At 67.6% G+C, this 114083-nt stretch carries 109 protein-coding genes and 1 riboswitch (2 of these 110 only partly in view); of the genes, 68 read left to right on the forward strand and 41 right to left on the reverse strand.

The features are described from left to right. The 3 genes in view from CJ177_RS39585 to CJ177_RS39595 are tightly spaced (at most 7 nt apart) and all read right to left on the reverse strand, a layout consistent with a single transcriptional unit that may run on beyond the window. Positions 1-518: the beginning of a sodium:proton antiporter gene (locus CJ177_RS39585; RefSeq protein WP_005252822.1), read on the reverse strand. The gene continues 760 nt to the left of window position 1, outside the view; the window shows 518 of its 1278 coding nt (coding positions 1-518); the start codon lies at positions 516-518; the stop codon falls past the left edge of the window. Further along, the gene (locus CJ177_RS39590; protein ID WP_005252820.1) at positions 515-1024 is read right to left on the reverse strand and encodes an O-acetyl-ADP-ribose deacetylase; all 510 of its coding nucleotides are present in this window, start codon (positions 1022-1024) and stop codon (positions 515-517) included. Before CJ177_RS39590 ends, CJ177_RS39585 begins: the two co-directional genes overlap by 4 nt. 7 nt (positions 1025-1031) lie before the next feature. Then, positions 1032-2222 (reverse strand): benzoate/H(+) symporter BenE family transporter, encoded by a 1191-nt coding sequence (locus CJ177_RS39595; RefSeq protein ID WP_095870273.1) that lies wholly within the window; start codon positions 2220-2222, stop codon positions 1032-1034. A 58-nt stretch (positions 2223-2280) separates the two neighbouring features. On the opposite strand from CJ177_RS39595, the gene CJ177_RS39600 reads away from it, so the two are divergent. After that, positions 2281-2742, forward strand: coding sequence for a thioesterase family protein (locus tag CJ177_RS39600; protein ID WP_005252816.1), 462 nt, complete (start codon positions 2281-2283; stop codon positions 2740-2742). Between the two features lie 22 nt (positions 2743-2764). Here the strand turns inward: CJ177_RS39600 and CJ177_RS39605 are convergent, their stop codons facing one another. Continuing rightward, on the reverse strand, positions 2765-3793 hold the full coding sequence (locus CJ177_RS39605; protein WP_095870274.1) for a phosphotransferase family protein: 1029 nt from the start codon (positions 3791-3793) through the stop codon (positions 2765-2767). A 115-nt stretch (positions 3794-3908) separates the two neighbouring features. Between CJ177_RS39605 and CJ177_RS39610 the strand changes: the two genes are divergently transcribed. From CJ177_RS39610 to CJ177_RS39635, 6 genes are all read left to right on the forward strand, one after another. Further along, positions 3909-4277, forward strand: coding sequence for a DoxX family protein (locus tag CJ177_RS39610; protein WP_005252813.1), 369 nt, complete (start codon positions 3909-3911; stop codon positions 4275-4277). Positions 4278-4520: 243 nt separating this feature from the next. Beyond that, positions 4521-5618, forward strand: a complete 1098-nt coding sequence (pdhA, locus tag CJ177_RS39615; protein ID WP_005252811.1) for a pyruvate dehydrogenase (acetyl-transferring) E1 component subunit alpha — start codon at positions 4521-4523, stop codon at positions 5616-5618. Beyond that, a complete protein-coding gene (locus CJ177_RS39620) occupies positions 5615-6598 on the forward strand; it encodes an alpha-ketoacid dehydrogenase subunit beta (protein WP_005252809.1) in 984 nt (327 codons plus the stop codon). The genes pdhA and CJ177_RS39620 overlap by 4 nt, the downstream gene beginning before the upstream one ends. A 30-nt stretch (positions 6599-6628) precedes the next feature. Then, the gene (locus CJ177_RS39625) at positions 6629-7882 is read left to right on the forward strand and encodes a dihydrolipoamide acetyltransferase family protein (RefSeq protein ID WP_095870275.1); all 1254 of its coding nucleotides are present in this window, start codon (positions 6629-6631) and stop codon (positions 7880-7882) included. A 61-nt stretch (positions 7883-7943) separates the two neighbouring features. Next, positions 7944-9092 (forward strand): MFS transporter, encoded by a 1149-nt coding sequence (locus tag CJ177_RS39630; protein ID WP_095870276.1) that lies wholly within the window; start codon positions 7944-7946, stop codon positions 9090-9092. Between the two features lie 86 nt (positions 9093-9178). Continuing rightward, on the forward strand, positions 9179-9811 hold the full coding sequence (locus CJ177_RS39635) for a hypothetical protein (RefSeq protein ID WP_025433000.1): 633 nt from the start codon (positions 9179-9181) through the stop codon (positions 9809-9811). Between the two features lie 67 nt (positions 9812-9878). On the opposite strand, the gene CJ177_RS39640 is transcribed toward CJ177_RS39635, so the two are convergent. Genes CJ177_RS39640 through CJ177_RS39650 form a run of 3 tightly spaced genes read right to left on the reverse strand, consistent with a single transcriptional unit; the run spans position 9879 to position 12745 of the window. Then, entirely contained in the window at positions 9879-11303 is a 1425-nt protein-coding gene (locus CJ177_RS39640) for an NAD(P)(+) transhydrogenase (Re/Si-specific) subunit beta (protein WP_095870277.1), read from the reverse strand. Continuing rightward, positions 11303-11632, reverse strand: a complete 330-nt coding sequence (locus CJ177_RS39645) for an NAD(P) transhydrogenase subunit alpha (protein WP_095870278.1) — start codon at positions 11630-11632, stop codon at positions 11303-11305. The genes CJ177_RS39640 and CJ177_RS39645 overlap by 1 nt, the downstream gene beginning before the upstream one ends. Further along, positions 11633-12745 carry a Re/Si-specific NAD(P)(+) transhydrogenase subunit alpha gene (locus CJ177_RS39650; protein ID WP_007300560.1) on the reverse strand — a complete coding sequence of 371 codons (1113 nt, stop codon included), beginning with the start codon at positions 12743-12745 and terminating at the stop codon, positions 11633-11635. It lies immediately after the preceding gene. Positions 12746-13014: 269 nt separating this feature from the next. On the opposite strand from CJ177_RS39650, the gene CJ177_RS39655 reads away from it, so the two are divergent. Continuing rightward, the gene (locus CJ177_RS39655; RefSeq protein ID WP_005252800.1) at positions 13015-13416 is read left to right on the forward strand and encodes a DUF488 domain-containing protein; all 402 of its coding nucleotides are present in this window, start codon (positions 13015-13017) and stop codon (positions 13414-13416) included. After that, complete coding sequence (locus CJ177_RS47730; protein WP_179443397.1) at positions 13413-13577, forward strand: hypothetical protein; 165 nt, start codon at positions 13413-13415, stop codon at positions 13575-13577. The genes CJ177_RS39655 and CJ177_RS47730 overlap by 4 nt, the downstream gene beginning before the upstream one ends. A gap of 10 nt (positions 13578-13587) precedes the next feature. On the opposite strand, the gene CJ177_RS39660 is transcribed toward CJ177_RS47730, so the two are convergent. Further along, the gene (locus tag CJ177_RS39660) at positions 13588-15129 is read right to left on the reverse strand and encodes an AMP-binding protein (RefSeq protein ID WP_095870279.1); all 1542 of its coding nucleotides are present in this window, start codon (positions 15127-15129) and stop codon (positions 13588-13590) included. Positions 15130-15296: 167 nt separating this feature from the next. Between CJ177_RS39660 and CJ177_RS39665 the strand changes: the two genes are divergently transcribed. Both CJ177_RS39665 and CJ177_RS39670 read left to right on the forward strand, forming a co-directional pair. Beyond that, positions 15297-16115, forward strand: a complete 819-nt coding sequence (locus CJ177_RS39665; protein ID WP_005252795.1) for a maleylpyruvate isomerase family mycothiol-dependent enzyme — start codon at positions 15297-15299, stop codon at positions 16113-16115. Between the two features lie 5 nt (positions 16116-16120). Next, positions 16121-16804: a Type 1 glutamine amidotransferase-like domain-containing protein gene (locus tag CJ177_RS39670; protein WP_095870280.1), complete on the forward strand. Its 684-nt coding sequence runs from the start codon at positions 16121-16123 to the stop codon at positions 16802-16804. A gap of 29 nt (positions 16805-16833) precedes the next feature. Here the strand turns inward: CJ177_RS39670 and CJ177_RS39675 are convergent, their stop codons facing one another. Continuing rightward, complete coding sequence (locus CJ177_RS39675) at positions 16834-17163, reverse strand: hypothetical protein (RefSeq protein ID WP_005252793.1); 330 nt, start codon at positions 17161-17163, stop codon at positions 16834-16836. A 513-nt stretch (positions 17164-17676) separates the two neighbouring features. On the opposite strand from CJ177_RS39675, the gene CJ177_RS39680 reads away from it, so the two are divergent. The 6 genes from CJ177_RS39680 (at position 17677) to CJ177_RS39705 (ending at position 23065) form a co-directional block, all read left to right on the forward strand. Next, complete coding sequence (locus CJ177_RS39680; protein ID WP_095870281.1) at positions 17677-19050, forward strand: FAD-binding oxidoreductase; 1374 nt, start codon at positions 17677-17679, stop codon at positions 19048-19050. Between the two features lie 183 nt (positions 19051-19233). Then, positions 19234-20349, forward strand: coding sequence for a DUF4185 domain-containing protein (locus tag CJ177_RS39685; RefSeq protein WP_043943812.1), 1116 nt, complete (start codon positions 19234-19236; stop codon positions 20347-20349). A 65-nt stretch (positions 20350-20414) separates the two neighbouring features. Continuing rightward, positions 20415-20690 carry a GNAT family N-acetyltransferase gene (locus CJ177_RS39690; protein ID WP_005252788.1) on the forward strand — a complete coding sequence of 92 codons (276 nt, stop codon included), beginning with the start codon at positions 20415-20417 and terminating at the stop codon, positions 20688-20690. Then, positions 20674-21216 carry a DUF3558 domain-containing protein gene (locus CJ177_RS39695; protein WP_095870282.1) on the forward strand — a complete coding sequence of 181 codons (543 nt, stop codon included), beginning with the start codon at positions 20674-20676 and terminating at the stop codon, positions 21214-21216. Before CJ177_RS39690 ends, CJ177_RS39695 begins: the two co-directional genes overlap by 17 nt. Further along, positions 21213-21740 carry a DUF3558 domain-containing protein gene (locus tag CJ177_RS39700; protein ID WP_061044484.1) on the forward strand — a complete coding sequence of 176 codons (528 nt, stop codon included), beginning with the start codon at positions 21213-21215 and terminating at the stop codon, positions 21738-21740. The genes CJ177_RS39695 and CJ177_RS39700 overlap by 4 nt, the downstream gene beginning before the upstream one ends. A gap of 83 nt (positions 21741-21823) precedes the next feature. Next, on the forward strand, positions 21824-23065 hold the full coding sequence (locus CJ177_RS39705; protein ID WP_005252784.1) for an MFS transporter: 1242 nt from the start codon (positions 21824-21826) through the stop codon (positions 23063-23065). On the opposite strand, the gene CJ177_RS39710 is transcribed toward CJ177_RS39705, so the two are convergent. After that, a complete protein-coding gene (locus CJ177_RS39710; RefSeq protein WP_095870283.1) occupies positions 23058-24611 on the reverse strand; it encodes a carboxylesterase/lipase family protein in 1554 nt (517 codons plus the stop codon). The genes CJ177_RS39705 and CJ177_RS39710 overlap by 8 nt on opposite strands. A 112-nt stretch (positions 24612-24723) precedes the next feature. Here CJ177_RS39710 and CJ177_RS39715 point away from each other — a divergent pair, with 112 nt between their 5' ends. From CJ177_RS39715 to CJ177_RS39735, 5 genes are all read left to right on the forward strand, one after another. Beyond that, the gene (locus CJ177_RS39715) at positions 24724-25401 is read left to right on the forward strand and encodes an NUDIX domain-containing protein (RefSeq protein ID WP_095870284.1); all 678 of its coding nucleotides are present in this window, start codon (positions 24724-24726) and stop codon (positions 25399-25401) included. A 57-nt stretch (positions 25402-25458) separates the two neighbouring features. Further along, positions 25459-25554: riboswitch (TPP riboswitch) on the forward strand. Beyond that, positions 25548-26270, forward strand: a complete 723-nt coding sequence (locus CJ177_RS39720; RefSeq protein ID WP_005252780.1) for a TenA family protein — start codon at positions 25548-25550, stop codon at positions 26268-26270. It overlaps the preceding riboswitch by 7 nt. Further along, positions 26255-27295 carry an ABC transporter substrate-binding protein gene (locus tag CJ177_RS39725; protein ID WP_005254141.1) on the forward strand — a complete coding sequence of 347 codons (1041 nt, stop codon included), beginning with the start codon at positions 26255-26257 and terminating at the stop codon, positions 27293-27295. Before CJ177_RS39720 ends, CJ177_RS39725 begins: the two co-directional genes overlap by 16 nt. Next, on the forward strand, positions 27273-28094 hold the full coding sequence (locus tag CJ177_RS39730) for an ABC transporter permease (RefSeq protein ID WP_005252777.1): 822 nt from the start codon (positions 27273-27275) through the stop codon (positions 28092-28094). Before CJ177_RS39725 ends, CJ177_RS39730 begins: the two co-directional genes overlap by 23 nt. After that, positions 28087-28899 (forward strand): ABC transporter ATP-binding protein, encoded by an 813-nt coding sequence (locus tag CJ177_RS39735; RefSeq protein ID WP_005252775.1) that lies wholly within the window; start codon positions 28087-28089, stop codon positions 28897-28899. Before CJ177_RS39730 ends, CJ177_RS39735 begins: the two co-directional genes overlap by 8 nt. Positions 28900-28912: 13 nt before the next feature. Here the strand turns inward: CJ177_RS39735 and CJ177_RS39740 are convergent, their stop codons facing one another. Next, positions 28913-30274, reverse strand: coding sequence for a wax ester/triacylglycerol synthase family O-acyltransferase (locus tag CJ177_RS39740; RefSeq protein WP_095870408.1), 1362 nt, complete (start codon positions 30272-30274; stop codon positions 28913-28915). Between the two features lie 178 nt (positions 30275-30452). Between CJ177_RS39740 and CJ177_RS39745 the strand changes: the two genes are divergently transcribed. Further along, positions 30453-31442: an alpha/beta hydrolase gene (locus CJ177_RS39745; protein WP_095870285.1), complete on the forward strand. Its 990-nt coding sequence runs from the start codon at positions 30453-30455 to the stop codon at positions 31440-31442. Between the two features lie 21 nt (positions 31443-31463). Here CJ177_RS39745 and CJ177_RS39750 read toward each other — a convergent pair whose 3' ends face one another. Continuing rightward, positions 31464-31796, reverse strand: coding sequence for a ferredoxin family protein (locus tag CJ177_RS39750; RefSeq protein ID WP_005252771.1), 333 nt, complete (start codon positions 31794-31796; stop codon positions 31464-31466). Then, positions 31793-33370 carry an FAD-binding protein gene (locus tag CJ177_RS39755; protein WP_095870287.1) on the reverse strand — a complete coding sequence of 526 codons (1578 nt, stop codon included), beginning with the start codon at positions 33368-33370 and terminating at the stop codon, positions 31793-31795. The genes CJ177_RS39750 and CJ177_RS39755 overlap by 4 nt, the downstream gene beginning before the upstream one ends. Positions 33371-33659: 289 nt before the next feature. Between CJ177_RS39755 and CJ177_RS39760 the strand changes: the two genes are divergently transcribed. Continuing rightward, positions 33660-34217, forward strand: a complete 558-nt coding sequence (locus CJ177_RS39760; RefSeq protein ID WP_061699165.1) for a hypothetical protein — start codon at positions 33660-33662, stop codon at positions 34215-34217. Positions 34218-34223: 6 nt separating this feature from the next. On the opposite strand, the gene CJ177_RS39765 is transcribed toward CJ177_RS39760, so the two are convergent. Continuing rightward, positions 34224-35435 carry an MFS transporter gene (locus tag CJ177_RS39765; protein ID WP_095870288.1) on the reverse strand — a complete coding sequence of 404 codons (1212 nt, stop codon included), beginning with the start codon at positions 35433-35435 and terminating at the stop codon, positions 34224-34226. A 122-nt stretch (positions 35436-35557) separates the two neighbouring features. Between CJ177_RS39765 and CJ177_RS39770 the strand changes: the two genes are divergently transcribed. From CJ177_RS39770 to CJ177_RS48795, 4 genes are all read left to right on the forward strand, one after another. After that, entirely contained in the window at positions 35558-36475 is a 918-nt protein-coding gene (locus CJ177_RS39770) for a hypothetical protein (protein WP_095870289.1), read from the forward strand. Between the two features lie 14 nt (positions 36476-36489). Further along, on the forward strand, positions 36490-37155 hold the full coding sequence (locus CJ177_RS39775) for an ESX secretion-associated protein EspG (RefSeq protein WP_095870409.1): 666 nt from the start codon (positions 36490-36492) through the stop codon (positions 37153-37155). A 70-nt stretch (positions 37156-37225) separates the two neighbouring features. Further along, complete coding sequence (locus CJ177_RS39780; RefSeq protein ID WP_095870290.1) at positions 37226-38590, forward strand: hypothetical protein; 1365 nt, start codon at positions 37226-37228, stop codon at positions 38588-38590. 95 nt (positions 38591-38685) lie between these two features. Further along, positions 38686-38820 carry a hypothetical protein gene (locus CJ177_RS48795; protein WP_257014906.1) on the forward strand — a complete coding sequence of 45 codons (135 nt, stop codon included), beginning with the start codon at positions 38686-38688 and terminating at the stop codon, positions 38818-38820. Positions 38821-38871: 51 nt separating this feature from the next. Here CJ177_RS48795 and CJ177_RS39785 read toward each other — a convergent pair whose 3' ends face one another. From CJ177_RS39785 to prpD, 3 genes are read right to left on the reverse strand one after another with little or no spacing between them, the layout of a single operon-like run. After that, positions 38872-39993, reverse strand: a complete 1122-nt coding sequence (locus CJ177_RS39785) for a bifunctional 2-methylcitrate synthase/citrate synthase (RefSeq protein WP_095870291.1) — start codon at positions 39991-39993, stop codon at positions 38872-38874. Next, the gene (gene prpB, locus CJ177_RS39790) at positions 39990-40907 is read right to left on the reverse strand and encodes a methylisocitrate lyase (RefSeq protein WP_095870292.1); all 918 of its coding nucleotides are present in this window, start codon (positions 40905-40907) and stop codon (positions 39990-39992) included. The genes CJ177_RS39785 and prpB overlap by 4 nt, the downstream gene beginning before the upstream one ends. After that, entirely contained in the window at positions 40904-42409 is a 1506-nt protein-coding gene (gene prpD, locus CJ177_RS39795; protein WP_095870293.1) for a 2-methylcitrate dehydratase PrpD, read from the reverse strand. Before prpD ends, prpB begins: the two co-directional genes overlap by 4 nt. Before the next feature lie 169 nt (positions 42410-42578). Here prpD and CJ177_RS39800 point away from each other — a divergent pair, with 169 nt between their 5' ends. After that, positions 42579-44003 (forward strand): short-chain fatty acyl-CoA regulator family protein, encoded by a 1425-nt coding sequence (locus tag CJ177_RS39800; protein ID WP_095870294.1) that lies wholly within the window; start codon positions 42579-42581, stop codon positions 44001-44003. Between the two features lie 90 nt (positions 44004-44093). Next, positions 44094-45003, forward strand: a protein-coding gene (locus tag CJ177_RS39805) for an IS5 family transposase (RefSeq protein WP_255284983.1) whose coding sequence is annotated in 2 segments (ribosomal slippage) — positions 44094-44444 and positions 44446-45003 — 909 coding nt in all. Because the reading frame shifts where the segments join, the coding sequence is not laid out codon by codon here. A gap of 172 nt (positions 45004-45175) precedes the next feature. Here the strand turns inward: CJ177_RS39805 and CJ177_RS39810 are convergent. From CJ177_RS39810 to CJ177_RS39835, 6 genes are all read right to left on the reverse strand, one after another. Continuing rightward, positions 45176-46309: an IS701 family transposase gene (locus tag CJ177_RS39810; protein WP_095870295.1), complete on the reverse strand. Its 1134-nt coding sequence runs from the start codon at positions 46307-46309 to the stop codon at positions 45176-45178. A 43-nt stretch (positions 46310-46352) separates the two neighbouring features. Further along, the gene (locus CJ177_RS39815; RefSeq protein WP_061697197.1) at positions 46353-46907 is read right to left on the reverse strand and encodes a TIGR03086 family metal-binding protein; all 555 of its coding nucleotides are present in this window, start codon (positions 46905-46907) and stop codon (positions 46353-46355) included. Between the two features lie 680 nt (positions 46908-47587). Continuing rightward, positions 47588-48721: a class I SAM-dependent methyltransferase gene (locus CJ177_RS39820; protein ID WP_061697185.1), complete on the reverse strand. Its 1134-nt coding sequence runs from the start codon at positions 48719-48721 to the stop codon at positions 47588-47590. Between the two features lie 81 nt (positions 48722-48802). After that, the gene (locus tag CJ177_RS39825) at positions 48803-49777 is read right to left on the reverse strand and encodes an NADPH:quinone oxidoreductase family protein (protein ID WP_061697198.1); all 975 of its coding nucleotides are present in this window, start codon (positions 49775-49777) and stop codon (positions 48803-48805) included. A gap of 14 nt (positions 49778-49791) precedes the next feature. After that, positions 49792-51432, reverse strand: coding sequence for an AMP-binding protein (locus CJ177_RS39830; protein WP_095870296.1), 1641 nt, complete (start codon positions 51430-51432; stop codon positions 49792-49794). Then, positions 51432-52721, reverse strand: a complete 1290-nt coding sequence (locus CJ177_RS39835) for an MFS transporter (RefSeq protein WP_095870297.1) — start codon at positions 52719-52721, stop codon at positions 51432-51434. The genes CJ177_RS39830 and CJ177_RS39835 overlap by 1 nt, the downstream gene beginning before the upstream one ends. Positions 52722-53022: 301 nt before the next feature. Here CJ177_RS39835 and CJ177_RS39840 point away from each other — a divergent pair, with 301 nt between their 5' ends. From CJ177_RS39840 to CJ177_RS39870, 7 genes are all read left to right on the forward strand, one after another. After that, on the forward strand, positions 53023-53766 hold the full coding sequence (locus CJ177_RS39840; RefSeq protein WP_005252737.1) for an SDR family NAD(P)-dependent oxidoreductase: 744 nt from the start codon (positions 53023-53025) through the stop codon (positions 53764-53766). Between the two features lie 43 nt (positions 53767-53809). Next, entirely contained in the window at positions 53810-54997 is a 1188-nt protein-coding gene (locus CJ177_RS39845) for an acyl-CoA dehydrogenase family protein (protein ID WP_095870298.1), read from the forward strand. 72 nt (positions 54998-55069) lie between these two features. Next, complete coding sequence (locus CJ177_RS39850) at positions 55070-56263, forward strand: acetyl-CoA C-acetyltransferase (protein ID WP_095870299.1); 1194 nt, start codon at positions 55070-55072, stop codon at positions 56261-56263. A 4-nt stretch (positions 56264-56267) separates the two neighbouring features. After that, on the forward strand, positions 56268-56852 hold the full coding sequence (locus CJ177_RS39855) for a TetR/AcrR family transcriptional regulator (protein WP_095870300.1): 585 nt from the start codon (positions 56268-56270) through the stop codon (positions 56850-56852). Between the two features lie 54 nt (positions 56853-56906). Continuing rightward, on the forward strand, positions 56907-57482 hold the full coding sequence (locus tag CJ177_RS39860; protein WP_005252730.1) for a TetR/AcrR family transcriptional regulator: 576 nt from the start codon (positions 56907-56909) through the stop codon (positions 57480-57482). A gap of 110 nt (positions 57483-57592) precedes the next feature. Beyond that, a complete protein-coding gene (locus tag CJ177_RS39865; RefSeq protein WP_095870301.1) occupies positions 57593-58066 on the forward strand; it encodes a helix-turn-helix domain-containing protein in 474 nt (157 codons plus the stop codon). Between the two features lie 83 nt (positions 58067-58149). Further along, the gene (locus tag CJ177_RS39870) at positions 58150-58563 is read left to right on the forward strand and encodes an ester cyclase (RefSeq protein ID WP_061697190.1); all 414 of its coding nucleotides are present in this window, start codon (positions 58150-58152) and stop codon (positions 58561-58563) included. A gap of 68 nt (positions 58564-58631) precedes the next feature. On the opposite strand, the gene CJ177_RS39875 is transcribed toward CJ177_RS39870, so the two are convergent. Together CJ177_RS39875 and CJ177_RS39880 are read right to left on the reverse strand one after the other, a co-directional pair. Further along, on the reverse strand, positions 58632-59726 hold the full coding sequence (locus tag CJ177_RS39875; RefSeq protein WP_095870302.1) for a Glu/Leu/Phe/Val dehydrogenase: 1095 nt from the start codon (positions 59724-59726) through the stop codon (positions 58632-58634). 6 nt (positions 59727-59732) lie between these two features. Next, positions 59733-63245, reverse strand: coding sequence for an indolepyruvate ferredoxin oxidoreductase family protein (locus CJ177_RS39880; RefSeq protein ID WP_373560076.1), 3513 nt, complete (start codon positions 63243-63245; stop codon positions 59733-59735). Positions 63246-63383: 138 nt separating this feature from the next. Here CJ177_RS39880 and CJ177_RS39885 point away from each other — a divergent pair, with 138 nt between their 5' ends. After that, positions 63384-63896, forward strand: a complete 513-nt coding sequence (locus tag CJ177_RS39885) for an Lrp/AsnC family transcriptional regulator (RefSeq protein WP_005252722.1) — start codon at positions 63384-63386, stop codon at positions 63894-63896. Between the two features lie 23 nt (positions 63897-63919). Beyond that, positions 63920-64381 carry a 6,7-dimethyl-8-ribityllumazine synthase gene (locus tag CJ177_RS39890; protein ID WP_005252720.1) on the forward strand — a complete coding sequence of 154 codons (462 nt, stop codon included), beginning with the start codon at positions 63920-63922 and terminating at the stop codon, positions 64379-64381. Between the two features lie 67 nt (positions 64382-64448). On the opposite strand, the gene CJ177_RS39895 is transcribed toward CJ177_RS39890, so the two are convergent. Next, a complete protein-coding gene (locus tag CJ177_RS39895) occupies positions 64449-65090 on the reverse strand; it encodes a restriction endonuclease (RefSeq protein ID WP_005252719.1) in 642 nt (213 codons plus the stop codon). A 191-nt stretch (positions 65091-65281) separates the two neighbouring features. Here CJ177_RS39895 and CJ177_RS39900 point away from each other — a divergent pair, with 191 nt between their 5' ends. After that, positions 65282-66337: a 2,3-butanediol dehydrogenase gene (locus CJ177_RS39900; RefSeq protein WP_005252717.1), complete on the forward strand. Its 1056-nt coding sequence runs from the start codon at positions 65282-65284 to the stop codon at positions 66335-66337. Between the two features lie 3 nt (positions 66338-66340). On the opposite strand, the gene CJ177_RS39905 is transcribed toward CJ177_RS39900, so the two are convergent. Next, entirely contained in the window at positions 66341-67852 is a 1512-nt protein-coding gene (locus CJ177_RS39905) for a PucR family transcriptional regulator (protein WP_061697192.1), read from the reverse strand. Between the two features lie 121 nt (positions 67853-67973). Between CJ177_RS39905 and CJ177_RS39910 the strand changes: the two genes are divergently transcribed. From CJ177_RS39910 to CJ177_RS47735, 3 genes are all read left to right on the forward strand, one after another. Continuing rightward, positions 67974-69425 (forward strand): cytosine permease, encoded by a 1452-nt coding sequence (locus CJ177_RS39910; RefSeq protein ID WP_005252714.1) that lies wholly within the window; start codon positions 67974-67976, stop codon positions 69423-69425. Further along, a complete protein-coding gene (locus CJ177_RS39915; RefSeq protein WP_061697193.1) occupies positions 69418-69822 on the forward strand; it encodes a nuclear transport factor 2 family protein in 405 nt (134 codons plus the stop codon). Before CJ177_RS39910 ends, CJ177_RS39915 begins: the two co-directional genes overlap by 8 nt. A gap of 128 nt (positions 69823-69950) precedes the next feature. Continuing rightward, positions 69951-70103 carry a hypothetical protein gene (locus CJ177_RS47735; protein ID WP_007300518.1) on the forward strand — a complete coding sequence of 51 codons (153 nt, stop codon included), beginning with the start codon at positions 69951-69953 and terminating at the stop codon, positions 70101-70103. A gap of 9 nt (positions 70104-70112) precedes the next feature. On the opposite strand, the gene CJ177_RS39920 is transcribed toward CJ177_RS47735, so the two are convergent. The 5 genes from CJ177_RS39920 to CJ177_RS39940 all read right to left on the reverse strand — a co-directional run bounded on the left by CJ177_RS39920 (position 70113) and on the right by CJ177_RS39940 (position 76985). Next, positions 70113-71474: a bifunctional lysylphosphatidylglycerol flippase/synthetase MprF gene (locus CJ177_RS39920; RefSeq protein WP_037183206.1), complete on the reverse strand. Its 1362-nt coding sequence runs from the start codon at positions 71472-71474 to the stop codon at positions 70113-70115. A 98-nt stretch (positions 71475-71572) separates the two neighbouring features. Further along, positions 71573-71911 carry a ferredoxin family protein gene (locus tag CJ177_RS39925; RefSeq protein ID WP_061697200.1) on the reverse strand — a complete coding sequence of 113 codons (339 nt, stop codon included), beginning with the start codon at positions 71909-71911 and terminating at the stop codon, positions 71573-71575. After that, positions 71908-73503: an FAD-dependent oxidoreductase gene (locus CJ177_RS39930; protein WP_095870304.1), complete on the reverse strand. Its 1596-nt coding sequence runs from the start codon at positions 73501-73503 to the stop codon at positions 71908-71910. Before CJ177_RS39930 ends, CJ177_RS39925 begins: the two co-directional genes overlap by 4 nt. Before the next feature lie 142 nt (positions 73504-73645). Continuing rightward, positions 73646-74074 (reverse strand): pyridoxamine 5'-phosphate oxidase family protein, encoded by a 429-nt coding sequence (locus tag CJ177_RS39935; RefSeq protein WP_025433015.1) that lies wholly within the window; start codon positions 74072-74074, stop codon positions 73646-73648. 1 nt (position 74075) lies between these two features. Further along, positions 74076-76985, reverse strand: coding sequence for an FAD-binding and (Fe-S)-binding domain-containing protein (locus tag CJ177_RS39940; protein ID WP_095870305.1), 2910 nt, complete (start codon positions 76983-76985; stop codon positions 74076-74078). 57 nt (positions 76986-77042) lie between these two features. Here CJ177_RS39940 and CJ177_RS39945 point away from each other — a divergent pair, with 57 nt between their 5' ends. Both CJ177_RS39945 and CJ177_RS39950 read left to right on the forward strand, forming a co-directional pair. Continuing rightward, on the forward strand, positions 77043-77792 hold the full coding sequence (locus CJ177_RS39945) for a DUF998 domain-containing protein (protein ID WP_095870306.1): 750 nt from the start codon (positions 77043-77045) through the stop codon (positions 77790-77792). Between the two features lie 35 nt (positions 77793-77827). Then, a complete protein-coding gene (locus CJ177_RS39950) occupies positions 77828-78610 on the forward strand; it encodes a DUF427 domain-containing protein (RefSeq protein ID WP_061701550.1) in 783 nt (260 codons plus the stop codon). 2 nt (positions 78611-78612) lie between these two features. Here the strand turns inward: CJ177_RS39950 and CJ177_RS39955 are convergent, their stop codons facing one another. Continuing rightward, a complete protein-coding gene (locus CJ177_RS39955; RefSeq protein WP_095870307.1) occupies positions 78613-79911 on the reverse strand; it encodes an NtaA/DmoA family FMN-dependent monooxygenase in 1299 nt (432 codons plus the stop codon). Positions 79912-80003: 92 nt separating this feature from the next. Between CJ177_RS39955 and CJ177_RS39960 the strand changes: the two genes are divergently transcribed. Both CJ177_RS39960 and CJ177_RS39965 read left to right on the forward strand, forming a co-directional pair. Beyond that, entirely contained in the window at positions 80004-81515 is a 1512-nt protein-coding gene (locus tag CJ177_RS39960) for an ATP-dependent DNA ligase (protein ID WP_095870308.1), read from the forward strand. A gap of 88 nt (positions 81516-81603) precedes the next feature. Next, positions 81604-82080 carry a hypothetical protein gene (locus tag CJ177_RS39965; RefSeq protein WP_095870309.1) on the forward strand — a complete coding sequence of 159 codons (477 nt, stop codon included), beginning with the start codon at positions 81604-81606 and terminating at the stop codon, positions 82078-82080. Between the two features lie 6 nt (positions 82081-82086). Here the strand turns inward: CJ177_RS39965 and CJ177_RS39970 are convergent, their stop codons facing one another. Beyond that, a complete protein-coding gene (locus CJ177_RS39970; RefSeq protein ID WP_061701546.1) occupies positions 82087-82569 on the reverse strand; it encodes a VOC family protein in 483 nt (160 codons plus the stop codon). Positions 82570-82664: 95 nt separating this feature from the next. Between CJ177_RS39970 and CJ177_RS39975 the strand changes: the two genes are divergently transcribed. Beyond that, a complete protein-coding gene (locus CJ177_RS39975) occupies positions 82665-83393 on the forward strand; it encodes an SDR family NAD(P)-dependent oxidoreductase (protein WP_095870310.1) in 729 nt (242 codons plus the stop codon). On the opposite strand, the gene mddA is transcribed toward CJ177_RS39975, so the two are convergent. Next, entirely contained in the window at positions 83394-84176 is a 783-nt protein-coding gene (gene mddA, locus CJ177_RS39980) for a methanethiol S-methyltransferase (RefSeq protein WP_095870311.1), read from the reverse strand. Positions 84177-84310: 134 nt separating this feature from the next. Here mddA and CJ177_RS39985 point away from each other — a divergent pair, with 134 nt between their 5' ends. The 10 genes from CJ177_RS39985 to CJ177_RS40030 all read left to right on the forward strand — a co-directional run bounded on the left by CJ177_RS39985 (position 84311) and on the right by CJ177_RS40030 (position 99034). After that, positions 84311-87523 carry a DEAD/DEAH box helicase gene (locus CJ177_RS39985; RefSeq protein WP_095870410.1) on the forward strand — a complete coding sequence of 1071 codons (3213 nt, stop codon included), beginning with the start codon at positions 84311-84313 and terminating at the stop codon, positions 87521-87523. A gap of 98 nt (positions 87524-87621) precedes the next feature. Beyond that, positions 87622-88494 (forward strand): hypothetical protein, encoded by an 873-nt coding sequence (locus tag CJ177_RS39990; RefSeq protein WP_061044466.1) that lies wholly within the window; start codon positions 87622-87624, stop codon positions 88492-88494. 36 nt (positions 88495-88530) lie between these two features. After that, positions 88531-89850, forward strand: coding sequence for a DUF2786 domain-containing protein (locus CJ177_RS39995; RefSeq protein ID WP_095870312.1), 1320 nt, complete (start codon positions 88531-88533; stop codon positions 89848-89850). Positions 89851-89895: 45 nt separating this feature from the next. Continuing rightward, positions 89896-91392 (forward strand): DUF3375 domain-containing protein, encoded by a 1497-nt coding sequence (locus CJ177_RS40000; RefSeq protein ID WP_095870313.1) that lies wholly within the window; start codon positions 89896-89898, stop codon positions 91390-91392. Next, complete coding sequence (locus tag CJ177_RS40005) at positions 91389-91994, forward strand: DUF4194 domain-containing protein (protein WP_095870314.1); 606 nt, start codon at positions 91389-91391, stop codon at positions 91992-91994. The genes CJ177_RS40000 and CJ177_RS40005 overlap by 4 nt, the downstream gene beginning before the upstream one ends. Further along, positions 91991-95278 carry an ATP-binding protein gene (locus tag CJ177_RS40010; RefSeq protein ID WP_095870315.1) on the forward strand — a complete coding sequence of 1096 codons (3288 nt, stop codon included), beginning with the start codon at positions 91991-91993 and terminating at the stop codon, positions 95276-95278. Before CJ177_RS40005 ends, CJ177_RS40010 begins: the two co-directional genes overlap by 4 nt. Further along, complete coding sequence (locus CJ177_RS40015) at positions 95275-96468, forward strand: DUF3322 domain-containing protein (RefSeq protein ID WP_061044461.1); 1194 nt, start codon at positions 95275-95277, stop codon at positions 96466-96468. The genes CJ177_RS40010 and CJ177_RS40015 overlap by 4 nt, the downstream gene beginning before the upstream one ends. A gap of 10 nt (positions 96469-96478) precedes the next feature. After that, entirely contained in the window at positions 96479-96895 is a 417-nt protein-coding gene (locus tag CJ177_RS40020) for a thioesterase family protein (RefSeq protein WP_061044460.1), read from the forward strand. 44 nt (positions 96896-96939) lie between these two features. Next, the gene (locus CJ177_RS40025) at positions 96940-97371 is read left to right on the forward strand and encodes a hypothetical protein (protein ID WP_009474337.1); all 432 of its coding nucleotides are present in this window, start codon (positions 96940-96942) and stop codon (positions 97369-97371) included. Between the two features lie 166 nt (positions 97372-97537). Further along, positions 97538-99034 carry a stealth family protein gene (locus CJ177_RS40030; protein WP_179443402.1) on the forward strand — a complete coding sequence of 499 codons (1497 nt, stop codon included), beginning with the start codon at positions 97538-97540 and terminating at the stop codon, positions 99032-99034. On the opposite strand, the gene ppk2 is transcribed toward CJ177_RS40030, so the two are convergent. Then, a complete protein-coding gene (ppk2, locus tag CJ177_RS40035; protein WP_095870316.1) occupies positions 99035-99979 on the reverse strand; it encodes a polyphosphate kinase 2 in 945 nt (314 codons plus the stop codon). It lies immediately after the preceding gene. A gap of 56 nt (positions 99980-100035) precedes the next feature. On the opposite strand from ppk2, the gene CJ177_RS40040 reads away from it, so the two are divergent. Further along, the gene (locus CJ177_RS40040) at positions 100036-100389 is read left to right on the forward strand and encodes a helix-turn-helix domain-containing protein (protein ID WP_005252678.1); all 354 of its coding nucleotides are present in this window, start codon (positions 100036-100038) and stop codon (positions 100387-100389) included. Here CJ177_RS40040 and CJ177_RS40045 read toward each other — a convergent pair whose 3' ends face one another. The 3 genes from CJ177_RS40045 to CJ177_RS40055 form a co-directional block, all read right to left on the reverse strand. Next, positions 100390-101319 carry a phosphodiesterase gene (locus CJ177_RS40045; RefSeq protein ID WP_095870317.1) on the reverse strand — a complete coding sequence of 310 codons (930 nt, stop codon included), beginning with the start codon at positions 101317-101319 and terminating at the stop codon, positions 100390-100392. It abuts the gene before it with no gap. Positions 101320-101456: 137 nt separating this feature from the next. Beyond that, positions 101457-102329 carry a slipin family protein gene (locus CJ177_RS40050; protein WP_095870318.1) on the reverse strand — a complete coding sequence of 291 codons (873 nt, stop codon included), beginning with the start codon at positions 102327-102329 and terminating at the stop codon, positions 101457-101459. Beyond that, a complete protein-coding gene (locus CJ177_RS40055; protein WP_009474346.1) occupies positions 102326-102793 on the reverse strand; it encodes an NfeD family protein in 468 nt (155 codons plus the stop codon). The genes CJ177_RS40050 and CJ177_RS40055 overlap by 4 nt, the downstream gene beginning before the upstream one ends. A gap of 139 nt (positions 102794-102932) precedes the next feature. Between CJ177_RS40055 and CJ177_RS40060 the strand changes: the two genes are divergently transcribed. Beyond that, positions 102933-103742, forward strand: coding sequence for a HugZ family protein (locus tag CJ177_RS40060; RefSeq protein WP_095870319.1), 810 nt, complete (start codon positions 102933-102935; stop codon positions 103740-103742). An 890-nt stretch (positions 103743-104632) separates the two neighbouring features. Here CJ177_RS40060 and CJ177_RS40065 read toward each other — a convergent pair. Next, complete coding sequence (locus CJ177_RS40065; protein WP_061044455.1) at positions 104633-105019, reverse strand: TM2 domain-containing protein; 387 nt, start codon at positions 105017-105019, stop codon at positions 104633-104635. A gap of 245 nt (positions 105020-105264) precedes the next feature. On the opposite strand from CJ177_RS40065, the gene CJ177_RS40070 reads away from it, so the two are divergent. The 4 genes from CJ177_RS40070 to CJ177_RS40085 all read left to right on the forward strand — a co-directional run bounded on the left by CJ177_RS40070 (position 105265) and on the right by CJ177_RS40085 (position 110564). Beyond that, positions 105265-106305 carry an HNH endonuclease gene (locus tag CJ177_RS40070; RefSeq protein WP_061044478.1) on the forward strand — a complete coding sequence of 347 codons (1041 nt, stop codon included), beginning with the start codon at positions 105265-105267 and terminating at the stop codon, positions 106303-106305. 546 nt (positions 106306-106851) lie between these two features. Then, positions 106852-107211 carry a nucleotide pyrophosphohydrolase gene (locus CJ177_RS40075; protein WP_037226903.1) on the forward strand — a complete coding sequence of 120 codons (360 nt, stop codon included), beginning with the start codon at positions 106852-106854 and terminating at the stop codon, positions 107209-107211. Positions 107212-107718: 507 nt separating this feature from the next. Beyond that, the gene (locus CJ177_RS40080; protein ID WP_331712331.1) at positions 107719-109596 is read left to right on the forward strand and encodes a DUF2075 domain-containing protein; all 1878 of its coding nucleotides are present in this window, start codon (positions 107719-107721) and stop codon (positions 109594-109596) included. Positions 109597-109703: 107 nt separating this feature from the next. After that, entirely contained in the window at positions 109704-110564 is an 861-nt protein-coding gene (locus CJ177_RS40085; protein WP_063819652.1) for an HNH endonuclease, read from the forward strand. A gap of 142 nt (positions 110565-110706) precedes the next feature. On the opposite strand, the gene CJ177_RS40090 is transcribed toward CJ177_RS40085, so the two are convergent. Next, complete coding sequence (locus tag CJ177_RS40090) at positions 110707-111657, reverse strand: HNH endonuclease (protein WP_255221339.1); 951 nt, start codon at positions 111655-111657, stop codon at positions 110707-110709. A 460-nt stretch (positions 111658-112117) separates the two neighbouring features. Between CJ177_RS40090 and CJ177_RS40095 the strand changes: the two genes are divergently transcribed. The 4 genes from CJ177_RS40095 to CJ177_RS40110 all read left to right on the forward strand — a co-directional run. Next, positions 112118-112537 (forward strand): CoA-binding protein, encoded by a 420-nt coding sequence (locus CJ177_RS40095; protein ID WP_005252603.1) that lies wholly within the window; start codon positions 112118-112120, stop codon positions 112535-112537. Positions 112538-112650: 113 nt separating this feature from the next. Next, entirely contained in the window at positions 112651-113340 is a 690-nt protein-coding gene (locus CJ177_RS40100; protein ID WP_061044453.1) for a Tellurium resistance, read from the forward strand. Between the two features lie 188 nt (positions 113341-113528). Continuing rightward, positions 113529-113822 carry a hypothetical protein gene (locus tag CJ177_RS40105; RefSeq protein WP_257014909.1) on the forward strand — a complete coding sequence of 98 codons (294 nt, stop codon included), beginning with the start codon at positions 113529-113531 and terminating at the stop codon, positions 113820-113822. Further along, on the forward strand, positions 113822-114083 hold the beginning of the coding sequence (locus CJ177_RS40110; protein WP_095870321.1) for a hypothetical protein. It continues 1103 nt past the right edge of the window; 262 of the gene's 1365 nt are visible here — the first part of the coding sequence; its start codon is at positions 113822-113824; its stop codon lies beyond the right edge, outside the window. The genes CJ177_RS40105 and CJ177_RS40110 overlap by 1 nt, the downstream gene beginning before the upstream one ends.

Below are 114083 nucleotides of genomic sequence, written 5' to 3' on the forward strand. Positions count from 1 at the left end.
AGCCCGGCCTCCGAGGTGAGCGCGAACCGGACCTCGTCGTCCTCCTGATGGGACTCGCCGCCCGACGTGGGACCTTCCACCTGCACGTCGGATGCCAGAACCGGGTCGGTGGGCGCGAGGACGGCCCCGAGCAGGATCGCGACGGCGGGGGTCAATGCCGCCACCCACCAGCCGAGCAGCGCGACAGCGGCGATACCGAGGGGCATCGCGATCAGCAGCAGACGCCACGTCGAATTCCACGTGCGCCAGCCCAGTGGCCTGTCGATCGCCAGTCCCACGCCCATCAAGGCGACGATGACGCAGGTTTCGCTCAAGTGTTCCGTCACGGCGGGATGCAGTGCCGGCGACAGGGTGTCCGTTCCCGACTCGCCGAGGAACAGGCCGCCCCCCGCTCCGACCGCCAGGACGATCAGCGGCGCCGAGACGGCACGGTCCTGGAACAGGCGCGGAACGGTGGCGGCCAGCAGGAGAGCCAGTCCTGCCGTCAGATACGCGAGATCGGTGTTCAGCGCCGTCACCCCACCTCGCCGGCCAGCAGCGCTGCCATCCGTGCGTCGAACGCCACGAACAGCACCCGGGGAATTCCGGCGTCCGACTCACGGACGGCACCGACCGCCTGCCGGACGGCGTCGTCCGCGGGCCAGCCGTACACCCCGGACGAGATCAGCGGAAACGCAACGGACTGCGCGCCGAGGTCGGAGGCCACCGCCAGGCTGCTGGTGTAGGCGCTGCGCAGGATGGCCGACCGATCGTCCGAAGCGGAATACACGGGACCGACGGTGTGAATCACCCATCGGGCCGGCAACCGGCCCGCCGTCGTCGCGACCGCCTGTCCCGCCGGGAGACCGTCCTGCAACGTGGTGGCCCGCAGGTGCCTGCATTCGGCGAGGATCTCGGGACCGCCGGCCCGGTGGATGGCGCCGTCCACGCCACCACCACCGAGCAGTCCGGAGTTGGCGGCGTTGACGATCGCGTCGACCTCGACCGTCGTGATGTCACCGTGCACTACCTCGATGGTGGTCATCACCCCATTATCGCCGCGAGCTCACCGCGACCCGCACGATCAATCCGGCAACCAGCGCCCAGAACGCGGACCCGATGCCGAGGATGCTCACCCCCGACGCGGCGATCAGGAAGGTGACGACGGCGCCTTCCCGTTCGCGGACGTCGTCGAGGGCGGAGGCCAGTGCCCCGCCGAGGGTGCCGAGGAGGGCGAGCCCGGCGACCGCCTCCACGACGCCCTCGGGGGCCGCGGCGATGAGCGTGGCCACCGCGGCGGAACACGCGGCGAGCACCAGGTAGGCCCAGCCTGCCGTGAAGGCCGCGACCCAGCGCTTCCTCGGATCGGGATGTGCGGACGGCGCGGCGGCGAGGGCGGCGCTGATGGCGGCGAGGTTGATGGCGTGTCCGCCCGCGGGCGCGCCCACCAGGGTCCCGACTCCGGTCACCAGCATGGCCGGCCGCCACGGCACCCGGTAGCCGAAGGAATTCATGACGGCGGTCCCGGGGATGTTCTGGGACGCCATCGTCACGATGTACAGCGGGATCGCGATCCCGATCATCGCCTGCCACGTCCACGCCGGTGCCGTGACGTCGAGTCTCGGCAGGAGCGCGCTGGTGTCCAGTCCGTCGCTGCCGGAGGCGAGACCGATCGCGATCACCACCGCGGCAGCCGCGAACGCCGCCGGCACCGCCCACCGCGGCGAGTACCGCTGCAAGACCAGCCACACGAGAACCACGGGCGCGACGGCCAGCGGTGCGTCACGCAGCGCCAGTACCGGCGCCAGGCACAGCGGCAGCAGCACCCCCGCGAGCATCGCCTGCGCCAACGCCGGGGGGATGGCCGCGATGAGCCGTCCCAGCCGTGGCCACAGCCCCGTGAGAATCACCGCCGCCCCCACGACGACGAACGCCCCGACCGCGGCGGGCCAGCCGCCGCTCACCGTCGCCGCGCCGGCGAGGAGAGCGGCGCCCGGCGTCGACCACGCCAGCGTGATCGGCATGCGGTAGTGCCGCGACATCCACAACATGCCCAGTGCCTGCGTCACACACAGCGCCAGCAGTCCCGACGCGGCCTGGGCGGAATTCGCGCCCACCGCCGTCAATCCGGTGAGTACGACCGCGAACGAACTGGTGAAGCCCACCAGGGCGGTGACGATTCCGGCGCTGATCGGCTGGGCGGCGGAATCGGGTGAACGCACATCGCTGTCGGGCACAGACATAGGACGCGATTCTGCCCGACGCGTGGTCCCGGCGATCCGTGGCATTAGGGTCGGCACGGTGAAACACGACGACGCCCCCGCCCTGCCGACCGCCGCCGACTTCCCCGCCCTGTGGCCGGTGCCGACCCGCTGGGAGGACAACGACCATTACGGGCACGTCAACAATGTCACGTATTACTCGTACTTCGACACGGCCGTCAACGGCTGGCTGATCGCGACGACGGGCACCGACATCCGCGATCTGCCCGCCATCGGCGTGGTCGCCGAGACGTCCTGCACGTACGTCAGCGAACTCACCTTCCCGGACCGTCTGCAGGTGGGGTTGTCCATCGAGAAGCTGGGCACCCGGAGCATCGTGTATGCGCTCGCGATCTTCCGCGAGAACGACGACGCACTCGAACTCGCGGCTCTCGGCCGCTTCGTCCACGTGTACGTGGACGCGAAAACCCGCAGGCCGGTGCCGATTCCTGCCGAAATCCGGAGCGCTGCAACCCTTCTGGTGGTGCCGGACGCCGTCTGAACCTCCGGCACCACCAGGGGGTTCAGCGCAGTCCCTCGGCCTCCGCCGTGGCCACCGCCCGGGCGATGATGCCGTCGATCAGCGCGACAGTGGGCGCACCGGTCTCGGCCTTGTTCCGGGGATCGTCGATCACCCGGCGCAGGACGCCTTCGGCGATGATCGCCAGCTTCCACAACGCCAGAACGTGCCAGTACCCCACCTGCGTGACATCGCGTTTCGTGTGGTGGACGTAGGCTTCCACGAGTTGGGCCCGGGTGGGGAATCCCTCCAGAGTGGAGGCCGGGAACGGTCCGGCGTCCTCGTCGCCCGCCTCGGGCCAGTAGGCCAGCAACGCGCCGACGTCGGCGAGGGGGTCGCCCAGCGTGCACAGTTCCCAGTCGACCACCGCGACCACCTCACCTTCCTCGGGCGAGGTGATGACGTTGCTCAGGTGAAAATCACCGTGCACCAACGACAGTTCGGTCTGCTCCGGCATGTTGCGCTCGAGGATGCCCGCCAGATCCTCGATCGCCGGGACGTCACGGGTACGGGACTTCTCCCACTGATCCCTCCAGCGCTTCAACTGCCGTGCCGCGTAAGGCTTGTGGCTGGCCAGATCCTCCAGCCCGGCATCTTTGAGATCGACCGCATGGATCTTTGCGAGAGCCTTCGGCATCGCCAGTCCGACGGCATTCCTCTGCTCGGGTGTCAGCTTCTTCGCCACACCGACACTGTCGATCACCACCCCCGCGACGTAACTCATCAGCACGAGCGGCGCGTCCGTGACCTCCGGATCGTCGGTGAGCCCGAGGATCTTCGGCACCGGAACGTCGGATCCCTGCAGAGAGGACAGAATCCGATGTTCGCGGACCACGTCGTGCGCCGACGCCAGCAGATGCCCGAGCGGTGGCCGCCGCAGCACCCACCGCCCACCACCCGCGTCACTGACCGCGTACGTGAGATTCGACTGACCGTTCCCGATCCTCTCGAAGCTCAGCGGCGCGATCGCTCCCACACCGAGTCCGGCAATCCACGCAGAAACGGCATCTTCGTTCAGCCCCACAGCATTCACGCGCTCGATGCTAACCGCTCGGAAGCCCGATGCGGAGGGAACCGGTCCGCGCCGCAGGTCGCGGCCCTAGGGTGGCAACAGTGAGGCCGATTCGGCCGGAACTGGAGGGACCGACGTGGAAGTTTTCCTCATCGTGTGCGGCGTACTCCTCGCCGTGAGTGCCGTCGCCGTGAGCATTCCCAAGCTGAGATTGAAGGGGACTGCGTGGACGGGGTTGCAATCCCGGGGCCTGAGCAGGCAACAGGTGCGGCTGATCGGCGTGGCGGAACTCGCCGGCGGCGTCGGGGTTCTCGTCGGCCTCTACTGGACTCCACTGGGAGTGATCTCGACGGTGGCGCTACTGATTCTCCTCTTGTGCGCAATCGCCTTTCACGTCCGACACGGCGACTACGGAAACCCCGACACCCGGGCCGTCGCGATGCCCGCGGTCTACCTCGCGATGCTGGCCGTCCTCGCCTCGATCGGGTTCGTGTTCGCGGGGTGATCCGGGGTTCTCGGACCCTTGCAGCAACAACCTGGTGCCGGTTGTGTCCGAATTGGTCATTAGACGCAGCATGACACCGCCAACACCCCTAAAACTGGGCATTCTGCTCGACGCCAGCGGTGCCACTTGCGCACTTCGCGTTCTCGTGGATGCTGTGAAGTAGGACACACACTTGTCCTACCGCAGTACCCGTCTCCTACGAACCCACAAGGTTCACGGACTCGACAACACGAGGTGACCCCGATGGTCGACAAGATTGCCTATCCGGTCCAGCTCATCCAGCCGGACGGCCGCCGGGTCTTCAGACCCGACTACACGAGCCTGGTCCGCGACATCGGACCCGATCAACTGCGCGGCCTCTACGAAGACCTCGTGGTCGCGCGTCGGATGGATGTCGAAGCGGTCGCGCTGCAACGCCAGGGCGAACTGGGACTCTGGGCTCCCCTGCTCGGGCAGGAAGCCGCACAGGTCGGCTCCGCCCGCGCGCTCCGCCCCGACGACTACGCGTTCATCAGCTACCGCGAACACGCCGTCGCCTACTGCCGGGGTGTAGACCCCGGGGTGATGACCCGCATGTGGCGGGGATGCGCCCATTCCGCGTGGGATCCGAGTTCCGTGAACGTGACGAATCCCGCGATCGTCGTCGGCTCCCAGGGGCTGCATGCCACCGGGTACGCCATGGGCGCCCACCTGGACGGCGCGGAGATCGCGACGATCGCCTACTTCGGCGACGGCGCCACCAGTCAGGGCGACCTCGCCGAGGCCCTCGGCTTCTCGATGAGCTTCAACGCGCCGGTCGTGTTCTTCTGCCAGAACAACCAGTTCGCGATCAGCGAACCGGTCCACCTGCAGAGTCCCGTCCCCATCGCGCAGCGCGCCGCCGGTTACGGCATGCCCGCCCTCCGAGTGGACGGCAACGACGTCCTCGCGGTCCTCGCGGTCACCCGCCAGGCCACTCAGCGGGCGCGCGAAGGCAGTGGGCCGACGTTCATCGAGGCCGTCACGTACCGGATGGGCCCCCACACCACGTCGGACGATCCCACCCGGTATCGGGCGGCAGCCGAGACCGAGGTCTGGAAGGCCCGCGACCCGATCGACCGGATGAGGCGCCTCCTCGACCGGGAGGGCCTGCTCGACGACACGTTCCTCGCCGGGGTGCAGGCCACCGCCGACGACGTCGCGGCGCGACTGCGGTCCGGGACCATCGATGCGCCCGATCCCCAGCCGCTCGATCTGTTCGAGCACGTGTATTCCACCGACCACCCGCTCATCGACGAGGAACGCGAGCAGTACGCCGCGTACCTCGCGGGCTTCGCCGGCATCGAGGAGGCACTGTCATGACCACCAGCACGCTCTCGCTCGGCGCCGCACTCAACGCGGGTCTCCGACGCGCCCTCGAACACGACCGCAAGGTCGTGATCATGGGTGAGGACGTCGGACGCCTCGGCGGTGTATTCCGCGTCACCGACACCCTGCAGAAGGATTTCGGCGACAACCGGGTCATCGACACCCCACTGGCCGAATCCGGCATCATCGGCGCCGCGTTCGGCATGGCCCTGCGCGGTTACCGGCCCGTCTGCGAGATCCAGTTCGACGGCTTCGTCTACCCCGCATTCGACCAGATCGTGTCCCAGGTGGCCAAGATTCACTACCGCACACAGGGCAGGGTCACAGCGCCCCTCACGATCCGGATCCCGTACGGCGGCGGCATCGGTGCGGTCGAGCACCATTCGGAGTCGCCGGAGGCGTACTTCGCCCACACCGCCGGACTGCGCGTCGTCACACCCAGCAACCCGGCGGACGCGTTCCACATGATCCAGCAGTCCGTCGCGGCAGACGACCCGGTGGTGTTCTTCGAACCGAAGCGGCGGTACTGGGACAAGGCCGAGTTCGACGTGGACGCCGAACCGGACCTGCCGCTGCATCGGGCCCGGGTGGCCCGGGAGGGCACGGACGCCACCATCGTCGCGTACGGCTCCGTCGTGCCGACGGCCCTGTCGGCCGCGACCATCGCCGCCGACGAGGGGCACTCCCTCGAGGTGATCGACCTGCGCTCCCTGTCGCCGATCGACTTCGACACCATCGAGGAGTCGGTCCGCAAGACCGGAAGGCTCGTCGTCGCGCACGAGGCGTCGACGTTCCTCGGCCTGGGCGCGGAGATCGCCGCCCGCATTTCCGAGAGGTGCTTCTACCAGCTGGACGCGCCCGTGCTGAGGGTCGGCGGATTCGACGTTCCGTATCCCCCGGCGAAGCTGGAACTGCACCATCTGCCGGATGCCGACCGCCTGCTCGACGCGGTCGATCGCAGCCTCGCGGCCTGATCGCACTCATCGGAGGAGAGGAGCCGTCCGTTGGCGCAGGAATTCCGCCTACCCGATCTCGGTGAGGGGCTCACGGAGGCCGAACTGGTCTCCTGGGCCGTCGAGGTGGGCCAGACGATCGAACTCAATCAGGTGATCGGAGAAGTCGAGACGGCGAAGGCGCTCGTCGAGTTGCCTTCGCCGTACGCGGGTGTCGTGGAGGAATTGCTGGTTCCGGCGGGCGCAACCGTGCCGGTCGGGACGCCGATCATCCGGATCGCGACGGATGCGGCCAGCGAGGAACCTCCCACGCGCACGCCCGTTCTGGTGGGGTACGGGCCCGAGGCCGCTGCCGAGAGCAAACGGGCCCGGCGGAGGCTGGTGACCGCTCCGGAGACCGGCACGTCCGGCCCGGACCGTCGGCGCCCCGACGCGTCGCCGGCAGCCCGGGTCGCTGCACGTGAACTCGGAGTCGACCTCGCCGTCGTCGCGGGGACGGGGCCGTCCGGTGCCGTCACCCGGAGTGACGTCGAATCCCATGCGGGTTCGGCCGGGCAGGCCGTGCCGTCGACACCGGACTCGCCGGAACCGCCGGAGCCGTCGGAGCGCGAGACCCGCACCCCGATCCGCAGCGTCCGGAAGCAGACCGCGGCGGCGATGGTCCGCAGTGCGTTCACCGCCCCGCACGTCACCGAATTCGTGACCGCCGACGTGACCCGGTCGGTGGAACTGCTCGAGCGCCTGCGTGACCTCCCCGCATTCGAGGGATTGTCGCTGACACCGCTGAGTCTGGTGGCGAAGGCGATGATCGTCGCGCTGCGGGAGAACCCGACCCTCAATGCGTCGTGGGACGAGGAGAACCAGGAGATCGTCACCAAGTACTACGTCAATCTCGGCATCGCCGCGGCCACACCCCGCGGTCTGGTCGTCCCGAACATCAAGGAAGCGCAGTCGCTGAGTCTGCTCGAACTGTGCCGCGCGATCACCGAACTGACCGCGACCGCGCGCAGCGGCAGAGCCGAACCCGCGCAGCTCACCGGCGGGACGGTGTCGATCACCAACGTCGGAGTGTTCGGTGTCGACGCGGGCACGCCGATCCTCAACCCCGGCGAATCGGCCATCCTGTGCCTGGGCAGCGTCACCAGGCGGCCGTGGGTGCACGAGGACGAACTCGCGGTGCGGTGGGTCACCACCCTGAGCGTGTCGTTCGATCACCGGGTGGTCGACGGCGAGCAGGGGTCGAGGTTCCTGTCGTCCGTCGCGGCGATGCTGCACGATCCCGCCTCACTGCTCGCGCACCTCTGATCCTCGGTACGTTTGGTCGGTGAGTACTTCCCGAGCGTCCGCGGTCGACACGCGCGCACCAGTGGCCGAGCCGCTCCGCCGGGCTCGTGCGGGAACGTTCGGAATCTTCGGGATCAACGGGTTCCTGCTCGGCATGTGGGTCGTGCACATTCCGGCGATCGAGGACCGGACCGGTATCAGCCACTCCACGCTGGGTTCGCTGCTGCTCCTGCTGGCGGTCGGCGCGATCGGCGGCATGCAGGTCAGCGGTCCACTGGCCGACCGATTCGGCAGCAGGCGGATGGTGATCATCGCCGGACTCGCACTGGCGGCCGCCACCGTGGGTCCCGGGCTGGCGTCCGCGGCCTGGCAACTCGGTCTCGCCCTGCTCGTGTTCGGCTTCGCGAACGGCGCACTGGACGTGTCGATGAACTCGCAGGCCGTCGAAGTCGAGCAGCGGTACGGGCGGCCGATCATGTCGGCGTTCCACGCCCTGTTCTCCGTGGGCGGGGTGGCCGGATCGCTGCTCGGAGCGGCGACGCTCGCCGTCGGATGGGCCCCCGTGACGGCTCTGCTGGTCGCCGGCGGTGTCGGGGTCGTCACCGTCGCCACGGGCTCGCGGTGGCTGATGGCGGACCGTCCCCGCTCTCGGCACGACGCCGCTCCCGCCGAGAAGGCACAGGGCCGGCTGTCCACGCGGGTCCTCGCGCTCGGTGGCATCGCCTTCGTCCTCATGCTGTCGGAGGGTGTCGCGAACGACTGGAGCACCCTGCAGGTCAAGGAGCACCTCGGAACGTCCGATTCCGTCGCCGCCCTCGCGTTCGGAGCGTTCTCGGTGATGATGACGGTGGGCCGGTTCACCGCGGACCGCGTGAGCGGCGCGCTCGGTCCCGTCGCCGTCGTCCGCTACGGCACCCTGATCGCGGCCCTCGGAATGCTGCTCGTCGTCGTCTCGGGACTGCTCCCGCTCACCGTCCTGGGCTGGGCGCTGTTCGGCCTGGGATTGTCGGGATGCGTGCCGCAGATCTTCACCGCCGCGGGCAACCTCGGCGCGGGTTCCGCGGGCACCAATATGTCCCGTGTGGTCGGGCTGGGGTACGTCGGATTCCTCGCCGGCCCCGCCACCATCGGCTGGATCACCCAGGTGGTTCCGCTGACCGTCGCGATGGTGGTGCCCCTGACCTGCGTGCTGGTGGCGGCCACGTTCGCGGGGGCAGTCCGGCGCACCTGACACGCTCGCCGCACGAACAGGACCGTTCACCGACCTCACAGCGGCCTCTCATCGATCGTTCAGCGTCGGTTGGCACACTGTGTGTCGTGACCGAATCGACTAGCAGGCTGCGTCGCAGTGTTCGTCGCCTCGCCTTCGCCGCGGCGGGTGTGGTGGCACTGTGCGCGCTGTACCTCATACGCCCCGAATCGTCGGGTCTCGTCCTCCCGGAGGCACTCCGACCCGTCGCCGATCCTGTGATCCAGGCGATCGACGTCACCACGGTGCTCGCAGCGACCGTGGTCCTCGCCATCGTCGCGGCGATGCGAAAACTTTCGTACGGCATGGGTGCCGTACTGCTGCTGTGTATCGGCGCGAATCTCACCAGCGCCGCAGTCCGGGCATGGGAATCGGATGCGCCGTCGGTGCTCCTGCCGAGCGGGCACGTCGTCGCCGTCACCGCGCTGTACGGTTCGGCGCTGCTGGTGTCGGCACCGCGGTTCCGGCCCGTCATCGCGGGCCTGGGTTTCGCCGTCGTCCTCGGTGTCGCGGGGGCCGCCGCGCTGGTCGAACCCGTCGGCATCTTCGGCCTGGCGGCAGGCCTGATCATCCTGGCGATCTGGTGGACACTGGCGTCCACCCTGATGCTGTACTCCCCTGTGGCCGCCGAGCGTGAAGAGCGACGGCCCGACACCGCGGCCATCGCCTTCTCCCGGCACCGCGGCAGTCTGCGCCTCTGAGGCGCTTCGCGCCCGTGCGTGGTTTGCGAGTCTCTGCACTCGCTAACCACGCACGGGCCCGGAGGGCCTACAGTGCCTTGAGTTCCTCGGTGACCTCGGCGACCGACTTCTTCGCATCCCCGAACAGCATCGAGGTGGTGTCGGCGAAGAACAACGGGTTGTCGATGCCGGCGAACCCGGAATTCATCGACCGCTTCAGCACGATCACCGACTTCGACTGATCCACGTTCAGGATGGGCATCCCGTGGATCGGCGACGACGGATCGTTGCGGGCCGCCGGGTTGGTGACATCGTTCGCCCCGATCACCAGGGTGACATCGGTGCGGGCGAACTCGTCGTTGATGTCGTCCATTTCCTTCATCGCGTCGTACTCGACGTCGGCCTCGGCCAGGAGCACGTTCATGTGCCCGGGCATCCGGCCCGCGACCGGGTGGATGGCGTACTTGACCTCCACCCCCTTCGACTCGAGCAGCTTGGCCATGTCCTTGACCGCGTGCTGGGCCTGCGCCACCGCCAACCCGTACCCGGGAACCACGATCACCTGATTGGCGTACGCCATCTGGATCGCCGCATCCGCCGCCGAGGTGGACTTCGCCGTCTTCACGGCCGTGTCCCCGACCGCCGCCGCACCGCCACCGCCGCCGAACCCGCCGGCCACGATCGCCGGGATGGACCGGTTCATCGCCTTCGCCATCAGGTTGGTCAGGATCGAACCCGACGCCCCGACGATCATCCCGGCCACGATCATCGCCTGATTATTGAGTGCCAGACCGGCGGCCGCCGCGGACAGACCGGTGAGCGCGTTGAGCAGGGAGATGACGACGGGCATGTCGGCGCCGCCGATCGGCAGCACCACCATCAACCCGAGCACCGCCGCCAGCACCAGCACACCCACGATCCACCACTGGCTGGTGGGGCCGGCCGGGTCGATGGCCTTGACCCCGATGGCCACCGCCAACGCGACGGCCCCGATCAGCAGCACCGCATTGAGCGGCTGCTGCAGTTTCCCGATGCCGATCGGGCGGCCGGGCAGGGTTTCCTGCAGCTTGAGGAACGCGATCACCGAACCCCAGAAGGAGATCGACCCGATGATCGCCGCGAACAGCGACGCGATGACGATGTGCACCGTCGGCGACTCACCATGGGCGAAGGCGGTGAACCCGTCCGAGTCCAGGAACTCCGCGTAGGCGATCAGGGCGACGGTGCCGCCGCCGACCCCGTTGAACAACGCCACCAGCTGCGGCATCGCGGTCATCTTCGTCCGCAACGCCGGCGGCACCCCGAGGACCACACCGATGACCAGGCCGGTGACGATCAGCACCCAGTTGGAGGTGCCGCGGATCGCGATCAGGGTGGCGACGACGGCGACGACCATGCCGGCGGCGGCGATCTGGTTGCCGCGGACCGCGGTCTTCGGGCCGGTCAGGCCCATCAGACCGTAGATGAACATCGAGAACGCCACGATGTACAGCACGTTGACGAGGTATTCCATTACCGGTCCCCACCCTTCTCAGCAGCAACAGCGGTGGGGGTGGGCTTGGACTTGAACATCGCCAACATCCGGTCGGTGACCACGAAACCACCGACCACGTTGATCGTTCCGAACACCAGGGCCACGAACAGGATCACCTGCAACCCCCACGGCGGGTTCTCGACCTTGCCCAACACCACCAGCGCACCGAGCACGACGATGCCGTGGATGGCGTTGGTGCCCGACATCAACGGGGTGTGCAACGTGTTCGGGACCTTCGAGATCACCGCGAACCCCACGAACCCGGACAACACCAGGATCGCGATGTTCGCCAACAATTCGGTATACATCTAGGACACACCCTCCTCACGGGTGACGCAGGACGCGGCGAGGACCTCGTCCGAGAAATCGGGGGCCAGCGCCCCGTCGACGAGCATCAACTCGAGCAGCGCGGAGATGTTCTTCGAATACAGCTCCGACGCGTGCTCGGGCATGGTGGCGGGCAGGTTCAGCGGCGAGCAGATCGTCACCCCGTGCTTGACCACGGTCTGCCCGGGTTCGGTGAGCTCGCAGTTACCGCCGGTCTCGCCGGCCAGGTCGACCACCACGGAGCCGGGCTTCATGCCCTCCACCGCGGCCGCGGTCACCAACCGGGGCGCCGGACGGCCCGGCACCAGCGCGGTGGTAATGACCACGTCGAAGCCCTTGATCGCGTCCTCGAGCGCCTGCTGCTGCTGCGCCCGCTCCGCCTCGGTCAGCTCGCGGGCGTAGCCGCCCTCACCGGCGGCGTCGATCCCGAGATCGAGCCACTGGGCACCGACCGAGCGGACCTGGTCGGCGACCTCGGGGCGTACGTCGTAGCCGGTGGCCCGGCCCCCGAGACGCTTCGCCGTGGCCAGGGCCTGCAGGCCGGCGACCCCGACACCGAGCACCAGCACCGTCGCCGGCTTGACCGTGCCGGCGGCGGTGGTGAGCATCGGGAAGAACCGGGTCGACTCCGACGCCGCGAGCAGCACCGACTTGTAGCCGGACACGTTCGCCTGCGACGACAGCGCGTCCATCACCTGGGCGCGGGAGATCCGCGGGATCGCCTCCACCGCGAACGCCTGCACCCCGGCAGACTTCAGCGCGGCGACCTGATTGTCCTGGTTGCGGGGGGCGAGGAACCCGATCAGGGTCTGCCCGGCATGCAACCGGCCCACTTCCTCGTCCGACGGCGGCGCGACCTTCACGACCACGTCGGCCGACCACGGGTCGGCGATCTTCGCCCCCACCTCGGTGTACAACTCGTCCGGGATCAGCGCGCCCAAACCGGCACCCGACTCGACCACCACGTCGACGCCCTTGGCGATCAACGACGCCACGATCTTCGGCACCAACGCCACCCGACGCTCACCGTCGTTCGACTCCCGAACGACGCCGACCGTCGGGCGCGCAGTGGACGCGCTCTGCGATGTATCCATGTATCGACTTCCTGCGGTAGATGGTGTGTGTGCCGCGACGAGCGGCGATCAACCGATGATGAGCGGAAATATTTCCCCCGACTCGACTGAGTTAGCTGATAGTAGCCAGAGAAAGCGTGACGTAGGGAACAGAGAAGTCCGTGGGTAGGCGTCTGAATCGAGTCCGAACAGTCGTTCTCACAGATGTTTCTGCTCGTTTGTGAACCCGGTCACAGGGTGTTTGGTCGTAGTCTGACGGTAGACAGCCGCACGGAAGCGGAGGTTCGGCCATGAGCACACCGAAGGAACGGAGCGCGGAGGACGTCACCGCGGATCCACCGGTCGTCGTCGAGCGGGTCTACGACCATCCGACCGAGGGCGACGGACTCCGACTGTTCGTGGACCGGCTCTGGCCGCGGGGGCTCCGCAAGGACGCGTTCCATTTCGACGACTGGGCCAAGGACCTCGCGCCGTCGACGGAGCTGCGTCACTGGTACTCGCACGACGTCGCCGCGTTCAGCGAGTTCCGGGAGCGGTACGTCCACGAGCTCGACTCGCCGAGCGGACGGAAGGCTGTCGCGCGGGTGCAGGAACTCGCGCAGGGGCGGCCGATCGTTCTCCTGACCGCGACGAAGGACGTCAGTCACAGTCACGCCGAGGTGCTCGCCGAATACATGCTGGAACGGTTGTGACCACCCACCCCGACGACGCCGCGCCCGTCACCGAACCGGACGACGACCTCGGCGGAGATCCCGTCTGCTGGCTCGACCGCGTGTGCCCCGACTGCGGGTTGTTCCTCACCGATCACACCGCGAGCACCTGCCCGCGCTGCGGTTCGGCGCGGGACAGGTGAGGTCGGGAATTCAGCCGGCGTTCAGGTACCGGGCGCGAAGTTTGTGCTTGACGAGTTTGCCCGTGGGGGTGCGCGGCAGGTCGTCGGAGAAGTCGATGCTGCGCGGCGCCTTGAAGTGACTCACCCGCTCGCGGACGTAGTCGAGTAACTCGCGGGCGACGGCATCCGACGGTTCCACCCCTTCGACGAGTTGCACGACCGCTTTGACCTGTTCGCCCATCTCCTCGTCGGGCACGCCGATCACCGCGACATCGAACACCTTGGGATGCATGGTGAGAACGTTCTCCGACTCCTGCGGGTAGATGTTCACCCCACCCGAGATGATCATGAACGCGGCGCGGTCGGTGAGATAGAGGAAGCGGTCGGAGTCGATGTACCCGATGTCGCCGCTCGTGGTCCAGGTCGGATGGTCGGGGTGCGTCGCGGATTCGGTCTTGGCCGGGTCGTTGTGATACTCGAACGGCCGTTCCTCCCTCTCCCAGTAGACGGTTCCGATGTCACCGACGGGTACGTCCGCACCGTTGTCGTCGCAGATGTGCACGATGCCCATGACCCCGTCGCGGCCCACCGATCCCGGCTTGGCAAGGGCCTGGGCGCTGTCGATGAACGTGGCACCGGCACCCTCCGTGGACGCGTAGTACTCGTGGATCACCGGGCCCCACCACTCGATCATCGAGCGTTTCACGTCGGGCGGGCACGGCGCCGCCGCGTGAATGGCCACCTTCAGACTCGACACGTCGAATTTGTCGCGAACGTCCTTCGGCAGCTTGAGCATCCGGACGAACATCGTCGGCACCCACTGGCTGTGGGTCACCCGGTACTCCTCGATGAGCCGCAGCGATTCCTCGGCGTCGAAGCGGTCCATCAGGACGATCGTGCCGCCGACGGAGGTGATGGTGCCGCAGAAGCGGAGCGGCGCAGCGTGATACAGGGGTGCGGGACACAGATACACGGTGTCGGAATCGAATCCGTACATCGGGGCGAACACCGCGGTGTACGGATCCATCGTGGCGTCCACTTCGCCCTCGGGCAGAGCGGGCTTGATCCCTTTGGGCCTGCCGGTGGTGCCCGACGAGTACAGCATGTCCTGCCCGCGGGGCTGCGAATCGAGCGGTTCGGCCGACTGCGCCGCCACGGCGTCGTCGTAGCTGTCGAATCCGTCGAGCTCGCCGCCGTACACGAGACGGTGCCGGACGCGGGGAAGCTGATTCGGGTCGCGCGGCACGGCGCCGCCCGCGTCGGCGGACACGATGAGCACCTCGGCTCCGCAGTCGTCCACGACGTAACCGGCTTCCTCCGGGGTGAGGTGCCAGTTCACCACGGTGATGTACAGCCCGGATCGCAGCGCCGCCCAGTACACCTCGAGGACCCGGAGATCGTTGCTCGAGACGAGCGCCAGGTGATCGCCGACCTTCAGGCCGAGCGAGCGCAGGTGCCGTGCGAGGCGGGTGGACCGCTCGTCCAGCTCCCGGTAGGTCAGCCGCTCCCCCGTGGAGGGACGAATGACAGCGGGCTTGTCCGGGGTGGTCGCCACGAAGTTTCCAGGGAACATCCGCACTCCTTTTGTTAATGGAGATTCTCACCATCGGTCTACCACACCGAACCCGGGACGGGGAGGCCTTCGACGCCGTCACCGGCGCATTCGTCCGCCCGCGGCGAAAACGCTCGGACGCTCCGGCGGGAGGTCCTAGAGTTGAGGCAAAAGGAGGCGTACCACCCGTGAATGCCCTGCAGAAGGAACCGATCCTCGACGCATTGTTCGAGGAATGGGACGTACTCGACGAGGTGCTGTCCTCGTTGTCCGGCGACGCGTGGTTCACGCCCACCTCATTGCCCGGGTGGACCGTCCACGATGTGACCGCGCATCTCATCGGCACCGAGTCGCTGCTTGCCGGAATCTCCGCACCGCACACCAGCATCGACGTCCGCGGCCTCGCGCACGTGCGCAACGAGATCGGGGCGTTCAACGAAGAGTGGGTCGAGGGACTCCGGGGGTGCTCCGGGCCCGAGATGCTCGAGCGTTTCCGGGCGATCGTGGCCCGCAGGCGGTCGGAGCTGAGCGAGATGACCGACGAGGCATTCGAGGCCGAGACCACCACACCGGTCGGTCCGGCGCCCTACCTCCGGTTCATGCGGATCCGCGTGTTCGACTGCTGGATGCACGAGCTCGACCTGCGCGACGCCCTCGCGCTGCCCGGCAACGAGGGCGGCCTGCGCGGGGAGACCGCGTTCGAGGAGATCGCGGGCGCTGTCGCGTTCCTCGTCGGCAAGCGCGGCAAGGCCCCGGACGGGTCGAGGATCACCCTGGAGCTGACGGGACCGCTCGCGCGCAACATTCACATCGCCGTCGACGGCAGAGCCGCGGTGGTCGACGAACTACCGTCCGAGGCCACCACGACCGTGACCCTCGACTCCCGGCTCTTCACCCGGTTGGCGGGCGGCCGGACGACGGCGGCGGATCACCGCGACGAGATCGCGTTGAGCGGCGACACCGCCGTGGGCAAGAGGATCGTCGACAACCTCGCGTTCACCATCTGACCGCGGTGCGCCTGTTCCTGTCCTCGTATCGGTTCGGTGCGGATCCCGCGCCCCTGCTGTCGCTCGTCGGCCGTCCGGGGCGTGTGGGGGTGATCGCCGCGGCTGCGGACGCGTGGCCGCGGACGGCGCGGACGTCCGCGGTCGTGAGTGACGTGATGCCGCTGACGCGGCTGGGCTTCACCCCGGAGGAGGTGGATCTGCGCGACTACATCGGCAGCGACGGGCACGCGCGGTCCGCCGCGCTGAAGGAGCGGCTGGAGGGGTTCGGCATGCTGTGGGTGCGCGGCGGGAACACGTTCGTGTTGCGCGCGCAGATGGCCCGGAGCGGGGCGGACCGGGTGATCCCGGAATTACTGCTGAGCGATTCGCTGGTGTACGCCGGCTACAGCGCGGGGGCGTGTGTGATGACTCCGACGCTGCACGGTCTCGACTCCTCCGATGACCCGGCGGAGGTGGTCGCAACCTGCGGCATGGAGCCGCTCTGGGAGGGCCTGGGCGTGGTGGGCTTCGCGATCGTGCCGCATCACCCGCCTGCGGAGCTTCCAGGGGCCGAAGACGCCGTGCCCTTGGAGGACGCGGCCGCCGTTCGGCGCACTGTCAACGCTTTGAGGCTCGCCGGCATCGAGTACCGCACCTTGACGGACGATCAGGCGATCGTCGTGAACGGAGATCGAACCGAACTCGTGTGACGACGGCGAGCCCTGCGGCGGGAAGGCCTTCAGCCGAAGACTGCGACCGGCACGGCCGGAGCGAACGGGGCGACGCGGTCGAGTGCGGCCCAGGTGACCTCGCAGCGCTTGGCGGTGACTTCGTCCGCGTCGGCGAGGAGCGTGTTCAGGAGGGTCTTCGGGTTCAGGCGCCATTCCTGCACCATGGACCGAACTTCCTCGTTGGTGAACAACCCCGAACCGGCCAGTGCGAAGATCCATTCGTCGAACTCGCCACGGTGGATCTGTTCGATGGAATCGTAGTCGATGCCACCGTCGAGGAACTCGTACGAGAACATCGCGGAGATGTAGCTGCTGGGATCTCGGTGGAGTGCATTCATCGGTGCGGGTCCTTCCAGGGTCGGTGCGGCAAAACCCGGCCCCAACCGTGTTCTAGCTCACATTTCGTGAGAATCTCCGTTTGGGTGTAACGCCTCGCCGGTGTTTGACGATGCAAGACGCTAACCCGTAGAAGTGAGTTTTTGCATTGCCTGGTCGATACGATCCGGTAACAGAGTGACGAATGTGACCTGTGTTACACCCGATTCGTCCGGTTCCACGCGGTTCAGGGGACGCCCCTACCTGCATTTTCTCCCCCGGACCCGGTTGCATACCCCATCGCCGGGACCCCGGAAAAAATTCACCCCCCTGATCCCACATCGTGAGACTCCTACGCGTAAGTAACTAACAGATGGACTATTGGGGTCTCACTTCCAGGCCGAACGTCCAGGTTGGAGCGATATCCGAACAAACGGGTCGGAATCGGTTCAGTTGGACGTCTGACCAATTCGAGGACACCCGCGGCCCGCTGGGTTACCGTCGGGGCCTCCGACACCCGCATTTCAGGAGTCACGATGACGGTCACCGACGACGCACTCGCGACGCTCGCCGCCGCGCTCCCCCAGGGATGCCTCGTCACCGATCCCGACATCCTGGTCTCCTACCGCCAGGACTGGGCGCGCGATCCCGACGCCGTCCTCCCGTTCGCCGTCGCCCGTCCGACGACCACCGAGGAAGTCCAGGTGGTGATGCGCTGGGCGACCGAGCACCGGGTACCGGTGATCCCGCGCGGTGCGGGATCCGGGCTCAGCGGCGGCGCCACCGCCGTGGCGGGCTGCGTGGTGGTCAGCACCGAGCGAATGCGCCGGATCGAGGTGGACCCGGTGACGCGGATCGCCGTCGTCGAACCGGGACTGCTCAATGCGGAGGTCAAGGCCGCGGCCGCCGAGCAGGGGCTCTGGTATCCACCGGATCCGTCGTCGTTCGAGATGTGCTCGATCGGCGGCAACGTCGCGACCAACGCCGGTGGCCTGTGCTGCGTCAAGTACGGCGTCACCACCGACTACGTCCTCGCACTGCGCGTCGTCCTCGCGGACGGGACGGACGTGCGCCTGGGCGGGCCGCGACTGAAGGACGTGGCCGGCCTGTCGCTGACCAAGCTGTTCGTCGGGAGCGAGGGAACCCTCGGCATCGTCACGGAGGCGACGCTGAGACTGATCCCGGCCCAGCCGCCGTCGAGCACCCTCGTCGCATCGTTCGCCTCCGTCCAGGCCGCCGCCGACACCGTCCTGGCCATCACCCGCACGCTGCGGCCGTCGATGCTCGAATTCATGGACCGCACCTCCATCGGCGCCGTCGAGGACGCGCTGAAGATGGGCCTGGACCGGACGGCGGCGGCGATGCTCATCGCCCGCTCGGACGCGCCCGGTGCGATTGCGGCCGAAGAGATTTCCGTGATGGCGGACGCCTGCACGGTGAACGGCGCATCCGAGGTCTTCACCACCGACGACCCAGACGAGGGCGAAGCCTTCGCCGCGGCAAGACGATTCGCCATCCCCGCGGTCGAGAGGCTCGGCAGCCTGCTCCTCGAGGACGTCGGGGTCCCGCTCCCGAAACTGCCTGCGCTGGTGGAGGGAATCGCGGCGATCTCCCGCGAGCGTGACGTGATGGTCGCGGTGATCGCGCACGCCGGCGACGGAAACACGCACCCGCTCATCGTGTTCGACCCCGAGGATGCCGCGATGGCCGAGCGTGCTCACCTCGCCTTCGGCGAGATCATGGACCTCGCAATCTCTCTCGGCGGCACGATCACCGGCGAGCACGGCGTCGGCCGGCTGAAGAAGGCCTGGCTGCCCGACCAGTTGGGCGAGGACGTCATGGAATTGACGCAGCGGATCAAGAACGCACTGGACCCGCTGGGGATCCTCAACCCCGGAGCGATCCTGTAGCTACGCGGGGCCGGGTGCGATACCCAATGGTTACCCTAGGGGCTGGTGTGACAGGTGAGGTATTGCTAGCGTGACCGGACCCGACTCGATTCGTCGCAGAGAGGTGCGCTCGTGACCAGACTCCGCCGTGTCGCCTCCCTGGCGATGCCCGCCTTACTCGCTTCTACCTGCACGTTTTTCACGATGACGCCCCCTGTTGCGACGGCGGCCCCGTGCCTGGGAACCGGCAGCCTCGGCTCGAGCGGCTCGAACCAGGGCATCAACCCCATTCCCTGGCTCAACGGAAGCGACGGCCGCCTTCCCGAGCTACGTGGCAAAACTCAGGCTATCGCGCACATCACCGGGCCGCGCAGCTCCAACGACACTATCGGCAGGTTCCGGGTGCTCGGCACCGACCTCGGCATCATGTGGGACAACGGCGGAGGTGAGATCCTCACCGCATTCGGTGACACCGTCGGACTGAGCGACAACCCGCTGTGCGGTCTGGTCGGCGACTGGCGCAGCAACATCCTGTTGCGCAGCTCCGACAAGGACCTCACCGACGGGATGGGCATCGACAATTCCCCGATCGATACCCCGAACCATTCCAAGGAGATCATCCAGAGCAAGAAGATCCCGGGTGTGGAGCAGACCGTCATCCCCACCACCGGCATCTCGGTCGGCGAGGGTCCCGGCGCGACGCAGTACATCAACTACATGTCCGTGCGGAGCTGGGGCGCCCCTGGCGAGTGGGACACCAACGCGTCCGGCATCGCGTACTCCGTGGACAACGGCGAGAACTGGGTCACCGACCCTCTTACGCTGCGGCCCAACGTGCCCGGCACGGGCGCCGAGAACTTCCAGATGGGCTCGTACGTCAAGCACGACGGATTCGTCTACGCGTTCGGCACGCCGTCGGGTCGTTCCGGCGACGCCCGGTTGTCGCGGGTGAAGGAAGCGGACATCCGGAACCTCACGCTGTACGAGTACTGGGACGGCAAGGCGTGGGTGAAGGCCAACGCCACCGTCGCCGCACCGGTCATCCCCGGACCCGTCAGCGAGTTGTCGGTGCAGTTCAACCAGTACCTCGGTCAGTTCGTGGCGATGTACACCGACGCCGGCAATTCGGTGGTCATGCGCCGGTCCGACCACCTCGAATCCGGCTGGAGCGAACCCGAGGTGCTCGTGAGCAGCCGGGACGTGCCCGAGTTGTACGGCGCCTACATGCACCCGTGGTCGCAGGGATCCGATCTGTATTTCCTGGCCACCACCTGGTCGGACTACAACGTCATGCTGCTGCGCACCAACCTCGCGGACTGACGGTAATCTGCGAGTGACAGCGTGCGCGGGACAGCGCGCACGCCACACGAGCAGAGGAGCGGTCTGTGGCGGCCACGGTGGAGCACGACGTGTCGGAATCCCGGTTCGAGATCTACCTCGACGGCCAGTTGGCCGGATACGCCGACTATTTCGAGCGGAACGGTGCCCGCGACTTCCACCACACCGTGACGTACCCCCAGTTCCGTGGTCAGGGTCTGGCCGCGGAAGTGGTGAAGGCCGCCCTCGACGACACGAAGGCCAGCGGGCTCACCGTGATTCCGTCGTGCTCGTACGTCGAGAAGTACATCGCCGAGAATCCGAGCTATGCGGAGCTCGTCTGATCCGGTCCGCATGACCGTCCGCGCGACACGTGTGGTCGCCGCGGCGGTCGTACTGGCCGGTTGCGGTTCCGGCGACCGTTCCGAGACCGCTCCGGCGGCGTCGGCGCCGACGACGTCGGTGTCCGCGCAGCCCGGCGCGTTCGTGGGGGAATGCGGCTCGCTGACCGACGCCGAGGTGTACGAGCGGGCCGGGATCACCGGGCTCGCCCCGGTGTCGCGCAACGGCATCAAGTGCCGGTGGGAAGCGGACGGCGGCGAACGGTACGTGATGTTCACGTGGTACCGCGGTAGCCCCATCGACCGGGAACGGTCGGTGGCCAAGGGCATCGGTCACGAGGTCCACGACCTCGAGATCGCCGGGCACCGCGGGTTCTCCTCGCAGAACGTCGGGTTCTGCGAGGTCGCGCTGGGCACGGGTTCCGACTTCGTGCACTGGCTGGTTCGCTACGGCACGGGCACCGCACCCTCCGATCCGTGCGCGGCCCCGACCGCGCTCGGCCGGCTGACGTTGGAGAAGGTCAAGTGAGCGCCGGCCGCCGACTCGCCGCGGCGGTGGCGTCCGCGGTGGTGCTCGCCGGCTGCGGCACCTCCGTCACCGGCAGTCCCCTGCCCGAGGGCGCGGCCGCCTCCGAAGACGGCGGTTCACCGCAGTTCGACAAACTCCTCCGCGAGTGCGACGCCGTCCCCAACGACAAGATCGCGGAGACCCTCCACGGCGCCGGCATCGACCAGTACTTCTTCGGCGCGGTGTGCATGTGGACGGTGTCGTCCGCCGCCGGATCGATCGACGTCACGTTCGGCTGGTTCGAGAACAACTCGCTGCAACGGGAGCGGAGTGTGGCGGACCAGCTGGGCTATCAGGTGGAAACCACGTCGATCGCGGGCACGTCGGCGTTCAGCGCCCGGCGTCCGGGTGATTCGGCGACATGCGGGATCACCGCCGCCTACTCCGGCGTCATCACGTGGTGGGTGCAGCAGCGGTCGGGCACCGGCGATCCGTGCGACGGAGCGCGGACCCTCGCCGAACTGACCCTGCAACGCAACCAGTAGCGGCCGAAATTCGCTCGCGGTGGCCACGACCTCGCTGTTAGCGTCGAAGGACCACCGATCGAGCCGACCAGAGGACCCTTGCCGTGACCGCCACCGAGACGGCTGTGACTCGCCGGTTCGGGCCCCTGATCCTCCTGAACCTCGCGACGCTGTTCTCGTCCACGGGTAACGGTATCGCGATCGTCGTGCTGCCCTGGCTCGTGCTCGAGAGGACCGGTCGCGCGTCCGACGCCGCGATCGTCGCGGGCGCGGCCACCCTCCCGCTGCTGTTGTCGAGCCTGTTCGCGGGCACGTTCGTCGACCTGTTCGGACGTCGCCGCACGTCGATGATCTCCGACTGCCTGTCTGCCCTGTCCGTGGCGGCCATCCCGGTGATCGCCAACACGACAGGCCTCACCGTGACGGTGATCGCCGTCCTCGCCGCGATCGGCGCCGCATTCGATCCGGCCGGGATCGCGGCGAGGGAGTCGATGCTGCCCGCCGCCACGAAGTCGGCGGGGTGGTCCCTCGACCGGATGAACAGCCTCTACGAGGCCAACTACAACATGGCGTACCTCGTCGGGCCCGGCATCGGCGGTGTCCTCATCGCGACGGTGGGTGCGGTGAACACGTTGTGGGTGACCGCCGTCGGCTTCGTGCTGTCCGTGGTGACCATCGCGTTCCTGCGACTGGAGAACGCCGGCAGACCCGACACGTCCACGCGCCCGACATCCATCTGGCACGGCACGCTCGAGGGACTGAAGTTCGTGTGGCACAACCGGCTCCTGCGCACGATCGCTCTGGTGGACATGGCGGTGGTCGCGCTGTACATGCCCGTCGAATCGGTGGTGTTCCCGGTGTACTTCACCGAACTCGACAAGCCCGCGCAACTGGGTTCGGTGCTGATGGCGCTCAGTATCGGCGGCGTGGTGGGCGCCCTCGCGTACGGACCGCTCGCGCCGTTCGTGTCGCGCAGGACGCTGATGGTGGTGGCGGTGACGGTGCTGGGCGCGGCCATGGTCGCGATGGCGTTCCTGCCGCCGCTGTGGGCGATTCTGGCGCTGGCCCTCCTCCAGGGTCTCGTGTTCGGTCCGGTCGGCCCGATCGCCAACTACGCCATGCAGACTCGCAGTCCGGAGCACATGCGCGGTCGGGTCACCGGCGTCATGACGTCCACCGCGTACGCCGCGGGGCCGCTGGGCTACCTGCTGGCCGGTCCCATCCTCGACAAGTGGGGAATCCAGCCGACGTTCTTCGTGCTCGCGATCCCGGTCCTGATCATCGGGCTGGCCTGCTTCGCGCTGCCCGTCCTGAAGGAACTCGACGACAAGGTGCCCGTCAGTTGAACCCCATGACGTCGTTGCCCCAGGCGATCCGCATCTCGTGGTCCGGGTCCTTCACGAGGGTGTCCGCGCCGTCGATCAGCAACGTCGAGCGGTTCTCCTCGTCGTAGGGGGCCCAGTGCTTGGACCCGTCCAGCGCGGCGGGGACACCGTGCCGCGCGAATGCGAGCCACCGGCGCTGGATCCGGCCCGACACCTCGAGCGCCGTCTTCCGGCCGCCGAGCCAGAACGTCGGGTCGATGTTGAGGGTGTCGAAATTGCCGAAGACGTACGGGAGTTCGGTGGCGTGGCCGGCCCCGATCCGTGCGGCCTTGAGCATCGGCGTGGCCTGATCGAACCGGTACATCCACGTCGGTGAGTGCCGGCTGTGGGCGTCGGCCACCCACAGGGCGGGCATCCGGAACGCGGCGTCCCGCGACATCGCGAGCGCGCCCTTCGCTTTTCCGCGGTCCGGGTACGCCGACAGGATGTCGGCGAGGCGGGCGGCGGGCAGTTCGGGGTGATCGGTCGCGATCGCCCTCAACATCTCCTGCACCGAATCCGAAGTGACCGGCAGCAGAGGAGATTTCATGAACTTGAAGATCGACGACTCGTCCTTGTTGGAACCGATGATGAGGGGAATGCGGTGGGAATAGCCCTTCTGGAACGCGGCCACCGGGTAACGGGGCAGGAAGTCGCGGTCCACCACGGGCGCCATGGCGAGTGTGCCCGGGATCCTCGTCGGCACCTCGTTGACGAGAGTGTCGCTGGCCTCGATCACCGTGCGGTACGGAAGGTGCAGCAGTGTGTCGATCTGCCTGGGTTCCAACTCGAGGATGTCGAGGAACTGTTTCGCGACGGTGGCCGCCCGCTCGCTCCCGTAGACCGACGTGGCGGGCGGACTCTGGGCGATCGCGCGGTGGAACAGCCCCTCCGCACTCGGACACGTCATCAGCGTGGTGACCGACCCGGCTCCGGACGACTCGCCGAACACCGTCACCTCGTCCGGGTCACCGCCGAACGATGCGATGTTGTCGCGCACCCATTCGAGGGCCGCGACCTGGTCACGCAGCCCGCAGTTGGTCTCGAACACCCGCTCGGCCGTCGAGAACGACGACAGGTCGAGGAAGCCGAGCGCTCCCACCCGGTAGTTGAACGAGACCAGCACGACGTCGCCGAGGGTGGACAGGATGCGACCGTTGTAGATGCCCTGGGCTGCGGTTCCCAGGCAGTAGGCACCGCCGTGGATCCACACCATCACCGGCCGCGGAGTGCCGTCGGGCCTAGGGGCCCAGACGTTGACAGACAGGCAGTCCTCGTCCATCTCGAGTCCCGCATCGATGGGGACGGCGGTGCCGTGCCCCTGCGGCGCCATCGGGCCGAAGTCGACGCAGTCGCGCACACCCTCCCACGGTGCGGGCGGGACCGGCGCGCGAAACCGCAGGTCGCCGACGGGCGCCGCGGCGAACGGAATGCCCTTCCACGCGTAGACGTCGCCCTCGGGGTAGCCACGCACCTCGCCGTCCCGGGCACGGACGACGAGCGTGTCGCCGGACTTGTCGACCTCCACGGACGAATCTCCTCACGCAGCACGTACCGGGAATCTCTCGCCAAACTACCAACGATGAGCAGGCAGGACCGATCGAACGCGATATAGATCAACCGTGCGCTAACATTCCTGCGTGGCCGCATGGACCGATTCCGACGGCAGGAGCCTCCTCGACTATCCGCGCCCCTCCGTGGCGGTCGACGTCGCCGTCCTCACCGTCGAGGGAACGGAACTGAAAGTACTTGCGGTTCCACGTCGTTCGGGCAGTCTCGCACTCCCCGGCACCTTCCTCCACGAGGGTGAACGACTGCAGGACGCCGCCGAGCGGTGCCTGCGCATCGAGGCCGCCCTGACGGGCACCGAATTCCATCAGCTGGCGATGCTCGACGATCCCGGCCGCGACGATCGCGGGTGGGTGCTGTCGATGACGCACGGCGCCGCGCTGCCCCGCACGGCGCTCCCCCGCGACACGATGTTGATCACCGTCGACGACGACTGGGTGACGCAGGATCTGGCGTTCGACCACGCGGACGTCGTCGCCCTCGCCGTCGGCGACCTGCGAGAGCGGTACGCGCGGGCCGTCGACCCGTCCGGCCTGGCCGGCGACACGTTCACGGTGCTCGAACTCCGCCGGGTGTACGAGGTGGTGTTCGGACGCTCCCTGCCGAAGGACTCGTTCCGGCGGCACATGATGCCGGCCCTCGAGAACACCGGCGACATGGCCGTCGTCGGGACCGGCCGGCCCGCGGAGATCTACAGGCGCGGACCCGCGCCTCTCCCGCCGGCCGCGGCCGCGTTCCTCGCCGGCTGAGCCCCTCGACCGACCCGGGCCTTACCGCCCGCGGCACGGCCGGTGCTAGGGTCGGCTTGTTCTGACACGGGGTGCTCCGCACGGGCGGGGCTGAGAACACACCCGGGAACCTGCTCAGGTAATGCTGACGAAGGGATGTCAACGTTGTGAATAGCTCTGTCCAAGATGCTGCCGGCGCCGGCCAGCACGCCCGATTCACGGACCACTTGTGGGACCGGACCAAGGTGCTGCGCGAGGCGATCGACGAACTCGAGTTCCTGCGCCGCCTCGGCGACGGAACGCTGCCGCTGGACGTGTTCCGCACGTACATCGAGCAGGATTTCCTGTACCTGACCGGGTACGCGAAGGCCCTCTCGCTGGTCGCCGCGCACGCGCCGGGCCCGGTCGAGGCCGGGTTCTGGGCGGGCTCGGCCGCCGAGGCCGCCACGGTCGAGGCGACGCTGCACCAGAATCTGCTGACCAGCGGACGACTCCCCGAGTCGGACGTGGAGCCGCAGCATTCGCCGGCCTGCCTCGGGTACATCTCGTACCTGACGGCCGTCGCCGCCACCGAGCCGTACGCGGTGGCTGCGGCCGCGGTACTGCCGTGCTTCTGGATCTACGCCGACGTCGGGCACCGGCTCGCGGCGAGCGCCCGTGAGGTGCTCTCCGCCGACCCGTCGCACCCCTACGCACAGTGGGTGACCACCTACGACGCGGAGGAGTTCCACGCCGCCGTCGCGACGGCCCGCGAACTCGTGGACGCCGCGGCCGAGGCCTCGACCGATGCCCAGCGTGAGGCGATGGCGGAGGCGTTCGTGATCGCCAGCCGCTACGAACTCATGTTCTGGGACACCGCTCTCAACAAGCAGGAATGGCCGGCGTCGTGACACTCTTCTCTCGTACCAAGCGCGCTGCCACCGCAGCCGTCGTCCTGGTTTCCGCCCTGTCGCTGCTCACCGGTTGCGCCGGTGACTCGCAGTCCGGCGACACCATCCGGTTCGCACTCGACTGGACACCGAACACCAACCACACCGGTCTGTTCGTCGCCCAGCAGGAAGGCTGGTTCGCGGATGCCGGACTCGACGTGCAGGTGCTGCCCTACAACGACACCTCGCCCGACACCCTGGTCGACGCCGGCAACGCGGAGTTCGGGGTGAGCTTCCAGAGTTCTGCGACGTTCTCGAAGGCCGCGGGCGCGCAGACCACGTCGGTGATGGCTCCGCTGCAGCACTGGGCGACGGGCATCGCGGTGAAGGCGGATCGCGCCGACATCACCCGCCCCCGGGATCTGGACGGCAAGATCTACGCCGGGTTCGCGGACCCGGACGGCGAGGAGACGCTGAAGCAGATCATCCGGAACGACGGCGGCAAGGGCGAATTCACCACCGTCACGCTCGGCACCTCGGCGTACGAGGCCGTGTACTCCGGCACCGCCGACTTCACCGTCTCGTTCTTCGGCTGGGAGGGCATCGAGGCCGAGCACCAGGGCACCCCGATGCGCTACTTCCACTACACCGACTACGGCTTCCCGGATGCGTACGCGCTCGTCATCGAGGGCAACGAGCAATGGATGGCCGACCATCCCGAGCAGGCCCGCAAGTTCGTCCAGGCCCTGCAGCGCGGATACCAGTTCGCCGCCGACCGGCCGGACGAGGCCGCACAGATACTGATCGACGCCAACCCCGGCGCCTTCACGGACGAGTCCCTCGTGCGAGAGAGCCAGCAGATGCTGTCCTCCGAGTACATGAAGGACAGTTCCGGAAAGGTCGGGACACAGACGGCCGAGCAGTGGGCGGGTTACTCCGGTTTCCTGTTCAAGCACGGCCTGCTCACCGGCCCCGACGGGGCACCGCTGACCACGGAACCCGACTGGTCGACGTATTTCACCAATGAGTACCTCGCTCAGCCCTGACCCGAGTCTCCGCACCACGGCCCCGGGCACGTCCCCGCTGCTGCGGCGGGTGCTGCCCGCGGTCGTGGTCGTGGCACTGCTGGTCGTCGCATGGCAGGTGTACGTGACGGTCAGTGGTATCCGGCCGCAGGTGCTGCCGTCGCCGCTGCGGGTGATCCAACAGGGCTGGCGGGCGCGGGACGCCATCTCCGGTCACGCCTCCGCGACACTGCAGGTGACACTGATCGGGTTCGCCGTCTCCCTGCTCTTCGCGTGGGCCCTCGCCGTGCTCGTGGACTTCTCGCCGTGGCTGCGACGCGCGTTCGTTCCGCTGTTCGTCGTGTCGCAGACACTGCCGATCATCGCGATCGCGCCGCTGATGATCATCTGGTTCGGATTCGGTCTGCTGCCGAAGATTCTCGTGATCGCCCTCGCCACGTTCTTCCCGATGACGATCGGTCTGATCGAGGGCTTCGCCGCGGCCGACCGGGAGGCGGGCGCGTTGTTGCGCAGCATGGGCGCCTCACGGTGGCAGGAATTCCGCTACGTGCGGCTTCCGTCGGCGATCCCCCGGTTCTTCACCGCCCTGCGCATCGGCATCACGTACGCCGTGGTGGGTGCCGTGTTCGCCGAATACGTCGGGGCCACGTCCGGTCTCGGCATCTACATGGCGACGCAGAAGAACTCCTTCCGCACCGACCTCGTGCTAGCGGCGGTGCTCGTGACCGCCGTGATCAGCGTCAGCCTCTACCTGCTCACCTTCGCGGTCGAGCGCGTCGTCGCCCCGTGGATCAAGAACGAAAGGGCCCGGCATGAGTGAGACCGCGCGCGTCGCACTGTCCGGTCTGAGCAAGGGGTTCCCGGTCCGCGGCGGCATCCGGCCCGTCCTCGACGACGTCTCGTTCAGCGTCGAACCGGGTGAGTTCGTGTCGGTGATCGGCCCGAGCGGGTGCGGGAAGAGCACCGCGTTCTCCATGCTCGCCGGTCTCGACCAACCCGACGCCGGCACCGTCACGATCGGCGGCGAACCGGTGCGTCCCGCGGGGAGTGGCCCCGCGAAGTGCGCGTACATGCCGCAGAAGGATCTGCTGTTCCCGTGGCGCACCGTCCTCGACAACACCACCCTCGGACTCGAGGTGCAGGGCGTGCCCCGGAAGCAGGCGCGGGACAAGGCCCGGGAACTGTTCTCCGTGTTCGGTCTCGGCGGGTTCGAGGACGCTCGCCCCAGCCAACTGTCCGGCGGGATGCGACAGCGGGCCGCGATGCTGCGGACCGTCGTCCAGGACCGTCCGGTGCTGCTGCTCGACGAGCCGTTCGGCGCCCTGGATTCGTTGACCCGCACCGAGATGCAGACCTGGTTGCAGGACGTCTGGCAGCGCTACCGGTGGACCGTGCTGATGATCACCCACGACATCCGGGAGGCCGTCTACCTGTCGGACCGGGTGGTCGTGCTGTCCGCGCGGCCCGCCACCGTCCGGCGCGAGGTGACGGTGGGCCTGCCGCGTCCCCGCGAATTGTCGATGATGACGTCGCCCGAGTTCGCGGACGTCGAACACGAACTGCTCGGGGTGCTCCACGAGGAGTCGCGGCGGGCACTCGTCGAGCAGGAGTCGGCCCGGCGCTGAAATACCCGGCCGCTCAGAGCAATGCCGCCTCGAGTTCGCCCAGAGCCGTCTCGAGATAGAAGAGGATGCGTTGCAGGCTCGGCACCGAGCGGCGGCACCCGATGACACCGAAATCGAGGTTGCCGCCGTTGGTGGTGAGTGTGATGTTGAGCGCCTGCCCGTCCAGCACCACCGATGTCGGGTAGATGCCGTCCAGCCGGGACCCGTTCCAGTACATGGTCTTCCGCGGTCCCGGGACGTTGGAGATGATCACGTTGAACGGTGGCGGCGTGAAGCGGACGAACCCCGGCACGGGCGTCAGGGCGATCGGCGACATGTTGAACGCGGACCACGCCAGCGCCTGCATCGAGGTGAGGCTGCCGAACAGTTCCTTCCCCTGGCACATGGAGGCGGAGATCGCCGTCAGACGCTCGGCCGGGTCGTCGACGTCGGTCGCCAGGTTGCACAACGTGACCCCGACCGCGTTGCCGCCGGCGTCGGCCTTCTGCTCGTCGCGCAGGGACACCGGAACCATCGCGATCAGCGGCTCGTCCGGTAGCGCGTTCTGTTCCTCGAGGTAACCCCGCAACGCCCCGGCGCACATGGCCATCACGACGTCGTTGACACTGACCCCGGCTGCCTTCCGCACGGCGTGGACGCGTTCGAGCGGCCACGACTGCGCGGCGAACCGGCGCGCGCCCCCGATCGGGACGTTCAGCATGGTGCGAGGCGCCTCGTACGGAAACCTCATGTCGTGCTGCCCGATCGCGGTGCGGGCGATGCGCAGCGACGCCGGCGCGAGACCGGCCACCTCACCGACCGTGCGACGGACCCCGTTCACCACCGACCAGAGGTCGGGAGCGGGGGCGGCACCATTGGCCGACGCCCTGCGCGGCAGGTTCCACGGCGGCGGTGCGTCGCGCACGTCCGGGTCGGTCGACAGCGTCCGCATCAGCAGCCGCAAACCGGAGACCCCGTCCATCAGCGAATGGTGCAGCTTGGTGTAGATCGCGAACCGGCCGTCGCTGAGCCCCTCGATCAGATACATCTCCCACAGCGGGCGATGACGGTCCAGGAGCGTGCCGTGCAACCGGGACGTCAGCGTCAGCAGTTCCCGGACCCGGTACGGGGCCGGCAGGGCCGAATGACGCACGTGGTATTCGAGATCGACGTCCGACTCGTCGGCCCACCACAGATTCCCGAGACTGCCCACGGGGCCCGCTGGCTTCTTGCGGAAAGTGGGGTCGACGTCCGTGTGCTTCAGCAGAGTTTCGTGCATCGACTTCACGTAGTCGGGGCCGGCATCCTCCGGCGGTGTGAACAATTCGAGCGATCCCACGTGCATCGGATGCTCTCGCGATTCGCCGAGAAGGAATATCGAATCGGTAACCGGCATGATCCCCACCTGGACGTTCACCCCCGCTCGGTCACTATCCCATTACGACTTCCGCCTGGATGCTACGTCGGGCGTAGCGTCCGTGCGACCAACTTCGATGTAGACCGTACGGCGCAAAGAGGTGGAATACCTAAAGGCAGCACGTCGATGGGCACCGAGGCCGGAACGGAGGCAGGCAATGAGCACTGCGACTTACGAATTCTGCCCGTCACCCCTCCCGGTGACGCGGCGGGAGTTCGCCGGAACCAGCCTCCAGTCGACGGCCCTGGCCCACACACTCCGTCGCACGGTCCGGCCGTTCCTCGACGGGTGGGCGCGCTACCCCGAACTGCCGTGGCCCACGGGAGTCGTCGACCTGTTCGGGTACTCGCTCGGTCCCATCCGCGGAACCGTGCGCAGGCCCATCCGGCTGCCGCACTGCCGCGCCGAATGGATCCGGCCTCCGGGTGAGCTCGGCGACCGGGCCATCCTCTACCTCCATGGCGGGGCGTTCCTGTGCTGCGGGATCAACTCCCACCGCCAGATGGTGTCCCGGATCTCGGCGGAGTCGAAGGCGTCGACGCTGAACGTCGCGTACCGGATGATCCCGCGGAACCCCATCCGGGCGGCCGTCGAGGACGGCGTCGACGGGTACCGGTGGCTGCTCTCGCACGGGTACACCGCCGACCGCATCGTCATCGCCGGCGACTCGGCAGGCGGATTCCTGACGTTCATGGTGACCCTCGAAGCCCTGCGCCAGGGGTTGCCGCGTCCCGCCGCCGACGTCGCGCTGTCGCCGCTGACCGACCTCGACCCGGTGAACAAGCTGGCCCATCCCAACGCCGACCTCTGCGCTGTCTTCCCCAAACGCGCGGTCGGTGCCCTGTCCAGGCTGATCGAAAGACTGGACACCAGGGGCGGGCACGAGCCGTCCACGTCACCCGTGGACGGCTCCCTCGCCTCCATGCCGCCGGCGCTGATCCAGACCGGCTCGCAGGAAATGGTCTACGTCGACGCGGAACTGATGTCCGAGCGGCTGTCCCAGGCGGGCGTGCCGTGCGAACTGCAGGTGTGGGAACGGCAGGTGCACGTCTTCCAGGCCGCCGCCGGGCTGCTCCCCGAGGGCACCCGCGCCATCCGCGAGATCGGCCGGTTCATCCGCAGGGCCACACCCGTGAGTACTTCTTAACCGCCGGGCGTTGACAAATACTCACGGGGTGAAGAGGTGGTTCCGGTCGAGCGTGGAACCCGGCGTGCGACGACCACCCCATCCGATCACGGCGCGGTAGGCGCCCAGCGCCCCGGACTCCGCCAAACCCTCGGCGTCGGTGTGCGTCGAGTCCTCGGGAACCGGGGTGTCGAACGGCGCGACGTACAACGCGTCGGTCGGACAATTCGCCTCACACATGAAGCACGTCTGACAGTCCTCCTGGTGCGCGACGACGGGAACCCCGTCCGCGCCGCGGCGGAAGACGTCCGTCGGGCAGACCTTGATGCAGATGTCGCACTGCACGCAGCGGTCGGCGACGACGACCTCGATCACGACGCGGCCGTCCGGGCCTCGGCGGTGCCGCGTTCCGGCCGCACCCACACCTCGCCCAGCCCGCCCGACAGCAGTCGACGGGTCTGTGCCGGATCGGTGTCCGGCAGGTCGGTGCGCACGTGCATCCCCCGGGTCTCGGTCCGCGCCAGCGCGGAGTGCGTCGCCCACCGCGCGACGGCGAGCATCGCGGCGGCCGAACGCGCCTGCAGCAGCTCCCGTTCGGAGCCGCCGAGCAGATCGGCGGCACCCGACCACGCCTCGTCGAGCGCGGTCACGCTGTCCTGCAGGCTCGTCGCGCTGCGCCGGTAGCTGCGGCGCAGCGGCAGGGTGTGCTCCTGCACGAGTCCGACGATGGAGCGCGACGCCTGCCGGCGGGCCGACGGTCCGCGCAGTCCCGCCGCGCCCGCGCCGCGCACCCCGTCGGGGACGGGACGCTTCCGAGCGAACCGGGCTGCGCCCGCGCCGGCCCACGTCCCCGAGGAGATCGCCCACGCCCCGTTGTGGCTGCCGCCGCCGCTGCGGCCGCCGGTGACGAGTTCGCGGGTGGCAGCGTCGCCCGCCACAAACAGGCCGGGAACGTCACTGGCGCAGTCGGTGCCGGCGACCCGGATGCCTCCGGTTCCGCGCACCGTGCCCTCCAGCACGGCCCGCACGGGATACTTCTGCGTGAACGGGTCGATGCCCGCCTTGTCCAGCGGCAGAAAGTAATTCGGTTGCGACGTCCGCATGGCCGCGCGAATGTCGGGCCTGGCCCGGTCCAGTCGCGCGAACACGGGGCGGCCGGCGGCGAGGTGCGCCATCGCGGCGCCGCGTGCGGAGAAACCGCCGTCCCCGAGAGTCCGGCCATCCGCGTCGTAGTACGTGGCGAACTGCATCATCAAACCCTTGGTGTGCCCACTCCACGCCGGTGCCAGCGCGTAGGCCGTCGAAAATTCCATGCCCGAGAACGACGCCCCGACCTCGGCGGCCATCAGGAGTCCGTCGCCGGTGTCGACGTTCGTTCCGAAGCTTCCCGACAGGAATGCGCAGCCGCCGGTCGCCACGACCACTGCCCCGGCACGCACCGACCACGGGGCGTATCCGTTCTGCCGTTGCAGACCCGCGGCACCGGACACGATGCCGTCACCGGTGGTGAGCAGTTCCAGGGCGGGGCTGTGGTCGAGGATGGTGACCCCGGCGCGATGCACACGCCTGCGCATCCGGCGCATGTACTCCGGCCCCTGCAGGCTGGTACGCACCTCCCGGCCGTCGTCGCCGGACGGAAACCGGTAGCCGGCGCCCGCCAGCTCGTCCACCCGCTGGTGGGTCTCCTCGAGCACCCGGTACATCCAGGCCGGCTCGGACAGCCTGCCGCCGTCCTCGAAGCGGGCCTGCACCGACCGTTCGCGTGCAGGACCGGGCGGGACGTTCCACAGGTTGTTGCCGCCCGACGCGGTGGGGCCGCTGGTGCCGCAGTAGCCCTTGTCGGCGAGGACGACCCGCGCGCCCTCCCGGGCCGCCGCCAGTGCCGCCCACGTTCCGGCGGGTCCGGCGCCGAGGACGAGGACGTCGGCGTCGATCTCGAGCCGGCTCACGAAGCGAACAGCATCGCCGATGCGGCGACGGCCGCCCCGGTTCGTTCGGACAGCGGGCGGCGGAACAACCAGTCGAGCAGAGACATCGTTACCCCCGGTCGGAGCGGTATGGACACCGCTCGATCGTCGGCTGACCGGCTCGCCCGAACAAGAGTTCTCGTCAGCGTGCGCCGAACCCCGGCAACCATCCAGCGAACCCGCCCGGACGACTCGCCTTCCGGACACATGCGGCAGCAGGCGGCACCGCCCTCTATGGTGGACGCATTTGCACGCCGAGGACGGGTAGCACATGGACGACAGGACTGTAGCGATCGGGGCACTCGCGATTGCCACCGTGTCGGCGGTCTCCGGCCTGATGATCGGTGCCGCGGGCGGCGCGTTCGGCAACCGCGGGCCGGACGTCGTGCCGCCACCGCTGACGTCGGAGGGCCTGCAGGCCGCCGGGCCGTACAGCGCCGCACCGGCCACCTTCCAGGTGTTCGTCCCGCCGACCCCCACCTGGCAGATGGCCGACCTCACCACCCCGCGGGCCGTCACGCTCACGACCGAACCGGCGCCGGTGACCACCGCGCCGCCGCCCGCGCCTTCGACGACCCCCGCCCTGCCCCCGCCGCCACCCGTCAGGACCACGGTCGCGCCGCCTCCCCCGACGATCAGCCTGGCGCCGGTCACCACACCCGTCACCCGGCCTCCCGTCGTCACGACGACCGAGCAGACCGTGCCCCGGATCGCGGCCCCGCCGACGGCGGCACCCGCGGAGCCGACGCTGCCGCCGGTCACCACCACCACCACGACGACGCGTCCGGTGATCACCATCCCGCCCGTCACCACCAGACCGCGGGGCTGACGCCGCTCAGGCCCGTCTGCGCGCCACCAACTGGGCCACGGCCACCCCGGCCCCCAGCGCGGCGACCAGGCCACTGAAGACGATCCCGGCCGTGCGAAGGTCGGTGACGCGTGCGAGCACACCCACACCGACCGCGGGGACGGCCAGCATCACGTAGATCCCCGCGAAGAACGCCGAGGACACTCCGCCGCGGAACTGCTGTTCGACCCGTTCGACGGTGGTGGCGAGCGACGCATTGAGGCACAGGCCCCCGGCGACGCCGAGCACCACCGCGGACGCGAGCAGCGGCTCGAGGACGGTGTACGCCAGCGCGAGCGCCAGCAGCGCGGCGGCGGGGATCAACGCGAGGCACCCGACGAGCATCGCGGTGGCCGTCGACAGCCGACGGGCCAGGAGCTGCCCGACCGCCATGAACAGGAAGGTCAGGAACACGACGAGGCCGGCCTTCGTGTGGCTGGTCGACCCCAGATATTCCGTCAGGAACAACGCCGACACGGCGGTGAGCACGCCGGTCACCGCGAACGCTGTTCCGGCTGCGAGCACGACGGTGACGAACGCGCGGCGGATCGAGGAGGGAACCTGCAGTCGGCGGGGTCGGATCCGCCACGTCGGACTGGTGGCCGGTGCGACTGCGAAGATCCACAGCCCGGTGCCCGCCAGGACGGCGAGCACGAGGTTCACCACGTAGGGAATGGTCAGCGGACTCGATGTGACGTCGGCGATCACCCCTGCGCTGAGCGTGCCCAATCCGAGGCCGCCGGTGTTCACCGCGACCGCGAGCATTCCGCCGACCGCCTTGCGCTCGGGTGGGAACAGGTCGATCACCGCGGCGGTGCCCGTGCCGGTCATGAGACCCGCGGACAGTCCGGAGATCACGCGGGCCACCACGAACAGCGGAAGCGTCGACGGCAGCAGGAACAGCACGGCACTGACCGCGGCGAGGGCGACCGCGACGAACAGCACCGGGCGCCGACCGACGTCGTCGGACAGCCGCCCGAACAGGGCGAGCGCGACCACGACCCCGACCGCGTACACGGCGAACAGGATGGTGACGGTGAGGGCGCTGAACGCCAGTTCCTGCGCATAGATGGAGTAGAGCGGGGTGGGCAGTGTCGTTCCCATCATCGTGACGAGAAACGCGAACGACGTGGCCCCGACCGCGAGGACGGACGACCGCCGGGTGCGCGTTCCGGACAGTGCGGGCGAGAACGACGGCATGGACCCGAGCCTTTCCGAGATCGGGAGCGGTGACAAGTCATGTACAGGAGTCGGTAAGGTGGCTTCCCGCCGGATTGGGGGGTCCACTCCGGGACCGTGAGTGTCCAGCATCGGAGGTCGGGATGAATGGCGGGGAGAATTTTCGGTCGGGCGAGTGGGATCACCGCGCCATCAGGAGTGCGGTCGACGCGCTGACGCCCGCCGAGTCCGGTGCGGTCGCCGCGACCTGGGACGACCTCGGACGGCGATTCCTGGAGTCGGTCACTGCGTTCCACGACGCGACCCGCGCCGCCGTCGACACCGGCTGGCATGGTCCGGCCGCGACCGCGGTGGCGGCGGCACTCGACGACTACGCCGCCCGCGCCGGGCAGGTCGGCAGCCGATTCACCGATGTGGCGGATGCGTTGCGGCACGCGACCACCGGAGCCGAAGCGGTGCGCGGCGCTGTGGGTCGGCCCGGCGACCACCCGACCGACTGGACCCGGGTGCTGCCCGGCAACTGGACCGCGGAAGCCGACGCCGACGCCGCGGAACAGAACGCGAAGGCCGCCATGGACACCCTCTACACGACGGCGTATCGGGTTGCGGACGAACAACTCCCGGCTGCGGGCCTCGCCGCGACCCACGCCGTTGCAACGGCCCACGGTCAGCCGGTGGGCTTCGACATCGGACCGAATGGGGTGCACGGCATACCCAGCGATCGGCAGGTGGCCGAGCCCGATTCCGAGGCCGGGCAGTCCGATGAGCACCGGAAGGGTGACGAGGACTTCCGCCGCGAGACGTCGCAGACCGCGCAGGCCGCGCCCGGTTCGATCGCGGGTGCGGCGCTTGCCGGGGCCGTCGGCGGCGGGGTCGCGCAGTACGCGCGCAGCATCGTGTCCTGTCACCGAACGACCACCCTCGAGCGGCCCAGCGGTCCAGCCCTGCCACCCGCGCGGGAAGACGAGGAGGAACCCCCGACGTACCTCGAAAGCATCGACGAGGGAAGTGAACTCGTCGGGAAACTGCCTCTTGTCACGCCCGCGGTGATCGGCGAATAGTCGTGGGGCACTGGGTGTTGAGCGGTCCGCAGTTCTCGGCGTTGTGGGCCCGGACCGGCCAGGACCGCATTCCGTTTCCGTTCAAGGTCACGAGCACGCTGGCCACCGCCGACGAGTACGACGCGGAGCAGCGCGGGATCCGGTCCGCCTTCTCCGGACCCGAACACGACCCCCCCGATTCGGCGCTGCTGGTGCTCGCCGAACCCGACCTCCGGATCGAGATCTCCGGTTCGGCAGGTGCGGACGGCGGTACCCCGATCCGCATGACGGGAGCCCTCGCTCGCGGGCACGGGATCGCGGCGGTGCAGCATCCGGGCGCCGAAGTGGTGATCCGGGGCTGCGAACCGTACGACGTCGGCCGGCAGCTGATCGCTCAGCTCCCCGACACCGACGCGGGCACGGCGGCCGGCGTCGTGGTCCCGCTTGCACCGGCCGGGAGCGCACGGGCGGCCCGGATCCTCGACAGGCCGTCGACGAGCCAGGGGGTCGTCACCGTCATCCGCGGCTCGCGGCACTCACCGCGCCCCGTCGGCGGTCTGGCGTGGCGCGACATCGAGGGCGACGGCCGGTACCTCGTGTGGGGCGATACCGCCGTGGCGGTCGAACCCGGCACGGCGTGGGACCTCCTGGACGCCGTCACCCGGCTGACCGGACGGATCGCGGCCGGTCACCCCGTCTGAGCCCGCCGCCCCCTCCTGCGCTACGGTCTCGGCGATCGCCGCTACCGTATAGACCGGAAGTAGGTGACTTGTGGCCGACCCGGACGGAGCAGACATGCAGGACTTCGATCTGGATTCGAGCGTGAACCGCGACTGGGCGGAGTTCCAGCGGCGCCTCGCGGACTATCTGGCAGCGATGCAGGACGAGGACCTTCTGGTGCTCGAATCGGGATTCGAGGAGCTCGACGAATCCCAGGGGCTGATGCCGTGTATCCAGTTCGTCGTGTGGGACGGTGACACGGTGCGCTGCGAGGTGCCGTCGAACCATTACCTGCACCCCGACCGCGCACTGACCGAGGCCGAGCAGACGTACCTCACCGAGCTGGGCTGGAACCGGCCGACCCGCGGCCCGGACGACGAACCCGACGACGGCTCCCCCGCGTTCTACGTCGACAAGAAGCAGTCGTGGTCGGATCAGCTGGCCGCGATGGCCGTCGCCGCGTTCCGCGACGTCTGGGGAATCACGCATCCCGCGTTCCTGAGCACCGAGACGTCCAGTACGGATCCCGAGGCCACGTTCGACCCGATTGCGGTGCGACCGCCGCTGGTCGCGCAGCTCGACCCCGCGGCCGCCGTGGTCCCCCGCGACGTCGAGCATCTCCACGAACTGATCACGCTCGCGTTGGTGCCGATGCTCGGGCTGCTGCCCGAACGCGACCCGGACGGCGACGTCCCGATCCGGATGGGCAACACCATCCTGTTCGTCGGTCCGCTCGCCGACTCCGTCGACGTGCAACTGTTCGCGCCGCTCGTGCACGACATCAGCGACCGCACCCGGGCGGCCGAGGTCACCGCCGACCTCAACCGCACGTGGTCGCGGATCAAGTTCGTGCTGGTCGACGACCGGTTGTCGGCGTTCCTGGAAGTGTCGGGCAACCCGTTCGTCCCGCAGCACCTCACGGACAGCTGCAAGGCGTTCTCCGATTTCCTGCGCACCGTCGACAACGAGTTCGCGTCCCGATTCGGTGGCGAACTGTTCTTCCACCGCGACTCCGGCCCGGACGCGGAACCCGAACCGGAGGCGGACGCGGCACCTCGCGCCGAGAACCGGATGTCGTCGACCGACCTGCCGAAGGAACTCCAGACGCTGTTCCATCTCGATCCCGCGCCCGGAGGCGACACCGATCCGGCTGTCGTCGCCGACGTCTGCGGTCACGACCGCGACCGGATCCTCGTGCTCCTGGACACCGGCACCGCCTGGGTGTCCCGGTTGCGTGAGACCGACGATGCGTCGGCGGACCAGTGGGAGCGCATCGTCGGCACCCTGCGCCACGCGCTCCGGACCGTCGTGCTGCCACCGGCGACGAGCGCTCCCGACACCAAGCCGCGGGCCGAGCAGATGGGGCTGTTCACCAACCCCGAGGAGCAGACCCTGTTCGACGATCCGTCGTCCTAGATGCCGCCCTTTCGACGATCGGTCCGGGTTTCCCGGGATGTGGCGTACTGTCAGCACTATCGGAGCCGTCCAGGTTCCGCATTCAGGGATGGTCCATGGCTGACAAATCGCCCCGCAATTCCATGTCGAAGAAATCCGGTAAGTCGCTGAAGGAGAAGCGCGCCGACAAGAAGATGAAGGCGAACGGACAGAGCGATCCGGAAATCGTCTCGCACGTCAAGAAGCGCTAGCGCCCGGGCGCCTTTCTGGTAGCAGCAGCAACCACAAAGGCGCACACGCCGTCAGGCGACGACGGAGCGCTGGGGGACGCCCGAGTACTCGCTGAGCGGGCGAATCACACTGTTCGACGCGCCCTGCTCGATGATGTGGGCGGTCCACCCGGTGATCCGGCTCATCACGAACATCGGCGTGAACATTTCCACGTCGAATCCCATCAGGTAGTACGCCGGACCGGTCGGGAAGTCGAGATTCGGCGCGATCCCGGTGGCGCTGGCCATCGTCTTCTCCAGGATGTCGTACATCCGCACCCACTTCTCACCGCCGGTGTGGGCGGCGATGTCGAGCAGTGCCGCCTTCATCGTCGGCACCCGCGAGTCACCTTTCTTGTAGACCCGGTGACCGAAACCCATCACCTTCTCCTTGGCGGCGAGTTTGCCCAGCAGCCACTCCTCGGCGCGGTCCGGATCGCCGATCTCGAGCATGTCGTGCATGACGGCCTCGTTGGCGCCGCCGTGCAGCGGGCCCTTCAACGCCCCGATCGCCGCGGTGACCGCACTGTAGATGTCGGACAGTGTCGACGTCACCACGCGGGCCGCGAACGTGGACGCGTTGAAACTGTGCTCCGCATACAGGATCAGCGACACCTCGAACGCCGTGACGACGGCCGGATCGGGCACGTCCCCGAAGCACATGTTCAGGAAGTTCTCCGCGAACCCCAGGTGCGAGTGCGGTGCGATCGGATCCTGCCCACGCCTGCGCCGGAAGTCGGCGGCCACGATCGTGGGCAGCACCGCCGTCATGCGCAGCGCCTTCGCGAGGTTCTCGGACGGCGAATTGTCGTCCTCCGCCGGGTCTTCCGCGCCGACGTAACTGATCGCCGTGCGCACCACGTCCATGGGGTGGCAGTTGTCGGGCATCTTCGCCAGCAGCGACAGCAGGGAGCGATCGGCCCGGCGTGCCGCCCGCTCACGCTGACACAGCAGTTCCCGTTGCGCAGGGTTGGGGAGTTCGCCGTACCAGAGCAGGTACGCCACCTCCTCGAAGCTGCAGTGCGCCGCCAGGTCCTGCACCGCGTAGCCGCGGTAGGTCAGCGAATTGGTCTCCGGCACCACCTTGGAGATGGCGGTGGTGTCGACGACGACACCGGCCAGCCCCTTGTAGATGGTGGGAATTGCTTCGGTCATGACCCACTCCCCTCGATCCGGAAATTGAAGATGCCGCTGTCGAATTCGTTGTAGCGCTCGTAGTCGAGCAGTTCGTAGAGCCGGCTGCGGTGCTGCATCCGATCGAGCAGACCCGCCTGCGTCCCCTCCTCGGCGACCTGCCGAAGCCCGGCCTCGGCCGCGTACATCGCGAGCCGCAGCGTGGTCACCGGGTAGATCACCCCGTTGTACCCGAGGTCCTGCAGCGTCCTCGCTGAGATCAGCTCGGATTTACCGAATTCCGTCATGTTCGCGAGCAACGGGACGGCGATTCCCGCGCGAAACTTCTCGAACTCCGACTCGTCGGCGAGAGCCTCGGTGAACACGAGATCGGCGCCGGCGTCGACGTACGCCTTGGCCCGGTCGATCGCCGCGTCGAGTCCCTCGATCCCGCGGGCGTCGGTGCGGGCGCAGATCACGAAGTTCGGATCGCGCCGCGCCGAGGCCGCCGCCCGGATCCGCCGCACCATCTCGTCCGTCGGCACCACCGCCTTGCCGTCGAGGTGGCCGCAGCGTTTCGGGTTCACCTGGTCCTCGAGGTGGCATCCGGCGATACCGGCGTCCTCGAGGACGGTGACGGTGCGCGCCGCACTCATCGGTTCCCCGAACCCGGTGTCGGCGTCGATCAGCACCGGCAGGTCGGTGACGCGGGCGATCTGCTGCCCCCGCTCCGCCACCTCGGTCAGGGTGGTCAGCCCGATGTCCGGCAGGGCGAGATCGGCGGACACCACCGCGCCGGACACGTACACGCCCTCGAAGCCGATCTCCTGGATCAACTTGGCCACCAACGGGTTGAAGGCTCCGGGCAGGCGCTGCAGCGTCCCCGACTCGAGCCCGGCCCGGAACGCTGCCCGCTTGTCCGCCGCCGACGTGGCCGCGGCGATCAGCCCGCTCATCGGAACAGTCCCTTCGGCAGCTTCGGTGCCCGCGCGAGGACATCGCCGGTGACGGTGAACGTCAACTGGTCCAGCTCACCGGGCAACAGGTCGGCGGCACGGTAGGCGGCGTCGAGGAAGCGGTCCTGCTCGGCCGGCGCGACCACGCCGTCGGCGAGGGTCCGGAACTTGGCGACGTACTGGTCGCGGGCGAACGGCCGGGCACCGAGCGGATGCGCGTCGGCGACGGCGAGTTCGTCGACGAGAACCTCCCCGCTCTTCAGCGTGATCTCGGCGCGGGCGCCGAACGCCTTCTCGTCCGGATCGGTCGAGTGGTAGCGACGCGTCCACTCCGGATCCTCGGCCGTGGAGATCTTGCGCCACAATTCCACCGTGTCGGGGCGCTGCGCCCGCTCGGGGGCGTAGGAGCGCTCGTGGTGCCACGTTCCGTCCTGCAACGCGACGGCGAAGATGTACATCACCGAGTGGTCGAGCGTCTCGCGGGAGGCGGTGGGGTCGAACTTCTGCGGGTCGTTCGAACCGGTGCCGATCACGACGTGTGTGTGATGGCTGGTGTGCAGCACGATCGACGCGATCTGCGACAGATCCCCGATCCGCTCCCGCATCCGGCGCGCGAAGTCGATGGGCGCCTGACTCTGGTACTCGGCCGAGTGTTCCTTGGTGTAGCTGTCGAGGATCGCACGCTTGTCCTCGCCCGGGCCGGGCAGCGGAACGTGGTATTCCTTGTCCGGTCCGCCGAGCAGCCATGCGATGACACCGTCCTCACCCTCCCAGATCGGCGACGGAGACCCCTCGCCCCGCATCGCCCGATCCACGGACTCGACGGCCACCTTGCCGGCGAGCGCCGGCGCGTACGCCTTCCAACTGGAGATCTCGCCCTTGCGCGACTGCCGCGTCGCCGTCGTCAAGTGCAGGGCCTGACCGATCGCCTGATACACCGTCTCCGTGTCGAGACCGAGAGCGGTGCCGATCCCGGCCGCCGCCGACGGGCCGAGATGCGCGACGTGGTCGATCTTGTGCTCGTGCAGGGAGATTGCGCGCACCAGGTCGATCTGGACCTCGTAGCCGGTGGCGAGGCCGCGGATCAGGTCGCGTCCGCCGAGGCCGGCGTGCTGGGCGACCGCGAGGATCGGCGGAACGTTGTCACCGGGGTGCGAGTACTCAGCGGCGAGGAACGTGTCATGGAAGTCCAGTTCCCGCACCGCCACGCCGTTGGCCCAGGCCGCCCACTCGGGCGAGTAGGTTCCGCCGACGCCGAACACAGTCGATCCGTGCCGGTACGGATGCGACTGGGCCTGCGCCCGGGCGTTGGACACCGGGCGGCGGGTCAGGGCGGCCGCGGCGACGGCGGCGTTGTCGATGATCCGGTTGACGATCATCTCCGCCGTCGCTCCGGACACCTCGACGGGGTCGGTGGCCACCTCCGCGGTCTTCCAGGCAAGGTGTTCGTTCCTGGGAAACTCCTCCGCCGAGCGTCGAGTGCGTACGAGATGTGTCTTCATCGCTTCCTCCGTGGTCCTCGTCGTTCCTTTCGCACGCTACGCAGAGGCCTCGGGGTCGAGAAAGGCCTTGCAGAGGCCTATTCGTGCGTATCGAACCCGGCAAAGTTGCGAATGCTGCGAATCCTCATTGGGTACGGTCTGTGGGCGCGGCGAGGGAGGAGTGGGACGCATGAAGAAGATGTACGCCGGACCCCGGCTGCGGCGCCTCCGAGAGGAACGCCGGCTGTCGCAACTGGCTCTCGCGAAGAGACTCGGGCTGTCGCCGAGCTACGTCAATCAGCTCGAGAACGACCAGCGGCCGCTCACGGTGCCGGTCCTGCTCAAGCTCAACGAGGTGTTCGATCTCGACGTCCAGTTCTTCGCCTCCGACACCGATGCCCGTCTGGTCGCGGACGTGCACGAGGCGCTGGTGGACACGCCGGAGTCCGGCGAGGTGTCGCTGGCGGAGATCGACGAGCTCGTGGCCCGGATGCCCGCCGTGGGGCGCACGCTCGTGCTACTGCATCGCCGGTTGCGGGCGACCACCGATCAGCTCGACCAGTTCTCGGCGCAGCTTTCCGGGGACGCGACGCCGGATCCGGCGCACGTGCCGATGCCCTACGAGGAGGTGCGGGACTTCTTCTACGATCGGCGCAACCATATCGGCCTCCTCGACGACGCCGCCGAGGAGATGTTCAGGGGCAACGGGCTGTCGATCGGCGCGCTCGACCTGCAGTTGGCCCGCATCCTCCGCGACCGGCACGGAGTGACGGTGCGCATCCGCACCGACGAACCGGATCAGCTGGGCCCCAAGCGGCTGTACGACGCCGAGGCAGGCACGCTGACGCTGGCCCGTCGGCTCACCGCCGGTCAGCGCGCATTCCAGATCGCGATGCAGGTTGCGTTCTTCACGCAGTCGGAGACGATCGACGCGATCGTCGCGGAGGACGAGTCGCTGACCGCCGAATCCGCCGCGCTGGCGCGAATCGGGTTGGCTCACTACTTCGCCGGGGCGCTGATCCTGCCGTACACGCTGTTCCTGGGTGCCGCCGAATCGCTCCGCTACGACATCGACCTGCTGAGCCTGAAGTTCGAGGTAGGGTTCGAGACGATCTGTCACCGGCTGTCGACGCTGCAACGGCCGGGTCAGCGCGGCGTGCCGTTCTTCTTCGTCCGCACCGACCGCGCCGGGAACATCTCGAAGCGTCAGTCCGCCACCGCGTTCCACTTCTCCCGGGTGGGCGGCAGCTGCCCGCTGTGGGTGGTCCACGAGTCGTTCGCGAATCCCGGCCGGATCCTCACGCAGGTGTCGAAGATGCCCGACGGGCGCGCCTACCTGTGGATCGCGCGCACCACCCACAGCGGCGGTCTCGGTTACCTCGCCCCGGAACGCAATTTCGCGATCGGCCTCGGCTGCGACCTCGGGTACGCCGATCGGCTGGTCTATTCGCGCGGCATCCAGACGGACGACCCGAGCACGGTCGTCCCGATCGGCGCGGGCTGCAAGGTGTGCGATCGGCCCGCGTGCGCGCAACGGGCCTTCCCGCAACTGGGCCGGGCCGTACTCGTCAACGAGGACAGCAGCGGCCATCTCCCGTATCCGCAGGGCCGGTAGGCGCTCCGCGCCCGTGAGTGGTTGACGAGTCCAGGGACCCTAGGGCGTGTCTCCCAATGATTTGGGGTGTTGTGCTGCAGACTCTTCGCTGTGGCAGACGTTGTTAATAGGTTTGAGGTGTTGACGGACAAGCAGTGGGAGTTGCTTGCGCTGCTGTTGCCCAGTTCGGATGGGCTGCGGGGGCGGAAGTTCCAGAACAGCCGGCTCGTGGTGGAGGGGATGCTCTACCGGCTGCGTACCGGGCTCCCGTGGCGGGATCTACCTGCGCATTTCGGCCCCTGGAAGACGGTGTGGAAACGGCACCGACGCTACGCCGGGGATGGAACGTGGGATCGGGTACTCATAGCCCTGGCGGCGATGGCCGATGCCGGTGGCGACCTGGATTGGGCGGTGTCGGTGGATTCCACCGTGGTGCGGGTGCACCAGCACGGCGCCAACGCCGCGCGTGACACAGGGGGATCTACCGAATTACACGAATCTGCTTGACGAACCGGTCGATCACGGCATCGGCCGGTCCCGCGGCGGGCTGACCTGCAAAGTCCACCTGGCGTGCGATGGCGACGGACGTCCCTTGTCGGTGCTGGTGGGTCCTGGCCAGGCCGGCGACAGCCCGATGTTCGGCCCGCTCCTGGAGGGCATCTGCGTGCCGCGCATCGGTGGCGGCGCACCCCGCACGCGCCCGGACGAGGTCCGTGCCGACAAGGCGTACACATCCAAGGCCAATCGAGAACTGCTACGCAGCAAGGGCATCAAGGCGGTCATTCCCGAGAAGTCCGATCAGGTGGCCAACCGCAAGAACAAGGGCAGCGCGGGCGGTCGGCCACCGAACTTCGATGCCGAGTCGTACAAGGGCCGCAACGTGGTGGAAAGGGCCTTCAACAAGGCAAAACAGTGGCGAGCGGTGGCAACCCGGTATGACAAGCTTGCCCTGACTTACCGGGCTGGATTCCTCCTCGCCGGCATCGTCGAATGGCTCAAACTATTGGGAGACATGCCCTAGTACTGCAACGGCACTTATGGCAGGTGGCCGCGGGTTCGGTAGTGACAGATGCGGGCCTGGTGTTGTCGGCGTCTCCGCCAGTGTGACCAGGACCAGACGTGTTCGTCGGGGTGGGCGTGTCGCAGGATCAGTTGCACGAGTAGGCGGCGGATCTCGGGTGCCGTGTAGCCGATCATGCCCTGATCGTTTGTCCCGATTCCCCCTTTACTGCTTCGGTTTTCGTGCCGGCAAGCCAGGCGAGGGCGAGCATCGACAGTGTGGTGTGGGCGTACCAGGCCCGGTAGGTGCGCACCTGGTACTGGTCCAGTCCGGCCTCGTTCTTGGCCTGCTGGAAGCATTCCTCGACCCGCCACCGCGATCCGGCGACGGTGGCGAGTTCGGTGAGCGTGGTGCGCCGGGGTCCGGCGCAGATGTAGTACGCGATCTCGGTCGGGTCCGACAGGGATCGGCGGGCGAGCAGCCAGTGCCCGCGGCCGGGTGCCCAGGCGATCCTGATGGGCACCCGCACCCAGGAATACTCGCGCGGGCCGTGCGCGCCGTCTCCGGCGGAGATTCGGCGCCACTGCTTCGGCGGGACCGCGGCGATCATCTCGTCGGCCCGGCCGGAGCGGCCGTCCGGGGTGAACACGTCGTCGTTGCACCGGGTGGCCAACACATACGAGACATCGCGTTCCTCGAGCCAGACCCGCAGGTACTTCACCTGACCGTAGGCCTCGTCCGCGGTGAGCCAGGAGAAGGGCACCTGTGCGTCGAGGGCGCGTTCGATCATGTGTTGCGCCAGTCTCGGTTTGGTCGCGAACTCCACCTCGTCACCGATCCCGGCGGCGCGGCACCGGTCCCGGTCAGAGGTCCAGGATTCGGGCAGGTACAGCTCCCGGTCGATCAACGCGTGCCCGGCCGAGCTCGCGTAGGCGAGGAACACCCCGATCTGGCAATTTTCCACCCGTCCGGCGGTGCCCGAGTACTGGCGTTGCACCCCGGCCGAGCGGGTGCCCTTCTTGAGGAATCCGGTGTCGTCGACGATCAACACCCCGGCGCGGTCACCGAGCCGTTCGACCACATAATCACGGACATCGTCGCGGACCCCGTCGACGTCCCAGTCCGCCCGCCGCAGCAGCCGTTGCATCCCGTCCGGGCTCACCTCGCCGGCCCGCTCGGCGAGGGTCCACCCGTTCTTGCGTTCCAGACCCGCAACCAGACCCGTCACATATTCACGGACTCGGGACCGCGGCTCTGACCGGGCGAACCGACCGGAGATCCGCTCATGCAACGCTTCCAACTCGGCAACAACCAGATCGAGGACCACACAACCAGTATCGTCTACCTGTCAAGCAAGTGCCGTTGCAGTACTAGGGCCGTCGCCCGAACCAGTCGAGGAGTCGGGCCTGCTGCGAAGCGTCGGGAGGCAATGTGTCACTCGGACCCTCGCCGTACGCGTCGAAGGCGAGCATGTCGTCCAGATGTGGTTCGACCACACGCGACAACCCGGCGACCACAGGTGGGTCAAGAGTTTCATCGAGGCCCGCCGCGCGGAGGAGGTCCCACGCGTGAACCACAAGGTCGACGAGCCGGAAGCGCAGGAACGCTTCGGCAGGGACGTCGCCGTTCGGGCCTGGAACTGGCTGTTCCGGTGGTGCGGCGGCGAATGCCTCGGCCTGATGTCGTGACGATTCGGCCACCACGGCGACCGGGTCGTCTCCGAGCTGGTCATCCGTGAGCATGTTCCGGGCTTGTTCACGACCGACGCCGGCGAGCAGGAGCGCAGTGAAGCGGTTTCCCACCACGACGTGCTCGACCAGATCGCGCACCGACATCTGTGACGGTGTGGGCAGGTCCCATGAGTCCACCGGCAGTTGGCGCACCACGCGCTCGAATTCGGCCGAGGCAGCGAGAATGAGTTCCACCTCTCGCACGGTAGCGGTCGTGGACCGGCTCCGGAAAGGTGCGTCGTCGCGGATGTCCTTCTCGGGAACGGCCTACGGCCGGGTTTGCTTGCCGGGCTCGTCAATTAGCGGTGGCCGCAAGTGCCCGAGTCCGGCCGGCGGTGCTGTCGAGATTGTGCTCCGTTGATCAACGAGGCGACTGGGCCGGTGGGTTTATCTGGCCGGGACCCTGTTGCTGCTTTCCGTAGAACCCGTAATTGGTTTGGTACGTGGTACCGAGCAGCCTGCTTTGTGCGTCATACACCTTGCAGGATTCTTCCCGGTCGTTGCCAATTCGCTTCGTAGCGTAGACGCCGAGCACCGCCCCACTGGCATATCCCCCCGGATGCGTGACGCAAGTGTCCTGGAATGTTACTGCCTGGGCGGCGGGTGCGGGTCACGGCCATCGTGCCCACTGCCGCGGCGGCGGCAATCAGGGTGCTCGCCGCGATCTGACGCCGGCGTGAGCGGGTGGGGTTGGCGGGGATGCGGCCGGTGAGGTTGCGGATCATGTCGCTCCGAAGGTTTCCGCGGCCATTGTGGTCGCTGCAACCAGCTTGCGGCACAACCGGTCCCTGCGACAGGCACCCGAGGGACATCGTCGCCCACCCTACGAAGAGCCCACGCACCGTTCCTGACCGCGTCGCCGTTACGTCCCGCTGCTACCCGGCGGGCGCGTCCTGCGCACCGAGCCGCCACAGCGACGTCACTTCCCGCTTGCGGGCGGCGTGCAACGCATCCGAACGGTCGGCGACCTTGCCGTGCCGGGGCGCCACGTCCCGGCGTCCGAGGACGGTCAGTCCGGCGTCGTCGATCAACGTCAGCAATTCGTCGCGGGTCCGCAGTCCGAGGTGCTCGGCGATGTCGGACAGGATGAGCCAGCCCTCTCCCCCGGGCTCGAGGTGTTCGGCCAACCCGGCCAGGAATCCGCGGAGCATCCGGCTGTCCGGGTCGTAGATCGCGTACTCGATCGGCGAGGTGGGGCGGGCGGGGATCCACGGCGGGTTGCACACGACCAGCGGTGCCCGGCCGTCGGGGAACAGATCCGTCTCCACCACCTGCACCTGACCGGCGTAACCGAGCCGGTCCAGATTCGCCCGGGCGCAGGCGAGCGCATTCGCGTCGAGTTCGGTCGCGATCACCTTCTCGACGCCGCGGTGCGCGAGGACGGCGGCCAGCACACCGGTGCCGGTGCCGATGTCGAACGCCGTCGTGAGGGACGGCAGCGGGGTGTCGGCGACGAGGTCGACGTATTCGCCGCGAATCGGCGAGAACACGCCGTAGCCGGGGTGGATGCGCGCCCCGAGGGCGGGGATCTCGACGCCCTTCTTCTGCCACTCGTGGGCGCCGATCGCCCCGAGCAGGTCGCGCAGAGTGGTGACGGTGGGCTGGTCCGTCGGTCCGTACGCCTCGAGCACCGCCTGACGCACGTCGGGGGCGCGTCGCAGCGGGACGGTCTGGTCGGCGTCGAACGGCACCAGCAGCATCCCGAGGATCCCCGCCCGCCGCGACTGCGTCTGCCGGTGCAGGTGGAACGCGGTGGCGGGGTCGGTGGACGTCTTGCGAGCCTTGCGGTCGGTGCGGGCTGCGACAGCGGTGCCGAGCTGGCGGGCGTTGTGGAAGTCGCCGCGCCACAGCAGCGCCGTCCCCTCGCACGCCAGGCGGTAGGCCTCGTCGGCGGTCATCGAGTCGTCGGCCACCCGAATCTTCTTCGGGGGCGTCGCCCCGCTGGTGGACCGCCACACCGCCGAATGCTCGGTGCCGTCCTCGGTCCAGCGGACGAACTCGGTTTCCATGAGGGAGAGCCTAGGCCTACGGCCCGTGCGTGGTTAACGAGTGCAGGCACTCGCTAACCACTCACGGGCGGCGGAGCCGCCTCACCGGAGGGTGAGGACACTCTTCCCGACGGTTCGGCGGTGTTCGAGGTCGAGCAGTGCCTCGGCCGCCGCCTCGAACGGGTACCGTCTCGGCTCCGGAATCGTCAACGCGCCCGACGCCAGCAGTGGACACAGTTCGCTCCACTGCGCGGACAGTCGTCCGGGGTCCTCCGCCCACCACGAGCCCCACGCGACTCCCACTGCGGACGCGTTCTTCAGGAGCAGTCGGTTCACTTTCACCGAGGGGATGTCCCGGCCGGTGAAACCCATCACGAGAATCCTCCCGCCCGTCGCCAGGGATCGGACGCTGTCGGTGAAGCGGTCGCCCCCGACGGGGTCGACCACGACGTCCACCCCGCGGCCGTCGGTGATCGCGAGGACCTCGTCCCGCCAGTTCCCGGTGGCCACGATGTCGGAGGCGCCGAGGCTCCGCACGTACTCCGCCTTCTCCTCACTGCTGACGACCGCGATGGTCCGCGACGCGCCGAGGTGGGGCGCCAGTGTCATCGCGGCGGTGCCGATGCCTCCCGCCGCGCCCTGGACGAGCACCGACTCCCCCGTCTCGAGGCGCCCACGACGAACCAGCGCGAAATGCACGGTGAGGTAGTTGAACAGCAGGGCGGCGCCCGCGGACATCGAAATCGTGTCGGGGAGGGAGAAAGTCGTCTCCGGCGGCAGTGCGACCAGTTCCGCCATCGCGCCGCCCACCCCGGTCAATCCGACGACCCGGTCGCCCGGAGAATATCCGCTGCCGTCAGGCGCTGACCGCACGATCCCGGCGACCTCGCCGCCGGGGACGAAGGGAAGTTCCGGCTTGTACTGGTACCGGCCCTGGGTGAGGAGAAGATCCGGGAACGACACCCCGACCGCATGAACCTCGACCAGGATCGCGGATTCGTCCGCGGCGGGTTCGCCGACCTCCACCGGGACAAGCGCCCGGGGTCCGTCGAGCGCGGTGACCATCAGTGCCCGCATGCGGTTGCCGCCGTTCATGTGATCGGGAGTTCGCGGACGACCGCCCGGCGCAACTTGCCGACTTCGGTGCGCGGGAGGTCGGGCCGGAACTCGACGACTTTGGGTGCCGCGTAGGGTCCGACGCGTTGCGCGACGAGGTGTGTGAGTTGAGTGACGAGGTCGCCGTCGTCGGCCCGGGTGTCCGCGCGGACGACGACGGCCCGGACCACCCCGCCGCGGATCGGATCGTCGTACGCGACTGCCGCGGCGTCGGCGACCGCCGGGTGCTGCAACAGCGCGTTCTCGACCTCGACCGGGCTGATGTTGTGTCCCGACGCGATGATCATGTCGTCGTCCCGGCCCAGTATCTGCCACCGTCCCTCGGGGTCTGTGACGGCTCGGTCCTCGGTGAGGAATACGTCGCCGCGCCAGCGGTCGGCCCACAGGTCGGGGGTGTTCTCGTAGCCGCTGGACATCTGGTGCCGGGGCCGCCGTACCGCGATCAATCCCGGTTGGCCGTCGGCCACCGGTTGCCCGTCCCGGTCCGCGAGGAAGGTGTCGAAACCCGGAATCGTGGCGGACATCCAGCCCGGACCGGACCGCGTTTCGGTGCCCTGGGTGTCGCCCAGGAGCATGCCGACCTCGGACAGTCCGTACCCGTTGCGGACGACGGGGGCACCGGTGCCGGCCCAGGCCGCGGCGACCGCCGCGGTGAGCGGTTCGCCGGCAGCGGCGACGGTGCGGAGCGTCCGCGGCACTCCCTCCTGCGAGAAGGTCTCCGTCAGTCGCCGCAGGGCGGCCGGCGCGGTGGTGAGGATCGTGGCCTTCTCTTCCCGGATGACCCGACGCCAGGCCTCGGGGACGAACTTCCCGGAGTACATCACCCGCGGCACGCCCAGCGCCATGACGGCGGCACCGGTGCTGTACAGCCCGAACGCCCACGCCTGGTCCGACGTCGAGAAGACGACGCTGTCGCGGGTCGCCCCGAGAACGGCCTTCGCGTAGGGCATGACCGAGACGAAGGTGGCGTGGGTCATGGTGCACGCCTTCGGTGTTCCGGATGTTCCGCTGGTGAACAGCAGGGTGGCGGTGTCCCCGAGCGCCGTGGTCGCGAGCGGGCCGTCGGCGTCGGCCCGGTCGATCTCGGTCCAGAAGGACCTGTCGCCGTTGCCGGCCGCGCTGTCGCCGACGACGAACACGGCGGGATCGAGTCCGTGGGTCGCCTGCGCCTGCGCGAGCGCAGGCCGGTACCGCTGATCAACCACGACCGCCCGGACTCCCGCCGCGTCGAGGCGCAGGCCGATCGCGTCCGGGGCGAATCCACCGAACAGCGGCACGTACACCAGCCCGGAGCGCCACGCCGCCAGTGCGGTGATCCAACTCTCGACCTGTCGCGACAGCAGTCCGCCGACGCGATCTCCCCGCGTCAGCCCCGCGCGTGCGAACACCCGTGCCGCCTTGGCGGCGAGCCTGTCGAGTTCGCGGTACGTCCAGCGGTCGGCCGAGCCGTCCTCGTGCCGGACGGTCAGCGCCACCCGGTTCGGGTCGGCTGCGTAGCGGGTGCAGATTTCGTGGGCGGTGTTGAAGTCGCCACCGAAGGGGTCGCGGTCCAGCAGGGATTCGATGTCCTGCCATGCACCGGCGAGTGCGGACGATGCGAGTCTGTCGAGAGACATCAGTGATTCACCTTTGCAGTTTTCGTCAGGGTCAGGACCAGGACCGTGATGGCGCACGCCGCGGCGATGTACGCGGCCAGGGCCCATGAACCGTCCGTCTCGGCAGCGATCGCCACCGCGATGAACGGTGCGGGAGCACTGAAGACGACACCACCGAACTGATAGGCGACGGACGCGCCGGTGTACCGGATTTCGGCCGGGAACAGACCGGTGACGTATCCGGCCACCGCGGAATAGGTGACGGCGTGACCGATGGTGATGATCAGAATCATCGCCAGCAGGACGGCGACACCGGCGCCGGTGGACAGCAACCAGAAGAACGGGTACGCGATCGCGGCCATGTAGAGGGACCCGTAGATCAACATCTTCCGTGCTCCGATCCGGTCCGCGATCATCGACGCGTAGGGCACGGACAGGATGTCGAGGACACACGCGGCGAGGATGCTCAACAGAATCGTCTGCCGCGAGATGCCGAGTTCCTTCGGACCGTACGACAGCACGAAGACGGTGACGAGGTAGAACGGCACGAGGGAGGCGGCCTGGGTGAGAATCCCGACGCCCAGCGCGCGCTTCTCACCCCGCAGGACCGCGAGGATCGGGAAGTCGGCAATCTTCTTGTTGCGCTTGACGTTCTCGAACTCCGGCGATTCGACGACCTTCAGTCGCACGTACATGCCGACCGCGACCAGCCCGGCGCTGGCGAGGAACGGCAGACGCCATCCCCATGCCTGTACCTGGTCCTCGGGAAGCTGCTCGACCAGGAGGAACGCGAGCGTCGCGAGCACGAGTCCAGCAGGCACGCCGGCCTGCGGCCAGCTGCCGTAGAACGCCCGCTTCTCGCGCGGTGCGTGTTCGACTGCCATCAGCACCGCGCCGCCCCATTCTCCGCCGACCGCGAAGCCCTGTGCCAGGCGCGCGACGACGAGCAGCACGGGCGCCGCGAGACCGATCGCTCCGTAGGTGGGAATGAGTCCGATCGCGACCGTCGACGACCCCATCAGCACCAGGGAGAACACCAGCATCTTCTTGCGGCCGATCCGGTCTCCGAAGTGCCCGAAGACGATCGCGCCTGCGGGACGCGACACGAACGCGACACCGAACGTCGCGAACGCGGCCAGCGTTCCCGACAGCGGACTCAACGACGGGAAGAACGCCTTCCCGAATACCAGGGCGGCCGCGGTCCCGAAGATGAAGAAGTCGTACCACTCGATTGCCGTTCCGACGAAGGACGCGAAGGCAACCTTCCGAGGTTTGACCCGAGTGACCTCCAGGTCGTCGATGACTCTCATATCGAATCTCCCATCGCTGCTGATGTGGGGCGGTGCGGTTGCCGTGTGTCGATCCGGTGCCACCGCGGTTGTGATCGAGCCGTCGGGCCTCGTCCGGGGTTCGCCGATCGGACATCGTCCATGTCGTCGCCCCGTGTGGCCACGGTCACAGGTCTAGCACATCCCGGACGTCGATCGCAAGACTTTTTGTACCGATCGATCCAAGTCGTGACTCCACCTAAGCACCGAGGTAATCCCACGTTCAGACCGACTTTCACGAACACCCTGGACTATTTTTGTATCGATCAGTACATTGCTGTGCATGAACGAGAACGATCACGACGATCCCCGCGTCGCGCTGGTCTCCGGCGGCTCCCGCGGCATCGGAGCCGCCGTCACCACGGCACTGACGCAGCGCGGCTGCCGGGTGGGCTGCACGTACCGGACACGACGTGAGGACGCCGAGAAGCTCGCCGCGGACGCCCCCGAACAGGTACTCCCGATCCGCTTCGACCTGCACGACGACACCACGGCGCCGACGGCGGTGGAGCGCGTCGTCTCGCACTGGGGACACCTCGATTCGCTCGTCCTGAACGCGGGTCAGTGGTCGGGCGGGCGGCTCGTCGAGACCGACCCTGACGCCTGGTGGAGCGTGATAGAGACGAACCTTCGCGGCACCGTCGCCCTCGCGCGGGCCGCGTTACCCCACCTCGCGCACGGCAGGTCACCGAGCATCGTGCTGGTGTCGTCGGTCGTCGGCCTGATCGGTCACGCCGGCGACACCGCGTACGCGGGTGCGAAGTCCGCGATGATCGGCTTCGGTCGCTCACTCGCCAAGGAGGTCGCGCGTGACGGCATCCGGGTCAACGTGCTGGCCCCCGGCTTCGTCACCACCGACATGACCGACGCGGTGCCCGACTCCGCACGCAGGCGCATCGAACGAGAAACCGTCCTCGGCCGATTCGGCACCGTCGACGAAATCGCCAAGGCCGCAGTCTTCCTCAGCGAAGACGCCACATTCTGCACCGGCTCCGTCCTCACCGCCGACGGTGGCTGGGCGCTGTGACACACCACGACTGCAACGACCAACAACGAAGGGACACAACACCATGACCGCGACACTCACGCATTCGGTCGGAATTCCGGAGTCGGAGTACCTGGCGCTCCGGGACCGCATTGTCGAGGCGATCTGGTCCGAACTCGATCCACTCGAACAGCGGATCGAGAACGACGAGCAGGTTCCGCACGACATCGTCATGCCCATCCTCGAGCGGATCGGCGCGCTCGGCCTGCTCGTCCCCCGCGAGTACGGCGGCAGCGGCCTGTCGATCGCCCAGTACCTGCCGATCATCGCCGAGTTCGCCAAGGTGCAGGGCGGGCTCCGTGTCATCGTCCACGTGCACAACTCCTTCGCCCACGCGCTCTCCGAGATCGGCAGCGACCGGCAGAAGGCGGACGTCCTCCCGGGCACGGCCACGGGCCGGAACTCGGTCGCGTTCGCGCTGACGGAGCCGGGTTTCGGGACGGGCGCCGACCTCGGGTCGACCGCGGTGCGCGAGGGCGACGACTACGTCCTGAATGGCGAGAAGTGGTTGATCACCAACTCGGACATCGCGTCTCACTTCATCGTCTTCGCGAAGACATCCGACACCGACGTCTCCGCGTTCCTCGTTCCCCGGGAGACCGACGGTCTCTCGATCGCAGCACTTCCCGAGACGATGGGATGCAAGGGCACCGAGCACGGACGCGTCACCCTCGACTCCGTCCGGGTCCCCGCCACCGCCCTCGTCGGCGTCGAGGGACAGGGAAACGAGCACCTCGAACGCGCACTGGAGATCAGCCGGGTGTTCATCGCGGCAAGCTCCCTCGGCACGTCCGAGCGCGCCCTCGAACTGTCGATCGCCCACGCGAAGAGCCGTGTCACATTCGGCAAGCCGATCGGCACACGGCAGGCCATCCAGCGCTACCTGGCGGAGATGGCCACCGATGTCTACGCCCTGCGCGGGGTCCTGGCCGACGCAGCACAGAAGTGGGATGCCGGCGAACGGATTCCCGCCGAGGCCAGCATGTGCAAGCTGTTCGGCCTCGAGGCCGTCGGCCGGGTGACCGACCGGGCTCTGCTCATCCACGGCGGAATCGGATACACGCGCGCGCATCCGATCGAGCGCCTCTACCGGGACGCCCGCCTCAATTGGCTCGAGGAGGGGACCCCGACGATCCAGTACCTGGTCACGGCGGGACGCCTGCTCGACGGGTACGCGTTCTCCGATGCCTTCGAGACGTCGCGTCAGCCCTGACATCCGCACGACAGCCGCCCTGCGGCCGGGAACGGCCGCGGGGCGGCACAACGCTCTCGAAGGAGGAGAACAATGACGGATCACGACCCCACCGTCCTCGTCGCGGGGGCGCGAACCCCGTTCGGACGCTTCATGGGATCCCTGTCGAGCCTGAGCGCCCAGGAACTGGGTGGCCACGCGATCGGTGGTGCGCTGGAATCGGCCGGCGTCGACGCACGCGCCGTCGACCACGTCGTCATGGGCCAGGTGCTCACCGCGGGCAGCGGCCAACTGCCGGCGCGCGTCGCGGCGGCAGCCGCCGGAATCCCCATGACCACACCGGCACTGACCATCAACCGGATGTGCCTCTCCGGAATCGACGCGATAACGCTGGCGCACCAGATGATCGTCGCCGGCGACGCGGACATCGTCGTCGCCGGCGGTCAGGAATCGATGAGCACTGCGCCGCACCTGCTGACGAACAGTCGTCGCGGACACAAGTACGGCGACACGGTACTGATCGACCACCTCGCATTCGACGGGCTCCAGGACGCCTTCACCGGGTCGTCGATGGGGGCGCTGACCGAGTCGCGGAATCCCGAGTACGGGACCACCCGGGACGCCCAGGACGAGTGGGCCGCTCGCTCGCACCGTGCGGCCGCACGCGCGCGCAAGGACGGCATCTTCGCGGCCGAGATCGTTCCCGTTCCGATCAGGTCCGGGCGGGGCGAGTCGACCGACGTGAGCCACGACGAGGGCATCCGGGCCGACACCTCGGCGGCGGACCTCGCCGGTCTGCCCCCGGCCTTCGCCGCAGGCGGCTCGCTGACGGCGGGCAACTCGTCACCGATCTCCGACGGTGCCTGTGCCGTCGTGGTCACGCGGAAGTCGACGGCCGTCCGGCTCGGACTGTCGTGGCTGGCCGAGATCGGATCACGCGCCGTGGTCGCCGGGCCCGACTCTGGCCTGCACGAGCAGCCGTCGAACGCCATCCAGGCCGCGTGCCGACGCGAGGGGATCGCGCCTCGCGACCTCGATCTCGTCGAGATCAACGAGGCGTTCGCCGCCGTCACACTCGTCTCGTCCGAACTCCTCGGTCTCGACGCGGACCGGGTGAACGTCAACGGCGGCGCGATCGCGCTCGGCCACCCGATCGGCGTCTCGGGGGCACGGATCGTCCTGCACCTCGCGCTCGAACTGCGACGCCGCGGCGGTGGCGTCGGCGCAGCGGCGCTGTGCGGGGGCGGCGGCCAGGGGCAGGCCCTGATCGTGCACGTCGAACGGTGATTCGATGAGCACCAAGTACGACCTCAACCGCGCCGAAATTCTGCGCGTGTCCGCCGAACTGTTCGCGAGGTCGGGCTACCACGGCACCGGGATCGCCGACCTGGGCACGGCGGTGGGGCTCGGCCGCGGGGCGCTCTACCACTACATCGGCAGCAAGGAGGAAGTTCTGTTCGCGATCAGCAGCCGGCAACTCGCGCAGATGAACGACGTCGCCGACGAGCTCGCCCTGACCGAACCGGATCCGGAGCGCCGCCTCCGCGGTCTCGCGCGGGCCCTGCTCCGCAACATCGCCGAGCACCACGCGGAGTGGACGGTGTTCTTCCGCGAGTACCACGCCCTGACCGGCGATCGGCGTGCGCGGGTCGTCGCGGCGCGCGAACGATACGAATCGCATTGGCGGCACGCGTTCGACCAAGGCGTCCGAGACGGGGTGTTCACGTTGTTGCCGCCGTTGATGATCAAGGGTGTGCTCGGCATGTTCAACTACAGCTACCTCTGGCTCACCGCCGACGGGGCCCGCACGCCCGAAGAGATCGCCGACGGCTTTCTCGACGCCCTGATCACCGGGCTGGCCGCGCCGAACCCGTGATCCGGGCGGTCTAGACTCACATCTTCGACCGCCGGGAGACAAAGGGGCCCTTCGATGAGCGACAAGTACGACGCCAACCGGGACCGAGTCCTGCAGGTGGCCGCCGAATTGTTCGCGAAGTCGGGCTACCACGGCACCGGGGTCGCCGAAATCGGTGAGGCCACCGGACTGGGCCGGGGCGCGCTGTACCACTACATCGGCAGCAAGGAGGCAATCCTCTACGAGATCAGCAGCCGGCAACTCGCGCAGATGAACACGGTCGCCGACGAACTCGCGCTGTCCGAGGCCGATCCGGAGAAGCGGCTGCGCGGTCTTGCACGAGCGCTCATGCGGAACATCGCCGAGCACCGTGCGGAGTGGACGGTGTTCTTCCGCGAGTACCACGCCCTGACGGACGAGCGTCGGGATCGCATCATCGCCGAACGTGAACGCTACGAATCGCATTGGCGGAACGCGCTGGAGCAGGGCATCCGCGACGGACAGTTCCGTGCTCTCCCGCGGCTGATGGTCAAGGGCCTGCTGGGCATGTTCAACTACAGCTACCTGTGGATCACCCCCGCGGGCGCCGAGACACCCGAGGAGATCGCGGACGAGTTCCTCGACGCCGTCGTCACGGGGATGCGGGCGTGAGGCGCTTCGCGCCCGTGCGCGGTTAGCGAGTCTCTGCACTCGTTCGCCGCGCACGGGCGGCGAAGCCGCTGGCTTGGACCTGCCAAGCCAGGAAGGACTATTCTCGTGGCATGAGTCCGTCGTCGGCCACGCCTGCCAGTTGCTCCATCGCGCGCACCCTCGAACTCCTGGGCGACAAGTGGACGCTGCTCATCGTCCGCGACGCCTTCTGGGGCCACAGCCGGTTCTCGGAGTTCACCCGCAGTCTCGGGGTGGCGTCCGACGTGCTCACCGCACGGTTGGCGATGCTCGTCGACGAAGGAATCCTCGAACGCCGCGCCTATCGCCAGGAGGGGTCGCGGGAACGTCGGGAGTACGTGCTGACCGAGAAGGGCAAGCAGTTGCACGTCGTGATCGGGGCGCTGGGCCAGTTCGGTCGCGACCATCTGCCGCGTCCGGGTAGCACCTCCCCCGAGTACACCGACGAGACCACCGGCGAGGCGGTGTACCTCGCCTTCGTCACCGACGACGGTCGCCGCGTTCCGGCATCGACTCTGCATGTACAGCAGGGCGCTCCGGCCCCGGCGGGCGATCCGCAGGGTTAACCGGAACTCGTGAAGAACGGGGCGCGACCTCGTCGTATCCGTGCTAACTTGGAAATACCAAGTTAGCGAGAGGCAAGGAAACCATGTCTGTACAACACGGAGTTCACGCAGTCGAGAATTTCTGGGCCCGGGTGTGGCAGTCACCCCAGGACCCGCACGCGATCGACGAGCTCGTCGTCGACGATTTCGTCATCGTCACCGGCGGGGAGGCCATCCGCGGCCGGGACGCCTTCAAGGAATGGGTGCTGAAGTTTCAGTCGACCGTCGAGGATCTGGAGTTCATCCCCGTCGAGACGTTCCAGAACGAGGACGGCTCCCGCGTCGCATCGCTGTGGGAAATGACCGGCCGCAACCGCGGATTCATGGGCACCGAACCCGACGGGCAACCGATCCATCTGACAGGCACCGCGGTGTGGAACGTCCGCGCCGACGGGATGCTCGAATCCAACCGGGTCGAGCGCAATGCCTGGGAGCTGCACCGGCGGCTGACGGCCTAGGCGCTTCGCGCCCGTGAGTGGTCAACGAGTGCAGGGACTCGTTAACCACTCACGGGCGGCGGAGCCGCCTACTTGGCTGCTGCGATGCGGGCCTCGGCGACGGCGTCGGCCGCGGCGCCGGCGAGGATGCCGTCCCGCTTCGCGACGTCGAGGATCTGCACGACGGTGGCGAAGATCTTCTCGACCTGCGCGCGGACGTCGTCGGCGGACGTGCCGAGCCGCTCACCGGCGACCTGGATGAGTCCGCCGCCGTTGGCGACGTAGTCGGGGACCCAGGTGATGCCGCGTTCGCCGAGGTCGTGCTCGACCGCGGGGTGGGCGAGCTGGTTGTTCGCGGCCCCGCAGATCACCTGTGCGGTGATCGCGGCGACGGATTCGTCGGTGAGCGTGGCGCCCATCGCGCAGGGTGCGTAGACGTCGAGTTCCTGGCCGATGACGCTGGACGCGATCTTGACCTCGGGGAAGTCGCGGGCCACGCGGTCGAGTGCGGCGGCGTTGACGTCGGTGGCGACCACCGACGCGCCGTCGGCGAGCAGCAGCTTGATCAGCTGGTAGCCGACCTTGCCGGTGCCCTCGACGCCGACGGTGCGGCCGGCGAGGCTCGGGGTGCCCCACTTGGCCTGGGCGGCGGCCCGCATGCCCTGGAACACGCCGAGCGCGGTCATCGGGGCGCTGTCGCCGGACCCGCCGGCGGACGTGTTGCGTCCGACGACATAGTCGGTGGCGCGGCCCATCACGTCGAGGTCGTCGGAGTTGGTGCCCACGTCACCGGCGGTGATGTACCGGCCGCCGAGCGTCTGGACGAAGCGGGCGTACGCCTCGAGCAGCGCCTCCGACTTGCCGGTGGCGGGGTCGCCGATGATGACGGCCTTGCCGCCGCCGAGGTCGACTCCGGCGATCGCCGACTTGTAGGTCATGCCCCGCGACAGCCGCAGGACGTCCTTGAGGGCGGCGGCCTCGTCGGCGTACGGGTAGAAGCGGGTGCCGCCGAGCGCCGGCCCGAGGGTGGTGTCGTGGATCGCGACGATCGCCTTGAGTCCGGTGGCGGGGTCCCGGAAGTACGTCACCTGCTCGTGGGCGGTGTCGGTGGGGAAATCGGTGCGCTCGAACACTCCAGCGTTTTCGGGCAGTGCGGTGTCGTGACGTTCCGCGGTGAGAGTCATGTCTTCTCAGGACCTTTCCGGAGTGGTGGCAATCGTGATGGTGGAGGTGTCGACGCCGAGTTCGGCGAGACGCTGGAGGTAGACGGTGACGTTGCGCAGCTTCACGTCCTCGTAGCCCCGGACGAGGTCGGGAGTCGCGGCGATCAGCGTTGCGGTGTCGTAGGTGTCGGCGGAGAGGTCGGCGACGAGGCCGGCCACCGTGGTCTCGTAGTGCGCGAGCAGCTGACGCTCGAGACGACGGACCTTGGCGTAGCCGAACGGGTCGAACGCGGTGCCGCGCAGGAACTTCGCCTTGGCGAGGGTCTTGAGCGCGACGTGCGAGCGGGGGCCGAAACCGATCTTGGTCTTGCGGCCCACGGCCTTGAGGACGGGCGGGTGCAGCTTGTAGGTGAGCTTGCCCGCGCCGGGGACCTCACCGGCGGCGGCGTCGAGGAACGCCTGGTCGGTGAGCATCCGGGCCACCTCGTACTCGTCCTTGTAGGCGGTGAGCTTGTGCAGTCCGGCGGCGACGGCCTCGCTGAACTCGGTCCGGCTGCCCAGCTCGCGCTCGGCGTCCCATGCCTGCTGCACCAGGGCGATGTAGCGGGCGGCGACGCGGTCACCCTGGAAGGCAACGAGGTTCGCGGCGCGGCGTTCGGTGAGCTCGAGCGTCGTGCCGTCGAGGGTGGATCCGGCGAACAGGTGCGCCGGGACGACGGTGTCGCTGCGCTGAGCCACGGCGGCCGAGCTGGTGGCGGCCAGGAACGCTTCCCGGTCGGCGACGGCGACGCGTCCCCAGTGGAACGCCGCCTTGTTGGACTCGACGGCCACCCCGTTGATCTCGAGGGCCTCCTCGATGAACCGGGCGGGGACGGGCAGTCCGCCGGCCTGGTAGGCCGCGCCGACCAGCAGGAAGTTGGCGGCGGCGGTGCTACCGAACAGAGCGGTGGCGGCGGCGAGCCCGTCGATCGCGGTCAGTTCGCGGGCCGAGACGTCGAGACGCTCGAGCAGCTTGTCCTCGTCCGGGTAGCGGACGGCGGGGTCGTAGACCATGTCGCCGGTCGGGGTCTGGCTGGTCGACGCGACGGTGATGGTGCGGTCGGAGCTGCCGAAGCCGGCGTACTTGGCGTCGGCCGCCGTCAGCAGGTCGAACGCGAGGACGCAGTCGGCGGTCGCGGGGCTGATCCGGTTGGACGGCGCCGAGCTTCCCGACCGCGTCTTCTGATCGCTGAGCCGCAGGTGCGACGTGACGGGTCCGGCCTTCTGGCTGAGACCGGTCTGGTCGAGTCCTTCGACGTGCAGCCCGGCGCGCAGCGCGGCCATGCCCAGCACCTGGTTGACGGTGACGATGCCGGTACCACCGACACCGGCCATGAACAGGTTGTGCGTTCCGGTCCACACGGCGGGATCGGGGTCGCCGACCTCCGGCGGAACCGGGATCTCGCGCAACGTCTTCGGTGCGCCTTCCTCGGGCAGCTCGACCGTCACGAACGACGGGCAGTCGCCCTCGAGGCAGGAGTAGTCGGTGTTGCAGCTGGTCTGGTCGATCTTGGTCTTGCGGCCGAATTCGGTGTCGACGGGCTGCACGGACAGGCAGTTGGACTTGACGCCACAGTCGCCGCAGCCCTCGCAGACCGCCTCGTTGATGACGACGCGGGTGCGGCGGGCGGGCAGCTTGCCGCGCTTGCGCTTGCGGCGGGCCTCGGCGGCGCACTGCTGGTCGAAGATCAGCACGGTGACGCCCTCGATGTCGCGCAGGACGCGCTGCGCCTCGTCGAGCCGGGTCCGGTCCCACAGCAGTGTGTTGGCGGCGAAGTGGGCACCCTTGTGCCGCTTGGGGTCCTCGGCGCAGACGATGATCTGCTTGACGCCCTCGGACGCCAGCTTGTGGGTCAGCTGCGGCACGGTCAGCCCGGCCTCGGCGTCCTGCGCGCCGGTCATCGCGACGGCGGAGTTGTAGAGCACCTTGTACGTGATGTTGACGCCGGCGGCGACGCACGCCTGCACGGCGAGCTGGCCGGAGTGGAAGTAGGTGCCGTCGCCGACGTTCTGGAACATGTGCTTGACGTCGCTGAACGGGGCCTGCCCGATCCACTGCGCGCCCTCGCCGCCCATCTGGGTGAGCATCGTGACGGCGCTGTCGGTGCGGCCGGACATCGTGACCAGCGTGTGGCAGCCGATGCCGCCGCCCGCGATCGATCCCTCGGGCACCGCGGTGGAGCGGTTGTGCGGGCAGCCGGAGCAGAAGTACGGGGTGCGCGACGTCGGGAGGACGGTCAGCTCGAGGCGCGGCGGCGGGGCCGGCGTCAGCGCGACCCGGTCCTTCAGGACGCGGCGCAACGGTCCGGTGAGACGGGCGGCGGTCAGTTCACCGTCGACGGGGATCAGGTTCTTGCCCTGCGCGTTCTTCTTCCCCAGCACGGCCGGTGCGCTGGCGCCGCCGTAGAGGATGTCCTTGAGCTGCGACTCGACGAACGGCATCTTCTCCTCGACGACGAGGACCTGCTCGACGCCGTCGGCGAGTTCGCGAACCTTGTCGGCGCCCAGCGGGTAGGGCATGCCGACGCGGAGGATGCGGATGCCGGCGTCCTCGAGCTGGGAGTCGCCGAGCCCGAGGTCGAGCAGGGCCTGGCGCAGCGAGTCGTAGGCGGTGCCGACGGCGGCGATGCCCAGCCACGCGGTGCGCGGGTTCACCTCGATCTTGTCGATCTCGTTGGCGGCGTTGAACGCCTCGACCATCGCCCAGCGCGGCCCGTACAGGTCGGCCTCGGCGTAGACGCTGTCGGGCGGGGATGCGAGCACGCGCTGCCGGTACGACCACGGCTTGCCGTTCCACTCGATCTCGGGGAGCTCGATGTCGAGGTCGGCGAAGTCGCGGTCGAGGGTCCAGAGTCCGTCGGCCACGTCGGCGACGATCTTCATGCCCGACCAGCAGCCGGAGATCCGCGACAGCGCCACACCGTAGAGGCCGAACGTGATGACCTCCTCGGCGTTGCGCGGGAAGAACACGGGCATGCCCATCGCGGCCATGGACCGCTCGCTGGCGCAGGGGATGGTGGAGGACTTGGCGTTGGGGTCGTCGCCGACGAGGACGAGGACACCGCCGCGGGCGTTGGCGCCGTACATGGCGGCGTGCCGGATGGAGTCGCTGGCGCGGTCGAGGCCGGGACCCTTGCCGTACCAGACGCCGACGACGCCGTCGTGGGTGCGCTCCCCCTGCGGGAGGTCGACCTGGCTGCCCCAGACGGACGTCGCGGCGAGTTCCTCGTTCATGCCGGGCACGAACTTCACGTCGTGGTCGGTGCTCAACGTGGGGATGGCGGCGATGGTGCGGTCGAGGCCGGCGAGGGGGCTGCCCTGGTAGCCGGAGACGAACGTCGCGACGTTCAGTCCCGCGCGGCGGTCGCGTTCGTGCTGCTCCACCAGCTGGCGGGCGATGGCCTGCACACCGGTCATCAACACCGGGCCCGAGTCGGCCCGGTATCGGTCGGCGAGATCAAAGGATGCTGCACTGGTGCGAGCGTCGTCTAACTGAGTCATCTGCGATTCCCGATCCGTCGCGTTGAGCATTTCGTGAGCTTGATCCTGTATCTGGTCTAAGATTTGGTCAACGCAAATCGGATCAACTGATCAGTTCACGCAACAGGTGACGGTCGTCACTTCCCGGAGGTACCCAAAGTGCTCAGCATCGACAAGCTCGACGTGCAGTTGCTCGGACTGCTCGGCAAGGACTCACGCATGAGCGTGGCCGAACTCGCCAACTCGCTGGGCGTCGCTCGCAACACCGTGCAGTCCCGGATGAAGCGCATGGAGACCAGCGGGCTGCTCACCGGCTTCCGCCCCAACCTCGACCTCGCCGAGGTCGGGATTCCCATCCAGGCGTTCGTCGGGCTCGAACTCGAACAGGGCAAGCTCACCGCCGTCGGCAACCGCCTCGTAGACCTGCCGGAGGTCATCGAGATCCACGCGACCACCGGCCGCGAAGATCTGCTGGTGCGGGTGGCCACGTCCACGCACGCGGAGCTGCAGAAGTTGCTGGAGAAGATCGCGAACCTGCCCGGCATCACGCATTCGACCACTACCATCGCGCTGACCAGCCCGCTGCCGTACCGGATTCAGCCGCTGCTCGAGCACCTCACCGACGACTCCGGGTGGGGCCGGTCCACGGCACTGCCCCGTTCACAGCGCTAGGTCCGGTGCAGTAGTTTCAGACCATGAGTGAGAGTCAGGGACGAATCGCGTTCATCCAGGCCACGTGGCACCGCAACATCGTCGACCGCGCACGCGAGGGTTTCACCGATGAGGTGAACACGCTGGGGTATTCGAAGGACGAGCTGGACTTCTTCGAGGTGCCGGGCGCGTTCGAGATCCCGCTGCACGCACGACGCCTCGCCCTCACCGGGCGTTACGACGCCGTCGTCGCCGCCGCGCTCGTCGTGGACGGTGGCATCTACCGCCACGAGTTCGTCGCGACCGCGGTGATCGACGGCCTCATGCGCGTGCAACTCGACACGGATGTGCCGGTGTTCTCGGTTGTGCTGACGCCGCACCACTTCCACGAGCACGACGAGCACCTCAACTACTTCCACGATCACTTCGTCAAGAAGGGCGCCGAGGCCGCTCGCGCCTGCGTCGCCACCGTCACGTCGCTGAAGTCGCTCCCGACCGCGAACTGAGATTCGCCCACTCCGAACCCGCAACGAGAAACCACCGTCAGCACGTTACTGACGGTGGTTTCTCGTCTCACCTGTCCTTCGCGTGCCGGTGCTGGACGTAGAGGAGCCAGAACACGGGCGCGCCGACGACGGCGAGGATCGTCGCGAACACGCGGAGCCCGACGTTCCCTTCGCCGAAGGGGGCGATCATGAGGACAATCGTGCAGACGACGGCGCCGAGGAGTCGCCAGTGCGCGCCGAAGAAGCCTGCGACCATCGCCCATGCGTTGCGGGCGACGATGCGCGCCGGCGATTCGGGCTCGGGTGGGGGCGGCGGGGACGGGGCCACCGCAACCGTCGAGTTACGCGCGGCGGCCACCAGTTTCGGGGCGTGGGCGCCGACCGGCGGGGTTTCGCCGTCGGGCTCGCACCGGAACAGGGCGATACCCACCGCGTCCGCGTAGTCGACGGCCTCGTCGGTGTATCCGGGGCCGGAGAAGTACAGGAGTTTCCGGGCGTGGCTGGTTCCGCGGGTGTCGTAGAGGTTCGCGAGGTCCGACTTGCCTGCACTGCCGCCACGCCACTTCACCTGCGCGTATGCGCGTGACGAGTAGACGTCGATGCCGCCGTCCGCGCCTCCGAGTAGCGCCGTGGCGTCGCCGTAACCGAGCTTCTGCATCTGCTCGGCGGCGTTGATTTCAGCTTCAGCCGCCGTGCGTATGCGTGCCATGCCTCACTCCCCCAGATCGAACCAGTCTTTCCCCTCGAAGGTACCCGCAGATCGGGCCAAACCAGCTATCCGCCGGTGAACGTCACACCGGCGCCATCGAATTGCAACACACTGCAACTCTTCCCGCCCCCGGCCGCGCGACCGTACCGTTCCCCGAATCAGCACGTTCACAACGTAGTGAGGGCGGATTCATGAGGGCAGCACGCTTCCACGGCCGACGCGACATCCGGATCGACGACATCCCGGAGCCGGAATTGCGGCCGGGCGCGGTGAAACTCCGGGTCGCGTGGTGCGGCATCTGTGGCACCGATCTGCACGAGTACCTGGAAGGCCCGATTTTCATCTCCCCGCCGGGACATCCGCATCCGCTGTCGCACGAGAACGCGCCGGTGACGATGGGCCACGAGTTCTCCGGCACGGTGGAGGAGGTCGGCGAGGGCGTCACCGATGTCGCCGTGGGCGACAACGTGGTGGTGGAGCCGTACTTCGTGTGTAACGAGTGCGCGTCCTGCAAGGCAGGCAACTATCACCTGTGCACGAAGATGGGTTTCATCGGATTGGCCGGTGGCGGAGGCGGACTCAGCGAGAAGGTGGTGGTCGACCGCCGGTGGGTGCACAAGATCGGTGACATCCCGCTCGACGAGGCGGCCCTGATCGAACCGCTCAGCGTCGCGCACCATGCGGTCGTCCGCAGCGGGGCGAAGGCCGGCGACGTCGCGCTGGTCGGTGGTGCGGGGCCGATCGGACTCCTCGTGGCCGCGGTCCTGAAGGGTCTGGGTGTCACCACGATCGTCACGGAACTCAGTGACGCCCGGAAGCAGAAGGCGCTGTCCAGCGGCGTCGCGCATCACGTGATCGACCCGTCGTCGGAGGACGTGAAGGCCCGGGTGCTCGAGCTGACCGACGGTGTCGGCGCGGATCTCGGGTTCGAGTGCGCCGGGGTCGACGTCGTCCTCGACACCATCCTCGACGCCGTCCGGCCCGCAGCCGTGGTGGTGAATGTGTCGATCTGGGGCAAGCCCGCGACGGTCGACATGCAGAAGCTCGTCCTCAAGGAGATCGACCTGCGCGGCACCATCGCCTACGTCCGCGATCACGAGGCGGTGATCGAGATGGTCCGCAGCGGCGTGATCGACCTCGCTCCGTTCATCACCGGGCGGATCGAACTCGACAATCTGGTCTCGGAGGGCCTCACGACGTTGATCGAGCACAACGACACGGCGGTGAAGATCCTGGTCCGGGCGTGACCGTCAGTCGGGTTCGTCCGAAGACGGGGTCACCGCCCTGGCCTTGAGCGCCAGCCACAGCTCCATGCGGTCGTCGGCCTGGTCGAGGTTCCGCCCGGTCAGTGCCGCGATCTTGTCGATCCGGTTCCGGACGGTGTTGCGGTGCACGGAGAGGGCGGCCGCGGCGGGGTCCCATGCCCCGTTGGCTCGCAGCCATTCCTCGAGCGTTCGCTGGAGTTCGACGCGTTCGCGCGGCTCGAGCTGATCGAGGGGTGCGAGCACGGCGGTGGAGAAGCCGCTGAGCACGTCGGCCGAGCCGAGCCGGAGCAGCAACTGGACGGTCTCCCCTTCCTTGGCGTCGACGGCGCGACCCAGTCGGGCGCTGACGGCGACGAGGGACCGCGCCTGCATCGCCGACACGGCCAGCGCGTCCACGGGAACCAGCGCACCGATCCCGATCGCGCATCCCTCCGCCACGCTCGACAGCAGTTCCGCCAGCCCGGCGACCTCGGGGTGCGCGATCTCGATGTCCGAGTTGCGCTGTCTCAGGACGGAATCCGAGAGGGCCGAACCGATCCGGACGGTCAGGTCGGCCACCGCCTCGGGAGTGGAGCGCACGACGGCGATCTGCAGGGGGTCCCGGGGCAGCCCGATGCCGGCGGCGATCTGATGGGCGCGCTCCCTCCGGAGTCCGGGTCTGAGCAGCTGCGCCAGCGCCGCCGCCCGCCGCTGCCGCTCGGGTTCGCCGGCCACGTGACGGCGTTCGAGTTCGAGCGACAGCAGCGAGACGAGAACATTGGACGCGTGCCGCAGCGCGTTGTCCGCCGACCGCTCGAGCACGACGAACGCGAGCGGGTTCTCGATGCGAACGGGGTGCAGTTCGAGTTCCCGCCGACCGGCACCGCCGAACGCCGTCCAGCCCTTGGCGCGGGTGGTGTAGCGACCTACTTGGTCGTGGGCGTCCTGCAGGAACGCCGCATCGACGCCATCGGAAAGCTGAACGACCCCGCCCGACGCGTCCAGCACCGCGCACAGTGAGCCGCTGACGGAACGCCATTTGCCGAGCAGTCCGCTCAGCGGCGACGGTCCGGCCGCGACCGCGGTGAGCTGATAGCTCAGTTCGATGGCGTCCTCGAGCGCGCGTTTCTCTTCCTCTGCTATCCGGGAGAAGATCCACTTGGTGATGGCGATGAACGGCACCGAGTCGGGGGCGATGAGCAGCGGGACGCCGAATTCACGCGCCGCCGCGACGAGTGGCGCCGGTGGCGCCTGAAAGGGCAGCCCGTGCCCCAGACCGAGGCACAGTGCGGCGACCCCGCCCGCGACGCAATCCCGCACGTAGTCGCGGCACCCGGATTCGGTGGTGGGAAGCATCAGGCCGACGGTCATCAGCAACTCGCCGCCCTGGAGCCAGTCCCGCGGACGCGTCAGTTCGGACACGTGCGCTGCGGTGATGGGGTTGCCGACTCCCGCCGTCCCGCTCATCGACGTGAGCCGCAGCGTGGGAGCAGACAGGACGTCCTGGACGGTGATCACCGGCGACCTCTTGTACTAATTGCCCAACCGTAATAGACGAACTGTACATCTCGCCTCTGGTGCCGGGGCGGCGCAGTGCGCAGAGTAGTGATCAGAGCCACAGCACCTCCTAGGAGTTTCAGTGTCAGATCACTCCGGCGACACCGCCGCGCCCCTCGGTGGCACCATCGAGACCCGCTCGATCGACTACGTCCCCGAGGACGAACGTCACGGGAAGGTCCGCGACCAGGGCCCCTTCTGGTTCGTCGGAAACTTCCAGCCCTTCACGGTGGCCATCGGCTTCGTCGGCCCCGCCCTCGGCCTGTCGTTGGGCTGGACGGTCGTCGCGGGCATTCTCGGCATCTTCTTCGGAACGTTGTTCATGGCGTTCCACGCGTCGCAGGGACCGGTGCTCGGACTCCCGCAGATGGTGCAGTCCCGCGCGCAGTTCGGCTATCGCGGTGTCGTCCTCGCACTCATCGGGACGTTGTTCACGTACGTCGGGTTCAACGTCGTGGACGTCGTCATCATCAAGGCGGGTCTGCACAGCATCTTCGGGTGGAACGCGGCCGTCATCGCCGTCGTGATCACCGCGGTCGCGACGCTGCTCGCGATCTACGGTCACGATCTCCTGCACCTGTCGTTCCGTGTGCTGTTCTGGCTGTCGCTGCCGCTGTGGGCGATCCTCACGTGGGGCGTCGTGTTCGGGCACGCAGGCGGCGACGCGGGCGCCGCGACGGGCGGGTTCACCCTGCTGGCGTTCATCGCCCAGTTCAGTGTCGCGGCCTCCTACAACATCACCTACGCGCCGTACGTGTCGGACTACTCGCGGTACCTGCCGCGCAACACGCGCACGTCGGCCATCGTGTCGGCCGTGTTCCTCGGCGCCTCGGCGTCGCCGGTCTGGCTGATCCCGGTGGGCGCGTGGATGGCCACCCGGCTCGGAGCCACGGATGCGCTCGCAGGCATCCACGACGCCGGCAACTCGGTGGTCCCGTTCCTCGGCAGCGTGCTCGCCCTCGTCGCGACGCTCGTGCTGGTGGCGACCATGGGCCTGAACGCGTACAGCGGCATGCTGACCGTGATCACCGGCATCGACTCCTTCCGGAAGGTCACCCCGTCCCGCCGGATCCGGGTGGTGACCGTCCTCGCGCTGGCCGCGGTCTGGCTGGTGCTGAGTCTGCTCTTCACCGATTCGACGACCGTCCTGAACACGACGTTGCTGATCATGCTGTACCTCCTCGTGCCGTGGACCGCCGTCAATCTCACCGACTTCTTCTTCGTGCGCCGCGGGCATTACGCCATCACCGACCTGTTCACGCCGGACGGCCTGTACGGGATGTGGTCGTGGCGGGGTATGACGGCCTTCTTCGCCGGCATCGTCGCGTCCGTGCCGTTCATGGTGCTGCCGTTCTACGTCGGACCGATCGCCGCGACCATCGGTGACGTCGACGTCGCGTTCGCGGTCGGGCTCGCCGTGTCCGGGATCGTGTACTGGGTCCTGTCCCGGTCGCTCGACCTCGACACCGAGGAACGGTTCATCGAAGACAGCGAAGCCGCACTGGCAGTCGAGGAGAGCCCGGCGCATGGCTGACACGACGACGGCAGACGTCCAGCACGCGATCGACGCGCTGATCCGGGCTTTCGGCGAGCACGACACGACGGCCTACTTCCAGGCGTTCAGCCCGGACGCGACATTCGTCTTCTACACCCACCCGGTGCCGCTGCCCAGTCGCGAGGCCTACCGCGACCTGTGGGCCGAGTGGGAGGCGGACGGGTTCCGCGTCCTGGCGTGCCGCTCCAGCGAGCAGAACGTCACGTTCCCGGCCCCGGATGTCGCGGTGCTGACGCATCGGGTCGGCACCACCGTGCGGGATTCGACGGGAACGGTCGAGCTCGACGAACGGGAGACGATCCTCTTCCGGCGGCGCGCAGAGTCGGGCTGGATCGCCGTCCACGAGCACTTGTCGCCGCAGTCGATCACACCGTGATAGCTGACCGATAGCTGGTTCGACGTGGACCGCGTCACATCAGGACCCCGTCGAGTTGCGGAGGCAGACGCCCGACGGTGTACTGGTCAGTAAACCTGCCCGGCTCGGCCTATCGCGAAGGTGCACAGATGACGGACGAACGGCCCGGCAAGAATCAGACCCCACCGGACAAGACGACGCGACCGAAGCCGAAGGAGGCGACCCCGGACGTCTCCAAGACCGATCTCGCGGCCGTCGTCGATGCGCTCACCGCGACGAACGAGAAGAATTTCGACTTCTGACCTCGCGCCTCAGGCCCGCTCCCGATGCGGCACGAACTCGAACGTCAGGCACGCGAACGCCACGGGCAGCAGGTAACGGAACCGCAGGAGGACGTATCGCCGGTTCCCCACGGAATGGAACTTGCCGAGATAGCGATACAGCGACTCGAGCGAGATCAGCACGTCGCCGAGGTGCAGGACACGGCGGAAGAGCCGGGCCCCCGCACCGGGTGCGTCGGGGTCGAGGAGTTCGGGGAACGCCGCGAACGACAGCGAGACGTATCGCGCACCGGTCCGCTCGGCGTACCGGATGACGTCGACGGTCATGCGTTCGTCGGTGCCGTTCGGCGCGCCCTCGCCGCGCCACGGAACGTCGAGGCTCAGTTCGCGGGCGGAATCGGCGGTGCCGTAACGCTGGAAGGCCACGGCGCGACCGGTGCCGTCACGGGCGATGACGAGCAGAACACCGGGGAGCGTGCCGTCCAGCAGGTGGTCGAGGATCATCGAGAACCCGCGGCGCTGATGTCCGGCACGGGCGTCCTCGACGATGTCCGACAACTCCCGCCGCGTCGGTTCGTCGAGCGCGGCTTCCGGGACGATCTCGGTGGTCAGCCCGGCGTTGTGGGTGCGCTGCACGGCCTGCCGGAGGTTGCGGAACTTTCTGCCGTGCAGGGTGAAGTGTCCGACGTCGATCACTACGTCGCGCCCGATCGGGACCGCCGTCAACGGCTTCCGGGTGTCGCCGCCGATCTCCCACAGCCGGGCGACGCGCTCCCCCGCGCCGAGCACCGCGACGCGCCAACCACGTTCGGCGGCGAACTCGGAGAACTCGTCGAGGAGGGCACCGAATTCGAACGCGTTGCCGATGGGATCGCCGGAGACGACCGCTATTCCGGACCGGGCCCGGTAGGCGATCGCCGCGCTGCCCGACGCGTTGAAGTAGTAGGACTTCGCCGAATTGAGGGCGAACGGCGACAACGGGTCGTCCGTGGTCTGCTGGATCAGCGAGAACACACGGGCACGGTCCTCGGGCTGCGGCACACTGCGCACCGGCAGCATCAGCACGGGTCCGGTGGCCACGAGGAGGAGGAACCCGGGAGTCGAATGTGCGCTCGTGTACGCCACATCCGCTGCCGCCACGAACAGCACCGCCGCCACCGAATGTGTCATGGTGACGGGCCGCCGCAGGTGCAGTCCCCGGGCCACCAGCAGGACGGCGATTCCGGCCGCCACCATCCACGTGCGAACGGGCCCCGACCGCCCGGCCATCCACATGAGCACGAGGCCGACCACGACGGTTGCGCCGACCAGCGCCATCCGCGCCGCGGGCGATTCGGGCCGGTACACCCGCAGCCCGGGCACGGTCATCGGTGTCGACTTCGAATTCTGCATCCGCACCCCTGCCCCCAGGTGACGACTGTTCCGGTGCCTCCAATCTAGCGGCTCCGCCGCCCGTGAGTGGTTGACGAGTCCCTGGACTCGCTACGCACTCACGAGTGCAGCCGTGGCGGCGGTGCCCCGTGCGGCAGGGACGGCCCGACCGCCGTGAGTGAGCCTGCGGCACGCCCCTTCCCCCAGCCGAGCTTCTCGCGGTACCGGCCGATGTGGTCCTCCGGGATGTTCTGCCCGTCGACGAGCGGCGTGGACTGCGGGTCCACGTAGAGCGCGTCGACCGGGCAGTACGCCTCGCACATGAAGCACGTCTGGCAGTCCGATTGCCGCGCGATCACGGGGATCCCGGTGTCGGTGCGGTCGAACACGTTGGTGGGGCACGCGTCGACGCACTTCTCGCAGCCGATGCACGCCTCGGCCAGCAGCACCTCGATCACGAAGCCACCCGCAACAGCCCACTGTGTGCCGCGCCGGTCGAGGTCCACACGTCGTCCAGCCCACCGGTGAGCACGTGGTGGTGCTGCGCGGGGTCGAGGTCCGGGTAGTCGGCGCGCTTACTCATTCCGCGGGTTTCCGTCCGCGCGAGCGTCGAGTGGTACATCCACCGGCCCACCGCGGTGATCGCCGCGGCCTGACGGGCCCGGACACGTTCGTCGCCGGAGTCGCCGCCGAGGCCCAGCGACAACGCCGTCCACAACGACTCCAGCTCGTCGAGCGCACCCTGCACCCGCACACCGTCCCGCAGGTAGTTCTTCTCGTACGGGATGAGTTCCGCCTGCGCGGCCGCGACGACGGCGGATGCCTCCAGCCCCGACCGTTGCGTCGGACGCAGACCGGCCCGCCCGGCGGGACGCAGTTCGCCCGCCCGGACCCGACGTTCGGTTCGCGCGAACCGCGCGGCCCCTGTGCCCGCCCAGCTGCCGGACGACATCGCCCACGCCGAGTTGTGGCTGCCGCCGCCGGTGAAACCGCCGCAGATGCGTTCGCGGGTGGCGGCGTCGCCCGCCGCGAACAGGCCGGGGACGGACGTGGCGCAGGTGTCGTCGACCACCTCGATGCCGCCGGTTCCGCGCACCGTGCCCTCGGCGAGCATGCTGACCTCGAAGCGGTCGGTGAACGGGTTGATGCCGCGACGGTCGAACTGCAGGAAGAAGTTGGGCTGGCCGAGCCGCATCTGGCGTTGCACGTCGTCGTCGGCGCGGTCGAGTTGGGCGAACACCGGCTCGGACAGCAGCGTTTTCGCGATCACCGAGCGCCCCTTGGTGGAGCCGGCGCCCTCGAGGACGCGCCCGTCGGCGTGGAAGAACGTGGCGTAGCCGTAGTAGGCGGTCTTGGTGATGGTGGAATTGGCGGGGACGATCGCGTACGCGTTGGAGAATTCCATGCCGGAGAACGTGGCGCCCACCTCGGCGGCCATCAGCGCGCCGTCGCCGGTGTCGACGTTCGTGCCCAGGGCGCGGGACAGGAACGCGCAGCCGCCGCTCGCGATCACGACGGCGCCCGCGGTGATCCGGTAGTCGCGGTCGTCCTGGCGCTGGTAGCCCGCCGCGCCGCGCACCTGGCCGTCGGTGTCGACGAGCAGTTCGAGGGCCGGCGAGTGGTCGAGAATCCGGACGCCCGCCTTCTTCACCCACGCCCGCATCCGCCGCATGTATTCGGGCCCTTGGAGTCCGGTGCGGATCTGCCTGCCGGTGTCGGGGTCGACGGGGAACGGGTACCGGCCTTCCTCGGCGAGGAGGTTCATGTTCGCGTACGTCTGGTCGAGGACGCGGTCCATCCAGTGGTGGTCGGCGAGATGGCCGCCGAGCGCTTCACGGCTGGCCTTGGCCTTCGCCCGCGCGGACGGGTCGGGGTCGACGTACCAGATGCCGGTGCCCGAAGGCGCGGTGGCGCCGCTGGTTCCGCAGTACCCCTTGTCGACGAGGACGACGTCCGCCCCGGATTGTCGTGCGCGCAGCGCGGCCCACGTTCCGGCGGGGCCGCCGCCGATGACGAGGACGTCGGTGTTCAGGTCGAGAAGTTCGGTCATGAAGGGCGCTCCTGTCGAGGCGGAACAACTGCCCTTCAACGCTTCCGCACATCGGCCCGCGCCGCCATCGTCAGAATCAGCGTGAACCGAATCGCCCGTGCGCGGTCAACGAGTCCAGGGACTCGCTAACCGCGCACGGGCGCTACGCGCCCTTGCCGTAGTCCACGCTCAGCCAGTGCTCCGGCCGCATGCGGATGACGATTGCGCTGTCGTCGTACGCCTCCTCCACGAAACTGTCGACCTCCTCGGCGGGGAGGTAACGGGTGGCGAGTTCGCGGACGACGTCGGCGGTGGGTGATTCGTCGAACTCCACCGGACCTTCGACGCTGACGTACCGGTAGGGCGGCTTCTCGTCCTGGGCGACGAGGCTGAAGCGGCCGGCGGCGCGGATCAGCCGCTCCTTCAGCGACCCGCGACCGGTCCAGACGTACACGTGGCCGCCGGGTTCGTAGCCGTACCAGATGGGCACGGCGAGCGGCGCCCGCCCGTCGCGGTCGACGGCGATCACCCCCACGTGCACGTCGGCGAGGAACTTCTCGCGCTGTTCACTGGTCATCGACAACTGCGACATGTCAGTCTCCGCTCTGGTGTTCGGTTTTCGACGATGGTGCGGGGTCGAGCAGCTGGGCGAGGTGTTGCGACGATCGGGTCGGGTCGAGTTGCCGCACCTGCATGTGGCAGCTGAATCCGTCGGTCAGCACGACTGCGTCTTCGGGACTGTCGCGCAGTGCGGGGGCGAGTGCCTGTTCCGCCACCTGCATGCTGAGGTCGTAGTGGTCGGCCTCGAACCCGAAGTTTCCTGCGACGCCGCAGCATCCGGTGGCCTCGCGCACACGCTCCACCCCGATCGCCTGCAGCGCCTTCCGCTGGCCGGCCGCGCCGAACACGGCGTATTCGTGGCAGTGGGTCTGCACAGTGACGTCCTCGGGCAGCGGCACGCTCGGGGTCCAGCCCGCCTGGGTGCGTTCGAGGACCGCGCCGGCGAAGCTCTGCACGCGGGCGGCGACGCGTCGGGCGGCATCGGTGTGGACGAGTTCGGGCAGGTCCTTGCGGAACGCGGCGGCGCAACTCGGTTCGAGGACGACGATGGGGCGGTCGGTGCCGTCGTCGAGGAGTTCGGCCGCCTTGGCGAGGGTCTTCTTCGCCTGCTTCAGCTGTCCGGTGGAGATCCAGGTGAGCCCGCAGCACACGTCGCTGCGGCATTGGGAGCTGAGGCCCGCCTCGGCGAGTACCCGTGATGCGGCGCCGACCACCTCGGGGCGGAATCCGCGGGTGAACGTGTCGGCGAGCACCACGACGTCCGCGGTGCCGTTCTGCGACGTCTCCCCGACCTCACGGCGGATCTGCTTGCGGGACGCGAACTCCGGCATCGACCGGTGCGGGGTGAGACCACCCAGCTTGGCCGCGACCTTCGCCAGCCGGCCGGCGGTGAGCCGGTTCACCACGGGGGCGGAGCGTTCGGCGATCTTCAGCCACACCGGCAGCCAGCCGAGGGAGTAGTGCGACAGCGGACGCACCCGGCCGCGGTAGTGGTGGTCGAGGAATTCGGATTTGTACGTGGCCATGTCGACGCCCACCGGGCAGTCGGTGGAACAGGCCTTGCAGGACAGGCAGAGGTCGAGGGATTCCTTGACGTCCTCGGAGCGCCATCCGTCGGCGACGGTCGGCGAGTTGCGGACCATCTCCTGCAGGGCGCGGGCCCGGCCGCGGGTGGAGTCCTTCTCGTCTCCGGTCGCGCGGAAGCTGGGGCACATCACCCCGCCGGTCGACGCGCGGCAGCGGCCCACCCCGATGCACCCCTGGACGGCGTGGACGAACGGTGCGACGGGGACGTCGCTGGTGGGGGTGAGGTCGAATGTGGTCTGCCACGACCGCGGGTTCACGCCGTCGAGGGCCAGGCTGCCCAGCAGCGGTTCGGGGTCGACGATGCTGCCCGGGTTCAGCACGGCCGCCGGATCCCAGAGCCGTTTGAACGTCGCGAACGCCGCCATCATGGTGGGCGTGTACATGATCGGCAGCAGCGCCGACCGCGCGCGACCGTCGCCGTGCTCCCCCGACATCGATCCCCCGAACCGCACGCACAGTTCCGCGGCGCGGTGGATGAACCGCGACATCACGTCCCGGCCCTCCTCGGTGCGCTGGTCGAAGTTGATGCGGATGTGCATGCAGCCGGCGCCGAAGTGCCCGTACATCACGCCGGTGAGACCGAATTCGGCGAGCAGGGCCTTGATGTCGACGAGGTAGTCGGCCAGCTGGTCGGGTGCGACGGCGGAATCCTCCCAGCCCGTCCAGGATTCGCCGCCCTCGACGAGTCGGGCCGACAGTCCGGCGCCGTCCTCGCGCACCCGCCACAGCGACGCGCGTTCCGCCGGGTCCCCGACCACCCGCGAGTCGACGAGCCGTCCGGCCGCCCGCAGCTTCGAGACCAGTTCGGCCCCGCGCAGTTTCACCTCGTCGAGATCCTCGCCGTCGAGGTCGACGTACAGCCAGGCCTCGCCGTCGGGCAGACCGACCACGGAGTCGGCGCCGCGCAGGTGCCGCATGGTGTCGACGATCGCCGAGTCGATGCCCTCGATCGCAGCGGGTGAGTATTCGAGGATCAGCGCGTTGTCGCGGGCGGCGTCCACCAGGTCGCGGTATCCGAGGCACAGCAGCATCGCCGCGGGCGGCACCGGCACCAGCGCGACGGTCGCGGACACGATCACGGCGCACGTTCCCTCGCTTCCCACCAGTGCGCGGGCCACGTCGAAGCCGTTCTCGGGCAACAGGTTCGCCAGGTGGAATCCCGACACCTGTCGTGGGATGCGGCCCAGCTCGAGCCGGAAGTCGCCGAGATGCTCCTGTGTCAGCGCGTCGAGACCGGCAGCGATCCGCCCGGCCTCGCTCACCGCGGATGAGTCGTCCGGGTCGGTGGCCCGCAGCCCGTCGCGGGTGGCGGTCAGCCGGTGCCCGTCCGCCGTCACGAGATCGAGTGCGACGACGTGATCGGACGTGCGGCCGTACCGCACGGAGTGGTTGCCACAGGCGTCGTTGCCGATCGCGCCGCCGACGGTCGCGCGGGACTTGCTGGACGGGTCGGGGGCGAAGGTGAACGCGCCGTCCGTCGCCAGTTGCACGTCTTTCTGCAGGTCCGTGAGGACGATGCCGGGTTCGACGACGGCGGTCCGAGCGGACGCGTCCACGGCCCGCACCTGATTCATGTGCCGGGAGAAGTCGAGTACCACTCCCCTGCCGATCGCGTTGCCCGCGAGTGACGTGCCGCCGCCGCGGCTGGTGATGGGGATGCCGCGGTCCGTGCAGGCCCGGACGATCGCCACCACGTCGCCGGCGCTGCGCGGAAACGCCACCGCCAGCGGCGGCACCCGGTAATTGGAGGCGTCGAAGGAGTATTCGGCGCGCCGCCGCGATCCGATGTCGAGGTCGATGCCCAGCTCGGCGAGCTCGGCATGCAGGTCGGCCGCGGGACGTGTCAGCTCAGCCACGCGTCGATCTGTCCCGTCTCTTCGGAGTCAGCTACCGGAATTCTCGTCAGCGGGGCCATGGCTACATGGTCGAGCCGCTCCCGAAGATTGTCAACAATCCACTCGGTGAGCCGGGTACGGTTCGGAGGGGTGAGCGTCGTGCGAACGCCGTCACCCGCCCAGCGACTGTTGGCTGTGCGGGCCGGAGCCACGGCCTGGGTGCTCATCGCCCTGTATTTCCTCGCGGAGGTCGTGACCGCGCGCGCCTGGCCGCGGCCGTACGCGGTGCGGACCAATTCGGTCAGCAATCTGGGTGTCACGGGCTGCGACGGCTCCGCGGCCCAGGCCGCGGCCGCCCGGCTCTGCTCACCGCTGCACACGGTGATCAACAGCGCTTTCGTGCTGACCGGGGTGCTCATTCTCGCGGGAGCGGTGGGCCTGCGCGAATTCCTGCCACCGGGACGCCTGCGCCGGGCCGCGTTGACGCTGCTCTGCCTGGCGGCCGTCAGTGCGGCCCTGACGGGCGTCGTTCCGATCAACGTGGACGCCCACCTGCACCAACTGGTCGCGACCCCGACGTTCGTCGCCCGCAACGCCGCCATGATCGTCATCGCAATCGCGCTCTACGAGCGTTGGCGCATCTTCGCGCTCTGGACCGGTCTCTGCTGCCTCGTCGGGGTCGTCGGAATGGCGGCGATCCTCCTCCCCGGCGAACCGTTCGGCATCACCGAACGCCTGGCCCTCTACCCGTTCACGGTGTGGGTCGTGACCGCTGGTGTCGCGGCGCTCCGCACCCGTGCGTGGTTAACGAGTCCAGAGCCTCCTTAACCACGCACGGGGCGCCGAAGGCGCACCATGGAGTGATGTCCACAGCTCTCACGCATGCCGCCGCTTCCCAGCAGTTCGCGGAGAACGGCCGCATCTCGATCGAACCCAACCACAAGCGCATCCGGGTGGTCTTCGGCGGTCAGGTGGTCGCCGACACCACCCGTTCGGTGTACCTGTTCGAGAAGGGGCACCTGCCCGTTTACTACATTCCCCGCGACGACGTGAACTTCGACCTCCTCGAGCCCGTCGATGCCACCACTACATGCCCGTGGAAGGGCAAGGCCCGGTACTGGGATCTCGTCGTCGGCGACCGTCGCGCCGAGCAATCCGTGTGGGGATACGACGCCAAACTCGAGGACTCCCTCGACCTCAGCCCGTACGTTGCGTTCTACTGGCACAGGATGGACGCCTGGTACGAGGAGGATCAGCAGGTGTTCGTCCACGCCCGCGACCCGTATGTCCGCGTCGACGTGCTGCCGTCGTCCCGGCACGTCGAGGTGTTCATCGGTGACACGCTCGTGGCCGACACCGTCCGCCCGCGACTGCTGTTCGAGACGTCGCTGCCGGTGCGCTATTACGTGCCCCGCATCGACGTGCGGTCCGAGTTCTTCACCGCCTCCGACACCAGGACGTCCTGCCCGTACAAGGGGACGGCGTCGTATCTGTCGTTCACCGGGTCGGACGGCTCCGAGCCGGTCGAGGACGCCGCCTGGTTCTACCCGTTCACCACCGCGGAGGCGTCGGGCATCGACGACCACGTGTCGTTCTACCCCGACCGCGTGCGGATCGTCGTGGACGGCGCAGAGGTGGAGAACTGACGTCAGTCCCGAGGGGGCAGCGGGGGTAGTTCCAGATTGTCCCGGAACGTGCCGCCCACGTAGTCGTTGCCGACGATTCCGCGGCGCCGTAGTTCGGGCAGCAGGCCGTTGACGACGAAGTCCCGGGTCCGTTCCTCGGCGAGTCCGCCGAGGGAGATGACGTCGAGGACACCCGCGTCGTAGCGTTCCTGGACGGCATCGGCGAGTTGCTCGGGTGTTCCCGCGACCGCCCAATGCCCGGTGTCCTTGGACGCGATGATCAGCTCGCGCAGGGTCCGCCCGGACGCGGCGAGCCGGCTGAAGATTTCGACCCGGCCGCGGCGGCGGTTCACCGACCGGACGTCGGGCAGGACGTCCGCCGGGATCGGCTTGTCGAGCGGCAGCCCGGACAGGTCGATGTCGCCACCGAGCATGTCCTCCAGCCGGATCCGGCCGGCGTCGAGGTCCGTTCCCTCGTCCCGTTCCCGGACCAGCCTGCGCACTTCCCCCTCGGACGCGCCGTAGGTGGCGTGGAAGGAGCTCATGATCAGCGGCAGCCCGTCGGCGCGGCCCAGTTCGGTGGCCCGCGCCCGGATGCTCTTGGTGTAGGTGACGGCGTCCTCGAGGGTGGGCAGCGATGTGAACACGACCTCCGCGAAGCGGGCCCCGAGTTCCACGCCGGCCGCGGATTGGCCGGCCTGGAATTGCACGGGACGGCGCTGCGGCAGCGGCGGGATGTTCAACGGTCCCTTCACCGTGAAGTACGTGCCCGCGTGGTCGATCGGCCGCACCCGATCGGCGTCGAGCGTGGTTCCCCCGGCACCGTCGGACGTCAGTGCCCCGGGTTGCCAGCTGTCGAACAGCGCGTTGATGACCTCGAGGGATTCCGTGGCGCGGGCGTAGCGTTCCTCGGGGCTCGGCAGGTCGCGGTCGCTGTAGTTCTCCTCGCCCAGTGAGGACGTGACGGCGTTCCAGGCGGCGCGACCGTTGCTGACGTGGTCGAGGGTGCCGAACAGCCGCGCGAGGTTGTAGGGGTGGTGGAACGTGGTTGTCACCGTCGCGATCAGCCCGACGTGCGAGGTCACGGCGCTGAGCGCCGACAGGAAGATCAGCGGTTCCTGCGCGCCGATCGCGCCCTGCGCCCCGAAACTGAGCAGGTCGGCGGCGAACAGCGCGTCGAACTTGTTCGCCTCGGCGATCTTCGCGATCTCGATCGACGACGCGACGGTCGACTGCTGCGGATCGATGGCGGCGGCATAGGTGCTCACGGCGCCGCTGACTCCCGTGACCGTTTTCAGCGGCCGGCGACGTGGGGTGCTCATCGTCGAAGCCTAGGAACGACGGCCGGGTCGGCCCAGCGTTTCGATCAGGCGGATTCTGACCGCCCACGGGACGTTCCGGTTACCGTCGGGGTGTGCTGTTCTCGCAGATCGTCGCGACGTCCCGGGACGTGGGGGCCACCCGGTCGCGCAAGGTGAAGGTCGGGGCGCTGCGCGAGGTCCTCACCCAACTGGAGCCGCCCGAGGTGGAACCGGTGGTGGCGTGGCTGTCCGGGGAGCTTCGGCAGGGACGGATCGGGATCGGCTGGCGGACGATCGCCGACATTCCCGCCACCCCGGCCGACGTGCCGTCCGTGACGGTGTCGGAACTCGACGGGACCGTCACCGCCGTCGCCGGGATCTCCGGCTCCGGATCCGCCGCTCGTCGACGCGAACTACTCGCGGATCTCTTCGCCCGCACCACCGCCGACGAGCGGGACTTCCTGCTGCGGCTGCTCACCGGGGACCTTCGTCAGGGCGCGCTCGAAGGGGTGATGACCGACGCGATCGCGGCGGCCGCCGATCTTCCCGTCGAACCGGTGCGCCGGGCGTTCATGCTGTCGGGACGGCTGCCCGCGACCGCGGTCGCGGCGTTCGACGGCGGGGTGGACGCCCTCACCGCGTTCCGGCTGGAGGTGGGTCGTCCGGTCCGGCCCATGCTCGCCTCCCCCGCTGAATCACTCACCGACGCGTGGACCGAACTCGGCGGCAACGTCAGCGTCGAATACAAACTCGACGGCGCGCGGATCCAGGTGCACCGCAACGGCGACGAGGTGCGCATCTTCACCCGCACCCTGCGTGAGATCACCGGCAGCGTGCCGGAACTCGTCGCACTCGTCGCCGGCCTGCCCTGCACGTCGGCGGTGTTCGACGGGGAGACGCTGGCGCTCACCGACAGCGGCCGGCCCCGACCGTTCCAGGAGACGATGAGCCGCTTCGGCGCCGAGTCCGCCCGCGACCTGCTGCTGCACCCCTATTTCTTCGACTGCCTGCACCTCGACGGCGTCGATCTTCTCGACGCGCCGTTGGAGGAGCGGCTGGACGCGCTGGAACGCGTTGCCCCGCAACACCGCATCCCCGGGCTGATCCGCCCCGACAGCGACGGCGCCGCAACCCATTTCGACGATGCCCTCGCCGCCGGTCATGAAGGAGTGATGGTCAAATCGCTCGCCGCACCGTATGCGGCGGGGCGGCGGGGCCGCGCCTGGCAGAAGGTGAAACCGGAGCACACACTCGATCTGGTGGTGCTCGGCGCCGAATGGGGTTACGGGCGGCGCACCGGCTACCTGTCCAACCTGCACCTCGGTGCGCGGGATCCGGACGGCGGCGAACCGATCATGGTGGGCAAGACGTTCAAGGGCCTCACCGACGCACTACTGCAGTGGCAGACGGACGAATTCCCACGCCATGAACGCAGCCGCGACGACCACACCGTGCACCTGCACCCCGACCTCGTCGTGGAGATCGAACTCGACGGCGTCCAGGTCAGCACGCGCTACCCCGGCGGACTCGCGCTGCGATTCGCGCGGGTCCTGCGCTACCGCCCCGACAAGACCGCCGCCGACGCCGACACCATCGACGCCGTGCGTGCCCTGCTGCCGGGCTGACGGCGCTCGCTCGACCTGCGTGGCGAGCGAGTGCGCGGTAACCTCCCCGGCACAGATTATGGACGCCGTGCTGCGAGGGGGTCGACTGGTGAACTTCGTTTTCCGTTTCGTGCCGTCCCCCGTCGAGCGCACCGTCCGGAAGGCGGCCTCGGCCGCCGAGGGACCGGTCCGCGTCGCCGTGTGCGCCGTGACCGTGCCGATCGAGGTCGCGAAGACGTCGTTTCACATCCTCCGGCTCACCGAGGAACTGCTCGAGGAGGTCGTGTTCCTGCTGCGGACGATGCGGCCGGTGGTCGAGGCGGTGAGCACCACTCAGCAGTCCGACAATTTCGATACGGTGTTCCGGACGCTCGAACAGATCCAGCAGTCGGCCGACGCGATTGCCCGCACCCCGATCGGGGTCGTCCGGAGCGTGTTCGCGCCGGCCCGTCCGTCGCCCGAGCAGGTCGACTATCACCCCACGATCATCGACGCCGAGCCGGCGAAGCCGTCCGGCGTGGCGGTCCGGATCGCGTCCGTCACCGTGACGGCGCCGAGCATCACGTTCGGCAGGCCGAAACGCTGACCCGGTCTACCGTCCGGGAAAGAAGTCCGCGCTCTGCACGTAGTCCATTGCGGCGGTGAACGTCGGGTCGCTCATGCGCCTGGTCATCTCCGCCTCGTCGACGTCCTCGATGTGGGTCTGGACCCACCAGAGGTTGCCGAACGGGTCGCGGACGCGTCCCACGACGTCGCCCCAGAACAGGTGCGTCGCCTTCGTCACCAGCGTGCCGCCGGCCGCGACGGCCTGCGCGAGCACCGCCTCGGCGTCGTCGACGTACAGGCGGAGGAACCCGGGCGTCGGCGGCCAGTCGGGTCGCGCGTCGAACATCATCACGACGGCGTTCCCGATCCTCACCTCCGCGTGCCCGATGGTGCCGTCCTCGCCCACCATCCGTCCGAGTTCCTCGCCGTCGAACGCCGCCTTCACGTAGTCGATGAGTGCGGCGGTGTCGCGGGAGATGATCCACGGCGTGACGGTGGTGTAGCCCTCGGGAATCGGATCGACGGTCATGCGGTCCTCCTGCGTCGGCGAATCGGTTTCTCTCACCGTAGGACCGATAGCGGTCAGCTTTGGTCCGCATTTGATCGCCCGGATACGCTCGTATCGTGTCCGAACACATCCTCGTCACCGGCGGATCCCGCGGCATCGGCGCAGCGGTGGTGCGCCTCGCCGTCCATCGCGGCTATGAAGTCACGTTCACGTTCCAGAACGACGACGAGGCCGCGGAGCAACTCGTCCACCACTGCGGTGTCCGCGCCACCGCCGTGCGGGCAGACGTACGCGACGCGGATGAGGCCGTCGCCGTCGTCGACGCGGCCGACCAACGCGGTCAGCTGGTCGCCTTGGTCAACAACGCGGGGACGACCGGTCCGCTCGGCACGTTCCTCACCACCCCGGACGCCATGGTGCGGGAGGTGTTCGACGTCAACGTCTTCGGAGCGATGGCCTACGCCCGCGCGGCAGCCGAGCACTGGATCCGGCAGGGACGCCCCGGCGTCATCGTCAACCTCAGCTCGATCGCGGCCCGCACCGGCGCACCGGGCGAATACGTCGGGTACGCGGCCTCCAAGGCGGCCGTGGACAGTTTCACGACGGGACTCGGGCGAGAACTGGCGAGCGCGAACATCCGCGTCGTCGGTGTCGCGCCCGGTACGACGGACACCGACATCCACGCCGCTGCCGGCGATCCGGGACGACCCGGGCGAGTGGCCGGGAAGGTGCCACTCGGCCGGGTCGCGGAGCCCGAGGAGATCGCCGAAGCGGTGTTGTGGGCGCTGTCGCACCAGGCGTCCTACGTCACCGCCACCACGATCACCGTCGCCGGCGGTCTCTAACTACCGTGGTTGTGCGCCGCACCTCGGGACGAGCATCGGCACCCGCTTGCGGTAGTTGCGGTAGTCGTCGCCGAACGTGTCGACCAGATCGTGTTCCTCGAAACGCACCGCCACCAGGATGAAGCCGGTGGTCCCGACGGCGAACAGCAATCGGCCCCAGGTCATGGTCGGCGCCACCCAGAACGCGATGATGAAGCCGGCATACAGCGGGTGCCGGATCACCCGGTACAGCAGAGGTGTCCGAAAGTGGCTGGGCAGAACCGACTTCCCGCTCTGATTGCGCAGCACCTGGCGCACCCCGAACAGATCGAAGTGGTCGATGGCGAACGTCGCCGCCAGCACGAGGGCCCACCCGCCGAGCGACACGGCGTAGATCACGACACGGACCCAGTCGGTCTCCACGTCCCAGATCTGCTCGGGCAACGGACGCCACTGCCACATCAGCAGCGCCAACGCGGCCGTGGCGAACAGTACGTACGTCGAGCGCTCCATCGGTTGGGGGACGATCCTGGTCCAGCGCTTCTTGAACCAGGGCCTGGCCATCACCGAATGCTGCATGGCGAAGATCGTCAGCAGCACCACGTCGATGACCACGGCGACGGCTACGGGGGCGTCGGGGCCGTCGTTGATCGTGTGGGGCACCACGAGCCCCTCGACCCATCCGATCGCGTACAGGAACACGATCAGGAACGTGACGTACACGAGCGTGCCGTACACGGTGATCAGTGTTCGCGCGACTCCACCAGTGCGATGTTTCTGGTGTGCTTCGACCATCTCGGCCATGATGTTCTCTCCGATCCATGGGTTTCCCCCGACGCTCCGAAGTCTCCGATCGGGGCGGGGCCGGAACAAGGAACCCTGGGGTGGGAGTGGCTGCACCCCGCGACCGTGTCGGATCGGTTGACTACTCTGTGGCCATGCTTCCCGGGGACTTGCGCGACATCGACGTGGCGTCGATCAAGGCGGTCCTCGGCACCACCACGTACACCCGCGGCGAGCAGTACGCCCGCGACCACGCGGTGATCCAGATGTCCTGGGATCCGGCAGCCAAGGAGCTGTGGGGTGAGGTGGCGGGCACGGCGAGGGAGCCGTACTCGGCGTCGGCGTTCGTCGCAGCGGTTCCCGGCCGCACGGTGTACCGGTACGGGATCTGCACGTGTCCGGTCGGGATGAACTGCAAGCACGTCGCGGCCCTGCTGATCACGGCGATGAAACAGGCGAGGTCCCAGGCCCAGGCGGCGGTCGCGCCCACCTGGGAACGCTCGCTCGGCTCCCTGCTCACCGCAGACCCCTTCGGCGACTCCGGCGGGCGTTCGCCGCTCGCCATCCAGTTCCGGGTCCAGGCGTCGGCCACCGACGCGGCACCCCAGTTGCTGGTGCGGCCCGTCCAGCCCGGCAGCAAGGGCTGGATCGTCGGCGGGCTGGCGTGGAACAAGCTGGGCAGCCAGTTCCAGCATCCCGCCGAGCAGATCCGGGTGTTGCACGAAATTCATCTGCTGTCCGTGGGGGGTCTGACGTACCGCCGCCAGAACCACACCGATCTCGATCTCAGCGTCTTCCCCAGCCGCCAGCTGTGGTCGCTGCTCGACGAGGCGGCCCGGGTCGGTGTGGAGCTCATCCACTCCTCCAAGCGGCTGGGCTCGCTCACCCCCTACCGCTCGGCGGAGGTCTGCCTCGACGCCACCCGCGACGATTCCAGCGGCGCGCTCGCCGTGCGCCCGGTGGTCCGCGTCGACGGCGAGCCCGTCGACGCAGTGACCGTCGGCTTCATCGGAGTCCGGGCCCACGGCCTGTTCTACGTCGACGCAGACGACCGCATACACCTCGCGCGCCTCGGCTCCGTCGTGCCCGGCCCCTTGCAGGATCTGGTGCGCCGCCGCACGCCCATCGAGGTTCCCGCCGCCGAAGAGTCCCGTTTCCTGACGGACTTCCTGCCGAAGCTGCGCAACCTGGCCACCGTGATCTCCTCCGACGGCTCGTTCGTCCCACCCGCGATCTCCGAGCCCACCCTGGTGATGCAGGCGGAGTATCTCCCCGACCATGAGGTCGCCGTCGACTGGGAATGGTTGTACACCGTCGGCGACGACGAGCACCGTGCGCCGCTGACTGCCCGGACCCCCGGCGACGAGTACCGGAACGACGCCCGCGAGCGCGCACTTCTCGACGAGCTCGACATCGCCTGGGACAGATACGGGTTGGGGTCGGGCGGTCCGGAATCGACGGCGCTGCGCGGGCTCGACACGATGCGGTTCACCACCGAGGTCCTGCCCCTGCTCCACGGCAAGTCCGACGTGTCGATCGACGTCGTGGGCGAACCCGCCGACTACCGGGAGGCCGGCGATTCCCTGGCCATCGGGGTGTCCGTCACCGCATCCGAGGGCGGCACCGACTGGTTCGACCTCGGCGTCACCCTCACGGTGGAGGGCCGGGACGTGCCGTTCGACCAGGTCTTCTCGGCGCTGGCAGCGGGGAGGACCGAGTTGCTGCTGCCCGACGGCGCCTACTTCTCCCTCGACAAGCCGGAACTCCACACGCTGCGCAAGCTGATCGACGAGGCGCGCGCCCTCCGCGACCGCGCGGACGGGACGTTGCGGCTGAGCCGTTTCCAGGCGAGCCTGTGGGACGAGTTCGCCGCACTCGGCACCGTCGAACGTCAGGCGACGCAGTGGCGGCAGCAGGTGGACGGCCTGATGGCGCCGACCACCATCGGGCCTTCGGAAGCCCCCAGCACGCTCGACGCCCAGCTACGGCCGTACCAGGTGGAGGGTTTCCGCTGGCTGGCCTTCCTGTGGGAGCACGGGCTCGGCGGCATCCTCGCCGACGACATGGGGCTCGGCAAGACGCTGCAGGCGCTGGCGTTGATCTGCCATGCGCGGCAGTCGAATCCGGCCGCGCCGCCGTTCCTCATCGTCGCCCCGACCAGTGTCGTGTCGAACTGGGAGTCCGAATCGGCCCGCTTCGCCCCGGGCGCGAATGTCGTCGCGATCTCCGACACCCAATCCCGCAGGCGCGTCCCCTTCGACGAACTGGTCGAGGGTGCCGACATCGTCGTCACCTCGTACACCCTGTTCCGCTTGGAGTTCGACGCCTACGCGGAGGCCGCGTGGTCGGGGATGATCCTCGACGAGGCGCAGTTCACCAAGAACCATCAGTCCAAGATCTACCAGTGCGTCCGCCGGCTCGAGACTCCGTTCAAGCTGGCCATCACCGGCACGCCGATGGAGAACAACCTGATGGAGCTGTGGTCGCTGCTGTCGATCACCGCCCCGGGTCTGTTCCCGAACCCGGCCCGGTTCACCGACTACTACCGCAAGCCGATCGAGAAGCAGGGCGACACCGAACTTCTGGCGCAGCTGCGCCGCCGGGTGAAGCCGCTGATGCTGCGCCGCACCAAAGAGCAAGTGGTGAAGGACCTTCCGGCCAAGCAGGAGCAGGTGCTCGACGTCGAACTGCACCCGCGGCACCGCAAGGTCTACGACACCCACCTGCAGCGTGAGCGGCAGAAGATCCTCGGCCTGCTCGCCGACGTCGACAAGAACCGCTTCACGATCCTGCAGTCGCTCACCCTGCTGCGGCAGCTGAGCCTCGACGCCGGTCTGGTGGACGCCGAGTATCACGACGTCCCGTCCGCGAAGGTGGACGCCCTGCTCGAGCAGCTCGCCGACGTCGTCGCGGGCGGTCACCGGGCACTCGTCTTCAGCCAGTTCACCGGGTTCCTCGGCAAGATCCGCGACCGGCTCGCGGACGCCGGGATCGCGCACAGCTACCTCGACGGCAGCACCCGTCGTCGCGGGGATGTGCTCCGCGAGTTCAAGGAGGGCGCCGCCCCGGTGTTCCTGATCAGCCTGAAGGCGGGTGGCTTCGGGTTGAACCTCACGGAGGCCGACTACTGCTTCATCCTCGACCCGTGGTGGAACCCGGCAACGGAGGCCCAGGCGGTCGACCGGGCGCATCGCATCGGGCAGACGCGGAACGTGATGGTGTATCGCCTGATCGCGAAGGACACGATCGAAGACAAGGTGATGGCGCTGAAGGCGAAGAAGTCGGCGCTCTTCGCGAGCGTCATGGACTCCGACACCCTGCTCAGCTCCAGCCTCGACGCCGACGACCTCCGCGGGTTGTTCGAGTGACCTGACCGACAGACTTCGCCTTATGCCTCCGCTGCTGTCGGGGTGTTCTGATATGAATGCGTTCGCCGCCGTGAACCCACTCGCACCGAGGAGAGCCTGTGAGCGAGTACCAATACTTCGAGTTCCTCGCGGTCGACAAGCCCTTGAATACGCGGATGCAGTCCGAGGTACGCACGCTGTCGACCAGGGCAGTGATCACGCCGACCAGCTTCACCAATACATATCATTTCGGCGATTTCCACGGCGATCCATGCGCAATGATGCGCAAGTACTATGACCTGCACATCCACGTCACGAGCTGGGGCACCCGCCGTCTGATGGTGAAGGTGCCGGCGAAGTCGCTCTCGGGAGGCGTGGCCGACTACACGCTCGAGCCTTACCTCACGTCCGAGGCGACCGGGAAACATCTCCTCTTCGACTTCACCAGCGAGGACGACTCGGCCGACTACACAGAAGAGGCCGAGGGCTGGATGGCGTCCCTGGCGCGGGTGCGCGACGAGATCGCGATGGGTGACGCGCGTCCGCTGTACCTCGGATGGTTGGCGGCGATAGGGACGTCGCAACGCAACGAATGTGCGTTCGACACCGAATGGGAGCACGAACTCGAGCCCGCAGCACCCGCCGGTCTCGGTGACCTCACCGGACCTCAGCAGGCTCTCGCCGACTATCTTCGAATCGACACCCCTTTGCTGGCCGCGGCCCAGGAGGGTAGTTCGGCCCTACCCTCGAAGGCCCAGATGACCGCGGCACTGCGCAAGCACATCGCGAAGCTACCCGAATCGACCAAGAACAGGCTTCTGCTCGCCGTCGCTCACGGTCAGCATGCGGCGGTACTGGCGGAATTAGCCCGCGTGACCGGCGATGATCGTCGGAACGACCACGAGCCGCGTACCGTCGTCGCGCTGCTCGACCGCGCCGACGAGCTGCGCCAAGCATCCCACCGGCGGCGCAGCCTGTCCGCAGTCCGATGACCTCAGACAGAATTCACCCCGAGCGAGGAGGGCGCCGTGAGCCGCAACAGCCAGCAGAACCGTGCCGCACGCAAACGCAAGAAGCAGCAGCGTAGCGGGACACGTCACCATCGTGAGTTCCGTCCCGACTTCGACGCCGAGTCGCTGGTGTTCGCGGGAATCGAGTTCGCGTTCGGGCCGTCGGCGAATGCGGAGTCGCTGAGCCGGACAGTCGGCAAGCTGGCAGAACTCGACGGTTCCGGATCTGCGGCTGCTCTCCTGGATCGAGCCTCACAGATGCTCGACGCGTCGATGGACCACGCGTTCGACTCGGGATGGCAGCCGGCGGAGCTGGTGCACGCGGTGCGACGGGAATTCGGTGCGCGCACCGCCCGGCTGACGGTTGCCGCGATCGGCTCGCATGCAAGCCGCACCTCGGCGCACAAGAGCGCCCCGGAGCCGTGGCGCGAGCAGCTCGACGAGCTGAACATCGGCGCCGATGTCGCACCTGCCCGCGGCCGGCTGTCCGCCTGGCGTGCGGCGGAGAACGCCGAGGCGACCGACACCTGGACGGCGATCCTGTCGCTTCTCGGCTTCTGCAGCTATCTGGTCCCCATGACGCCGCTGATGGCCACCCCACCGAACTGGGTCGCCGGGGCGGCGGCGTCACGGCCCGCCAAGCACGGTCCCGAACCCAAGGTGCTGTCGCGAATCCGCGGTCTGTTGGCCAAGGCCGAAGCAACCACGTTCGCCGAGGAGGCAGCGACCCTCTCGGCGAAGGCGCAGGATCTCATGACCCGGTATGCGATCGACAGCGCTGTGGTCGACGCCGAGGCGCACACCTCACTGAGCGATCAAGTGGTCACGCGCCGATTGCTCGTCGACAACCCGTACCCCGAAGCGAAAGTGCAGTTGCTGAACTGTGTCGCGGACTCCAATAGCGTCCGTGTCCTCTGGCATCAACGATTCGGCCTCGTCAGCATGGTCGGGATGCCGATCGACTTGGATCTGTGCGAAATGCTGTTCACTTCGCTGCTCGTTCAGGCTTCGCACGCGTTGAGTGAGGCGGGCGGTGACCGGGTGAAGCGCTCACCCAGCTTCCGCCGATCGTTTCTGCTCGCGTTCGCCTCCCGGATCGGGGAACGGCTGGCGATCGCCCGGGAACAAGCCGGTCGCGACGCATCCAGTCAGTACGGCAAGGAGTTGGTGCCGATCATGACCGAACGCACCGAGGCGGTGGGTTCGGTGTTCGAGAAACAGTTCCCGTCCGTCGTCACGACGTCACATTCGGTGACCAACGCGCACGGTTGGCAGGCGGGCCGCGTGGCCGCTGAGTTGGCAGACCTCAGCGGTGGGCGGGAACGAATCGCCGAATGAGCCAGGGCACGATGTGTCCAGCTCGAAGACCACGAGAGGAAACCGATGTCCATCACCGCCGACGTTCATCGGCTTCTTCGTCTGCGCCAGGACCACGCAGCCTGGACATTGCTGCGTGCCGATTCGGCGCCGGCAATTCTGGCGCTGTTGGGCCGTCACTTCGAGCATGGGACCCGCCGCCTCCCGGCTCCGGAACTCTTCGCCCGCTTGGACTCCGACCTTCAGACCATGCGCGACGAGGGCCTCGACTTCCCGCGAACCGGTCAGGCGTACTGCACCGAGTGGGTGCGGTCCGGATACCTGCTCCGACGAGCAGCGGCCGGTACCCGTGAGGAGACCCTGGAACCGACGGAGGGCGCGTTCGCCGCGATGGCCTTCGTCGCAGGCTTCACCAGCCAGGCGAGTTCGGCAACCGAATCCCGCCTGACCACGCTCTCCACCCAGTTGCAGGCCCTCGCGCGGGATTCCGATCCCCGCGCGGAAACCCGTCTCGCCGCGCTGCTGGCCGAACGGGCGTCGATCGATCAGCAGGTCGCCGCGGTGGAGTCGGGAGTCTTCCCGGTCCTCGACGGCGAACGCGCCGTCGAGCGTTCTGCCGAGATTCTCGCGCTGGCCTCGGAGGTTCCCGCGGACTTCGCCCGGGTTCGCGCCGAACTCGAGGAACTGAACCGCGATCTGCGAGCCCGCATCCTCGATGACGACGGTGACCGCGGCGACACTCTGGGCGATGTGTTCCGCGGGGTCGACCTGATCGGAGATTCCGATGCCGGCCGCAGCTTCACTGCCTTCTACGACATGATTCTCGATCCGGCCCGATCGTCTCAAATCGACGAGTGGATCGATGTAGTGCTGCAGCGGCCGTTCGCCGCGATGTTGACCCACGATCAGAAACGACGGTTCCGGGCGTTGCTGACCGAGATGGAAACCGCCGGCTCCGAAGTGCATTCGACGATGACATCCCTGTCCCGGTCGTTGCGTCACTTCGTCCAGTCGCGTCACTACGAGGAGCACCGCCGGTTGCAGCGGTTGCTGCGCAGCGCGCAGCAGAGTGCTGTCGCCGTGGCCACACGTCGTCGCCCCTACGACCTGCTCGACCTCGAACTGGTGCGCGTCGGTATGAGCATCGAATCGGTCACAGCTCTTCGCCTGCACAACCCCGCCGACAACCTCGTCACCGAACCGGTGCTGACCCACGACGCCGGGACCGTCGATCTCGACGAACTTCGAAAGCTCGTCCGAGAATCCGAGATCGATATGGACGAACTGTCCGACAACGTCGCGGCGACGCTCCGTGCGCATGGTCGCGCCACGATCGGTGACGTCCTGCGCGAATACCCGGCCACTCAAGGACTCGCGAGCGCAGTCGGACTGATGGTCCTCGCCACCCACCACGGGCACGCGATCGACGGCACAGAGGACATCCACTGGATCTCGGGAGCCGGAGTATCGCGTCGGGCGACAATTCGTCGTCGCCTGTTCGATCCTGCTTCCGACGAGTTCACCACTCGTCGGGCGTTCGCACCCACGGGGAGCTCGACATGACGGACGAGCCGACGACCGGCGGCCATTACCCCGGGGACACCGGCGAACTGGACCTCGAGACGCGGCGCGCATTCGTGCAGCTACTCAAGGGCCCTCTCGTCACCGCGGCCAAACATCCCGAGGTGTGGCGCGCGGTGATCCGGGACGAGCGACTCCTCCGGTCCCGACTCGCCGACGTCTTCCTCGATCTCGTCATCGACGACGAGAACGAGCTGGCATTCACCCGCCCGCCCGAGACCGGCAATGCCAACACCCCCACGGTGCTGCGCACCGAGCGTCTGACATTCATGGACACGGTCATGCTGCTCGCATTGCGCCAGCGTCTGCTCCGCGCGCAACCCGGCGAACGGGTGATGGTCGACCTCGACGAACTGCGCGAACAGCTCGAGCTGTATCGCACGGCCGGCGACACCGACCCGGCCGGCTACGCGAAGCGCGTCAACGCGTCGTGGAAGAAGCTCGACAAGTATTCGCTGCTAAGGAAGACGTCGACCGATGACCGGATGGAGGTCTCACCGGTGTTGCGGCAGCTGTTCGATGCCGAACAGGTCGCTCTCGTCGAAGTGGAGTTCCGGCGCATTCTGGAGGAGGACACACCGTGATCCATCCCGGTCAGCGCCGTCTCGCGCGCGTTCAGGTCGTCAACTGGGGGACCCTGCACGGCCATCACGATCTTTCCGTGGCCCGCAAGGGTTTCCTGATCACCGGCAATTCCGGCTCCGGCAAGTCCACGCTCATCGATGCGATCTCGGCTGTGCTCGTCCCGGGCAATCAACTGCGGTTCAATGCGGCCGCGCAGGAGGCCACGAACTCGGGACGCAACTTCGTCACGTACATCCGTGGCGCGTGGCGGCGGGAGGCGGGCGCCGACACCGACGGTCTGGTCGCCTCGTACCTGCGCACCGGCGCGACGTGGAGTGGGATCGCCCTGACCTACCGCGCCGGCCCCGACGATCCGCCGATCACCCTCGTCAAGCTCATGCATCTGGGGCGGGGGCAGAACGCCGCAGCGGACGTCACCCACCTCCATCTGATTCTCGAACACGAACTCGATCTGACCGACTTCGCGTCGTTCACGACGCGCGGCATCGATACGAGGGCCATCAGGAAGCGGTGGCCGGAGTCGACGGTCAGCCCGGCGTACGGGCCGTTTGCCCGTAGCTTCCGCTCCCGCCTGGGTATTTCGTCGGAGGGCGCTCAGCGCCTGCTGCACCGCACCTTGTCGGCGAAGAGCCTCGGCAGCCTCGACCAATTGTTCCGCGACTACATGCTCGACACTCCGAACACCTTCGCGATGGCCGAACGTGCGGTCAACCAGTTCCACGACTTGCAGGAGGCCCACCGGGTCGTCGTCGACGCGCGGCGTCAGGTGGAGATGCTCGCACCGCTGGTCGATCTTGCCGACACCCGGCAACGCGGGCTTCAGTCCCTGCGCGACACGGACGAGGAGAACGCGCATCTCGGAGCGGTTCACGCGGAGATGACCTTGTCGCTCCTGCGCGGTGAATGCACTGAACGCCATGCCCTGACGCCTCTGCTGGAGGCGGGTGCGAGCGAAGCCACCGCCGCTGCCGAGCGTGCACGGCAGGAGACCCTCGATCTGACCATGAAACTCGAGGGCATCGGGGGCGGCAGACTGGCCACCCTCCACGCGCAGCGAGACACGGAACTGAAGACGTTGGCGCGCGTGCGGACCAGGCGTGATCAGATCGCCGAGGCGGTGTCGGCCTGGGAAGGAACCGTTCCGGAGACCTCCGAGGAGTTCGCGCGACTGCGCGGGCAACTCGAGGATCAGGCGCGTCAGGCCACCACCGCCCACGAGGAACGGCACGGCGCCCGCTACGCGCTCGCCGAACAGCGCGGCACTGCGCAGAAGGAGCGCGCGGCGCTGATCACCGATCGTGAGATCGTCGCCCGCAAACGCTCCAATATCGATCCGAGTCTGCTCCGCGCGCGCGAGTCGATCTGTTCCGCCGCAGGTGTTCCGGACGACGCGGTGCCCTTCGCCGGTGAGTTGATCGCGGTGCGGGACGAATACTCCGAGTGGACCGGACCCATCGAGCGAGTCCTCGGCGGCCTCGGCCGAACCCTGCTCGTCCCGGACGACGTGTATCCGGCGGTTGCCGCGGCCGTTGATGCCACCCACCTCGGCGCGCGCCTCGTGTATCGCCGAGTACGGGTGGGTGTCACACCGTCGGCGGTGCCGAAGACCGGGGCGTTATCGCTGGTGCGTCGCGTGGAGGTCGCCGACGGTCCGCTCGCCGCGTGGATCCACCACCATCTCGCCGACCGCTACGACTATGCGTGCGTCGACACCGCTGCCGGCTTCGCGGATCACGTCCGCGCCGTGACACGCGCCGGGCAGGTCAAGCACTCCGCCGAACGACACGAGAAGGACGACCGCAGCCGCATCGACGATCGCCGGCGGTGGGTTCTCGGATTCGACAACGAAGCCAAACTCGAGGACATTCGCCGGCGAATCGCAGATCTCGATGTCACGATCGCAGGTGCGACGAGCCGACTCGACGCGCTGGATCGTGAGGACCAGCAGATCGCCGTGCAGAATCGCGCAGCGCAGACAGTCCTCGATGCGCAGTGGGTGGATGTCGACGTGAGCGGTGCGCAGGCTGCCGTCGACGCTGTCGAGAGCCGTCTCGAATCATGGCAGCAGGACAACCCGGAGCATTCTGCGGTGTCGGTTGCCCTCGAGCTCGCCAAGAAGGCGGAGAACGAGGCCGACGCAGCCCGGCGTCAGGCGGATACTGCGTTGACGGTGCATCGAACTGCGGTGACGGAACTCGAGACGCGGATCGCGCGGGCCGAGCTCGACGCGGATGATGCGGCTCCCGATGCTGTCGCCGCGCGGATCAGGGCGCGATTCCAGAAATTCGCGCGCCGGGTCACGTCGGACAACATCGACAAGGCGCTGTTCGAGGTCGGCCAGGGTATCGGCAAGGACAGGGCTGACGCACAGAACGCGGTGTCTGCCGCCGACGCGTCGATCGTCAGGATCCTCTCCCAGTATCTGGCGCGTTGGGAGTCTCGCGGCGGTGAGCTGCGGATTGACGCCGAATACGTCGACGACGCACTGACGATCCTCCAGCGCCTGCGCTCCGACGGTCTTCCCCGGTACGAAGATCGGTTCTTCCAGTTGTTGCACGACCAGTCCCACCGCAATATCGGCGAACTCGCTCGCACGATACGCAAGGCGCCCGCCGAGATCCGTTCCCGCATCGACCCGGTGAACCACTCACTGCATCGCTCCGCGTTCGACACCGACCGGTGGTTGCGCATCGATGTCCGCGAGCGACGGTCGCCGGCGGCGGCCGATTTCCTCGACGACCTGACCCGGATCACGAGTGGTGGATGGGACATCGAGCAGCGTCCCGCGGCCGAGGAGAGATTCGAGCGGATGGCGGCTGTGCTGGAGCGCCTGGCGTCGAAGGAACCCGCAGATCAGCGGTGGCAGCGCCAGGTCCTGGACACTCGCCTGCACGTCGGGTTCATCGGCGTGGAGGTCGACGGTGCCGGAGAGGCTCGCAACTACCACGATTCGAGCTCGGGACTGTCGGGCGGTCAGGCGCAGAAACTCGTGTTCTTCTGCCTGGCAGCGGCGTTGCGGTATCAGCTCGCTCCCGACGGCGCAGACCTTCCCCGTTACGGCACCGTCATCCTGGATGAGGCGTTCGACCGGGCCGACTCCGCGTACACACGCCGAGCCCTGGACGTGTTCGCGCAGTTCGGTTTTCACATGGTGCTCGCGACCCCGCTCAAGTTGCTCGGCACACTCGAGGAGTACATCGGCGGCGCTGTGACCGTGAGCATCCGCGACCGGATGCACACCGAACTCAGCCTCATCGAATTCGACGACGTGGGCGCCACATGAGCGTGCGGTGTGTTCTGCCGCCTGCTGCCGCGGCGAAGGCGCTGACCACCTACAGCAGTCGCCGACGTCGCTGGCTGGCCGACCCCGCACTCGCCGAACAGGATTCGCTGACGGTTGCCCTGCATCCGCCGTCCGAGCACCAGATCGCCGAGGATCCCGACACGGTGGTCGCCTGGGTCCGCTCCTGGCGCGGCTACACCGGCGTCGGCCACGTGGACTGGGCGATTCGCCGGTGGCCGAGCTTCGGCACACAGGAGGTGCCGGTGCGACTGACACTGGCCGGGGCTGATCAGATTGCGTCCGCGAGTGGCCGCGAAACCGAATGGCGCGCCCTGGTGATGCGTCGTGATGCGCTTGTCGACCGCCTCGGTCCCGACACTCCGGCGCTGTCGGCGGCGGTTGCCGTGACCGCTGCGAAATGGCTCGACCTCGACGACGACGACTTCGTCAGGCTGACGACCATCGCGCGATGGCTGAGCGACCATCCGAACTCGGGGTATTTCATACGTCAACTTCCCGTTCCGGGTGTCGACACGAAATGGCTCTCGAGTCATCGCGGAATGGTGGAGACTCTGCTCGAGGGCGTTCGCGGCAGCCGGGAACTCGGTATCCGGAGCCTGCCCAACATGCGAGACGTCGCTCTGTGCGATCCCGATCTCCTGATCGGAACTCCGAGGCGCTTCGCGACCTCGCTGGACGAACTCACCGCGTTGCCGCTGGCCCCGGCGCGCACCCTCATTCTCGAGAACAAAGAGGGTCTGCATGCGCTACCTCGGCTGGCGGAAACGGTGGCACTGCACGGTGGCGGGTACACGGTTCACGAGTTGGCCGGAATCCCGTGGGTCGTCGACTCGGAGGTCTGGTATTGGGGAGACCTCGACAGTCACGGTTTCGCCATCCTCGACCGTCTGCGCCGACATCTTCCGCACGTGCGGAGTCTGTTGATGGACACGGACACCCTGAATCGGTGGCGGACCCTCGCGGTCCGCGAGCACAAGCCCACCTTCAACGAGGTCTCTCACCTCACCGAATCCGAAGCCGCCGCTCTGGAGTCGCTGCGCGAGGACGATCTCCGCCTCGAGCAGGAACGCATACCCTGGCCCTACGCCCTGAAGAGACTTCTCGTCACTTTCGGTGCGGGTCAGTCGTCTGCGGCTGCCGACTGCCCTACGTGTCCGGACAGCAAGTAATGTCCGATCCATGCCTCGTTACACGATTGCCCTGCGGAACAACTCCGGACCGGACGCGCCGGCGTCCGTGAGCCGCCATGTGCCGTTCTACTGCGCGCACGAGGCGGCGGGCACGGCGTGGAATCGGGCGCTCGTCGAGGCGTGCGGCGACCTGCTCGACCCGGTCACGCAGACCGCCGTGGTGAGCGTCGTCAGCAACTTCGGACGCGAACTGTTCACCGGCGACGCGGACGTCGTCGTCACCCTGGACCGGATCGGCACCACCTCGCTGACCTTCCTGATCACCCTCCACCAGGACGGCGTGCAGGCTGCGGAGCTGACCGTCGTACTCGTGCACCTCGATTCGAGCCGGGTGAACTCGGCGCCGTGGTCGCCGCCGCAGATCGCGGCGCTCGAGGCGTTGCGTAGCGCTCCGGTCGTCGCCTGACCTCGATCGATCGAAGTTTCAACAACGCGTGATCGGGGCATGTGATGCGTATGAGTATCGAAGACGGGCCCGGTGACACGCTGAGCCCCAGCGAGAGCCTGGACTCCGACGACGTGCGCAACAACGACGGCGACGACGTCGTCGATCCGCCCGACGGGTGGAGTGAGGCCGACAAGTTCGGCACCACGGCGCGCGAGGAGCGGGAGGGTGAGTCCCTCGACGAGAAGTTGTCCGAGGAAGAGCCCGACGTGATGCTCGAGGAGCAGAGCGAGGTGTCGTTGGCGGATCTCCCCGACGACCAGCTGAGCGAGGACGTCGACCGTGTCATCGACGAGGAGGACATCGACATTCCGGTGTTCGGAAACAAGCACGCCGACGTGGTCGAGGGCGTCATCGTGCAGGACTCGCGCACCGACCGGGGGCAGATCGACGGGTCCGCGGAGGACGGCGATTCGTTCTTCACGGTCCTGGACTGACCGGGCCCCCGAAACGGGGCCTACACTGGCACTGATCGCACTCGCGACAGCCACCGAAAGGCCCGACATTACGCAATCCTCCGCTCCGCATGACGTCTACTTCGTACCCCCGGAGCAGGAGACCGCGGACGCCGTCGCCCATGCCTCCGCCGCCGCGGCGTCGAGACTGCGCGACCGCGCCGACGTGGTCCGGTTCAAGGGCCGCTTCGCGCTGCCGATCACGCACACCACGCCGCACGAGGCGATGGTCGAGGACCTGCTGTTCGTCCGCGACGTCCTCGACGGCGCCGGGATCGAGTATCTGCTGGTGCGGGGCAACGACGAACGCCCGGTCATCGCGGTCAACTGGGCGCAGCGGAAGGCGTTGCGGGCGGCCCTGGTCGCCGCGTGTGAGGACCGTCCGTTCTACTCCAAGACCGTCGACGCCAAGGGCCCCGCGGTCCTGGTCTCCGATGGCAGCCTGTCCGCGACGTCGAAGGCTCGCATCTTCCGGCTGTTCCGTCCGCGCGTGCACCTGGAGAGCGGCCTGAGTTACGGGGCGTCGACGGGTGTGCAGATCGAGCTGTGGTCGATCAGCGACGACGAGATCGTGCTGCCGATGGAGAACTCCCTGACCCGGCGTGTGGTGCGCTCGGAGGAGGCCGTCCGCGGCACCGTCGAGCGGTTCGGACGGGTGTGGCCCACCATCGAGAACATGTTCGCCGACCATGCGTCGGACATCAATTTCGATGTCGACCTGGTGTTCTCCTGGGTGGACGGTTCGTCCGCGGAGTTCCAGGCGCAGCGCGCCAAGCGGATGCAGAGCTACGTGGTCGGCGAGGGTGACGATTCCGCCGCCCGGTTCCGGCAGATCGACGAGCTCAAGTATGCGCTGCGCTCGGTGCACATGTACGCGCCGTGGATTCGCCGCATCTTCGTCGCCACCGACTCCGACCGTCCGGCGTGGCTCGCCGACGACCCGCGGGTGACGTTCATGCCGAGCGAGGAGTTCTTCGCCGACCCGTCGGTGCTGCCCACCCACAACTCGCAGGCCGTCGAGAGCCAACTGCACCACATCCCCGGTCTCGCCGAGCATTTCCTGTACTCCAACGACGACATGTTCTTCGGCCGCTCGGTGGGTCCGCAGATGTTCTTCTCCCCCGGCGGCATCACGATGTTCATCGAGGCGACCACCCGAATCGGGTTGGGCCACAACGACGACGAGCGCAGCGGCTTCGAGAACGCGGCCCGCGTGAACCGCCGGCTGCTGCAGGACCGCTTCGGCCTGATGACCACCCGGCACCTCGAACACGCCGCCACCCCGCTCCGCAAGAGCGTGATGGAGGAGATGGAGAAGGAGTTCCCCGACGAGTTCGCCGCTACGGCCGCAAGCACTTTCCGCGCCAGCACCAACATCTCGGTGACGAATTCGCTGTATCACTACTACGCGTTGATGAGTGGCCGCGCGGTGGTGCAGACGGCGGCGCGGGTGAAGTACGTCGACACGACGATGAAGTCGGGGCTCCGCGACATGGACTCGCTGCTCGCGAAACGGTCGATGGACTTCTTCTGCCTCAACGACGGCAGCGCACCCGAGATCGACCTGGAGTTGCGGACCAGGAAGGTGACGCAGTTCCTGGAGAACTACTTCCCGATCCCGGCGCCGTGGGAGACCGGCGTCTGATCAGACGGCGGGAAATGCGTCTTCCGGGCGCTCGCCCTCGTCGTAGACCGTTGCGGGAGAACCGATGAGGAGCGGGTCGGGGGTGCCGACCACCCGCAGGTCCTTGCCGCTGTAATCGAATTTGTGGAGCACCCAGCGGATCGCCTCGATCCGGGCCCGCTTCTTGTCGTTCGATTTCACGACCGTCCACGGCGCCTGCGGCGTGTCGGTGTAGAAGAGCATCGCCTCTTTGGCCTCGGTGTAGGCGTCCCACTTGTCGAGGCTCGCGAGGTCGGTGGGTGACAGCTTCCACTGCTTGACGGGGTCGGTGCTGCGGGAGACGAACCGGGCGTGCTGCTCCTCCCGGCCCACGGAGAACCAGAACTTCACGATGTGAATGCCCGACTGCACGAGCATCCGCTCGAACTCCGGCGCAGACCGGGTGAACTCCAGGTACTCGTTGGGGGTGCAGTAGCCCATGACGCGTTCGACGCCGGCCCGGTTGTACCAGGAGCGGTCCATCATCACGATCTCCCCGCCCGCGGGCAGGTGCTGGACGTACCGCTGGAAGTACCACTGGGTGCGTTCGCGTTCGGTGGGCTTCTCCAGCGCCACCACCCGCGCGCCACGAGGGTTGAGGTGTTCGGTGAACCGCTTGATCGCGCCACCCTTGCCGGCCGCGTCCCGGCCCTCGAAGATGACGACGACCTTCTCGCCGTTCTCCTTCACCCACGCCTGGAACTTCAGCAGCTCGATCTGCAGTTTCCGCTTGCGGTTCTCGTACTGCCGCCGCGTCATCTTCTCGTCGTACGGGTAGCCGTGTCGCCACGGTTCGTCGGTGTCGTCGATGGCGTGTTTGCGGCCGGACTTGCGCAGCAGCTCCCCGATCTCGTCTATCTCCGGTGTCACGTCGATCTGACCGGCACGCGCGAGTTCGAAGGCTTCGGGATCGTGCAATTCGTCCACACAGCAAGACTACCGCCGTGGGGCCTCGCCGTCCGGGCTCATGAGATCGTGGATCCATGAGCATCGACTACATCGTTTCCGCGCTCGACTCGACGGTCGCGGCCGAGCTCGGGGCCGCCCTCGACGGGTCGCCGATCGTCACCCTCGACGGACTGGTGCTGCCCGACCCCGCGCGCGACGCGGTGCTCGAACTGCTCACCCTGCTCGCGGACCGGCAGAGTGTGGCGCTCGGTGCGGTCGCGGACCTGCTCACCACGTCGCAGGCCGCGGAGATCCTCGGCGTCTCCGACACCTATGTGCGCCGGCTCGCCGACTCCGGCGCCCTGCCCATCGAGATGCGCGGCACCCACCGCCGGTTCCGGCTCTCCGACGTCATGGCGTACCGGGAGAAGTTCCCGCGCAGGGGCTGACTACACCCGCACCCGCGTGACGGCCTGCTCCCCGGTGTCCGGGATCCGCACACCCTCGGCTGCGAGCCGCTGCTCGGTTTCCTCGGCGGTGACGTATTCGCCGACGGTGTCGTAGCTGCCCATCGGGACCACCGAATGCACGATCGTCTCCGGGTACACGTGCACAAGGTTGTAGCCCTGGGCGCCGTCGCGTCCGCGCAACGCCCCGGCCGGGACGTTGAGGTCCTGGGTGTAGCAGGTGGCCGACGCGACCGAGACGGGGATGCCCGCGAACGTCGCCGTCGTCGAGTAGTGCAGATGTCCCGCGAGGATCGACCGGACGTCGCTGCCGCGGAGCACGTCGGCGAGGCGCGGCTGGTCACGCAGTTCCACCAGCACCGCCAGGTCGAGCACGCACGGCACCGGCGGGTGATGCAGCGCCAGGATGGTCCCGTGGGGTGCCGGAACCGCGAGCTGCTGTGCCAGCCAGATCAATTGGCTTTCGGAGATCTCCCCGTGGTGATGTCCGGGCACCGTCGTGTCGAGGGTGACGATGCGCAGTCCGTCGACGTCGTAGACGTGGTCGATCGGCTCGTACGACGGTTCCTGCCCGAGCAGTTCCGTCCGGAAGTGGCCGCGGTCGTCGTGGTTGCCCATCGCCCAGATCACCTGCGCACCGAGCGACGCGGCGACCGGTTCGACGATCGCGCGCAGCTTCTCGTAGGCGCCCGGCTGGCCGCGGTCGGTGAGGTCGCCGGTGAATACGAGGGCGTCCGGGCGGGCGTGCGACGACTCGATCTCGGTGAAGATCTGCCGCAGGGTGGCCTCGCTGTCGACGGCCCCGTACAGCAGGTCGTCGTCGACGAGATGGGTGTCGCTGAGGTGCAGCACGAAATGTGACGGTCGCGGATACTCGGCCGTCCGTATTTCGGCTGCCTCGGTGCCGCTCATCGGTCTCTCGCTTCCGCTCGCCCCGACGGGGGCAGGTGCCCGGGTGGACGCCACTATTTGTCCACCCTAGCCAAGCGCACTCCGGTCACCTCCCGGGGCACGCGCGGTGGCCGGACGGTGAACGGTGGGGCACGTCGTCAGTTTCGTGCGTGGTGCGGTGCGCGCGCCTCCGGGCCGGCGGGCGGGATCATCGCGGCGAGGTTGGCTTGCGCCTCGAACCGGGCTCGCTCGTCGCCGTCGTCCGTCGATGCCGCGTCCTTGGCCGCGGTGAGGAACGGGCGGACCAGGTCGAGGGGCATCGGGAAGACGACGGTGGAGTTGTTCTCGCCGCCCATGGCGCTGAGGGTCTGCAGGTAGCGCAGCTGCAGGGTGGTCGGGTTGCGGCTGATGACGTCGGCGGCCTCGACGAGTTTCGCGGACGCCTGGAACTCGGCTTCGGCGTTGATGATCTTGGCGCGGCGCTCGCGCTCCGCCTCGGCCTGCCGGGCGATGGCCCGTTGCATGTTGGCGGGGATCTCGACGTCCTTGATCTCGACGGTGGTGACCTTCACACCCCACGGCTCGGTCTGCTGGTCGATGACCTTCTGCAGGTCTTCGTTGAGGCGTTCCCGCTCGCCCAGCAGGGCGTCGAGGTCGGCTTTGCCGAGGATCGAGCGCAGCGTGGTCTGGGCGATCTGCAGGGTGGCGGCCAGGAAGTCCTCGACCTCGACGATCGCGCGGTCGGCGTCGACCACCCGGAAGTAGGCGACGGCGGTGACCTTGGCAGGCACGTTGTCGTGGGTGATCACTTCCTGAACGGGGATCTTCAGGGTCACGGTCCGGAGGCTGACCCGTTCCATCCGGTCGATCGCCGGGATCAGCAGCACCAGTCCCGGGCCCTTCAGGTCGACCAGCCGGCCCAGCCGGAACACGACGGCCCGCTCGTACTCACGCAGTACCCGGATCGAACTGCTCGCGAGGACGGCGAGGAGGGTGATGACGACGCACAGGATGACGATGATGGTGGTCATAGTTGGAGCTCCCATGGTTCGCGGCGGCGCACGGTGAGGGTGAGTCCGCGGATCTGCTCGACGATGACGGAGTCGCCCGCGGTCGGTGTCTCGTCGTCCCCGAACAAGGTTTGCGCCTTCCACAGGCTTCCGGCTGCCTCGACCTGGCCTTGCCGTCCCTTCCAGTTGCGGACGGTGGCGTCGGATCCGATGAGGGATTGCATTCCGGTGCGCACGGGCGCGTGCCCGGCGGCGAGCGCCTTCCGGCCGCCCACTACGGCGAGCCCCACTCCGACCACCGCGACTCCGGCGGCCGCCGGGATGGCGATCATCTGCGCGGTGTCACTGGACGTGAACAACAGCCACACCCCGGCTCCGACGAACAGTGCCCCGAGCCCGCCGAGCACACCCGCGGTCGGTGCGTGTGCCTCGACGACGATCAACAGCACACCCAGCACCAGCGCCAGCACGCCCAACGCGGTCATCTCGCATCACCCACGATCACGCTTCGCGAGGACCCGGCCGCACTCGCATAGCCACTCGGCGATCGAGCCCTCAGTTCAACGGTAAGCGCAGGTCGACGGCAATGCCACCGCCAATTTGCGGCGGGGTACCGTTCAACGAATGACCAACCTAGATCATGGAGATCCCGGTGACGCCCCGACCGTGCCGCCGCCGTTGGAGGAGGTCGCCAACCCGGCCCGCCCATCCGCTGCCGAGGAGGCCCGGACGGTCGCGGCCACGACGAACGTAGGCACCCTCGCGAGCCTGACCAGGGACGGCGACCCGTGGGCGTCGTTCGTCACCTACGGTCTGCTCGACGGCTCGCCCGTGCTGTGTGTGTCGCAGATGGCCGAGCACGGCCGCAACCTCGCGCACGATCCCCGCGCCAGCATCGCGATCGTCGCGCCGAACCCGCCCTCCGATCCGCTGGCCAGCACCCGCATCACCCTCGCCGGGTTCGTCTATCGCCCGGAAGGCGACGAACTCGCCGCCGCCCGGGAGGCGCACCTGGCGGCCGTCCCGGCGGCGCAGGTCTACATCGACTTCAGCGACTTCTCGCTCTGGGTGCTGCGGGTGCAGCGTGTGCGGTGGGTCGGCGGTTACGGGCGAATGGACTCGGCTAGCGAAGAGTCCTACGCTGCCGCGACAGCAGACCCCGTCACCCCGCATGCCGGCCCGGCGATCGAGCACCTCAACGCCGACCACGCCGACGCCCTGCGCGCGATGGCCCAGGCGCTCGGTGGTTTCCCCGATGCGAAGACGGTCACCTGCGAGGGCGCCGACCGCTACGGACTGGACCTGCGCGTCACCACCCCGCGCGGCGTGGCCGTGACCCGCGTCGGATACGCAGAGCCACTCGATTCGATCGACGAGTTGCGCGCGGCGACAGTCGCTTTGACCGATCAGGCCCGGGCGCTCACCGGGCGTTGAGCGCGTGCCCGCTGCGACCGGGCTGAACGGTTCGGTCGCAGCGGCACCCTTCGTTCTCGCCGCTCTCGCGCATTACCCGAACAGGCGTCAGTACTCGTCAGTGGAAACATTAGTATCAGGAAGCTTCAAGAGAATCGGTCGCTACCGGATATATACCCAGTGCCCGCTCGAGCATTGCTGCTTGCGTCCGTCGGGCGTGTACGTGATCACGCCTTCTTCATCGCACGGCCCAGCTACGGCGCCGCCGCCCCCGTTCATGCCCGGAGATCGCGGCGGAATGTTCACGGAATCGAATTGATCGGCGCAGTACTGCGTCCATGACGAAGTTGACCCGTCTGAATAGAACGTGTCGCCTCGGTTGTACACATTCTTGTCGGTGCCACACCACGAGATCTGCCGTTCTTGCGGCTGGTTTGCCACTCGCTCTGCTTCGAGGACTTCGTCGTGTTGTTGCTGACAGAAGTCAGACCACCCCGTGACACTTCCGTCGGACCAATACGTTTCGATGGGCCCGAGGCCAATCTGGCATGATTCGATGACTGGCTCCTCTTCAGGAACGAGTTCCGACTCAGACTCCCCAGCAGCTGAGGTTGTTTCAATGGGAGTCACCGGCTGAAGCGGAGGCACTGATTGTTGGCCCACGGCTGTAGTGGCGAGCGAGGGCACGCCCGGTGAAGCTGGGCCGGGGTCTGCTGCACCACCGCAACCCGCTAGGAACAGCGCTGCAGCGACCGTAGCCAGCTGGGCTCTCAAGGCTCCTCCACGGTTTGTTTCAGACGCTGTTCCGTTCATCGATCATTCCGTCCATATCTCGTACTTCGAACCGAATGACACGAAACCCTCTGTCGGAGATGGTGTGTGCAGACAGTGTTGTTTACGGTCTCGCTGGGTTACCTCAGCGGGAGTCCGTTCTTGTCCTTCGGTTCGCCTGCGAGGAGGACGATGCCGTCGATCACGGGCCAGATCCACGCGACGAAGAGCCACATGCCGAGGCTGATCACCGTCAGCACGATGTTCACGATCAGCATCGCGAATCCGAGCCCGGTATGGCCGGCGTAGAAGCGTCCCGCACCGAAGTACCCGAAGAAGATGCTCAGCAAGCCGGCGGCGAGCTTCGTCTTGTGCGAGTACGGCAATCCGGTCACCGGGTGGTACCCGTACGCCGCGGGCTGTTGCAGTCCCGATCCCTGGCCGAAGTTTTGGGTGGGATGGGCGAAGGGCTGTTGCCCATACGGCTGATGCGGTTGGTCGCCGTATGGATGCTGAGGCTGAGTCATGAAGTGCCGTCCTTCGACGATGTACGGTGCGGAGCTGAACGCAGGGTCAGGCGAACGGGCTGAGTCGAGCGATCGACATCCTCCACTAGGACTGAACACATCGCAGTTCGTTCACCGCTCACTTGGTAACACTGATCGAACGGCTGCGGTATCGGTTGTCTGACCGTATCTCTCGGGTACACGAATCAACTCGAGGATTCCGGCCGGCACCCAAGCACCCCAACCCCGTGCGTAGTGTTGCCCGGGTGACAAGACCCGACCCCGTCGACGTCGCCGGTCGCGTAGTGCAGCTGCTCGAGTCCGGGCGTCGTGAATCGACCTACAAGTTGGCGACGTTGCTCGCGCTGGTCGACATTTGCCTGGAGAACACCGCCGCCCCGGACGGCAGTCTCATGGTGCCTGTCAACGAGATCACGCATCGAATCGTGGCGTACTACTGGCCTCAGGTTCGCGTCTTCAAGGATCGTGGCCCGCTGTCTCAGAACAAGAGCGGCCGATCGATACCGGACCGGATCGCCGACGTTCGCGTCCAGCTGGCCGCCGAAAATTTGAGAACCGCGGAGGCCGCACGCGAAGCGGAACACCCAGACTACGCCCGACTCATCCGGTCACTGCGACTTACCGTCGCGCAACAGCCGCTCACGCATCTTCAAACGGTCCCCCACGTGCGCGATCATGACACTCGCGACGACTTCCTCTTCGACGCATCGGGTTTCCACAAGAAGATGACAGTGGGCGACGTCGACCGCATCGGCACGATCACACTGCGACCCGGCATACCGGAGGGCCTGCGTCGCACCTCCGCGCTACTTCGTGTCTTCATCCGGACCGCGTGGACCCACGACGTCGTCGCCTTCAACCGCGCTGAACTCGACGCGGAAGACCTGGACGGCTTCCTGTTCGGCACGGATCGCACTGCGTTGCGGTCCCTGGTGGAACCATTGCGTGACCTCCAGGACGACCTCTGCTTCTACTGCGACAGGCGGATGGCAGGCGACGTCCATATCGATCACGTGGTGGCGTGGTCGATGGTCCCGATCGACGGTGTCGCCAACCTGGTCGCGGCCGACAGCCGATGCAACCTCGACAAGTCGGCGAGCATCCCGGTTCGCGCCTATGTCGACCGAGCACTCGAGCGACCACACCTCACTGAGATTGCACGCACTACGCGGCTCCCGCTGCTGTATCGACGAACCTCATCCGCGGCCGAAGGCGTGTTCGCATCCTTGCCCGTCGGCTCACTTCTCTGGCGTGGGGTACGCGACTACGAGCCGCACACGGCCTGAGTCACTCCCGTCGGAACACCTGCAGCCATCGTGGAGGCGGATGCGGCGGCATTAGATCGGCCATCCACGTCGGCGACCGCCCTGAAGACCAACGGACGATCACGACCCGGGTGAAAGGTCCCGCCGGTGCTGTCGATCCGGTAGCAGCTGCTGCTCGACGCCCCACCCGGGCCCCGGGTCGGCGACGACGTCGCTGGTGTGGCTGTGGGGTCACTCTTCGACCCTGCAGAGTACTCATCCTTTCGGATCCGTCGGCGGTGTTGCACCTTGTCGACAACTAACGTCACTTAGCGATCGGGGCACAAATGTCGGTGCATCAGATCGGTACGACGGGGTTAACAGGGGGTTAACAGATGAGAACGAGCACTGCACGAGCTGCCTCGCAACGCCCACAGCGCATGTCCGCTGCCGGTGTGCACTAGTCGATCGGTGCTCCCCAGATTTCGGGTTTCACCTCTCGCGGGGATCGCCTGGAGAGGTAAGCCCCGACAGATCCGCCTTTCGTGCCCGGTCGAGCTCAACCGATGAGCGTGATAAGAATTCGACATGGGAATCGAAGATCTCCAGTCACTGGTATCGAACTTCTCCGAGCGCCGAGACTGGTCTCAATTCCATACCCCGAAGAACCTTGTGATGGCGCTCAGCGGCGAAGTCGGGGAGCTCACCGAGATCTTTCAGTGGCTGACTCCCGAGCAAAGCGGAGCAGTCGGTCAGGATGCGAAGACGCGTGCGCATGTCGAGGAAGAGGTCGCCGATGTCTTCATCTACCTGCTGCGGCTGGCTGAGGTCCTGGACATCGACCTCGCCGAAGTCGTGAGGAAGAAGGTCGAGCTGAACGACAAGAAGTACCCGGAAGACGAGTCGCGGGGCAGGGCGACGAAGTACACCGAGCTGGGGGGAACTTGATGTCGCGCGCCGTGCTGCAGCCTGCTGGCAGCGAGGAATCGCAGAGGCACTAGCAAGACGCGGTCGCGACTCGGTGTCACGCGCCGATTGTGTCCGGGTCGCGGCACCGATCACCGGCCGACTGACAGTAGCCAACAAGGTAGGTGATGCGGGCGCGGGCGATGGTGCCGCCGAACTGGTCACAGCCAAACGACCCGGCGTCGGTAGCCGCCTGAAGTACCGGTCTTATCACACCTGACCACAGCATGTGTGCCCATGGCGACCCGTATCCGAGAACCGAGAAGGACCACTTTCCTCCGAACGTGGCGTGCTGGCAAACAATTGGTGGAAGCTGCCACGGCTTGGACTTCGCGGGCCATTCGGCTGACACGGCACACCGCTGCACGAGCAGAGTATGCAACTCGGCTAATCTGTGTGTTGCGGCCCGACGGACTTCCGCTGTGATTCACAGCCACGGACATGCCCCCACCCGCACGAGTTGATTCGTGCTGCCCGGGGGACCCCACTGTGACCTTGCTTCGTACCTCTGCCGACAGAATCGTCGGCATGGCTCATCCCGAGTCCTTGGCTGAACAGCTTCTTGAACAGATGCTGTTTCGGACCGGTCGCCGGGCGAGCGACGCAGAGCAGAAGTCCTGGAGTCGCAGCCTCCCAGTTCTGGCCCGCGACTTAAGCGATGCAGGGCTAGGCAGCGTGGAGATGCTCGTCGAATACCACCTCCCACTGACTTCGCAACGGGCCGATGTCGTGCTCGCCGGCACTCATCCGAAAACGGGTGAGCCGTCGTATGTGGTCGTCGAACTTAAACAGTGGTCAGCGGCACATCGCTACGAAGACAGCGTGGAACTCGTCGACGTCCCAGGCATGCCAGGCGGGCCTAAGCTGCACCCCGTTGCTCAGGTGAAGGGCTACTGCGACTATCTCTCCGACTTCGCAAAAGCACTCGCCAATCGGCCCGACGCGCTCGCGGGAATCGCATACCTTCACAACGCCACCGACCCCGGCGCAGTCGCTGATCTGCGCGCCTTCCCTGTAAGCACGACCGCACGACTGTATACAGCCGCGGACCGGGGCGACATGGTCGAATTCCTCAAGACGCGTTTGTCCGCCACGGCAGGCCACACCGCAGGCGACACCCTCATTCGCTCCGCGGTCGCTCCATCGCAGCAGCTCCTCAAGGTTGCGGCCGCTGAAGTCCGCGACCGACCACAGTTCCATCTACTGGGCGAACAACAGCTCGCCGTCGACCTGGTCTTGCATTCCGTCGAGCAGGCGCGCGCCAGCGACGGCAAACGCATCATCATCGTCACAGGCGGGCCAGGCAGCGGCAAGAGTGTGATCGCGCTGTCTCTCGTCGGCGAGCTCGCTCGACGTGGCCGGACGGTCCTGCATGCAACCGGGTCCCGATCATTCACGCAGACGCTCCGGAAGGTGGCTGGCGCGCGTGCCCCGCGAGTGCAGAAGATGTTCAAGTACTTCAACCAGTTTATGACGGCAGACCGCAATGGGCTCGACGTGGTCGTACTCGACGAGGCCCATCGTATCCGCGAAACGTCCGTTGACCGGTACACCAAGGCAGAGCTGCGAACCGACCGGCCTCAGATCGACGAGCTGATCGCCGCCGCGCGCGTACCGGTGTTTCTCCTGGACGAACATCAGGTGGTTCGCCCAGGAGAAATGGGCTCGCTGGAGCAGATCCAGCGTCACGCCGATACCCTCGGTCTTACGACGCAGCACGTACACCTCGGCGAACAGTTTCGTTGCGGTGGCAGTGAAGAGTACGTGCTTTGGGTCAAGCGCCTTCTTGGGCTAGTCGAGGGAGGTCCGTGCGCGTGGAGGGGTGATCCGCAGTTCGCGGTTCGCGTTGCCAATACACCACAAGAACTAGAGCATCTCCTCTCACAGCAGCAAGAGCGCGGCTACACCGCCCGAATGACAGCCGGCTATTGCTGGCCGTGGAGCGACGCAAACAAGGATGGCTCGCTACCCGCCGATGTCCAGATCGGTGACTGGTCACGGCCGTGGAACAGTAAGAGCGACAGACGCCTCGGTGATGCACCACCAGCACCATTGTGGGCCACCGAGGAGGGTGGTTTTGATCAGGTCGGGTGCGTCTACACCGCGCAGGGATTCGAGTACGACTGGAATGGAGTCATTCTTGGGCCCGATCTCGTGTGGCGCGACTGCCAGTTCAAAACTGTACGCTCCGCAAATCGGGACCCCGATATGCGAAACTTAAAGAAGGTCAGCGATATCCGATTCAACAAACTGGTTCGCAATATCTACAAGGTGCTACTCACCCGCGGGATGGTGGGCACTGTCATCTACTCGACGGACGAGGAGACACGCAACGCTCTCCACGCACTGGTGAGCGAAAATAGCTGAGCCACAGCACTACCGAAACAAAATACTATACACACGAGCACGGCCCGACAGGCTTCCGCTTCAGGACATGCCTCCACCCGGTGCGATACGGGATAGGCGCACGAGCGTTGACTGCATGGGTACTTGTCATTTCGAAGGACTACCCAGATCACTGGGACTTCGCACAAAAAGACGGCTTTTGGGATACACGGCCCCGTACCAAGATCGAGCCGACTGACGACGTCTTCTTCTGGATGGCCGGCACAGGTCTCATCGGATGGGCACGAGCAACCTCGGAAACGTTCGAGTTGAACTCGTCCCATCCGCCTGCGCATTGGCACGATGTGGCCACCGGAGAATATCGGTGGCGCTTCACATTAGAGCCGCAGAGCTCCGCACCGGTGCGACAGCCACGATGGAAGGAGATGGCCGCGGCTACCGGAATCACTGTCCCCGCGAGCAACGGTCGCATCGAGGTGAAAGAGCTTGAAGGACAAGCATACTTACGCGGACTATTTGGGAACGAGCCCGTTATCGATCAGACTTTTCCGGACGGACTCACTGCCTATGCGCCCGGGGACGATCTCCGCAAGCGTGCGCAGAGAGACATCGCAGTACGTCAAGGGCAGGGGCAGTTTCGCAACTCCTTGATCAATTCTTACGACAGCACCTGCGCAGTTACTGGATCAACGGTTCTCGCCGTATTGGAGGCGGCACACATCGACCGCTACTACGGTATGCACACAAATCACGTAACCAACGGCCTATTACTTCGCGCCGATATTCACACGTTGTTCGACCTCCAACGCATGACAATCGATCAGCACTTGCGGATACGGGTCGGACCGGACCTAATTCACACGGAATACGGAAGTCACGAGGGCAAGCCTTTGAGGCTGCCCTCGAACCCCAGCCATCATCCGGATCGCGACGCTCTGCGCCGCCATTGGGAGAGCTGCGATTGGGCAAATATTTCGCAAAACCAGTAGCCCCTACGTATCCAGCGTGGCCGTAGAAACGGATTCTGTCTGGATCTCGAACTAGACAGCAACCGATTCGTTTCAATCAGCCCGACGACAACATCGGACGCAGGAGCCTGCATCCGAGCAGTTTGTGCCGCTGATTCAGCGACTACCCCGCTGACCGAAACTTTTCATAGCTTGCCTCAAGTAGTTCCCGATCGGGTCGCTCAGCCCGGACCGGCGGAACTACCATGAGCTTCTGACCGTGCCGTTCCTTCAAGCCGTATTCGAGCATCGGCCCGTCGATCTCGATGAGCAGGTCTTGTCGAATTTCGACCACAAGGTCAGGTCGGATGCCCAGAATATGCGCGTCGAATGCCGCATGGTGAATCTTGCACATCGCTAGCCCATTTCGAACAGAAGCGATGCCCTCATCGTCGGAGTCTGGAACGATGTGCGCCGCGTCCAGAAGTTGACTGTGCCCAAGCGCACAAACCGCGCAACGGGTGTCGTACGCGCGCATCACAGTGGACCGGAAGACGGGCTGATGCAGACGCCGCTTGGTCTCCGCAACGATGTATCGACGAAGATGCTCCTCCACAGGCGATTCCGTCCGGTGCAAATCACGCGCCACTTCCGTTGCGACCACGAATTGATGTTGCTCCGCTTCCTCAGCGACAATGAACACTGGGTAGATCGGCTGAAAGCGGCTCGGACCCACGCCATAAAACCAGATAAGCGGAACCTTCAGCTTCATCGCCGCACGAAGACCCCGGTTGTCCATGTTCTCAGGGTCCTTCCCCGACCACTTGTAGCGGAGGAGTCCATCCACACCGACCGTATCCTCGTACGGTCGTTCTTCACCAGCACGACGATAGGTTGTGCTGATCGACAATGCAGAGGCGAGCTGACGCGGCTTACGTATACCGCGAGTGGGATCCATCAATCGGAACATCTCGCCATCGATGGAGAAGTCGAGCAGTTCCTGTCTACTGATCGAGTCGAGACCGTCATTGGTGCGGACTGCCAGAAACCTCATCGCCTCGCTACGCAGACGCGTGTCAAAATCCGGTGCCACGTCGGCACCCTGAGAGATATCCGCAATCAACTGTTCCTCCACGTACTCACCCTTCCCGCCGCAACAGACCGACAGTAGCTGGCTGTTAGGATAAGTATCGATCCTGAGTACATGCTGCCAGCGGATCTCGGCGATCGGGCGTCCTTCACGCGAAGGCAAGGACGGTGGACCTGCCGGGCCGGAGACCGATCGATCGGGATGGTCCTGGTGACCAAATGGAGCCATATTAGCGTCGCAGGATGTCCGGACTGACTCCGCTTTCAGTGTTTCTACAACTTGGACGCCGCCCTGCCGCATTCGTTCTCGCGTAATGCCATAGATCTTCCCGGTTCATCGAGGGCGTACGGATCCGATTCTGTCGGCACGTACCGGAGCCGGATGACCTGGGCGATCGAGTCGGATCGAAGAGAACACCGATCCCGGACTGTCGAGCACAGATTCACGGGAAGTCTGATGGCCATTCCGATACCTCTGCGAACCAAGCGAGTAGTAGTTTGGCGATGTGGATACCAAGTGGCAGGACCCCAACGCTGTCTCGTCGATGCTCGACGACTGGGAGACGTGGGCAATCGTCGGACTCTCCGGCAATCCGGACCGGACGGCGTTCCGGATCGCGGAGCTGTTGCAGCGCCGAGGAAAACGTATCGTCCCGATCCATCCCGACGCCCCCACTGTGCTCGGCGAGCAGGGTTACGCCACTCTCGCGGACGTTCCGTTCCCCATCGACGTCGTCGACGTCTTTCGCCAGTCGGAGGCCGCCGGCGAGTTCGCGGACCAGGCCGTCGAGATCGGTGCGAAGGGTGTCTGGTTCCAACTGGGCGTCATCGACGAGGCCGCCTTCCAGCGAACGATCGCAACGGGCGTCGCGATGGTGATGGACACCTGCCCGGCGATCGAGTGGAGTGCACGGGATTCAGCGTGACCATGGTCGGGCTGTAGTCCGCCGCGCGCGACTGCCGCTACTCTGGACCAAAATCGTGCAAATCGGACAACTGTCTGACGCGCGCCGCTCAGTCAATCGGAAGGTTCCCACCCGTGGCCATCGACTACACCCGACGCCCCTCCACTCCTGCCGCACCGCAGGGCGGAGTCAACCTGAGCAAGGTGACCTTGTCGAAGGCCGCGCCTTCCGTCAGCCTCACGAAGTCGGGTGAGCGGCAGGGTGCGATGCGGGTCAACCTCAACTGGTCGACGGGCGCGACACCGCAACCGAAGAAGACCGGCTTCTTCGCGAAGCTCGCGGCCGCCGCGGGCGGCACCAACGGCATCGACCTGGACCTCGGCTGCCTCTACGAACTGGCCGACGGGTCGAAGGGTGTGGTCCAGGCACTCGGCAACAGTTTCGGATCGCTGCAGGCCCCGCCGTTCGTCAAGCTCGACGCAGACGACCGCACCGGCACCGTGACCGGGGGCGAGAACATGCACGTCAACCTCGACCGACCGGAGATGTTCAAGCGGATCCTCATCTTCGCGATGATCTACGACGGCGCACCCAATTGGGCAGCAGTGGACGGTGTCGTCACCCTCTACCCCACCAGCGGACCCGAGGTGGAGGTTCGACTGGACTCCTCGAACAGCTCCGCTCGCATCTGCGCCATCGCGATGCTGCAGAACACCGGACAGGGCATCACCGTCACCCGCGAGGTGAAGTACATCGAAGGCAGCCAGGCCGACCTCGACAAGACCTACAGCTGGGGCATGAAGTGGGCAGCCGGCCGCAAGTAGCGGCGCCTGCGGCGGCAGACGTTGGCGCCTCATGCTGACGGCGCGCGCGTGTGCTCGCAACCAGGTGCCGCGTCCACCCGTAGTCGGCGCCGGAATTGGGCGTCGAATATACTCTTCGCGGCCTTGCGGAGTCGGATCGAGGGGATCCAGATAGCGTGAGGTGAGGGGACACTTCGGGGGGACACATCGTGAAGGTCGATCCAACAGAACTGCGCGTGCTCGCTTCATCTATGCATGACGTAGGCGAAACGATCGATGACATCGAAGTCCGTGGCTCGATCAACACGGTAGGCGACTTCATGCCGGGCTGCGATGTCCCTGCGGCACTCGACGAGGCCGGCGAGTTCATCGAAGGCGCATATCTGCGAATGGCGCAGCGAGCGAGGAGAATCGCGGCTGTCGCGACCGGGAACGCGCACGAGTTCGAAGTTTCGGAGGACGACTTCCGATCGCAACTGAACGCAATCGGAGTTCAGCCCTGATGCCAACGCGCAGCGAGATCGAACGATGGAAGCCGGCCGCACTCCTCGATGTCGCCGCGCGTCTGCGCGTCGGGGACGCCGACTACGCAGGTCAGCTCGATCGAATGCGCTCGGGGATCCAGAATGCGGGAAGTCACTGGCACGGCGAATCGTACGATGCGGCATACGACCGGATCGGAACCGACTGCGATATCGGTGCACGGACATCGCGCGAGATCTTGGAGCTCATTGATGTGCTCGATCAAGGTGCGAACAATCTTG

The organism is Rhodococcus sp. ACPA1 (genome assembly GCF_002300195.1).
GTDB lineage: Bacteria > Actinomycetota > Actinomycetes > Mycobacteriales > Mycobacteriaceae > Rhodococcus_F > Rhodococcus_F opacus.

What these genes read in the sequence shown, in the direction of transcription:
- CJ177_RS39590 (WP_005252820.1), bottom strand. Translation starts at nt 1,024, where the DNA reads ATGACCACCATCGAGGTAGTGCACGGTGACATCACGACGGTCGAGGTC.
- CJ177_RS39595 (WP_095870273.1), bottom strand. Translation starts at nt 2,222, where the DNA reads ATGTCTGTGCCCGACAGCGATGTGCGTTCACCCGATTCCGCCGCCCAG.
- pdhA (WP_005252811.1), top strand. Translation starts at nt 4,521, where the DNA reads ATGGTCGACAAGATTGCCTATCCGGTCCAGCTCATCCAGCCGGACGGC.
- CJ177_RS39620 (WP_005252809.1), top strand. Translation starts at nt 5,615, where the DNA reads ATGACCACCAGCACGCTCTCGCTCGGCGCCGCACTCAACGCGGGTCTC.
- CJ177_RS39640 (WP_095870277.1), bottom strand. Translation starts at nt 11,303, where the DNA reads ATGGAATACCTCGTCAACGTGCTGTACATCGTGGCGTTCTCGATGTTC.
- CJ177_RS39645 (WP_095870278.1), bottom strand. Translation starts at nt 11,632, where the DNA reads ATGTATACCGAATTGTTGGCGAACATCGCGATCCTGGTGTTGTCCGGG.
- CJ177_RS39650 (WP_007300560.1), bottom strand. Translation starts at nt 12,745, where the DNA reads ATGGATACATCGCAGAGCGCGTCCACTGCGCGCCCGACGGTCGGCGTC.
- CJ177_RS39655 (WP_005252800.1), top strand. Translation starts at nt 13,015, where the DNA reads ATGAGCACACCGAAGGAACGGAGCGCGGAGGACGTCACCGCGGATCCA.
- CJ177_RS39660 (WP_095870279.1), bottom strand. Translation starts at nt 15,129, where the DNA reads ATGTTCCCTGGAAACTTCGTGGCGACCACCCCGGACAAGCCCGCTGTC.
- CJ177_RS39675 (WP_005252793.1), bottom strand. Translation starts at nt 17,163, where the DNA reads ATGAATGCACTCCACCGAGATCCCAGCAGCTACATCTCCGCGATGTTC.
- CJ177_RS39680 (WP_095870281.1), top strand. Translation starts at nt 17,677, where the DNA reads ATGACGGTCACCGACGACGCACTCGCGACGCTCGCCGCCGCGCTCCCC.
- CJ177_RS39685 (WP_043943812.1), top strand. Translation starts at nt 19,234, where the DNA reads ATGACGCCCCCTGTTGCGACGGCGGCCCCGTGCCTGGGAACCGGCAGC.
- CJ177_RS39695 (WP_095870282.1), top strand. Translation starts at nt 20,674, where the DNA reads ATGCGGAGCTCGTCTGATCCGGTCCGCATGACCGTCCGCGCGACACGT.
- CJ177_RS39725 (WP_005254141.1), top strand. Translation starts at nt 26,255, where the DNA reads ATGGCCGGCGTCGTGACACTCTTCTCTCGTACCAAGCGCGCTGCCACC.
- CJ177_RS39730 (WP_005252777.1), top strand. Translation starts at nt 27,273, where the DNA reads ATGAGTACCTCGCTCAGCCCTGACCCGAGTCTCCGCACCACGGCCCCG.
- CJ177_RS39735 (WP_005252775.1), top strand. Translation starts at nt 28,087, where the DNA reads ATGAGTGAGACCGCGCGCGTCGCACTGTCCGGTCTGAGCAAGGGGTTC.
- CJ177_RS39740 (WP_095870408.1), bottom strand. Translation starts at nt 30,274, where the DNA reads ATGCCGGTTACCGATTCGATATTCCTTCTCGGCGAATCGCGAGAGCAT.
- CJ177_RS39745 (WP_095870285.1), top strand. Translation starts at nt 30,453, where the DNA reads ATGAGCACTGCGACTTACGAATTCTGCCCGTCACCCCTCCCGGTGACG.
- CJ177_RS39760 (WP_061699165.1), top strand. Translation starts at nt 33,660, where the DNA reads ATGGACGACAGGACTGTAGCGATCGGGGCACTCGCGATTGCCACCGTG.
- CJ177_RS39765 (WP_095870288.1), bottom strand. Translation starts at nt 35,435, where the DNA reads ATGCCGTCGTTCTCGCCCGCACTGTCCGGAACGCGCACCCGGCGGTCG.
- CJ177_RS39770 (WP_095870289.1), top strand. Translation starts at nt 35,558, where the DNA reads ATGAATGGCGGGGAGAATTTTCGGTCGGGCGAGTGGGATCACCGCGCC.
- CJ177_RS48795 (WP_257014906.1), top strand. Translation starts at nt 38,686, where the DNA reads ATGGCTGACAAATCGCCCCGCAATTCCATGTCGAAGAAATCCGGTAAG.
- CJ177_RS39785 (WP_095870291.1), bottom strand. Translation starts at nt 39,993, where the DNA reads ATGACCGAAGCAATTCCCACCATCTACAAGGGGCTGGCCGGTGTCGTC.
- prpB (WP_095870292.1), bottom strand. Translation starts at nt 40,907, where the DNA reads ATGAGCGGGCTGATCGCCGCGGCCACGTCGGCGGCGGACAAGCGGGCA.
- prpD (WP_095870293.1), bottom strand. Translation starts at nt 42,409, where the DNA reads ATGAAGACACATCTCGTACGCACTCGACGCTCGGCGGAGGAGTTTCCC.
- CJ177_RS39800 (WP_095870294.1), top strand. Translation starts at nt 42,579, where the DNA reads ATGAAGAAGATGTACGCCGGACCCCGGCTGCGGCGCCTCCGAGAGGAA.
- CJ177_RS39820 (WP_061697185.1), bottom strand. Translation starts at nt 48,721, where the DNA reads ATGGAAACCGAGTTCGTCCGCTGGACCGAGGACGGCACCGAGCATTCG.
- CJ177_RS39825 (WP_061697198.1), bottom strand. Translation starts at nt 49,777, where the DNA reads ATGCGGGCACTGATGGTCACCGCGCTCGACGGACCCCGGGCGCTTGTC.
- CJ177_RS39830 (WP_095870296.1), bottom strand. Translation starts at nt 51,432, where the DNA reads ATGTCTCTCGACAGACTCGCATCGTCCGCACTCGCCGGTGCATGGCAG.
- CJ177_RS39835 (WP_095870297.1), bottom strand. Translation starts at nt 52,721, where the DNA reads ATGAGAGTCATCGACGACCTGGAGGTCACTCGGGTCAAACCTCGGAAG.
- CJ177_RS39840 (WP_005252737.1), top strand. Translation starts at nt 53,023, where the DNA reads ATGAACGAGAACGATCACGACGATCCCCGCGTCGCGCTGGTCTCCGGC.
- CJ177_RS39845 (WP_095870298.1), top strand. Translation starts at nt 53,810, where the DNA reads ATGACCGCGACACTCACGCATTCGGTCGGAATTCCGGAGTCGGAGTAC.
- CJ177_RS39850 (WP_095870299.1), top strand. Translation starts at nt 55,070, where the DNA reads ATGACGGATCACGACCCCACCGTCCTCGTCGCGGGGGCGCGAACCCCG.
- CJ177_RS39855 (WP_095870300.1), top strand. Translation starts at nt 56,268, where the DNA reads ATGAGCACCAAGTACGACCTCAACCGCGCCGAAATTCTGCGCGTGTCC.
- CJ177_RS39860 (WP_005252730.1), top strand. Translation starts at nt 56,907, where the DNA reads ATGAGCGACAAGTACGACGCCAACCGGGACCGAGTCCTGCAGGTGGCC.
- CJ177_RS39865 (WP_095870301.1), top strand. Translation starts at nt 57,593, where the DNA reads ATGAGTCCGTCGTCGGCCACGCCTGCCAGTTGCTCCATCGCGCGCACC.
- CJ177_RS39870 (WP_061697190.1), top strand. Translation starts at nt 58,150, where the DNA reads ATGTCTGTACAACACGGAGTTCACGCAGTCGAGAATTTCTGGGCCCGG.
- CJ177_RS39875 (WP_095870302.1), bottom strand. Translation starts at nt 59,726, where the DNA reads ATGACTCTCACCGCGGAACGTCACGACACCGCACTGCCCGAAAACGCT.
- CJ177_RS39880 (WP_373560076.1), bottom strand. Translation starts at nt 63,245, where the DNA reads ATGACTCAGTTAGACGACGCTCGCACCAGTGCAGCATCCTTTGATCTC.
- CJ177_RS39890 (WP_005252720.1), top strand. Translation starts at nt 63,920, where the DNA reads ATGAGTGAGAGTCAGGGACGAATCGCGTTCATCCAGGCCACGTGGCAC.
- CJ177_RS39895 (WP_005252719.1), bottom strand. Translation starts at nt 65,090, where the DNA reads ATGGCACGCATACGCACGGCGGCTGAAGCTGAAATCAACGCCGCCGAG.
- CJ177_RS39900 (WP_005252717.1), top strand. Translation starts at nt 65,282, where the DNA reads ATGAGGGCAGCACGCTTCCACGGCCGACGCGACATCCGGATCGACGAC.
- CJ177_RS39915 (WP_061697193.1), top strand. Translation starts at nt 69,418, where the DNA reads ATGGCTGACACGACGACGGCAGACGTCCAGCACGCGATCGACGCGCTG.
- CJ177_RS47735 (WP_007300518.1), top strand. Translation starts at nt 69,951, where the DNA reads ATGACGGACGAACGGCCCGGCAAGAATCAGACCCCACCGGACAAGACG.
- CJ177_RS39920 (WP_037183206.1), bottom strand. Translation starts at nt 71,474, where the DNA reads ATGCAGAATTCGAAGTCGACACCGATGACCGTGCCCGGGCTGCGGGTG.
- CJ177_RS39930 (WP_095870304.1), bottom strand. Translation starts at nt 73,503, where the DNA reads ATGACCGAACTTCTCGACCTGAACACCGACGTCCTCGTCATCGGCGGC.
- CJ177_RS39935 (WP_025433015.1), bottom strand. Translation starts at nt 74,074, where the DNA reads ATGTCGCAGTTGTCGATGACCAGTGAACAGCGCGAGAAGTTCCTCGCC.
- CJ177_RS39945 (WP_095870306.1), top strand. Translation starts at nt 77,043, where the DNA reads ATGGCTACATGGTCGAGCCGCTCCCGAAGATTGTCAACAATCCACTCG.
- CJ177_RS39950 (WP_061701550.1), top strand. Translation starts at nt 77,828, where the DNA reads ATGTCCACAGCTCTCACGCATGCCGCCGCTTCCCAGCAGTTCGCGGAG.
- CJ177_RS39955 (WP_095870307.1), bottom strand. Translation starts at nt 79,911, where the DNA reads ATGAGCACCCCACGTCGCCGGCCGCTGAAAACGGTCACGGGAGTCAGC.
- CJ177_RS39970 (WP_061701546.1), bottom strand. Translation starts at nt 82,569, where the DNA reads ATGACCGTCGATCCGATTCCCGAGGGCTACACCACCGTCACGCCGTGG.
- mddA (WP_095870311.1), bottom strand. Translation starts at nt 84,176, where the DNA reads ATGGCCGAGATGGTCGAAGCACACCAGAAACATCGCACTGGTGGAGTC.
- CJ177_RS39985 (WP_095870410.1), top strand. Translation starts at nt 84,311, where the DNA reads ATGCTTCCCGGGGACTTGCGCGACATCGACGTGGCGTCGATCAAGGCG.
- CJ177_RS40000 (WP_095870313.1), top strand. Translation starts at nt 89,896, where the DNA reads ATGTCCATCACCGCCGACGTTCATCGGCTTCTTCGTCTGCGCCAGGAC.
- CJ177_RS40005 (WP_095870314.1), top strand. Translation starts at nt 91,389, where the DNA reads ATGACGGACGAGCCGACGACCGGCGGCCATTACCCCGGGGACACCGGC.
- CJ177_RS40015 (WP_061044461.1), top strand. Translation starts at nt 95,275, where the DNA reads ATGAGCGTGCGGTGTGTTCTGCCGCCTGCTGCCGCGGCGAAGGCGCTG.
- CJ177_RS40020 (WP_061044460.1), top strand. Translation starts at nt 96,479, where the DNA reads ATGCCTCGTTACACGATTGCCCTGCGGAACAACTCCGGACCGGACGCG.
- CJ177_RS40025 (WP_009474337.1), top strand. Translation starts at nt 96,940, where the DNA reads ATGCGTATGAGTATCGAAGACGGGCCCGGTGACACGCTGAGCCCCAGC.
- CJ177_RS40040 (WP_005252678.1), top strand. Translation starts at nt 100,036, where the DNA reads ATGAGCATCGACTACATCGTTTCCGCGCTCGACTCGACGGTCGCGGCC.
- CJ177_RS40045 (WP_095870317.1), bottom strand. Translation starts at nt 101,319, where the DNA reads ATGAGCGGCACCGAGGCAGCCGAAATACGGACGGCCGAGTATCCGCGA.
- CJ177_RS40050 (WP_095870318.1), bottom strand. Translation starts at nt 102,329, where the DNA reads ATGACCACCATCATCGTCATCCTGTGCGTCGTCATCACCCTCCTCGCC.
- CJ177_RS40055 (WP_009474346.1), bottom strand. Translation starts at nt 102,793, where the DNA reads ATGACCGCGTTGGGCGTGCTGGCGCTGGTGCTGGGTGTGCTGTTGATC.
- CJ177_RS40060 (WP_095870319.1), top strand. Translation starts at nt 102,933, where the DNA reads ATGACCAACCTAGATCATGGAGATCCCGGTGACGCCCCGACCGTGCCG.
- CJ177_RS40065 (WP_061044455.1), bottom strand. Translation starts at nt 105,019, where the DNA reads ATGACTCAGCCTCAGCATCCATACGGCGACCAACCGCATCAGCCGTAT.
- CJ177_RS40075 (WP_037226903.1), top strand. Translation starts at nt 106,852, where the DNA reads ATGGGAATCGAAGATCTCCAGTCACTGGTATCGAACTTCTCCGAGCGC.